The sequence below is a fragment of the Halobacteriovorax sp. XZX-3 genome, from assembly GCF_043196495.1.
GTDB lineage: Bacteria > Bdellovibrionota > Bacteriovoracia > Bacteriovoracales > Bacteriovoracaceae > Halobacteriovorax_A.
The window spans coordinates 1373970-1489312 of the sequence record NZ_JBEBMO010000001.1; the positions used below are offsets into that span (position 1 = coordinate 1373970).

Genomic DNA, 115343 nt, shown 5'->3' on the forward strand with positions numbered 1-115343 from the left:
GACAGATAGAAATGTTTTCCAATCTTGATTAAAATCGGGGCGCTAGTTAAAATCAACAGGGAAAACAATCTATTATAAAGTACTGAAAGGACGAATATGAGTGATGACGCTACTCTAGTATTGACTGACATTAAAGCTGCCCTAGCATCAGCGAATAAAGAAGCCGAAGATAAGCCTGCGGCCCTTCTTGTTGTTGGTGGTGATTTAAACGGCACTCTTTTTGATTTAAAAGCAGAAGAGATTACTGTTGGCCGAAGTGCAAAATGTGATATTCCATTAGAGTTTAATGGTATCTCAAGAGAGCACTTCAAGTTAGTTTCATCTGCGGATGGATATCAGGTAGTTGATCTTGGTTCTAGAAATGGAACTTTTTTAAATAATAGTAAAGTTGAAGCACCTACTGATCTTCAAAAAGGTGACATCATTAAGATGGGTGCAATGGCACTTAAATACCTTCCAAAAGGTGATCCAGAGAGACTTACTTATGATAAGCTTCAACTAGAAGCAAATACAGATGGACTAACTGGTTGTTACAATAAGTCTTTCTTCAACAAGAAACTTGATCTTGAAGTGAAGAAGTCAAAAGTGACAGGTACTCCACTCTCTCTTATTGTTTTCGATCTAGATCACTTTAAGAAACTTAATGATAACTACGGACACGATGCTGGTGACTACGTACTAAAAGAACTAGCTGAAGTTATCCGTTCAAACGGAATTAGAGAAACTGATATTTTCGCACGTTATGGTGGAGAAGAGTTTGTTGTTCTACTTCCTAAAACAAATATTAAACAATCATACGAAATCGCTGAGCGCCTAAGAAAGGCGGTAGAAACTCACGATTTCATTTACGACGATAATAAGTTACCGGTAACTGCATCGATTGGCGTTTCTGACTACAGACAGGGAGTTAGTAGTGGAACAGACCTATTTAAAAGGGCCGACTCTGCAGTATACAAATCCAAGGAAGGTGGAAGAAACCAGGTTAATTTCTATCGCGACTAGTTCGTATAATGGAAATATCAGAGAATACACAAAATAGAATTAACCTTCTTCCCGAACACTTAATTGATCAAATCAAGGCCGGTGAGGTTGTTGAACGCCCGGCCAATGTTCTTAAAGAATTACTTGAAAATTCAATTGATGCAAACTCGACTAAAATTCGAGTCACGATTATTAATGCAGGTTTAGATCTTATCGCAATTGAAGATAATGGTGATGGAATGTTCTTTGATGAACTTCCCTACGCCTTTTGCCGTCACGCAACTTCAAAGATCAATAACTTCGAAGATATCTACCGCCTAAATACTTTTGGCTTTCGTGGAGAGGCACTTGCCTCAATCTCATCAGTAGCACGAATATCATGTCACTCAGCTCCTCGATCAAATCCTGAAGAAGGTGCAAAGTATGTTATTCACGGAGCTAGAACGGTTGAGCATTCAAAGTATTCGACACATAAGTGTGGAACTTCTACTTACGTCAAAGACCTTTTCTTTAATACTCCAGTTCGATTGAAATTTGTGAAGTCAGGACAGAGTGAGAAGAATGCCCTAAAGCGTGTTATTAACTCGTTCTTAATTAACTACCCTCAAGTTGAGTTCTCAATCACATGGGATGACCAAGACCCTGAAATTTATCGTGCTCAAGAACATACAGTGAATCGAGTTGGGGAAATCTTTAAAAAGAAATCACGCAAGAATATTCCAGAGATTATGCAATCTTATGGTGAATACCTTGGTTCAAGTTGTAAATTCTACGTCTCTAAAGATGCCTCAAAGGGATACAGCGGAAAGCAACAGTTTCTCTTTGTAAACAACCGTCTCTTTACTGACAAAAAGATACATCAGATCATCATTAGAAATATGGAAAAGTTTTGGCCTCAAGGCTTAACTGGCGACTACATCATGCAATTCAGAGTGCCTGAGCATGAAATTGATGTAAACGTTCATCCAAATAAAACAATTATTAAATTTTTAAAGAGCAATGAGATATTCTCTCTAACAAGTGCTACAGCGAAGAAGCTCATTTCAGAAAATCAAGATCATATCAATGAGAACCACTCTCTTGAAATGAATGAAGATGAAGCAAATTTCAACTCTCTATCAAGTGCCCTATTCAACCAAGGTGGAGATAATATTATTGCTAATAACTTTGGCGGTGGTTTAAATCTACAAAGATTTCAAAATGAACTTAATCAAGGTACAGACTTTCATGGCCAAAGCTCTCTTTTTGGAGAAAATACAATTGGCCAGCAAAGTGAGTTAACGATATCGGCACTTGGTGAAAATATTTTTCTCTTTAATCACATCGAGAGAGGTCCATACTTTGTTGATGCTCAAGTATATTTAGATGAAGCTTGTGGGCAAATTGATATCGACAATATGACTCCTCTACTAATTTCAGAGCCAATTTCAAAAGATATGACGGATATGGAAAACCTATCGCAATACATGGCAATGGGAATTGAGATTGAACGTCTTGATGCACACACTTGTGTTCTAAGGTCAGTGTCTCACGTATTCGAAGATCTTCCATACGCAAAAATATCTGCAAATATTATTAACGGTAATGATCTGCTTGAAGATTTAGAGCTTCAAGTAAGTGAAGTAAGAAGACTTCTTTCATTTATTTCTTTCTACGATTTAGTAGAAAAGAAAATTGCAAAAAGAATCTCGCCTAAGAAATTAAAAAAATTACTAAAATGACAAAGAAATTAATTCTTCTATTAGGGCCAACTGCATCGGGCAAAACAGGAATCAGCATTGATCTTGCCAAACGTATTGGTATTGAAAAATGTCACGTTATCAACTTCGATAGTGTTCTCTTTTATAATGAATTAAATATTGGAAGTGCAAAGCCAGACGAAGTTGAAATGGACGGTGTCACTCATCATCTCGTTAGCATCTCCCCTATTACGAAAGAATTAAATGCATCTGACTTTGTCGAATTAGCTATAAATAAAATCAATGAGCTTCATTCAAAAGGAATTGTTCCAATTCTAGTTGGAGGTAGCGCCTTCTATCTTCGAAGCCTTATTCGCGGCATGTATGAATCAGAATCAACCGATGAGGTCATTCAGCAAGAGGCCCGTGATCTTTATGAAAAAGAAGGTATGGCCCCAATTGTGGCTTATCTTAAGGTTCATGATCCTGAATCACTTGAGAATCTTCATGAGAACGATCACTATCGTCGTACTCGTGCTTATGAGTACCATCGCATGACGGGGAAGAAGATTTCTGATCAAAAAAAGCAAGCCGATGATCATGGGGCGTATGATTTCTCAACAAATATTCATGGCTGGGACACGCTTAATATTTGCCTTGAGCTTCCAAAAGAAGAGCATTGGGAAATTATACTGAAGCGAACAAAACAGATGCTAGAACAGGGACTGCTTAAAGAGGTTGAAGATATTATGGCCAATGATGATCACTCGCCAGAGCTTAAGGCCCTAAAAACCATTGGCTATAAAGAAACGATTCAATATCTAAATGGTGAGATTACATCTGAAGAAGAACTTATCGAAAAGATTTATTTTGCAACTCGCAGGCTCGCGAAGTCTCAAAAAACTTTCCTAAAAAAAGTAACACCATTATCTCGTTTTCACCCATTAAGTCAGCGAAATGACATCTATAACCTTGTCGAAGACTTCATTCTTGAATAAAGTAGTTATAACGATTTTATTAGAGGTTAATTTTGAAAAAGATGAAAATAATTATTATTTCTGACGGAACAGGTTCTACTGCAAAGGCAATCAGTCGCGCGGCCATGACACAATTCCCAGAAAGTGAAGTCTTCTATACAGGATTTAAAAATGTTCGTACTAAAGAACAGATTAAATCAATCTTTGATGAAGCAGCAATTCATCACGACCTCGTTATCTACACAATCGTATCAGCAGAGCTTAGAGAATATACAAAAGAGATTTCGATGCAAAAGCACGTACGCTCCCTTGATTTAATGGGGCCAGTACTAACGACTTTCTCTAATTACTTTCACCAAGAACCAAAGAGTGAGCCAGGCCTTCTACACGCCGTGAACTCTGAGTACTTTGATCGAGTTGCTGCAATGGAGTTCACTCTTAACCATGATGATGGAAGAAACGTAGAAACTCTCCATCTTGCAGATGTCATCCTCGTTGGTATTTCACGTACATCTAAGACACCTCTTTCTGTCTACCTATCTCAGCACGGAATTAAGGTTGTTAATATTCCTATTATTAACGGACAAGATCTTCCTAAGGAACTTTTTGAAATTGACCAAAGAAAAATCTTTGCCCTAACGATTGACCCTGAAGCACTTTATTCAATTCGTAAAAACCGTTTAAATAAACTTGGCGCAACTGAGCACACAGGTGATTATGCGGATACGAATAAGGTTATCGAAGAGTTAGAATGGGCCAATGAAATCTTTGGCAAGAACAAGAGATGGCCGGTATTTGACGTTACTGACCGCGCCCTAGAAGAGACGGCCACAGATATCATGAAACTGCTTCAAATGAGAAAAAATAATATTTTCAAGCAGTTAATGAGTGAGTCTGACGACTAAATTCGACGATAATTAGTTAAATTTCAAATTTATAGCAAATTTACTTAATTAAATACCCAATCGTTCCGATTAACTAAATAACATTATCAATTTAGTAACTACGAGGTTCGTTGTGTCTAAGGTCTTATTTTCTGGAAAAATCAAAGTTAAAGGTGCTGGGGCCGACGTTGTATACAAATTCGATACTCAAGAGCCCACTTTTGATGAAGTAATGATGACGAATTTTACTCATCTAAATTTCTCCGAAAATGAGAAGAGACTTCTAACGGCAAAAAACAGAAAAGACATCTTTAAATTTGAAAACTTGAATACAAAAGAACTTGAAAGATATGCTGGCGACCTACTCTCACTTATTAAAAAAGTAAAAAGCGACAGAATTCAAATTGAAACTTGTAATGCGGGAACTTTTATTTGCTTAGCACTCATCTATTCAGGAAAGATTCCATCTCACCTTGATGTTCACTTCAAGCTACATGGCTCACCACTAAGACTTTTTCCAAGAATCTTAGCGAAACACAAAATTCCTAAACACAATATTTCTATATCTCTATGTAACACAGACAGCTGGGTTCAGGAGTTTCGTTCACTTCAAATGAAGCCAAAATATATTGAACTAAGTCACATTGCCCCTCAAGAAGATCTTGATCTCGTTGGCTAATTTGACTTTTTATTAAGCTAATTGACATTTTGCACCACCTCTTCAATCATTTAAGAAGTGAAAAAAATAATCTTTGCCATTCTTCTTACCCTTTCTAGTTTTGCGGAATACCCGTACTTTAATTTTGATTCTTCAAAACTAAAATTAAATGACTATAGCTATCGTCGCTATGTTCGTCCGCAACTGCGCTCACTTAAGAATGACTTCTATTATATCGTTAAGAGAATTACTTACACATCACAGGACTTTATCAACTTAAGAGAAAATACTCTTAAATTAGTACTGCAATTTGATGGAGCTTATGACGAGTGTAAAAAAAATCAAAAGACTTGTTATCAAGAAATAAAAAAAGTCGTTCCACTTATTCAGGCAACTGAGCGAAACATTAAAAAGCTTCGCGAAGACTTCATCTCTCTTCCAACTCAACAATATGGAAATGTTGACGACTATATTAATCTTATCTCTCTACTTGATAATATTGATAACCTGAATCTTCGTGTTCAATCCTATATACAGCTTCTACATCTAACAGAAGGAACAAATTTTTCAACCTATGTTCCTCATATTGAAAGTTATAAGAATTACGTTGGAAAAATGTATAACTACTCAAATGATGCCTTTATCTACATTATACCTAATGAACTAAAGCCATCCTTTGAACAATTCCTTGATAACTTCCTTTCGCCACTTGAATTAAGAATGATGGCAGAGTTAGATAAGCGCTGGTTTATCGATCGTTTGGGTGATCTCAATATGCAATGGAATGTATTTCACATGGATCTAGAAAAAGGTCAGACAGGATTTCCAAGAGAATATGTTCGTAACGTTAAAGTTATGCACGCTCGTTGGAATAGTATTTTAAAATTAATGTTCTACTAACATTGTGCCATTTAAGACATGCGTCCGCTTTCGGCTTCTGCCTCCGCGGACATACCGTCCATCCTGAACATGCGTCCGCTCTCGGCTCCTGCCTCCGCGGACATACCGTCCATCCTGGACATAAAAAAGGGCTCCCGTCGGGAGCCCTTAAAGTATATAAGAAATTTAAATCAAATTAGATTTTAGAACCTCTACTGTACTTCGTCTGAGTTTTCTTTCTTCTCTTCTCAGCCGCTTGTAGCTTTTCTTTATTTCTAATAGAAGGCTTCTTATACTCTTGTCTCTTTCTGTATTCTCTAATAACACCGAAAGCTTCGCAGTATCTCTTGAATTTCTTAAGAGCTCTTTCCGCACTTAATCTTTCATCGATCTCGATTTTGATTGAGTAATCTTTAGACATAACATTCACCTCCTTCTATTTTTTTTTCTCACTACCTTTAACGACAGCTTTATGAGATTTATTCAGAGCTTTAACGCTCTAAATTTTGTCTAGCTTTAATTGGTATGTTAAATTACACGACGGCCCCACAATGTGTCAATGGCCAACTTACTTTAGGTAATATATGCAACAAGGTTTATTCAGCGCAAAAGATTCATCCGTCACACCACTTGCTCATCAAGTAAGACCAAGTAGCAAGCAGGATTATGAGGGCTTTGATGCCCTAGCTAGACGCTTCCCTTTTCTTAAGGGTGAAAATATACCTTCACTTATTGTCTGGGGTCCTCCAGGGAGTGGAAAAACCACGCTGGCCAAGGTACTAGGTAGTGAAATTCACGCAAATTTCTACGAATTTAGCGCAGTTTTATCTGGCGTAGCAGAACTTAAGAAGCTTATCCAAAAGGCACAAGACGAGGCCCGAGACTTTCAAAGAAAATCCATTATATTTATTGATGAGATCCACCGCTTTAATAAGGCCCAACAAGATGCTCTTCTTCCACATGTGGAACAAGGAAGCTTTATTCTTATTGGAGCAACGACTGAGAATCCTCGTCGTTCAGTTAATCGCGCTCTTCTTTCTCGTATGAAGATTATTGAGCTTAAATCATTCACAACCGACAAAATTCGCTCTCTTATAAAGAGAACGATCACAAAATTAGAAAAAGAATTATCTCAAGAATATCTCGATCTAATTTGTGAATACGCAAACGGTGATGCTCGCATTGCTCTTGGAAGTCTAGAAGTCATCTTCTCCCTTCTTGAGCAAGACGATGAAATTGATTTTGAAACTGTTAAAAATATCATCAAAGAAAATTCACGAAACTTTGATGCTGGTGGTGATCGCCACTATGATGTAATCTCTGCCTTCATTAAAAGTATGCGTGGAAGTGATCCCAATGCGGCCATTCTATGGCTAGCTGTTATGCTTGATGGTGGAGAGGACCCAGTCTTTATCGCCAGACGCTTAGTTATCTTTGCAAGTGAAGATGTGGGTAATGCAGACTTAAATGCACTCACTGTTGCTACAAATGCACTTCATGTTGTTCAAAATATTGGTATGCCTGAAGCACGAATTACACTAGCACAGGCCACGACTTACCTAGCTAGTACCGTTAAGAGTAATGCTGCTTACAATGCAATAAACGAAGCCTTAGCATATGTAGAGAATTCGCAAACAATCCAAGTTCCAGAGCATTTAAAGAACTTTCCAGATAAAGATCATAAAGTTGTTTACCAGTATCCACATAGCTTCGAGGGAGCTTTTGTTAAGCAACAATACGCACCTCAAGGAACGCCAAAGTTCTACCAACCAAAAGCGATTGGCGTAGAAAATAATATAAAGAAACGTTTAGAAGAACTTTGGGGAAAGTAGTCTAGTCCCAACGAGAATAAACAACAAACGCATCCGTTTGAAGGTCTTTTGTTACAAAGAAGAATCCCATATTTGATTCAACATAACAGCTCATTGAATAGTCTTGTCCTGGAACAAGTTCGACACAACGGCTTTTTGCACGTCCAGATGGTGTTTTAGAAAAGTTAATTGCGTTATTACTATTACATCCATTTAATTCAAGAGTTGTCCTAATGATAGCAATCGCTTCATCAAGAGGTCTCCCCTCGAAATCAATATCAGCATCTACTTCATCAGTATTAATTTTAAACGCACGACTATCGACATTAAGATCATACGTTAGCTTCTTAATACAATTAAGAGTTGTCTTAGTGTAAGCAAAGACACTTGAAGATATAAGCAATGATGCAATTAAGATGTATTTCATATTAAGTTACCCTAATAATGTTGTTATTTTCTTTGGTGACTTATACAAAACCCGACTAAATAAATCCAGATTTTTCGATAGTATTATTAAACTTTCATTAAGAGCAGCGCGTCTAAATATTGAAATTAGATTACCTGACAGAAATTATTAGAAAAACTTAAGATTCCTATTAGCCATTTTAATAATTATGTCCTATAAAAGCTTCACACACACAAACCACTAAAGGGGATTAGATGAAAATCGCAATCGTTCTATCAACACTACTTTTCGCTCTTACGAGTAATGCTGCAGAATTAAATAACTACTACCCGAAAGAAACTAATGATGTTCTTTCAAGAGGTGGAGCAGAGTTAAAGAGCTACCTATTCGAAGTTCTAAATACAACTCACCAAGAAACAAATTCTCAAGATGTTCTTGGATGTGATTCAAAGAACAAAGGTCGTTGTTACAGCCAAAGAAGCCTAGGTTACAAAGGCGCTAGAAAAGTACTTTTCGGAAAAATCCACTTAAAAGAAGATGATAAAGGTTACTACATTAAAGATGTATATTGCCAAAAGACACTAAGAAGAGTTCAAACTCGTTCTATGGGTCCAGGACAAATCCCTAGCCCAAACGTTCTTAACTGCGAGCACACTTGGCCACAATCAAAATTTACTGGTCGTTTTGACAAAGGTCTTCAAAAATCAGACCTACACCACCTATACCCAACTGATTCAAAAGCTAACTCTGTAAGAGGTAACTATGAATTTGATAATGTAGATGGTTTCCCAGTTGATTATGAAGATTGTACAGCTTCACAAACTCAAGGTAACGGTGCTTTCGAACCACCAGCTGAGCACAAAGGAAATGTTGCAAGAGCACTTTTCTACTTCTCAGTAAGATATGATATTTCAATCTCAAACCACCAAGAGCAAGTTCTTAGAGAGTGGGATAAGCTTGATCCAGTTGACGCTGAAGAAAGAGAAAGAAACGAAATTATCTATTCTGTACAAAACAATAGAAATCCATTTATCGACATCGCTAACCTAGCTGATAAAATCGATAATTTCTAAATATTTGACTAATCCATTTCAGTACTAATATTGGCCTTCTGTTAAGAAGGCCTTTCTATTTCATTTTTTATTTTGCAAAACCTTTCATCTTTGAGATGCTTTTATATACAGCAACAATATCAAGGATTAGATTTTGAAATTAAAACTCTTAGTAGCAGCCTTATTGGCACTAACGACCACTGCCGGCTATTATCCGGAATCATTTAAAGCAGAAGTCGCAAATGACCTTTTACAAGATGAAAACCTAAGAACAGAATTACAAAGAATTATCAGCCAAAATCACAAAAAAAATTCCTACTCTCAAGCTAAGCGCTACCTTTTTAACGAATTACATTTAAAATATGATGAAAGTAACCAACCTTATGTAAAAGGTGTTTACTGCAATAAAGTTTTCAATGGAAGTACTCCTAATATCGGACCAATTGGAGATGGGAAAATCCCTAACCATCAAATTGTTAACTGTGAGCACACATGGCCTCAGTCAAAATTTACAGGCGGATTTAGTTCACAACTTCAAAAAGGTGACCTTCACCATTTATTCCCAACTGACTCTAAGGCCAATAGCGTTCGTAGCTCAAATGACTTTGCTGACCTAAAAGGTGGAAAAGCTGCAACGAGAGATTGTTTTGCTTCTCATTCTGATGGACATTATTTTGAACCACCAACAGAGCATAAGGGCAATGTTGCTCGAGCAATGTTCTACTTTGCAACTCGCTATGGAGCGAAGATTAATAGTAGAATGGAAAAATACCTAAGAAGATGGCACGCAGAAGATCCAGTGGACAGCGATGAAATCGAAAGAAATAACAAGATTGAAGAGATTCAAGGAAATAGAAATCCTTATATCGACTTCCCAGAGCTAGTTTCAGATATCAAAGACTTCTAATATATTTTCAACTTTTTGGCGGCCTTTAATATTGAGGCCGTCAATAAAGACCGTCGTTACCGCAGCATTCGCTAAAGTCACAAGTAATCCTAAAAATACTAAAAACTTAATCATAGGAACCTCCTATTTGGCTTCTTAGTCTATTTTAAACACTTATTTAAAGTTCTCACAAATTCTAATTGATTAAGATTTCATGAAGATAGAATTTTAAAGAAAATAGGAGTATAAAAAACTATGTTTCAATTTATTAGAAAATTACTTACACAAAAGGGATTCAACGCCAAAGCTAAACGTGCCTTCACGAATTACTACCGTTTTGCAAAAGAATCACAATCATATCTAACTTATTGTAAAGAGATGCATGGAATTGAATGCTTCATGCAAAATAACCTATCAAAGAAGCAATTCTCTGCTCTAACTTCTCACTTTAAGCCCCATCAAAAAGTTCTTGATATCGGTTGTGGAACAGGACAATTAACGGCTTACTTTGCAAAGAAATACAAACTTAAGGCAAAAGGATTTGATCTCGTCGAAAGTGATCATGATTATAAAGAAGCAAATTATGAAACAACATGGCTCGGAGAGAATGAATTTGATCTTGTTATCTCGCTAGATGGTTTCTATATGCTCAATGACCTCTACCGCACTTTAAACAAGATTATGGATAGCTTAAAACCAAAAGGAAAGTTTGTCCTCACCTATACATCAGAGCGACCATTTCGCAAAACACGACTTGGTAAGGCCATTGCAAATAAGTATAAAGATAAATTTGAAATTCAAGACTTCACTCAAGATGACCTCATTTTTAATAATAAGGCCAAGGAACTTCTTGAGAAACTTGAATCAGATTTTACTGCTGAAGGAAATTCAAATTTATATCGTACTAAGTATAATGAGATTAGCAAGAATGTAGAGTCCCACAAGGCGAATAAAATGTATCGAAGCCTTATTACTATTTCTAAGTAGTTAGTGATTTAGTTTGTTGGCCTATTGTTTTCTTTGTTAATCTTTTGTGAACTTGTTTTACTTCAATCTCGATGAATTCTATAGTTCATAGTTATGAAGAAGCTCCTACTGATATCGTTTGCCCTTATTCTAACCTTTAAAACATTCGCTACCGAAATCTCAGGTATCGAAATCTCAAGCCACGTAAATGAGTTCTCTGTCGTTGACTCAAAGTATGCAAGAGAAATTTTTTTAGGTCTTCCTGTTAAAAATACCTACGCTGACCTCGTCCATGGCCTCGTCTTTCGCTACCACAAATACTTTTTTTGCGTGCGCGAACCAAGTCATAAATTTCACTGTCATCTCTATCTAAATGGAAAAGGAGAAGGAGAATTATCTTCATATAATAGTGATACCGATTTTGGAAAAGGAGCTATCAGTGAATTCTTAGAAACATCGAGGGCAAATGGGAAGGCAAAGATTCGCTTTGAAAATAATACATTAAAGATAAAGTTTGATGGAAACCTGGCCCAAAGATTTTGGCAAAAACTCGACTTAATTGCTGATGACTATCACACAATAGGGGCCAAGAATTACGAAGTGAGGAAAGGTAAACACTTAAATTGCTACTTAGAAAAGAATAAGAAAAAAGATATCTATCAATGCCAATTTAACGTTACAATCAAGACAGATAAACCAGAAATTAAAATCAATAATGATTTGAACTAGGGGCCTGTATGAAACTAATTGGATCAACAACATCACCTTTCGTTAGGAAAGTGATTCTCGTACTCGAAGAACTCGGAATTCCTTATGAACTTGAACAAGTGAGATCACTTACTCCAGATGGTGCAAAAAAAATTGGTGAATATAATGCTGCAAGAAGAATCCCAATTCTAGAAACAGAAGATGGTTCAATCTTTGATTCAACTATCATTTGTGAATACTTACTCGAAAAACAAGGAAAGCAATTAGATGTACATACAAAATTAGCGCTTCGTTTAATCGATGAGCTTTGTGATTCATGTATCATTCTGTTTCAACAAAAACTCTGGGAATGTGATACAAAATGGGAGTCTAAATTCTCTAAAGTTCAGTACGAAAGAGTGCAGAGTATTCTAGACTCACTTGAAAAGAAAGTTGATAAAGGTGGACTTCATCAGCTGGAAAAAGACTGGCTACTTTGCGTTCTTGATTGGCTGACATTTCGAGATGTTTTTAACTGGAAGAAAGGTCATCTCGCCTTAGAAAACTTCTATGAAAGTCTTAAAGATAGAGAACGTTACCAAAAATCAGCACCAAGAATATAAAAAAAGGCTACCGATGGTAGCCTTTTCTATTTTGATTTTTTAAATTTACTAAAATAATCCCGCCCAATCAGTTGTCTGAAGAGTGTTGATTACGTGTCTTAGGAATTTCGATCCTACTTCACCATCAATCAGTCTGTGATCGTATGTATGAGTTGCATACATCATCTGACGAATTGCAATTGAGTCATCTTCAGTAACAATTGGACGCTTCTTCATTGTACCAACACAGAAGATACCAAGTTGTGGTTGAAGGATAACAGGTGTTGCAATAAGGATTCCGAAAGATCCATTATTTGTGAAAGTATAAGTTCCACCTGACATATCATCCATAGTAAGCTTCTTCGCTCTTGCCTTTTGAACAAGCTCGTCTAGCTTTCTAGCGATACCTCTAATATTTAGGTTATCTGCACCTTTGATTACAGGAACAACAAGTCCGTTACCAGGAACAGCTACAGCACAACCAAGGTTGATGTCTTTTTTCATGATGATATTGTCACCATCAATTGAAGCATTAACCGTTGGGAATTCTTTAAGCGCTTGAACTAGAGCATAAAGAATAAAGTGAGTATAAGTTAGAGAGAAACCTTCTTCTTTTTGGAATTGTTTCTTGAACGATTCTCTAAATTTAAATAGGTTTGTCATATCAACTTCATCAATCGAGTTAACGTGTGGTGAAGTCATTTTAGAAGCAACCATATTCTTAGCGATTGCTTTTCTCATATTATCCATTGGAATAACTTCAACACGTCCGCTTGTTGCAGTTGGAACAGAAGCTGGTGCTGCTGCCTTAGGTGCAGGTGCCGCTGCTACTGGAGCAGGAGCCGCCGCAGGAGCTGAAGTTGTTGCTGCAGGAGCTGCTCCTCTATTATTTAGGAAATTCATGAAGTCAGCTTTGTTTACACGTCCGCCTGCTCCACTTCCTTTAAGGTGTGCTAATTCATTAACATCAACACCATGCTTAGCTGCTAGAGTTCTTACAAGAGGAGTGTAGAAACGACGTCCTGCTGGAACAGAAGCTGCCACTACTGGAGCTGCTGCAACTGCCGCTGGTGCTGCTGCTGGAGTACTTGCCACTGCCGCCGCCGGAGCTGCCGCTGCACCAAATGCTTTTGAAGTATCAGTTTCAATTGCTGCGATTTTAATACCAACATCAATTGTCTCACCTTCTTCAAAAAGAATTTGTTCAACACGACCTGCATATGGTGATGGAATTTCTGATTCAACTTTATCAGTTGAAATCTCAAGAAGGATTTCATCGATTTCAATCATATCACCTGGCTGCTTGTGCCACTTTGTGATTGTACCGTTAGTAATTGACTCTCCCATTTGTGGCATAACAACGTCTTCAAGAGTATCTGAAGAAGAAGCCGCTGCCGCAGGAGCAGGAGTTGCTGCTGGAGCTGCAGGAGCCGGAGCCGCTGCTGCAGGTGCTGCTGAAACAGCTGCATTTGCATCATCATCAATTGCTGCGATTTTTACACCAACATCAATTGTCTCACCTTCTTCAAAAAGAATCTCAACGATCTTTCCAGAGAATGGAGATGGAATTTCCGATTCAACTTTATCAGTCGAGATCTCTAATAGGATTTCATCGATTTCAATTGTGTCACCAACTTGCTTGTGCCACTTTGTAATCGTTCCGTTTGTAATAGACTCACCCATTTGTGGCATTACGATATCATTTTTCATATTCAGTCCTTATATATAATTAAAAATTGATTGATCTACCTTTAGCGTTTAACACAGATTCAGCCAGGAATTCTCCTAGAGTTGGGTGTGGGTGAATCGTTGCGAACATTTCTTCATCAACACCTTCCATTTGTCTGAACAGTACATACTCGTGAATTAGTTCAGTTGCATGAGTACCAACAATGTGTGCACCAAGCATTTCTCCATCTTCACCCATAAGAGTTTTAACAAACCCTTCTGTTTCGTTAGATGCCATGGCCTTACCATTTGCAGTAAATGGAACCTTACCTACTGAGTATTTAATACCTTGTTCTTTAAGAGCTCTTTCTGTGTAACCAACAGATGCAACTTGTGGCTGACAGTAAGTACAACCAGCAACATTCATCTTATCTAGTGGATGTGGGTGAAGACCAGCAATCGCTTCAGCAGCAATAATACCTTCGTGAGAAGCTGCGTGTGCTAAAAGAGGTGGACCAGCAAGGTCACCGATTGCGTAAATATTTGGTACGTTTGTTTGGTAAGTATTATTAACTACAACAAACCCACGATCAGTTTGAACACCAACAGTCTCAAGTCCGATACCATCGATATTTCCTGTCATACCAACAGCGATTAGACCCATGTCAAATTTATGCTCAACAGTCTTACCACCTTTTACTTCAGTGATTGTTACGTCATTACCATTGTTCTTAGCTGAAACTTTTTCAACACCAAGAGACATTTTAATTCCGTATTTCTTATATGCTTTCTCAACTACTTTTGAAGATTCTTCATCTTCGATTGGCAGAAGATTCTTTTGAAGTTCAAAGATATGAACATCAACACCAAATGCATTCCAGAAGTAAGCAAACTCAACACCGATAGCACCAGCTCCGATGATCCCAATTGACTTTGGAAGCTCTTCCATTTTAATTGCTTCCCAAGCACCAATCAGTCTTTTTCCATCGTGCTCAAGTCCAGGAAATGAGCGGTAGTGAGCACCAGTTGCAAGGATGATATTTGTTCCTTCAATTGTCTCAGTGTGACCACGAGATGAAGTAATTTCAACTTGAGTATTTGTACGAAGCTTTCCATAACCTTCAAAAACTTCAATTTTATTTTTCTTCATTAGGTAAGCAACACCACCAGAAATCTTTGCAGAGATTCCCTTTGCACGCTTAACAGCTTGGCCACCGTTTAAACCTTTAAGTTCAACATCAATACCAAGATCTTTCATATCAGCAAGCTCGTGTACACTGTGAGCTGCTTTAAGAACCGCTTTTGTTGGAATACATCCACGGTTAAGACAAACACCGCCTAGTTCTTTACTTTCAACGATCGCAGTCTTTTTTCCAAGTTGGGCAGCACGAATAGCGGCGACATATCCACCTGGCCCAGAACCAATAACAATAACATCAAATTTCTTCATAAAAATATTTCCTCAAACTATTGACCATAAGGCCCATAATCAGTAATAAAAGTTAAGATTTAAGGTTCTTCAACGTACTAAAATTATTTAAAATTGGCATGACACATTGCTACGATTCGTTAATATTTACAAATCGTTGTAATTGCCCTCTATAAGCCAACTTAAAGGGATTATCATTAATTTTACACAGAGCGAAATTAAAAATATCAATAAGTATTTCCCAGAAGGCCTTATAGCACTCGATCTAGAGACCTCAGGACTTTCCCCTTTAGTTGACGAAATTATTGAAATTGCGGCTATTAAAGTCATCGGGAACAAAATAGAAACTTTTGAGTCCCTAGTAAAACCTAAAAATCCAATCCCTGAATTCACAACAAAAATCCATGGTATCACAGATGAGATGGTCAAAGATTCTCCTTCAATTGAAGAGGTCTTACCAAAATTTCTTGAGTTCAGTGGAACTCACACTCTTGTGGCCCATAATGCAAAATTTGATATAGGCTTTATCGTCTTTGCGATGCACCAACTTAAGATGGAATTACATAAAGCTAAGGTTTATTGCTCATGCAAACTTTCTCGAAAATATGTGAAAGGAAGTGAGAACCATAAACTAAGTTCATTGTGTAAACACTTTGATATTCCTCTTGAAAATCATCACCGTGCACTTGATGATACAATTGCCTGTCTTCGTGTTTTTGCTAAAACCCTGGATGAAGTGAAGTCTAATCGCCAACTTAAAGAAGGTGAAATTCTAAATATCCAAGACTTTAGAAAGGCCAATATCGCAGAAGCCCCTGAAACGATTCAAAAACTTCAAGCACATATCGCTAAACAAGAAGTTATTGATATCAAATACAAGGGTGGAACATACAAAGGTAAATTTAGACCAATAAAACCTGTTGCTCTTTTACCAATGCCTGCCGGCGATGTTCTCTACGCTCACTGCCTACTTACAGATATCTACAAATCTTTTGCCATTAAAAAGATCCAAGAAATCCGTGAGCATGTTGAAAATGACTCAAAGTAGTTATATAAAGACGCCATGCTAGCAGGAAAATCAATCTCATATAAAATCCAATTTGTCGTGATCTTCATCATTCACATCGCTCTACTCTATTGGATCTACTGGTTACTTCAAAACACAGGTGTGCTCTCTACAGTAAGTGTAATGCTTCACTTTACAGGAATTGCTCTTTACGGGGCCCTTCTTATTCGTGGATGTGCCTATTGGGCCAAGTGGCATCACCTAAATGACATTAAAAAATACGAAGAACAAAACAAAAAAGATAATAGCGAAGAATGAGAAAAGGACTGCGAAGCACAGATGAAGTCAATGCTCGCTTTGGTCTCAATTTAGAACCATCTCGCTACGAAGTTTTTATCCCCAATCATATAAATGAGCTAATTGAAAAAGAAGGATTTGATGGCATTCATGCCAAACAATTTCTTCCTTCTAATCAAGAACTTCATCAGGATGGATTTGATGACCCAATTGGTGATCAACAAAAATACGTCGCTCCACAACTGATCCATCGCTACGATAATCGCGCCCTTTTTACTCCGACAACTATTTGTCCGGTAATTTGTCGCTATTGTTTCAGAAAGAATGAATTAAGTGGAAAGCATGAAATTTTTAAGGCCGATTTTGAAAAAGTTATAACTTACCTCAAGGCCCATACTGAGGTTAATGAAATTATCTTTTCAGGTGGCGATCCTTTTATGCTTTCAGCTGCAAAAATCAATTTCTACCTAAATGAATTTAGCAAATTAGAACATATTAAATTCATTCGTTTTCATACCAGAACTCCCGCTTCCCTTCCAAATTATATTGGTAATGAAGTGATCGAAGTTCTTAACAAGTTCAAGCAAGTATTCAACGATATCAATATTGTTATTCACATAAATCACGCAGATGAGATCACAAGCGATGTGCGTGATTGTATTGCAAAACTTGGAAAATACTTTCCACTACTCTCACAATCTGTGCTTCTAAAAGACGTGAATGATAAAGTCGAAGACTTAGAAAAGCTTATTTATAAACTTCATGATTTAGGAGTTAGGCCCTACTACCTCCACCATCCTGACCAAGCAAAAGGTGCCATGCACTTCTACCTCACACAAGATGAAGGGCGAGAAATCTATCGTAAGCTTCGCCGCCAAGTTCCAGGGTGGCTTCTTCCTCAGTATATTCTCGATTCACCTGATGGCTCGGGAAAAAGAAATCTATAAAGAAATTCTTAAAGAGCAAGATTAATCAAGTTTCCAAAATTAAAGTACGCTATCATAGTTTTATGAGTAATGAATATAACGATAGAATAGCTCTTATCTGTAAATATATAGCTGATAATATTAATGAAGATCTTAACCTTGAAAAACTATCAGAAGTATCAGGTTTATCTAAGTATCACTTTCACCGTGTCTTCACGGCGAAACTTAATATTAGTCTATACAGCTTTATTCAATTAACACGATTAAAGAGGGCCTCGTATCAACTTGTCTTCAACAAAGAAATGAAGATTATCGATATTGCATTTGATGCTAATTTCGATAGTCCTGAGGCATTTTCTCGTTCTTTTAAAAAAGTTTTTAATGTTACTCCTTCTCAATTTAGAAGTGCACCTAACTGGGAAAAGTGGCATGAGAAATATCAATTCATAATTCCTACAGGAGATAATCACATGGAAATAAAAATAATAAACTTAGAAGAAATGAAGGTGGCCGTTCTTGAACATAGAGCTTCACCCGCAACTCTTAACAACTCAGTTGAAAAGTTTAAAAATTGGCGAATTCAAAGTAAGCAATCACCAATAAACAAAGCACGCACATTTGGTATCGTCTACAACGATCCAAATAATACAAAACCAGAGGATTTTGCCTTTGATATTTGTGGTGAACTATTTGAAGACTTAAAACAAAATAAAGATGGAGTTATCGAAAAAACGATTCCAGCTGGGCGATGTGCTGTTGCACGCCACTTTGGTTCACCTGATAATATTGAGGGTAAGATCTACGAATTATATGGAAAATGGCTTCCGACAAGTGGCGAGGAGCTTCGAGATTTTCCACTTTTCTTTCATTATCATAACTTCTTTCCAGAGGTTCCTGAAAATGAACTGATCACAGATATTTATTTACCTTTAATTTAAACTAAGGTGCAGAATATATTTGTAAAATTAAGTAGTTAATACTTTATTGAAAAAAAATATTCTGTACCTATTGACAACTTTTTCTCTCAGCAATATATTTCATCTCACTCAAATAAGCGCGTGTAACTCAGTTGGTAGAGTGTCACCTTGCCATGGTGGATGTCGCAAGTTCGAATCTTGTCACGCGCTCCATTCTTTAATTCAAATTAAGATACTATTTACATTTAAACGACACGCTAGCGCTGACGCTTGCTAATCTTGCTGAATGCTTGCGCATTCAGTATCACGCGCTCCATTCTTTAAATAATAAGATACTTTCATTTTTAAACGATACGCTAGCGCTGACGCTTGCTTCGTGAACGATAAGCGAAAATTAATCAAAACCTTTCTTTAAAAATAATTAAATCTTATCTGCTGATATCTCCTCTTATAATCAACTTGAAAGAAAAGCTTATCAGGAGATAAATAATGGCGATTAAAGATATCATTCAAAAAGATGTTGTTATCATAAATTCAAATGCAACCTTAAAAGATGCGGCAAAGCAGATGTATGAAAAGCACGTTGGCGCCATTATTGTTGTGGATAATATAACAGGTAAGAAAAATACTCCCGTTGGAATTTTAACAGACAGAGACATTGCCATATCTTTTGGAAAAGAAGGAAAGATTGAACCTTATTCTAAAGTAAGTGAGATCATGACTCAGAATGTAGTTCTGTGCACACCGAAGGATAGTATTGTCGATACAATAAAAAAGATGCAGGCCAATGGAATAAAGCGCATTCCGGTTGTAAACAGCAGTGATCAAATTGTAGGAATCATTTCTTCGGACGATATTATTCAAAGACTTGGTAATGAAATCCATGACCTATCACAAATTGTTAAATTAGAGATAGAAAAAGAATCGGCAATTCAATGTCCAATTGACGAAACAAGACAAGTTAAAATTGCGTAACAGGAAGCGAAGATGTTTAAAAACCGAAAGGAAGCCGGTGCATTATTGGCCGAGGAATTCAAGGATAAGATACGCGAAAAAAATAACGCTGTAGTTATTGCTCTTCCTAGAGGAGGTGTTCCTGTAGCGTACGAAATAGCAATGAGGCACCGTCTTCCTCTTGATGTATTTTGTGTAAAAAAGATTGGTGCACCTAGAAACAGTGAATTAGCTATTGGCGCTGTCACCGAAACTGGAGACACATATTATAATAGAGATTTAATAAGTCACTTTGGAGTTAATGAACTTCAATTACGTCGATTAACAAATGAAAAGAGACGAGAGGCCCTGGAGCAGGCGAAAATTTTACGAAGAAGGAGAGAGCCAATTAATTTAGCAGGTCGAGATATTCTGATTGTTGATGACGGGATCGCAACAGGTGCAACAGTGAAGGCCGCAATCAAATTAATCAAACAGCAAACACCAAATAAAATTGAAGTTGTAACACCTGTATGTTCTAGAGAGTCTTGGAGTGAGATTATAAGTCTGGTAGATGATATTCTTGTACTTGAAACTCCCCACAACTTTCTCTCCGTTGGCGAGTGCTATCTAGAGTTTCTACCAGTTTCTAATACAAGAGCAGAAGAACTCTTAAAAGAAGCCTATGAAACATATCAAGGAAAAATACTAGCACAAGACCAAGATAGAATGTTAAGAAAATCCAAGGGCTAATCTTTACTTTTTGCTAGAGCGAGACCAAAGAATAAGAATGCTGAACCACTAAGTGTTTCAACAACACGCTTAGTTCTTCCCTTTTCAAACTGTGCCTTAAAGAAAGTAACAAAGTATCCAAATAGAAAGAGCCAGATTAGATTTAAGGCAATATGAACTAACGACAGGCCAATTGATTGAACTAGTGGATTCGAATTAATATCAATAAATTGAGGTAAGAAAGTTAAGTAAAAAATTGCAACTTTTGGATTTAAAATATTCGTTAAAAGACCTCTACGAAACTCACTAGAGACAGAGACCTGTTTTCTTACATTTTTCGAGACGAGGAAGAGGTTCGTTTTACTACCACTAAACCATGCTTCATATAATGCACGTACACCTAAGTATATGAGATAAGCAGCTCCAATCATTTTCACAAAGTGAAATAGCTCAGCAGATTGTTGCAAGATTGCAGAGAGTCCAAGTGAAGACATCACTGCGTGAATAAAAAGACCTGAACAGATCCCTAAAATAGTGGCCATTATATTCTTACGATTACCACTTATTGAACTTTTCAAAACTAACGCGGTATCTGAACCAGGAGTAATGGTTAAGATGAAACACAAAAATAAGAAAGCACTAAAAGAATTTTCCACGAGAATTCCAATAACAGAGTTCAATCTCTCTTCAAAAAGTATGAAGAGAGACTGATTATAGATAATTTAACTATTCATCATCCGCAAGGTACTCTGTTCCAAGGTGAGCAAAACTTGTCCATGGAAAGATATCTGAAGCTACTTCCTTAACACTAGCATTGATACTTTCAGTATCTTCGATCAGGATTTGAGTATTCTTTAAATCAAAAAATGAGTTTTCAACTTGTTTTGATACAATTCCAAAAACTGATAAGCTCTTCTTTCGTGAAGAAGTTTTCGCGTTTACAGAAGCAAAGTGTGACTTGAAATCACAAATATAGACAGCATTGTTCACAACTGTCGTCATTTGAGAGAAAACTTCGATATTTGGAACAGACTTAAATTCCTCACTAATCATCTCAAGGAAGTTTCCGTTCCCTTCAAAGAATAAGAATGTTGGAGGTTGATTACCTCTTAACTCATCAAGTGTTGCAACGATTTTCTTTTTATCACTAAAGCTTCCAACAAAGAAACGTGCCTTTGTATCTGGATTCTTGATATCAAAACTTTTCTGGAATGAGCGATCAATTTTTGTAACAGCAGGTCCTGCATTTAAGAAAGACATTTTCACCTTATTCTTAATCTCTTCTGCTCTTTCAGTTAAGTTATTTAGAGCTGGTTTTTCAACAAAGTCACATGCTCCATTATTAAGAGTTTCTTGAGCATAACGTGTATCCTCACGGCTAGCACTTGATACGACAATTACATTTGGATGTCCCATACGATAATTCTTTTTCAGATACTCAACTCCATCCATTTCTGGCATATGAATATCAAGAGTCATCGCATCGACTCTATTAGTTTTTAGGAACTCCTGGGCCTCAACACCATTGGCCGCACTTCCAACAACTTCGAAGTCCTCATCTTTTTCAAATATCTTAGTTAGTAGTTTTACAACAGAAGAACTATCATCAACTATTAGCATACGAATAGGTTTAGGAATCGAAGGTAGACTTGAAATTGGTCTAATAGCAGGTCTCGAAAGTGGTGCAACACCATCTTTAACAAGACTAAGATTTCTTTCAGCCTTAGGTGCTTCAGGGTCTAGGCAATATACACTTGGAGCAAGTGTCTGAACCTTTAAACTCGTCCCCTTCAGTGACTCACTTATTCCAGTAACAAATAGCGCATCTTTATGTAGATATTTTTTGAAATTCATTACGATATTTTCAATAGATTTTTGATCAAAGTAGATGAAAACGTTACGACAAAAAATAATATCAAATTTTTTGCTACCTAGAAACTTTTCTGGTGCAAGTAAATTCATAACACCAAACTGACAGTTATCTTTAATATTTGCGTTAACTTTAGCAAATTTTGAAATTTCACCAGAGCCACGCATCCAGTTACCAGTTAAGTATACAGTTGGGATTGATTTTATTTCACGATAACGGTAAACACCATTCTTTGCAATCTTAACACTTTCAGGATCAATATCAGTTCCAACTATTTCGAAACGCATCCCAGGATAGTTTTTTAAATGATGATGAAAGAACATTCCAAGTGAGTAAACTTCTTGCCCACGACTACAAGCTGCCGAAAGAATTCTTATCGTAGAATCGCCACGCTTCTTTGCATTCGCAACAATACTATCAAGATTCTTTAATAAATATTCAAAGTGAGAAAACTCTCTAAAGAAGTAAGTATGGTGAGTCGTTAACATTGAAATTAAATGCGATGATTCTTTTGCATAATTTTTTGTTAAATAACTATAATAATCTTCCGGAGTCGAGCAACCTAAGGTCATCATTCTCTTCTTAAGACGACTTGTTACCATCGACTGTTGTGCCGGTCCTAGAATATTGCCACTTTCTTTTGAAACAATTTCTGACACATAATTAGCAAGACTGATAATATCCCACTCAATACCTTTCTTAAAAGCTTGGTTCACATAGTTCTCCGAAATATAAAAAATCCCAATAGATGAAAAATCTATATCTCGACTTATCGTCAACTGTTATAATTTCTTAACAATAATTTCAGATAGTTAAATGATAAAAAGTAATCGGAACAAAATTTATATAGATTGCTTAGTAAGGTACTGAAAAGTCGTTTTCAATTTACGTTAACCTGTCAGAGGTCATGATTTTTATCCCCGCTCTTTGCTCTATTGCCGCCTCTAGCATCACTTTTGCAATTGATGAAGCAGGGTTAATACGCAAGCTTTTTGGTAGGATATAGTGGAAAATTTTCAATAAATATTTTCCAATAACCTCCCCTAATCGAAACTCATTCCTCTCTCCACCAATGAGTCCAGGTCTCACTAGACAAAGAGACTTAAACTTTAAGTCCATCAATGCATTTTCCAAATTCCCTTTGACTTGATTATAAAAGAAAATAGAATTCTCATTCGCTCCCATTGCCGAATTTAAGACAAAAGTTTCAATTCCAACTTCCTTTGCACATCTTGCAAAAGTAAGAGGATACACAAGATCTACTTTTTTAAATGCTTCTTTACTACCGGCCACTTTAATTGTTGTACCAAGAGCACATATGACGACATCAACATTCCACTCTTTAAGCATTGCTGAAGTTACCTGATCAAAATTAATGATGGGTGAATATAGTTTAGTGTGTGAATTAATTTCTCGACGTACAGGTGCAACAATATATTCGATTTCATCTCTTTCGATGGCCTGCTTTAACACATGACTGCCCACAAGGCCTGTTGCTCCTAGTATTAGTAATCTCATTCAATACTCCCTAACCAATTCATTTACATATTCACTACAATAAAGTTTAATTTTAATAAACAAAATTAGCTTTAACCACAGTGAGACAATTAATGACAAAGTTTGTTCTATATATTGCCTTTATATTATCAACTTCTTTTCACACATTGGCCCAACATAATTGGGTAAATACTCAAAGCCCACCACAAGATTGGTCAACTTTAGAGAATGATTTTGTGCAAGTTATCTACCCTAAAGGTTTTAAGAAGAATGCAATTTATATGGCCAATCTAATGGAGCACTACTCAAAATATGTAGGACTTTCTTATGGGCTAAAAAAGCCGGAGCAAGTTAGCTTGATCTATCGTCCAGAAATGGGTGATCCTAATGGATTTGTAACACTTGCTCCAAGACGTACAGAGTGGTTTGATTCAACGAATTTCTTTGCCCATGTAAGTACACTTGAGTGGCATGAAAATCTATCGATTCATGAATATCGCCACGTTATCCAACAAGATATCTTTAATAAGAAAACTGTAAAGGCGTTTGATGTACTTATGGGTGATACTGGGCAAGCACTTCTAAGTTATTTAGCTAGAAAGCCTTGGTATATGGAAGGTGATGCTGTTTATGCTGAAACAAAATATACTCAATCAGGACGAGGTCGCTCTTCTCGCTTTATGGCAAGACTAAAAGCAATTTTACTTAAAGGCGAAACACCAACATATGATCAATTTGTTAATGGAACATATAATGATAGATTAGTGAGTTGGTATATTTATGGATACGTTCTAATATCTCATGGTTACAAAAAGTATGGTGACAACTTTTGGGATAATGTCATGGACAATGTTACAGCAAGGCCTTATCCAAACGGAATTGTTGGCGCAATTGAAAATGCATCAGGCATCGACTTTTATGACTTCTACTACGAAGCATTTGAAGACTTAAGAAAAAAGTGGAAAAAGGACAGCTTTCCAGAATTAAAAATAACAGATTTTAATATTAAGACTAATCAATACAAAAATGGCGCTGATCTATATTATCTAGAGTATGACCTTAATAACTTCTATCGCTTAATTAAAGAAACTAATGGTAAAAAAGAAGTTCTAACAGATTTAGCCTACAGTGAAGACATTACTCGATTAGACTATAGTAAAAATCATGCCGTACAATCTCATTTTTTACCGCACTGGCGATATGGGTTCAAAAGCTATTCTGATTTAAGCCTAATTGATTTAAAAAATGGTCATAAGAAGTATATTACTTCGGGAATGAGGCTTTATAATCCACACTTCAACGAAGATGGGACAAGGATCATTGCTATTAACTTTAATGACAAAAATGAATGGATAGTTCAAGAACTTGAATTAAATGGCAAACTCCTTAGAACAATCAAAAGCAATGAATACAAATTCTTAGAAGCTGTTTCAATCAATGAAGATGAAGTTATAGCACTTGTGACAAAGGCCAGTGGTGGAAAAGGTCTCGTACGTGCAAATTTAAGAAATAATAATATAACTAATCTAATTCCAGTAAGTTTTAACAATCTCTATTGGCTACAATCTGATTACAAAGATAATATTTTATTTGAAGCTCAATACAATGGTTCAGTTGAGGTTTTCAAATTCAACATAAACGCAAAAGAGCTACAAAAGTGTACGACTTCTAGAATTGCAGCCTATTCACCTACATTTTCAAATGATGAAATTTTATTCTCTGAACAAACAATAAATGGTAAGAGAATTAGCAATACTTCGATGTCAAACTGTCAGAAATTACCAATCGATAATTTAATTAATCCTGATAAGTTTTATTCCAAAGATAGCCCTAGTGATCGCTTAAATAACTTTGAAAAAATAGAATTTAAAGACCGTGATGAAGTAGCAAATAAAAACTTCAATCTATACAAAGAAAAAGATTACTCTGGTTTTGACTGGCGAGCTTTTACTCCACACTCTTGGAGCTTCTTTGTTGGTCAAGGTTATGGACTGTCATTGTGGGCAGATAATTACTTAAGAGACTTTGGATGGAATGTTAACCTAGGATATGAAGCGGCTGAGAATACTCCATATTCATCGCTACAAATTGATTTTAAAAGATACTGGCCAATTTTCAGCCTAATTGCTGACTTAAGAGAACGAGAAGTTAGTCGCCTTGGTACAGATAATGATGACTATGGTTGGGATGAAAATGCAGTAGGAGCAAAAGTACAACTACCATTCGTTTTCAGAAAAAATCTCTATAACTTAAATATAACTTTAGATTATAGTGCTGAGTTCGTTCAAACTAAGGATTACAATTCAAATGACGTTGACACATCAGGAGAATCGGATTTAATTCGTCAAAGTACGTCACTACTAGTCGATCTTTATAAAGACTATACGGCAAGATCGATTATCTCGCCATGGAGCTTTTCTCTTTTAGGAATGTATCAGGATGCAAGTACAGATGACACGACTGGATTAGTTGGTGATTATCGCTGGTTTGGAGATCTTACAATTACGACACCTGGTTTTTTTAATAATAATGGCTTTAAATTTTCTGTTACTGGTGAAAAGTATGGAGATGGAACAAGCTATCGCTTTCAACCAACTTCGCAAGAAATTATGGGATACGTTTTTTCTCGTGGTTATAATTATTTCGCAACGAAGAGATATGTAAAAACCACTTCTAATTATTTATTTCCACTTTTCTATCCGGATTATAATATTTCAGCATTCATCTACTTTAAGCGAATTTATATGAATCTCTTCTACGATAACACTAAAGTATACGCTATATCAGCAGACAATGGATTTCATATTAGTAGTTATGGAGCGGAAGTGGTTTTTAATACATCGATCTTCAGGGCCATTCCTGTGGACTTTGCATACCGTTTTGTTAGAAAACACGAAACAGAAGAAAATGAAAGTGAAGTATTTTTAGGTATTGGAATTACATACTAGAAAAAAAAAGGCCCTCATATGAGGGCCTTCTTTTTGTTATCTTTCTTCTAATTTGTGATCTAGCTTAAGTTTTTTACGAACACTCTTTTTGATACTTGATTCAACAAGTGCTCCCATTGAAACCATAAGTTGTCTTACAACATATGGAGGCATCGCCTGAAGATCATCAATTGACTCCTTCGCTGCTTCATACTCATCACTTGTTACGACAAGCGATGTATCATATGGGATATAATTAAAGATTAACTCTTCAATTTTTTCCACGCGAGTAGATGACTTTGGGTGACTTGAAGTAATTGCTTGAAAGAAAGTTTCATCATAATCAGGTACCGATGAAAAGTACTTTCCAAGTCCGTAAGGTGAATATCCTGCTTTATATGCATACTGAACACCTAGCTTATCAGCTTCAAGCTCTTGAATACGGCTAAATCCCATAAGTGGAATATCTTCTAATTTATCGTATACATAATAAGTAGCTGCACCACCTAGAATCCCAAAGTTGGCCCAAACAAAACCAGCTCCAACAAACTTAGTAGCAATAGACTTTAAGCTTCTTGTTACAGACTCTGTACCGTGTCTTTCAGTAACGTGTGCCCATTCGTGTCCTAATACACCAGCTAACTCAGCTTCTGTTTTAAGAGAATCAACTAGACCTCTAAAAACAAATACGTATCCACCTGGAAGAGCAAAAGCATTTTCAATTGGAGCATTAATAAAGAAAACCTTAGGTTCTACATCTGGCATATCTGATGCTTTAGCAATCTTAGTAATCATTGTCTTTAAGTACTCGGCCATTTCTCCATCTTGATAAATGTAGCGAGAGAAGTTATTTACGATTTCATAAGCAGCTTCTTTTCCAAACTGAGTATCAGTCGCAAATTTAAAAAAGTTACGTCCAAAACCATTGTGTAGACGGCCTTCTTCACCAATACGGTTATAGTTTTTGTACTTTCCTACGGCCTTACAAGAAGCAAGACTTTTAAATTTAGACATATCGACAACAAGTTCATTACCATTTACTTTGAAGTCAACTGTGTTTGTACAATTAGTAAGCTTAAGCTTATCACCTTGAAGTTTTACAGAACCTGCTTTTCTTAGATCAACACTTCCCTCTTCAGAATCGTAGTTACGCACTTCAAATTCCATATTAATTTCAGTAGCTGATAACTTGTTAAGCTCTGGCCCGTGATTATATTCGAGCTTTAGATTTAATTTTCTTGGGTACATTGGCTTCACTTCAAATGACTCTTCACTTGAACCAGTTAAATTTAATTCCTGGCCATTGATCTTCATTTCACCTGAAAGAGATTCACCCTCAAGAGCATGTACAAACTTAACCTTTGATATTTTTTCGGCATTACATGACACAAGAAGTGCTAATGTCATTAACGTCGCAATATTGACCATTTTCTTCATATGTTTCTCCCATTTTTGTAATAGGCATTACTACCAGTGAAAGCCTCTCTATGTCTTAAAGTGTGTAATAATGAACACAATACTTAGGCCAAATAATTATCCATGGGGAAATCTTGTCTCCCAAGAGCTCTAAACCCTTATAAAATGGTATAATTCGAGAGTTAATAAGAGGATAGGTATGATTAAGAATTCCACTATAAGTATCTGTAAATTGGTAGTAATTTTAGCACTACCAACAATGGCGTTGGCCGCTTCAGCGAATGACTTCATTTCTGCGATGAAAAAGCATGTGGGTGAATACAAAACCCTAGTGAGAAGCTCTGATTTTTGTGACGCTTCTGAAGTACAATTTATTGATGAAAAGTCTCCACAAAAAGGACTAAGAGTAGGACATCGTATTTTCCTCGGCCCATTTTCTGATAAGAAAAAAGTTGAAAAGTCGGATTGTACATATAGTTCAGTATTCACTTATACAAAGACAAAAGTTACCCAAGTAAGTGAAGTCAAAGATTGCAAGGCATCAGCGAATCAAAAGGATTCGATTAGTACTCAAATTCTCGAATTAAAAAATGATACCATCAACTACGAGTCGAAAGAGAGTGGAATTAAGTGTGTCTATCAAAAAGTACAAAAGAGTAAGGAGGCTAAAAAATGAAGTCACTTATTCTTGTATCTACATTAATTCTTAATTTTAATTCTTATAGCTCTGATCTTAATTCTCGAAAAACTGATTTCTTAAATGAGCTTAACAGCGTTATTAATAGTGTCACAAATCCGCCGGATGGTGGTTGTCATAACTGTCAGGTAGAGGACAATACAATTTCTCAGGGTGATCCCCTACCAACTGAACACAGAAGAGATGGAAAGTATTTTAATAAAGACTGCCAAATGTTTATTACTGAAGATGGTAAAGAAGGCGTTTGGGGACAAATGATTACAGAGTATATTGAAAATGAATCGGGCGCTTCTGAGATGTTTCTCTATGATGAAATCAAAGGGATGACAGCGGCTCCATATACTTGTCCCAATTGGTACAACCTAAATAATGAGCAAAGAAAGAGATTTTGGGTTTGGATGTTTGCTTCAATCGCACAAGTTGAGTCATCATGCGATCCTACAAAGGTAAACACTGGTCGTGTACCAGATGCTACAGATCGCCCTACTGGACTCTTTCAGCTAAACCGAAAAAAAGATGCACGTTATTGGCGAGGTAAGAACTGCCAATTTGCATCTGGATATGAAACGACAATAGAACCAAGAAACCAAGTTAGATGCAGTATGGATATTATGTACAATATTCTTCTTGGTAAAAAAGGTATGTATAAGGCAAATGGTAAGGTTTTTCCAACTAACTCTTATTGGGAAAAGCTAAGACCGAATCATAGCCAAACTGGTGGACCTATTGGCGAGCTTGCTCGTATGTATCCACCTTGTAATGCGACCCCTTAATCTAAGGGGTCAGCCACCTTTAATTGGCACATTTCTGCCCTAAACTGGAAATATTGTCCACTTAACTACCTAAATTTCATTTCTTTAATGATTCGTAATATTATGTCGATATGCCACTGTAAACACAGGGGAACTTTGTTGCACGTTAGTAGAATCTTTACATTCATTTTAGCGTTTAGTTTAAGCTTCTTATCCTTAAATCTATATGCTTCGACAAGTAAGCTTGGTTACTCAGGCAGACTTGTACTTAGTAACGGTACTCCTGTTACAGGAACTCCTAACTTAAAATTTGATATCTTCTATTCAAATGATCTTCCTACAATAATTGCAACTCAAACAATCAATAGTGTGCCACTATCTAATGGGATCTACACTGTTGAATTAGACTTTGATAACTTAGGGTCTTTTGATCCTCTCTATTCCAACATTGCAGATGTAATTGATAAAATACCCACAGGACAGACTCTTGTTATTCGCGTGACAGATGTGACTGATGTTGGAAATCCAATCGCCTATGATTATCAGAATATCTTGGCAAATCCAATTTCTGTTTACGCCAATCACGCAGCTCTATCGGATAATTTAGTTATCGCAGCGACTTGCTCTCCAGGACAAGTGGTTTCTGTAAACGCATCTAATGAACTTGAATGTGTGAATCAAACTGCTGCAGTAGCTGTTGATTCAACGCTTGTTAACAATGCAGGGGTTATAGGTTTACCAAACCTTGTGACTGATAATACTACTTACTATTCTGTTGTTGTGGATGCGCAGGGACGTGTAAAAAGTGGTAACACAACACCTCCTTCAACAACGGCAAATGATATTCAAGACAACTTAATCGTTGATGCTGATATCAACACGAGTGCAGCAATTGCTTGGTCAAAAATTAATGCACCAACAATTGATAAAACATATGTCGGGCTTGCAAATGTTGCCAACGTTGCACAAATTCCGGCAAGTGATCTTGATAACTCAGGAACTCTAGATTCAGCGACACAAGTTCCAAGTGAACTTGCAGTAAAAGGCTACGTCGATACGACGGCACAATCCATGGCCGATGCAAAAGTTATTAACTCAATGGCAGGAACACAAACGGATACTGCCCCTTCTGTTGATTCAGTAAAAAATTATGTAACGGCCCAAACTAGTGCTATTACGTCATCTCAGTGGACGACAACAGGAAGTGACCTTTATTACAACACAGGTAATATCGGAATTGGTACAACAACACCAACTTACCCACTACACATTCAGAGTGCCACATGGGCCGAGATTGGAATAGAAGGTACAACTTCAGCAGCAGGAGCAAGCCTGAACCTTCTTGGACACGAAGATAAGAAGAGTGCAATAAGAATGCAAACAGGAAACACTGCAAGTGCTTACTGGGATATTATGGCATTCGGCTTAAACTCAGCAGCAACAACAAGTCGCAATGAACTTCACTTTAACTTCTTTAATGGAAGTAATAATACAGCTCTAGTCTTAGATGGTGACACTGGAAATGTTGGTATTGGTATGGATGAGCCTACTGAAAAACTTGATGTTGCTGGTAAAGTCAAAGCAACCGAACTTTGTATCGCGGCCGATTGTCGTGCTGCATGGCCGACAGGTAATGCAGGAACTGTTACTGCCGTGACAGGGGGAACAGGACTTACAGGTGGAACAATTACGTCATCAGGAACTCTAGCAGTAGATGTTGGAACAACTAATGGTAAAATTGCGCAAGTTGGGGCCGGTGATAAGTTAGCAGATTCAATTATTAATTATAATCCTGCAATTGATGTTGCCTTAACGGGTTTTACAACAGGTGCAGCTTCAAGTGTATTAGCGACAGATACTGTTATTCAAGCATTTCAAAAAGTTCAAGGTCAACTTAATTCACACGCCTCTTCTCTTGCTGCTATTTCGGCATATGATACAGATGATATTGGAGAAGGTTCGACAAACCTTTATCATACAGATGCCCGTGCAAAGACTGCAGCAGTTGTTAACTCGACAGTAGGCAGTGAGACAGACCAGGCACCTTCAGTTGCTGCTATTAAATCATATGTTGATAATCGTGCAACTCAATGGACAACAGCAGGAAGTGATATTCACTATCCGACTGGAAATATTGGAATTGGTGTAACAACACCTTATTCTCTTCTTGATATTAACGGTGTGGATAAAACGGTTAGCCTTGCAGCAGCTAGAGACTTCCCTGCGATGCTACGTTTAAACTCAACTGATCCAGCGATTGGCGCTGAAACAAATATTCTTTTTACATCTAACTACTCTGGATCTTCAAAAGTTGCTAACGCATCAATTGCTTCAATCCAAGAAACTGATGGTGCGAATGCAGATTACGGACAAGCGGCTCTTGTTTTTAGAACAAGTGGGCCACTAATTGCAGATCTTAATAAAGAAAGAATGCGAATTGATGGTACAGGTAATGTTGGGATTGGTGTTGCATCTCCAGGCCACAAGCTTACCGTAAATGGTGGTGCAAACTTTGCAACAGCATCTGGTACACAACCATTCTATATTTCAAGAGCAGGTGCTACAGTAGAAGCCTTTTCTCTAACTGTTGGTGATACAGCATCTTTCTTTGATTTGATTGAAGATAATGGTGAACCTGACTTTCAAGATATGAATTTCCGCCTAATCTATGAAGGTGGTGCAACACATACCTATCTTAGAACTTTAGCATCAGGTCCTAATGCTGGTGATGTCGATGTTTATCTACAGTCTTCTGGTGGAAATGTAGCCATCGGAAATATTGCACCTACGCAAAAACTAACTGTTGATGGTGGCATGAATGTCACAACAGGCAATGATATCTGTATAGACGGTGCAGGTTGTTTATCAACAGTTGTTGCAGCAAGTGGAGAACAAAACACTGCTTCTAGTGCCGGTGGAACTTCTCTTTATAAGACAAAGACTGGAACTGACTTGGTATTCAAAGGCTTAACAGCTTCTAGTGATCTAACTCTAACGGCAAACACTGATGATGTGAATTTGGCCGTTAATACTTCAAATGGTGCCAATGAGCTTCTAAGACTCGATGCGAGTGGACGTGTTCCTTCTTCAGTTATCGATGGATCTACTGTCCTTAGTACACCTCTAACAGGATACTCTGTAGGTGCAAACTCAGCTTTAGTAGCAACAGATACGGTTCTCGATGCTTATGGAAAATTACAAGCACAAATCAATGCAAACTATACTGCAATTACAGGATTAGCAGACACTGATGATCTTGCGGAAGGTGCGACCAATTTATACTTCACAAATGGACGTGCCCAAACAGCAGCAGTTGTAAATTCGACAGCTGGAACAGAAACTGTACAAGCTCCATCAGTTAGCGCGATGAAAAGTTATGTAACGACTCAAATTGGTGGAGTTAATCAATCTCAGTGGACAACGACAGGTAGTGATATTTATTATAACACTGGAAAGGTGGGAATTGGAACAAGTGTACCAACATCTGATCTACTTATAGTTCATGGAGTTCGTCAACTTAGTTCAACAGGTTTAGGCGGTCTAGTTGTTCAATCTGGAAATGATCAAGTCGGTATGCAAGTTTTCGATATTGATGGAGATGGAGCAACAGGAGATGACAAGATTCCTTCTGTTACGTGGGGAGATAATCCTTCTGACCCGTTAGTTTTTGCAAGATACACTAGTGGGAGTAGCTATACTGAGTACATGAGGCTGACGGGGACAGGTGAGCTAGGTCTTGGTACAGATGCACCATCTGAAAGGCTTCATGTAGCAGGTAATGTTTTAGCTGCAGCTTACCTTTATACTTCAGATGAAAGATTCAAAGAAAACGTGGAAACGATAATTGATCCACTTCATAAGGTAAATTCTCTACGTGGGGTAACTTTTGATTGGAAAACAGATGAATTTCCAGAAAGAAATTTTCCAAAAGAGAAGACTGTAGGTTTTATCGCTCAGGAAGTTGAAAAAGTTCAACCAGAGTTAGTAAAGACTGGTCAAGATGGTTATAAATCAGTTCAGTACGGTAATATCACAGCGCTATTAGTAGAAGCAGTAAAATCAATTTCAAGTAAAATTGATAAGCTCTTTAATAATGATGAAGAAGTGAAAAGAGAGATTGCTTCACTTAAAGAAGAAAACGAGCAACTTAAAGCAGATATGCAAGAGATGCGCAAAGCAATTAAAGAGTTACAAAAAGCAAATAAGAAATGAAAATTCAAATAGGTTTTCTATTTACTCTACTCTTCTCGCAAGCTGTTCTTGCGATCAATACAGTTGATACTGGTTTTAAACTAGCAAGCAATGAACTTAAAACTATTGTGGCCCATAATACTTGTAAGAAAGTATGGAATACATCAACAACAAATGAACACTTTGTTTCAACAAAGACAAATCCAGAGTGGATGAATTTCTATGCCAATGCACCATCTGATATTGTCGTTCGCGACTGTCAGGTTTCTTGCTCGACTTTAAATAAAACAGGATCATATCCTAGTGGACTTTATACAATCGACATAGACGGCGCAGGACCACTTGCTGCTCTAAGTGTTTATTGTGATATGGATAATAATGGCGGTGGTTGGACGAGAATTTACAGACACGATGTAGCTGGAGGATACTTTCCAACAACGAATTCGGCCCTACTCTACAATCAAGCAGCACCGACAGGAAACCTCTACTCAATTGTTCAATATATTGATGAGCTCGAAAGTCTAAATCGTTTTACATTTTGGATTAATTATCCGAATGAAACGAAGAAAAATATTTGGTCACAATTTACAAATCCAATTTACGACACTCCTGTACGTGGCTATCGAGGAATTGATATTGAAATGAATAGTCAAAGATGGGGTGGCCTAGAGCTTGGGAACAATAGTTTTGGTTACTCAAATGGTGATGCTTCATTATTAGATGGCTCAGTTAATCATTCAAATTGGTACTTTGCAATCGGTTCAGATCAAGTTTATAAAACTGGAATTCCTTCAGATCATAATAATGACGTAGGGACACAATTAGTAGAGCTCTATCTTCATGATGAAGGGATGAGACCGATGTCATGCCAACATCTCGTTGAGCTTGGTGAATCGAAAGGCTCAGGTCTCTATACAGTATACCCAGATCAAGTAACAGCGACTCAAGTTTACTGTGAAATGGATATTGATAATGGCGGCTGGACTCTTTTCTATGCCAACGCTGCAGATCCTACAATGACGACAAAGAAGTCATATAATACGATGAAAAGCGAATTTGCTGGCATTAATATCACCAGCACAAATTACGCAGATATTAATACCGTTGGTATGCATAATTTCTTTGATTTTTCAGCAACGCAAATGATGGCCCGTGATATCGGTAACTGGGGAGCGACAGATTTCTCGACAGTAGAATTTTTTAATCCTAATGACTTAAATCTTGTTCTCGACATCAAAGCAGGACCAAGTAGGACGACACCAGGAGATTGTGACATTATGACAGGTGGCTCACAATTTCGCTTTAGAAATAGCAATGGAACAAACTACTATTTAGATAGGCAAACTAATTGGGCCGGAGTTGGTTTTGGATGGGGAGACTGCTTCCCTACTTATACGCAAACACCATATTCTGATGTACACGATTATCCACGACACTATATTTATCATACAAATGGTAGTGATGACCTTAACCGTGTTCGTGGCGTTGGTGGTTTCAACACAGGACAAGCAACTGTTAAGGCACGCTACTTTTTAAGAGAGAAATACGACCGTCCAAAGAACTGTATGGATATTCTTTTAAATGGTAAATCTCGAGGAAACGGTTCCTACACAATTTATCCAGAAGGGACGGCCGTCACAGTTGATTGTGATATGACCACAGAAGGTGGAGGTTGGACAAAAGTATGGCACGGCTACCCTACTCACGCTATTCGTGGCGATACTTCAGCGGAAGTTTACTCAAGATCAAATTCAATTGCCTTCAATCAAATGCGCGTTGAAGGTGTGAATACAGGTTTCAGTATCACTGACAATACTTGGGAGACGGCTTATTTAGACAAAACAATTCCTAATTATTTTCAACAAGTGGCCGCTCTTACAGATGCAAGTAAACCACAAGTAAAGTTTGCAGATATGGACGGTAATGAAAACGTAGGACTTGTTGGAAACTATTTCTTTCATGGCTACGGAAATAATTGGCGTGTTTTCTATTCATGCGTAAATGTTGACCCCAATACTACGGATCGAATTTTTATCGGTGGTGCCTATGGAAAAAGATGTACTCCAAGAGACTCCATGGCCAGAGCTGAAATCACAACTTGTACTTCAACCGGTAATAGTTACTGTACAAATGCTTACAATAGTACAGAGGTAGAATCAGGCCTTGGTCTAACATTAAAACAATACCAAGAAACACGCGTTTGGGTACGCTCTCTTCCTTCAATGAAGTCATGTCGAGAGTTTCTTGACCGTGGCTATTCAAGTGGCACAGGGGTTTACTTAATTGATCCAGATGGACCACGAGGTTCAAATCCGGCCTTCCCAACAGTTTGTGATATGACAACTCATGGTGGAGGCTGGACGCTTGTATGGGGAAATACTCGTGGTGGGACGAATAAGCCTACAACTGCTATTACATATGCTGATTCAATTTCAACTCTGCCAAAATGCTCTGCAGCCGCTGGAAGCGTAAGTGATACAACAGGAAAATGTAGTCTATTATCGACTACAAGTATTGCATCAAATAACACTAACGACTACCTAGACTACTTAAACTACTTCGTCGGTCTCTCTCATTGGGATAATATTGCTGGTAATGGAGATTTTCAACTACTCTATTCTTGGTCTTACGATTACGATCAGTCATTTTCACAACAGGCGATGATGACGGTGAAAAATTTTAATCCTGCGGATAAGTACCGTTTAAATATTGAATCCTATACTCAATTAATAGGTACAGTAAAAGCGGCAATTGCCACAAGTCATAATGGAATGATGTGGTCAACACTTGATCAAGATAACGATAATCATACTGGAAATTGTCCGTCATTCTATTCTGACACTCCATTTTGGTATGCAAACTGTTGGAACGGTAAGATCAATGGAGGAGGAGAAACTTCAGAAGGTGGTTATTTCAATGGTGCCTATTGGAATGGAACTGCTATGGAATTTGCTACTGACCCAGCAACTGCAATTGGTGCGGGGAACGGTTGGTTTATGATTCGAGAGTCAAACTCATACGGAGATTATAAGTCTTCATGCAAGCAGATCCTGGAAGAAAATCCAAATGCTCCATCAGGTAATTACACTATTAACTTCTATCCTGGTCAAAATGCTCTACGAAGCGTCTATTGTGATATGACAACAGATGGTGGTGGCTGGACATTAGTAGCACGCTCAAGTGGAGTTACAGATCTTGATAATTCAATCATGGTAAGCTCTATTGCTGATAACCTTATAACTGAAAGAACACTTCCTGCAACTAGAGCTTCAATTAATCCAGAATACTTCTCTCGTGCCAATGGAACAACTGATGCCATGTTCATTTCACCTTCATACAATGCAGGTGCTCCAATAATTGAAAATGGCAATGGAACTTGGGATTATGACTATGTGGACTGTACAGGGAATCTGCGCCATACAAGCCGAACAGCAGGATGTTCAGGCCAGAATGCCAATGATAACTATAATGGTGTTGATGCCTATAATATAACATTCAATGGTGGTAACGAAGGTGTCGTGCCAGCTTATGGAACAGAAGTCTGCTATTCAGGAAAAGGTGCATGTAGCTTTGAGTTCTACCTACGTTAATTTAGTCTGCTAAAAGCTTTGCTAAGAAACAGGTCTTGCCATCTGATTCCCTAATACCTTTATAGACAATATCGTGAGTAACCTCACCTTCCTCATTACGTGCTCGTAAGATATCAATTTTATCACCAAGGTGTGTTTCGGCCATAAAGTTAATTTCAAAGTCATTTAACTTTGCAGTTTTATGAAGCTCTATTGGAATTGAATCAAGAATCCACTGAGAATACTTCGTATTATTAACGTGCATATTTAAATCCAGATCACTATTTCGTACTGTAATGGTATTAACTTTTTCAAAGTTATCCCTCACCTCAACTTTATGAGCGATATAATCAAGATGATAATCTGTACGAGGATTAATTCTCTCCATTGGGAAATCAGGCTTTTTAACCTTTCTTGTCACACCGTCTAAAATCATCCATACAGTTGAGCAATCTCCAATCTTTTCACCATCAAGGAAAATCTCAAATTCGCGAAAGGCATACATACCTTCTGGCGGTCTCGACCACGTCTTAATCTCAATAATTTCGTTCCAATGAGGAAACCTGTCCATGCGAAGTTTTTGTCTAACTAGAACCCAAAATGATTGATCTCGAATCATATCTTCTAAACCAAAGCCCATCTCTTCGGCATGAACTGTTGCAATATCTTGCAGATAACCTAGCATTCCAAAGAGTCCAAGACGCTTGTTGATATTCACATTATTGATACTGACCTGATAAGTCTTTTGATAGATTGAATTTTTCATAGAGATATTAAAGCAAAAGCGCATTGGTTTTGGCCAGTGTCTAAAATATGAACAGTATCCATGGCATTTTTGCATGGTTTTTGGCCTTTTTCTTGGCATAGCAGTTGCATCTAATAAATTGAATCAAATTCTTGGGAGGAATTTATGAAAGCTTGTTACAAAAAGCTATTTATTATGAGTGCATTATTTCTATCGAGCACTTACGTGCAAAATGAAATGTCTATCACTGATAACTCATATCAAAATGGCCATTACCGCGAGATAGCTGGAGAAAAGCAAGTCTCTGTAACATCTTATCAAGTCCACCAAAAAGGTATCTTTGACCTTTGGTTCGATACTGCAAAGCTATTTGGAAAAGTAGAGAATATCGTTAAAATTGAAATTAAAGATGTTGATGAAAAGCTAGTAAAAGATTTTAAAGATCTTTCAAAAAGATATGAAGAGCTTCAAGGTAAGTCTAATACACTAACTGAAGAGCTTGCAAAAAGTAGTGAAGAAATCACAAGTCTAAAATCTCAACTTGCTAATGTACAATCTTCAGATCCTGTTGATGATAATATTCGCCAAGAAAAAATTAAGGCACTTGAAGAACTAATCGAGCAAAGAACTTCTGAGCTAGATACGGCCAAAGAAGCAATTTCAAAATTTGATGAAACAAGAGAGAAACTTCAGGAAATTAGTGAAAAGTTATCTTCTCTAGAACTAGAGAATGAAGAGCTCAAGAAAGAAAATGCTGTTTTAGCCTGTGAACTAGAAAATGCTAAATCAAAAATAGATACTGACGAGATAAAAAAGCTTCAAGATGAACTTGCAAAAATTACGGCAGAACTTGAGGAATATAAGAACGAGTCAGAACAGAAAGAAGTTATCGCAGAAGCAGGTAGCAAAGAGATTGATAAAGATAAAATTAAAGCAAAGAAGAAGGATAAAAAAGAAGATAAAGAAGATAAAGACGATAAGTTTTCAGAAGCAGAGCTAGCTCTTATCGAATATATAAGAGAAATGAAAGAGCAAGCAGAGTACCAGCGCCAGCAACAACAAGAGGCCATGGCCATGCAACAATTTGTAAGCATGCTTACATCTCAATTTACGCAGCCACAAGTTAACTCTTACTTTGGAACATACGATGCGCTTAACCAGAGACAAGATAGTTTCTCAAGTATGATACGCGACTTTAGAGAACAGTCTTTTATGATGCAAGATCTTAATCGACTAAACAACTGGAACTATAGTTATAATGATTACTATGGAGCAAATGCACCAATGCTAAGAGTAAGTGAATCGATGCCTTGGGGTAATTACTACACTCCAGAACAATCGATTCAAGTACAAAACTTTGACTACTCTAAAAGTGGATATAATTGGGGAAGCAGTATTCCAAATCAAAACTTTAATATGGGAATCAATACTGCAAGCAGCTCTCCTATCTTAAATAATTTTACGACTGCTCTAGACGCTACTAATAGCGCTAATATAAAGCTTTTTTAATACCCTCCCCCCTTTAATTTGATACTAAAGGCCGAGTTTAACACTCGGCCTTTTGTTTTTTTCGGTAATTATTGCCGATTTTTCTAAACTTATTCATCTATGTTTCGAAGAGGTAGGTACTAAATCTAAAGGAATTAAGGTTAGAATGATGAAAGAAATAAATATGGAAGTTGCGAAGAAAAGAATTATCAAGAAATGTCATGTTTGTGGCCATGTGCACGATACCGCAACTGAAGTTCAAAAATGTCAGAGTTGTAAAAAGTCATTCTTACCAACAAAATACTTTGATAAAGTCCATGCAAAGAACTCTTCAGACTTTAAGCTATTGTTTTCAGATGTTAACGAGCTGCACGAAGAAGATATTATCAAAGGCATTACCGTACTTTGGTAAGACTTTATTAATTCTCGATCAAGTTCCAACGTGATATCGTTCTCTTATGGAGAACACTACACACGCTACTCAGAATTTTAATTTACATCCAGTCGTTCAAAGGCTCTTTGCTAAAAGAGAGATGGGACCTCAAGAGATTCAAGAATTCCTATCTTGGGATCTGAATTCCCTACCAAACTTTGGAGCACTCATTGATATTGATGTTGCCGCAGATGAAATAATTAAAGCTATTGATAATAATGAGAAAATTGCCATTTATGGTGATTATGATGTTGATGGGACGACTTCTTGTGCTCTCTTCTATCAATTTTTTCAAAAGCTAAATCTCGAAGTAGACCTCATTCAACCTTCCCGTTTTGTTGAAGGTTATGGACTTCATAATTGTTCAATTGATCGTGCAATAGAAGAAGGTATCGATCTAATGATCACAGTCGACTGTGGAATCTCAAACGTTGAGCAAGCCGCTTATGCAAAAGAGAAAGGTCTAAAATTAATTATCACCGACCACCACAAAGATGGACGCGAAACAATGCCGGAAGCAATCGCTGTTGTAAATCCTTCGCGCCGAGACGAGCCAGCAGATTCAGACATGAAACCACTTGCTGGTGTTGGTGTAGCATTTGCGATTTGTGTTGAAATTAGAAAGAAGCTCTTGGCCCGTGGACAAGATATCCCTTCAGTATATGATCTACTTCAATACGTAGCGATTGGTACAATTTGTGACCTTGCACCACTAAGTCCAATGAACTTAAAACTTGTTCGTCATGGAATGAGACTTATTAAGAACACTCAATATGAAGGAATTAAGGCTTTCTTTGATCCAACAGATCGTGGAAAAGATATTATTCCAAGCGAAAAACTATCTTTCAATGTTGGCCCGTTAATCAACTCTAAAGGGCGATTAGACCACCCAGAAGTAGCATTAAAACTTTTAATCTCAAAAGACTATAACGAAGCACGTGAGTACTATCACCAGCTTGTTAACTGTAATACAGAACGTAAGGCCATTCAAAAAGAAGTCTTTGAAGAGGCAAAAGAACAAGTCATAGACGAACTTAAAAGAGATGCCGAACTAGACATTGCAATTGTCTATGCTCCTCACTTTCATGAAGGTGTTATCGGAATTGTTGCTTCAAAGCTTGTTGAAACATTTAAAGTACCTGCCATTGTTTTCAGTGATGCCGAAGATGAAGGTGTGATTAAAGCATCAGCAAGGTCTGCAGGTGATCTCGATATTTATCACCTACTTAATGAGCATCGCGATCTGTTCTTAAAATTTGGAGGCCACAAGGCGGCCGCAGGGCTTTCAATGCCAGTTGAAAATCTGGAAAAATTTAAAACTTCGATGAATGCAATGTTAAAAGAAATTCCCTTGATCCAAAGAACGGTACAAGATTTTTATGATCTTGAGATAACTCCAGATGAAATTGATCCAAATCTTCTTAGAGGGCTAGATGCGCTTGAGCCTTTTGGAATGGGAAATGCAAAACCAATCTTTAAATTAAAAGGTGCAAAGCTTAAAAGTTTTGATCTTCTAAAAGATGTACACGTTAGATGGAATTTTACATCAATAACAAATCAGAAAATTAATCTTAAAGGGATTAGTTTTAATTATATGTCTAAGTGGGGAGCGCTTACACCGAACGAAATTTATGAGCGCCAAAATGATCCAAGTGTTGAACTTGATGTCTACTTCACACTTGCTCTAAACTACTTCAATGGAAATAAGTATATTCAGCTAATGGTTGAAAGAGTGGACCTTAACTAGAGTTAAGGTCCGTATCTAATTATCTTTCAATAGTCACTTTTTCCATAACGACATCTTGCATTGGACGGTCATGCATACCAGTGCGAACCTCACCGATCTTCTCAACAACATCCATACCTTCGATAACTTTACCAAACACTGTATGGCGTCCATCTAAGTGTGGAGTTGCACCAAGAGTGATGAAGAATTGAGAACCATTTGTTCCAGGGCCAGCATTTGCCATAGAAAGAATCCCTGCACTATCGTGGCGAAGGTCTGAGCGACATTCGTCTTCGAATTTATAACCTGGACCACCCATTCCTGTTCCATCTGGACATCCACCTTGAATAACGAAACCAGAAATAACTCTGTGGAAAATTAGACCATCATAGTAAGGACCTTCTTTTGCAGGAGTCTTTTGTCTCCCTTCAATAAGGTTAGCAAAGTTCCATACTGTTTCTGGACATTCTTTTGCGTAAAGCTCTACTTTGAAATTTCCCATATTAGTTTCAAAGTTTGCGTATAGACGATCAAGATCCTCTTTGTGGGCATCTTTCTTAGTTCCAAAACCGAACATAATTACTCCTTAATAATTTATATATTTAAAGCGTCCCTTAATAAAATTCGGGCGTTTCTTATGAGAATAAACACGGCGTACTTTTACACTTGCGCTTAAGTATTGATCTAAATAAAAACTTTCCTCTGAAGATAACTCTCCCTTAGGCGTATAGTAAGTTAGATAGCGATAATCGACAAAGTAGGCACCTTCAAAATTTACATTAGCTTCTTTTAAAGAAGCCTTCACTTCAATATCATTCAGGCACAGGGAAACAAATACAGGTCTTCCTTCTAGCATTGATTTTGAGGACATTAATTTTTTTAACTGATCTAAATTCTCACGATAGCTATCAAACCAAATGATATTAACTCGATTAAATTTTGGAAGCTTGATATAGCCACCAGTGGCCGTTACAAAATCATTAGCGCTAAAAAAGATTTGCTCAACTTCTTTAAGAGTTGGGCTTCTCTCCATATTATGCGCACGTTCAGAGTACATACGATTAAAGGCAAATTGTATTTGCGAAGCGCTTTGATGATCTATTGAGAAACTATCCATTAGATTCAAAATATTTAAGTATCTCATATCTCTTGTGCGTTTACATTGTCCTTCTCCTGAAAAGTTTCTCCATTCAGGAAGAATTGGAAGCATATAAACGGCAGCACCCGAGTCACGATAGTATTCATCTGTTTGCACTCTTTTATACTCACGATCAACAGTCGTGGTACAAGAAAGAAGTGTTAATATGAATACGATATAAAGTAATCTCAATATAAAACCTATTTTTTAATTATTGCTTAGAGAAATATCTTAACATATTTTCTTTAATTTCATCTAACGTCATTGCATGAAGAGGATAGAAGCCTTCTTCATCCATTGCTAGGCCCCTAACTTTACTAGACTCAACACTTACACCCTGATCAACACAAATTCGATCACAAGCAAGAGTCTTAAGCTGTTCAGCTCCACCAAGTAGGTCACTGCCTTCAATCGTAACAAATAGACCCTTACGATCTAAAAGCTTATCAACAGAAGAGACGACTGCACTATTATAAATCATTAGCCTAGGCTTTGGTTCAGCCGGTGTAGGAGTTTTGGCCTTAATATGAGGCTCAAGAGATCTCCACTGCATAATCTTTTCTTCAAACTCTCTCTTCTCTTCGTCAAATTGCTGGCGATCCTTTGCTAAAAGGTCACTAAATTGAGAAATTTCATCTTTATATTCTTTAACCTGAGCTGAAGTTAGATTCCCGAAAGGAACTTCTTCAGCAGTGATTAGCTGGAGTGTTTTTGTTAGATCATTTAGATAATCTTCTTTTATTAGACTTAGAAGCCTTAGATTCTCAATACCAGTTCCAACTAAGCATAGATTTCTTGTCGCTTTAATATCTTCAAGACTAGCATGGTGTTCATTGTGATAAGTGATTCTTTCATCATCGGCAAGGGCAAGCTCATTAAGAGCATGAACTTGAGCTGCACCCATAGGATTTGCTATTGTTAACTCATTTGAGTAACAGATAAAATCAAAGTCTTCAAAAGATTCAATCGAATTTTTTAATGATTCAAGAACATCTTTACCAAGCTTTTCAAAAACTTCAGGGTTTTCTAATTTTTGGCGTTCAATTTCAGTTGTAGCATTTACCTTAAAAACGACGCGAAAAGTATCGGCCATACGAGAGCGACTCTCCAAGACAGAGTTCGGCGATAAAAAGCGCTTATGAACGCGAATCACTTCCACATTACGGTGGGCGATTTCCCTAAACTCTGCTTGCGAGTCTGTTGGAATTTGACCAATAATTTTAACGTGGACACCTAAGTCTTCAAAAAAACGATAAGCGGCAAGGGCCTTCTTATCACTACCTAAAATCGCGATTTTCATGGCCCGATCTTATAAGCTTAAAGGCTTAATGACAATTAGATACCATTAAATAAAAAGAGATTTCATCTCTCCATTATCCACTACTGAATACTCAGAGAATGCATAAATAAAGTTGATGAATTGCTCCATGGCCTTGAACGAGTGCATCGATTTATCGAACTCACAACCATATTGCATATAAGTGACACCGTCAGCACCTTGAGTTAGTGCGCTGTGACGAATTTTAACGATAACAGGGATATATGATCCTTTTGTAAAATAGAATTTAAGCTTTAGCTCATCCCCTTCTTTTAGCTTTGCATCTGTTTTATCTGTCCACGGAACATTGAAAGAAAGTCCATCATGAGAGATATCAACCATATTGATTGCATAAGAATAACCATCTGACTCAATTACCGAGTAAGCTCCCATAAAGTTATTAAAGCAAATACGCTCAAAGCTTCTACGCTTCTTCTCGATATTCTCTTCTCTCTTTGCTTGGAAGTTGATTACTTTGTTATCAGACATTATTACCCCTTATTACAGATATTTTTGCTGTCTGACTTATCGTCAAAAAGGCATAAATCATGAGGTAAATAAGAGATAAAACTTGCGCTAGGCAAGAAGGTCCAAATGTTAAAAACTAAATAAATTTAGATACTTATCGATATTTTTTCTTTTTCTGCCAAAATGGTGTCGAAGAAATCTCTGAGTGAATCAGTTGATAAGTTTCAAGCCTAGAGTGAACCATTAAACCCTCTTCAGTTTCAGGATCGTACTCTTCGCTAAAAAATGCACAACCTCGGTTCTCTGGCTCATGATTACAATTTGAATATTGGCAGTGACGAGCAATCTCTTCCAAATCAGGGAATAGCTCCATTAGATCATCTGGGTCAATATCATCTAGTGAAAATGATCGAATTCCTGGAGAATCAATAAGATAGAAGTCCCCAAGATCCACAATCTCAGACCAAGTAGTCGTATGTGAACCCTTTCCAACTTTTCCAACCTGCTTAGTCTTTAGCTCAACTTCGCCATCTGATAAACAAGAAATCGTTTGTGATTTCCCAACACCTGACTGGCCAACAAAAAGGGCCGTCTTCCCCTTTAGGGCCTCTTTAAACTCACTCATCCCACCTTTAAGATATTGAGTCTCATAGTCCTTATCAAGGGCGCAAATCTCGAAATACTTCACACCAAGCTCTTTCAAACGCAGGATTTCATATTGAATATCAAATTCTTCTGGGTCATAGCCATCCATCTTATTGAAGACAATAATCGGCTCAACACCCCACTGAAAAGCACGCACAAGAAAGCGATCGATAATTCCTCGTTTAAATCTTGGCTTAGCAGCGGATGAAACAATAACCAAGTAGTCACAATTGGCCGCAGTAACTTTTCTTTTTGACGTTCTGACTAGAATTCTAAAGATCTCATTTTTACGAGGCATGGCCTCCTTGATGATATATTCACCAGTTTCAGCTATCGTATCTAAACAAACATTATCGCCAACAACTAGAGTTTCTCCTTTTTTTAGGAGATTACCAAGTGCCGTCGCCTTCACTACTTCCTTTGTTTCATCGATGAGACAATCGAAGTCGCGCTGGTGAGAGCGAATGATTTTAGCTTTTAATACGTTATCTGACATAGAATTCCACTGTGTAAACTTTCTATAAACTTTACCATCTCTTCAACATTTTTACATCTTATATTGACAAATGTGGCGAGTGCCATTATTTTAACTGAACACAAAGTCACTGTACGCACTCGTAGCTCAGCTGGATAGAGCATTCGCCTTCTAAGCGAACGGTCTCAGGTTCGAATCCTGACGAGTGCGCCATTTATTTCGACGACTTTCTATGAAACAACAATCTCTTAAATTTACTATTATCGTGGGATGCTTTTGGATCCTAATCATGGGTATTATTAATCTAGTCTTTAAACCATATGGAATTGACTATGATTCAGGTTGGGCCGCCACTTCGGCATTCTTCATTACAAGTGCCCTGATCTTCAATTACTTAACGAATTCAATTCAAATCTCGAAAGATCACGTAAAGTCTTACTTGCTAGTAATCATAGTCTTCTTGGCCATGGCGCTTTCAATTAATTACATCTTTCCAATTTCAATTATTAAGAAATTTGAAATCATTAATTCGAAAATAATCTTTCCACTTTTTAGTTGGAATGTTTTTGTTTCAAAATCAGCAGATATTATTTTTCAGCAATTACTAATCAATATTCTCATTGAACATTATCTAAAATTCTATAATCGAAGAGACAGTGTAAAATATTTTGGGATATTCTTTGCAGTAATCCACCTGCCTCTATTCTATGTATTTGGACTTAAGGCCTTGTACTTTATCTTGCCGTCAATTGCAGGAGGAGTGCTCTTTGCCTATCTTATTTCATATTTCTATCGCGGCTACCTGCTATCGCTAGGGTTTCACTTCACTTTTTATTTAGGTCTGGGTGTCTTTTTAAGATATTTAAATTAATTTAATCGTCTAAACCATTAAATTTACTTAATTGAAACTTTGACAGTTAAAGGAATTTTCATGAGCTGACGATAAGTAGTGCATGAAACGAATCACTCTAGCATTACTTTCAATTTCTTTCTTTATTTCGTGCTCACCTAGCTATCATGTGGCATATGATGTTGATACGTGTGTAGAGGAATTAGATAATCGCTACACAGGAACAAATCGTTCTCCAAGCTCAATCTATAGAGTGGATGATGTCGTTATTAATCAAAAGAGTAAAGAAGCAGAAATCAAAGTAAGTTCGTGGTCTCATTCCCAATGGTTTTATGAAGGTAAGAAACCACATTACTTTTTCCAAGATACGAAATTGTTTTCTTATCAGGAAGTCGATTGTCCAAAGAAATTCGGTGAAGAATATCGTAAGAAAAATCTAGGTATTGATAAGCGAATCAAAAAAATTGACCTCTAGCCTTATTCAATTCGCTTTAATAATCTATCGTAAGCTGTTTTCTTATAACGAACAGAGATTGCCTGCCAAATATCGACATTTGAATCTTCAATAATTTCACCTTCACCATCTTCTTCCATTGCAGCAACGGCATCAGCATTGGCAGCAAATTCAGAATTCTTCTGAAGCGCATATTGATCTGCAGCTCCCTCTCCAAAGTCAAATTTAAAACCACCATTATTGGCCGCGCCAACTGCATCAAGACCTTTCCCACCTTTTGCATCAACTGCTAGCCCATCTTGTAGCTCTTCCTCTTCATCATCATTACCAAAGTTAGAACCTTGGTTTGGTTGAGAAAGATATGGAAGTGCAGACATCAGGCCACCTGTTCCACCTGCTCTCTTATTTAAGCCTCCAAACTTTCTTCCAAAAGAAGCTAATAAGTTCTTAGCAACAGGCTTCTTCTTATTCGCCTTCTGTGCACGCTCTAGTGTTTTCTTCATAACTGCATTTGCTTTCTTATTTAGAGCGTTGGCAGATGAACCAAGAGCATCAAAAGCCTCTTGCGTAGTTGGAGAAACAGATGAAGTATCTTGAATACCGTTTGCAGCATTTACAAGTGATCCCACTAAGCTATCAGGCATACTAAATCCAGCAGTATTTAACTTATCTGTTCCACTTACAATATACTTTTTAGCGTTTGGACACGCCTTTGAACCGTTATTAGTCGCGATTTTTGGAAGACCACCAATACATTCAACTTGTTCACCAATTTGCTGAGGAGTATAAGCACTTAGCATTGTCGTTTTCTTTTGTAGAGTCTTTGCTTGAGCACTAGTCACAGAATCAGCAGATCTAAACTTTGCTAAGATAGCATCGATCTTATCAATATTCTTTTGTATCGCATCCGCTTCACTCTCCATTGCTTTTGCTGAAGCTAGAGAAGTACCACTCATTGCAATCCAAAGAGTCCCTCTTTTTATACTTGAAAGCATAAACGTATCCATTGCTGTACCAACAGGAAGTTTATAAGCAGCAATTAATCCACCAAGGGCACCAATTAGACTTCCATAGTTACCGGCTTGAGCTTTACTAATTAATAGGGAAAGAAGAGATGCGTAGAAACCTGCTTTTGCACTAGATGACAGTTCTGTTAGAGTTTTAACTTCAGAAGATTCACCTGAATTCTTCACTGTTTCTTCTGTGTGCTTAACACAAGCTGACTCAATTGCAGCTTTAGTTCCAACAAGCGCACTTGATGCCGCCGAAATTTTCCCTAAAGCAACAGAGTACTTTGTAACCAGTGCGGCTGAAACTGGCGATGCAGATTGAGCGGCATTTAAGTTAGCCTGACATACCGTTTTCGCTTGCTTAGACTTTGCATCCGCCCCTAAGTCACAAGTATTCTTACTTGCTTCTTTCGTTTTAATTAACTCCACTAACATTGAATACTGAATTTTTGTTTCACCTGGCGTTAATTTCAATGCCTCAATTGCCTCTGTAGTAACGGCCGTTGCTTCACATGCAGTTGTATAGACTTGAGTATCAGTAGCTGATGGATCCATACAAGCAACAGAGCCTGCCTGAAGGGCAATAAGTGACTTGGCTCTAGCATTTACAGCAGCAGCACAAGCTTGTGCCTGGATTTGCTCACTATTTCCTTGAACAAATGCGATACCAGATGCTACAGCAAATGCCGCAGCAGCTGCTTTTTGATATTTTGACTTATCTTCTGCTGTCCCCTTGATTTCCTCTAGGGCCGCTTTTTCTTCTTCAAGCATTTGTTTTTGTGAAACATCAACTTGTCCATCTTCATCAAGTCCTTCATATTCAATTCGATCTTTTCGGTCTTTAAGAGAAGTATTTTGTTTGAAGGCACTCATTAGTTCATTCACTAATAAAATACCTGCACCTAAAGCGGCAGCATAAACATCATAAGGCTTACTTGGTTTAAAGAATAACCAGATTTTTGAAACTAAGAATGCAATCGTAAGCATAATAAGAGGAGCAAAAAGTTGATTGTTGAAAATTCCAAGTCCACCGCTTGCTTCTTCTTTCGTATAGGTCCCACTATTTTGCTGACGCTTGCGGGCCATACTATCGTTATCTGATTCTTGTGCATTCTTTAATTTGAATGACCCATCACCTGACATCGAACGATCTTCTTTCGGAAGTGTACTTTGTGCCATCGCCTGTTGGCCCGTGATATTAAAGCGCGCTTGCTCGATATCAATTGCAATATTGAGATTAATCATCGTGAAGATGATGGTCGCCGTTAATAATTTATTGAGTACGTTTAAGCTTCTCATAAGAATCCCTCTTTAATAATTTATATTTTATTATAGGGCCTTAAGAGTTCCTAAAAAAGCGGGAACTTAAGTGCATTCTCTTTAATATTAGCCACTTAGCTAAGATTAGGAATGCCAAAAAATTGAGTTATTTGAGAATAAATGAACGGTTTTTCTTCTCTCTCACAAGAGCGACCCTCTGCTTGTCCATCTTACGTCCACGATAAGTGGGAACATTAGGATCTGAGGCAATATCGATTTGTTTTTGAACCATAACCTTAAAGGCATCAATCATCGTATCCTCATTACCATCAAGCTCCTCGACTCCATACTTACCTAATTCTTTCACTAGGACGTGTACAGACTCAACAGTTGAAAGTGCTTGCTTATGAGGCTGGTGCTTAATGAGGAATGCTGATTCCTTATCAGAAGAAAAAGAAATTCGAGGAAGCTCATTGATATTTGTTGAAAGCTTCATCATTTTCTTAGCACATGGCCAAGTCCCATCGATCACAAAGATCAAAGGAATTTTATTCTTTAGTAATTCAATGTCTTTGTTTGAAGGTGCAGAAATATTAAGAGCATCTTCACCTGGATAGAGAACCATTGGATAATATCTTTCATCACTTAAAAGATCATTCACCTTCTTATCATTAGTAAAATCAATCCCCATGATTAGTTCACTATTAGCTAATCCAGTATGAGTTATACGACCTGTACCCAGCTTCTCTTTCTTTGCTTCCATTGGATGAATAAGAATGACAATCTTAGAGCGAATTTGAGATGTTTTGATAAGGCTACATACACAAAGTGTTTTGGGCCTTGAACAGCCCATACACTTTATGCGATATGAATTTGTGTCTTTTAAATCTTTAAGCATATATTAGAATAACTGATCCCACTCTTCCTGTGAGAATCCTCTTAGAGTTTTCTTACCTTTTTCTAGAATAGGTCTTTTTATTGCAGATGAATTTTCAACAAGAAGAGAAATTTGCTTTGCCTTTGTTGCTCCTTCAAATTCTTCTTTAATTTTTCTAAAAGTTGGTCCACGCTTATTAGCAGGAAGCTCTCCAAAAGCTTCATCCCATCTCTTTAAATCATCTTTTGTTGGTGGTGTTTTTTTATAATCAATAAACTCGTACGATACACCCTTTGCATCAAGGTACTTAAGAGCTTTTTTTACAGTATCGCAATTTTTTATTCCGTAAACTTTCATCATAAATCCTTTTTTAGAATAACAACCTGGCGACTTAAAATCTCTAAGCTCGCCCCAAGTTCCTTAGCAATATATCGAAAGACTTCTTCGTTGTAAAAACCAACATGAGTCTCGTCACGTAGATACCACCAGTTAGAGAACTTCTCTTTTTCTTCAGGGATAAAGTAAGTCATCACTCCTAAGTGACCACCTGGTTTTACAAGATCCCAGCACTTCTTAATATCTTTTGCTGGCTCATAGAAATGCTCCCACACTTCTGTAGAAGTAACAAAGTCGTACTGTTTTTCCAAAAGCTCAGGTCTATTTGCATAGTAAATGTCGTAGTCTTCAACATGATGCCCACGCTTTTTCATTTCTTTAGAAATCGTAGGCCCTGGTCCACAGCCAAAGTCTAATCCACGACTATTTTCAGATAATCTTTCACTTAAAGGCAGGATTAATCGATTCAAGAAATCAATATATCCTTGATCTTCACAATTATTTTCATGAGTATCGTAGCGAGATTTTTCAATTTCACTATTAAGCAATTTAGAACGATCCTTAAAAACGTAAGAACAATTCTTACATTCAAAATAATCACTACCTAAAGTATTCGCGTATAAATGAATTGAGTTACTATGACATAATGGACAGTGCATGAAATATTTTTATTACATCGCACCACTAATGAAAAGCTCTTTTAGCCTTTTAAAGCTATTCTTCTTGAAGTTCTTCTTCATTGATTTAGATAATTTTTGTTCCCCTAATTTATTTAGAGACTCAACAAGCATTTGAGGTAATGCGCCACCTTGCGAACTGAGATTAAAAGCCGCCATCGTTACAAAATCGGCCTTACTAGTCTTGAGGATTCTAATCGTAGCAAACTCACCATTTGATGTATCACAATGTTTTGCATCACTTATGACATAATTCGTGCGACACACACTAGGTCGATCTGAGTAAACACGGCAAGTACCCTTATCATCTAAGAATACACAGCCCCTTTGCTTATAAGGAATTGAAAACCAAGCAGCAGAATCATTTCCAGCAGCATATTGGATCGCCAGTAATTCAACATCAACCCTTATTCCATCTTCCAAAATTCGCGAGGCCAACAGCTCCGCCTCATCTTTATTTACGGATACTTGAGTATGGCAACAGGCAGAGCAACCCTTCCGACAAGAAATCATTGCTGCGGCAACAGGATCTGACTTAACTTCATTCGTATAATGATCAATGATTTCATGAGAAAGCTGAACCCTCTCAACTGGGCCCGCCCTCTTTTGTAGGCGCCTATAGACAGAAATATAAAACTCTCTAAACTCATTTAATTGTGAGTATTTCTTAAAAGTTTCAAGGGCTCTTTGTGGATAATTCAGCTCGACCTCCTGGTCACGGCTAACTCTCTATCACCATTATATTCTAAAGCTCAACTTAAGCTTATCGCTAGGCAACAATGTTCATTTATAAAGTGAAAATGTTCGGCCATAAAAGTGTTTGGCAGTTAAACCAAATTATAGTAAATTTCAAACAAGCGTTTGAATCAAACAATTGTTTGAATACATAAGGGAGTAATTTTATTATGAAAGAGTACTTACGCCACGGACTCAACTTCTCAGTCCTCATGGTACTGATTACTGGCACTTCATTTAGTTGGGCCAATTCCCTTCCTGTCCTGCTCAGTGAGGATAAGCTCATTGCCTGGGCCGAGGAAGAAAACTTTAATCAATTAAGGATCTCATTAGAGGAACTTGCCAAGAAACAAGAAAGAGCAAAGTATGATGAAAACTTTGGTTTCAAATTAGATGCTCAAGCTAATTATCAAGAAACGAAAGAGAAATCTTTTGCACAGTTTATTCCGGTAACCTCTCCACTAGCAGATTTCCAAATGAAATTAAGTAAGAATTCTAAATACGGTCTTTCTTACGGAGTCTTGGTTAATGCAAATCAATACTCAAATAATTTCGTAAAAGATGGAACGACTTCTTCTGCAGGTGCATTCTTAGCTTTAGATATCTACAAGGATTTCCTAGGTTCAACTTCAAGAGCACAGGACGCAAGCCTTATGGTTCAAGAAGAGATTGCAAAGAGACAAAGAACAATTTCTTCACATGCATTTATTCAGGAAGTAAGAAAGCTATATTGGAAAATTGTAGCAAATAACGAATCAACTAAGATTGCTAAGGCGCTTCTAAAAACAACAAAAGAGCTAGAAAAAGACACAAAGAAGAGATACCGCAGTAATATCGCTGACAAAGGTGATCTTTCACGTATTAGCTCTCAGGTTGAAGCTCGTAATGGCCAGCTATATCTACTTGAGTTTGAAAGAAATGAATTACTTAAAACACTTAAGTCTCTCTTTCCTGAAAAGCTAGGTGGTAAGACAGTACAATTAGAATCTTATGATCTTGATAGTACGGTTGAAGAAGTTATGGGTTGTACTCAAACTATTGCTCAACACTCGTCTTCCCTACCACTTGAGTATACTGAATATGATGAAGTTCTTGGACTACTTCAAAAAGACTTAGAACTTTCTCAAAAAGTTAATAATAACTACGACAAATCGGATCTAAAACTAACGACTCAATTTGAAGTTGTTGGAAAAGAGTATAGTTACTCAAATAGTTTTCAAGAAATGACTGACAATGGTGATAACCGTTTTTCAGTTGGTATTCAATGGACTATGCCGATTGGTGGAGAAAAGGATAAGACAAGAGAGATTCAAGACAAAATTATCAAACGTCAAAACCTTGCTCAAGCACAAGAAGTGAAAGGAAAGCTCGATGCGTTCCATGCACAAACACTTCGATCAGTACTAACACTACAAAATGTTATTAGAGCTCAAAAAAGAAATGAAGTTCACCTAAGAGAAACATTAAAAGACTCTAAGAGAAAGTTTAAACAGGCCCGTGTTACATCACAAGACCTCTTGATCGATGAGAACCAACTTTTAAACTCAAATCTTGATGAAGTTAGTACAAAGTATCAAGTAATAGAAACTATTATCAATTACTTCACAGTTTTCAACCAAACACCGTGTAAGTTAAATAGAAGAGTTAAGCTATGAATCAATTATCAAAATTCTTTATAGAGAATCATAAGTTTACGATCGTTGTTACGTTTTTCCTTTTAATCTATGGATTAATGGGATTAAACAAAATGACATCAGAATCATACCCAACAGTTTCCTTTGCTACAGCAGTCGTAACGACAATTTATGATGGTGCTTCAGCAAATGATATTGAAATTAAAATTACAAAACCGATTGAAGATGAAATTAGAACTGTTTCTGGAGTAAAGGACGTTAAGTCAACTTCTCAAGCAGGTTTATCTAAAATTATCATCCGCGTTGATATGGATAATGTTGACAGTGTTGATGATGTAATGAGTGATCTACAAAAGGCAGTCGATCGTGTATCTGATCTTCCACAAGATCTACAAGATGCACCGCTCTTCCAAGAAATTGCTTCGGATGAAATTCCAGTTTATCAAATTGCTCTTGTTGGACCAAACAACGTAAGAGAAAGAGATGAAGTAGCAGATATTCTTAAAGAAGATATTGAAGATATCAAGGCCGTAAAAGGCGTAACACTTGATGGCTTTGCAAAGAGAAAATTTGAAATCATTCTTGATCTTCAAAAACTTGAAAGACAACACATTGGTATCGACGAAGTTTTAAATAAACTACGTCTTAGAAATGTAAACGTTCCAGGTGGTACACTTAAAACTGACAATGACCAAAAACTTGTTCGTATTGAAGCAAAAGTTAGAAATGTTGAAGAGCTTAAAAATATTCTTATTCGTTCGAACTTTTCTGGGGCAAATATCTTTTTAGAAGATGTTGCTCAAGTAATCGATGGAAAAGAAGAAAAGAAAGTAATCACTTCATACAATGGTGAAGAAGCGACTCTTATCACAATCTCTAAAAAATCAGGTGAAGACACAATCGCGATGGTTGAAGAGATTAAAGCTCACATGGAGAAGTTTGAAAAACGCTATCCTGAGTACAAGTTCTATGTATACAACAACGAAGAATTAAAAGTTGTTAACAAGCTTGAAGTGCTAGCTTCCAACGCAGTTTCAGGTCTACTGCTTGTAATCTTCTTCTTATTTATTTTCCTTCCTGGACGTATTGGACTTCTAGCAAGTATGTCTCTACCACTTGCTGTATTCGGTACTCTTGGGTTTATGCCAGATTATGGACTGACACTAAATGCGATGACAGTTCTAGCGCTAGTTATTGCTCTAGGTATGCTTGTTGATAACAGTGTTGTTATCAGTGAAAACTTCACTCGTCTAATGAATGAAGAAGGATATAGTGCTAAAGAAGCAGCCCTTTCAAGTGTTAAGTCTCTTTGGCTTCCAATTACGGGAACAGCGATGACAACGATTGCGGCCTTCATCCCAATGCTAGTAACGAAAGGGATCATGGGACAATTTATTATGGCGATTCCAATCATCGTAACTGTTTCTCTGATTCTTTCATTAGTTGAATCATTCTTCTTACTTCCAATGAGACTTGCAAAGTACTCAGGTTCAGCAAAGAAGACTGGTACAGAAAAGAAAGCAGACTGGTTTACTAAGTTTCAAGCAAAGTTTGAATCGTTAATGACTATCGCGATTAGACACCGCTATATTTCAGCATTTTTCTTTACAACTATTATTATCGGCTCACTTGTTTTCATGGCCGTTGGTAATAAATTTATTCTCTTCCCAGCAGATCAAACAGAAATTTACCTTTCTCGCTTTGAAGCTAAGAGAGGAACTCCTGTTGAGAAGACAGAAGAATATATGCTTGAAGTAAGTCGTAAGATCAAAGAAAAGATCGGTGACCAAGCTAAGCATATCGTTGGTTTCTCGGGGAAAGCTGCTATTGGTTTCTCTGATCCAAAAGATAAAGAAGGTAATAACGTAGGTCTACTATTCATTTACGTAAATGATTATGCAAAATTTAATATTGCTGAAACGCAGATGCTTAAGAAACTTCGTGAAATTAAAGTTGAAGGACTTAAGTCATTAACATTTGAATCTCAAGTTAACGGTCCACCTGTTGGTGAAGATATTCAAGGTACATTCAGAGCAAATAGTTTTGATCAACTTGATGCAATCATTGGTGAGATTTCAGAAGAGCTAGGAAAGATCGATGGAATTCTTGATCTAAAAACTGATGATGTATACGGTGATGAAGAAGTTTACGTAGATATCGACTATGTTCGTGCAGATCAGCTAGGTGTATCCGCTTCTCAAATTGGTACGGCCATTAGAGCAGCTATCGCAGGAAGTATTGCAAGTACTGTTACATTAGATAATAAGGATGTTGACCTTGAAGTACGCTTTAAGAAAGCACTTAGAGGTAAACCAAATGATATCCTTAACATTCAAGTTATGGATAATCGTGGAAACCTTATTCCACTAAAGTCATTTGCCAAAATTCGTAAAGAGAATGGTACTCCAAATGTTAAGCGTTATGACTTCAAAAGGTCTAAAACACTAATTGGCTCTGTTGATAATATTAATGCGACATCTGCAATGGCAAATATCAAGCTAAAGCAGATCTTTGATAAGGTTTCAGCTAAATATCCAGGTGTTTCACTACGCTTTGGTGGTGCCGCAGAAAGTACGAAAGAATCACTGGAGTCACTCGCTCAAGCAGGTGTCCTTGCAATTATTGCTATTTTTGCAATTCTTGTATTCCTGTTTAAGAGTTTTCTTCGTCCAATGATCATTATGATGACAATCCCTCTTGGATTTATTGGTTTCTCAATTGCCTTTGCGACGCCAATCCTTAGTGGTTACCCTGATCGTTCACGTCCAATCAGCTTCCTTGCCTTAATTGGTATTATTGGTCTAGCTGGGATTATCGTAAACTCAGGTATTGTTCTAATCAGCTTCATTGATGAGTTAAGAGCAGAAGGAAAACTTAGTTTAAATGAAATTCTTGTTAAAGCTTCTGGCTTACGTTTAAGAGCTGTACTTGTTACTTCTCTTACGACTGTATCGGGACTATTACCGACAGCTTACGGAATTGGTGGTTCAGATGCCATGCTTGTTCCAATGACGATGTCGATGGCATGGGGTCTAACTTCGGGAACAATTATGACTCTTATCTTCATTCCATGTGCTTACGCAATTATTGAAGACTTTGTTGAGTTTACGGATAGAATTTCGAATAAGATTTTCAAGAAAGGAAATACGGCTCAATCAAATAATGAAGAAGCTCCTGCTGAGATCGTAGAGACGAAAGAGGTAGAAGTATAATGAGCAAGACAACTAGAGATTTAATTTTAGCAACTGCGAGTCGGCTTTTTGCCGACCGCGGTTATGATAATACTTCAATTCGTGACATTGCAAAGGAAGCAGATGCGAATGTTTCTGCAATAAATTACCACTTTAAATCAAAAGCTGGACTTTATGCAGAAGTATTAAATGAAAACGTTTTACGTATGCGTGATAAGCTAGACGAGATCAAAGGACAGATTTCTTCAACTGAAGACCTGGCCATTGAAATCTACAAATACTTCATGGATGAAAGTAATACTTTCTTTAATTCCATGAAACTCTTTCTTATGAATACACTTCCACTGGATGAAGCAATTATGCCTCCAACATGCCTAGAGGAACCAATGGGGCCTCCTGGGACACATGTTTTAATGGAACTGATTCAGAAAGAAATTAATTATTCTGGTGATGAAGAAAAGCTCATCTGGGCCGCTAGAAATATCATGCATAATATCATCATTATTTCTCTTGTTGCCCAGTCTTCTTTTATCAAACTCATGAAAGAAAAGGTCTGCAATTTCTCTGAAGAGGAAAAAATTGAGTCTATTAAAAGAAATGTTCGTTCAACTTTAAATTTTATTAGATAAATCCGATCAGACACATAGAAGGAATTTTTTCTATGTGTCGATTATTTGGATTTAGATCAGTTATATTAAGTCAAGTTCACCAAAGCCTTGTTCAGGCTGACAATGCCCTTGAGGTACAAAGTCGAGAACACCCACATGGTTGGGGCGTTGCCTACTATGTAAGAAACTCACCGCATATTATCAAATCTACTTGTGCTGCACTAGAAGATAAGATTTTCAAAAAGGTTTCTGGTGTAGTTTCATCACAAACCGTACTTGGACATATTCGAAAGGCCACCATTGGAGAGACTAATATTCTTAACACTCACCCATTTCAATATGGGCATTGGACCTTCGCACACAATGGAAATATTAAAAATTTTGATGAGTGTCGTGACAAGATTCTTTCACATATCCCAGAGTATTTTCAAAAATTTATTTTAGGGACAACTGACAGTGAGGTTCTCTTCTACTTTCTCCTTTCAAAGATCTCAAAAGAGATCAACTTAAGTGAAGAAGAAATTGATATCGAATTTGTCACAAATATTATCAACAGTGCAATTGATGAGCTTATTGAAATTATTGGCGAATTGAACTTTGATCCAAAAGCTCCACCAACAGATAACTTCATTTCATTTATCTTAACAAATGGAAACCTTATGCTTGCCTTTAATGGTGGTAAAAAGCTTTACTATTCTACATATAAGAACAAATGTCTCGATCGAGATACCTGCAGTAGTTTTTCCCCAGAATGTGAGGCACCAACTAAGACAGGTTTTGTAAACCATCTAATCTTTTCAAGTGAGCCACTATCTGGTGACAATATTTGGATTGATCTTAAGCCTATGGAAATTATGGGTGTAGATTTTAAAATGAGATTATTTAACAAAAGCCTTAGATAGCTCGATAGAATTTCCCCGAGTTTAAGTACTCATGGTAATCATCCATTTTATATACCTTCATTCTACTGATCGAGTAATCATAAATAACAGATTGGAGCATCTGAGGATTTAATCGCGATGTAGCAAATGCTTCCCAAAGGGCCTTGTACTCATTCCCATCAATAGCTTCATCAGCAAATAAGATATGGCAAATTGCGAGATACTTAAGCTTTGAATCTTCTTTCTTAATACCTTTGAAAACCCTTTCAATATACTTCTTATTTAAAAAGCCATTGATTTTTTCAAGGTCATAACGATCATTTAAAACAAGATTAATTATCAGAAGAATCTCTTCTTCTACGACCTTACCTGATAAGATTTCATCGATACCCTCAACAATCCCTTTCTTTCTTCCAGATTTAATAAAATCAGAAAAAGTTGTCAGTCTATTCTCATCTAATCTTAAGAAGTGTTTCGCAAAAGTTAGAAATAGCATATTGGCCATATCGTAAAGCGGTTTCTCTTCGTGCCATATTTTACGTATAAATTTACGATTTTTCTTAAAGACAGTTGGTACTTGAATAAGGACACTAAAGAGCCAAAATACCTGTTCTATATTATTAACGACGAAGTTCGCATCGTAGTTATCAAAAAACCACTCTTCTTCTTTTTCAGTTAATTCGTGATCTGCGAGAAGGACAATCAAAGAAATAAATGGAGAGACAACTTTCCAGCTATCGTCGTGAAACTCACCGAGATGCATCTTCTTAATAACTGATTTAACAGCTGCAATTTCCTTTTTATTTACTTCGCCATCAGACTTTACAGCGGCAATGACTTCATTACGCATCTTTAGAATTTCATCTTTAGAATATGCATTTACTGCCAAAACATTCTTAATATCAAATGAATGGATTGGAACCTTTGGCATGTGTCCACTAATATGACGTAAAATATTTCGAAGGCTTTCAAATTCAGCTTGATCCAAAACACCATCATTAGAATATGAGATCATTAATGAGAACAATAAGGCATTTGAGTAATCTCTAAGTCCTGCTCTATTAAAGTAATGGGTACGATAAAATCCATCTCTGATATATTCAAGATCTTCTTCTTTAATCTCTAGATGTTCATAAGCTTCACGTAATACATTTGGCGCTTTCTTATTTCTAATCTTCGTACTAAATACGTCAAAAAGGCGAAAGAAAATCTGCTTCTTTTCCTCATAAGTAAACTTAGCATTGATATATTTGAATGAGCTTTTCCATCGATTGTAAAAGGATTGATCTTCATCAATTTCATTAATAATTTTTTCAACTTGATTATAGGAGCTAAAAGACCATGAATAGAAATAAGCAAAGAAATTCTTTCGAAGTACCTTATCAATATGTAAATCCTCACATATTTCATGGCACATCAATAGAATGACATCTTCTTTAATCAACGCTTACCTCTTTTCTTGCCATCGAAAATCTTAATCTTAGGCACATAAGTATAACAGGCCCCTAAATAGAAGGAACATATAATATAATAAACCCAAATCATTGCTACGAGTAGGTTATAAAAACTTCCGTAGTCACTAACTAAATCATCTTTAAAATACTTAAGATAAACCCAATAAGTCGATTTGCCGATGAAGAAGCACATAACAAATACGCATGCACCACAGAGCGCATCTTTATAGCTAACCTTGATTTGTGCTGAGACCTTATATACAAGAGCAAAGGTTGTAATTGTAAATGGTAACAAGAGTAATTCAATAAGATAATAAAGTTCATTTGAGTGTTTTGTTACATTTGATAACAAACCAACAATCACATTCTTTTCCATCAAAAATGAAACGATTAGAAAAAAGAGAGCTAAGACAACACCAAAAATAGCAGATCTTAGATCATCTTGAATCATTCCCCCGTCAATATCCACTTTTGAAAGAGTATTAATTCCAAAAATAAATGAAGTACTAATACCTAAACAAGCAAAGAACCAAAGACCAAGCTGATGCCAGTCCACAAATGAGCCCTTTACCTGCTCTTCTACTAGATGCTTAATAGCATTTAAGACAGAAGTATCAATTTGTGGAAAATTTGAAAAGATCATTGAAATGATATGTTCTTTTGCCGTATCACTATCACCTAGATAAGCACCAATAATTGAGATAAGAATCATGATCGCCGGGCCAAAACTTAAGATCGTAAAGAAAGTTGTTGCACCCGCCAGTACTTCTCCCTTTCTCTTTTTAAATAAAAAAATTGAGGCAATTAAGCGAAGTACGAATGTCTTACAAAATTCAAGAAAGTCTTTTTCAATTTTGTCAGGATCGAACCTAACGGCGTTCATATATTTTTTCATTTGCTATTCAGGTACGAATACCTGACTCCCTTTCTCTTCTTTTCATCGATTCCTACATATATTCATCGGTTATAAATCCCTGAATTTTAGTTTGTTCATTCTTTTTTTTTCCGCAATTTTAAGTACCTACAAAAGTTAGCCGATAAGTATGATTAGCTGATGGTCAAAGATTACCATCTCAAACTGCTTTTAAAATGGTGGTAAAATACTAAGGTGGCCCTGGTCACTTCTAGGATGGAGAAAATAATGAGTAAGTTAATTATCGCAATTTCATTAATGTATTTATCGTCACAATTTTCTTTTGCAAGAAAACCAGCGGTAGAAGATACATATACTTCTTCAATCGAAGAATATAAAGAAGTTGAACCTTCAAAAGCAAAAGGGTATGACTTCTCTCCAACGAGAAAACCCTCTACTGCAAAAACAGAAAGAGTACATAGCCCAGAACTTTTAAAAGTAGAAAGTTATACAGAAAGTAATGCCTCAGAAAGCTTACTTTACCTTTTCTTTATTCTACTTCCAATTGCAGTTAGTGCTTATACATTCTTCAGAGCGAACAAAGATTCTTACGCTAATAACCTAAAGCGCGAAGAGACTACTGATCATTCTAATGTAACTCACCTCTCAGATAAGAGAAGTACAAAAGAGAAAGACGAAGTTAAGAAAGCTTCGTAAATATCCTAAAAAAGAACTAATTTATTTTTTATATGTTTGAGACCACTCACTCCCATTAACATGGGAGTAAGCCTTATAGACTGAACCACTAGAGATAACGACATCTAGTTGTCCATCATTATTAACATCCATAAAGTTAACTAAATGTGCCCTCTTATAAAGGCCATAATTATCTTTGTTCTCTTGCCAAATTTGTCCGAAGTTATGAATTTTAATATTATCTAATTTTCCATTCTCAACTACGATTCCCCATAAATTGGAAGAACCATATGTATTGATATAATTAGTATTACCATTAAATTGGTAGAAGAGTGTTGCTGTTTTATTTTCTGAAATCTTTCTTCTTTTAATTCGATAGATGTGAGAATTAAATCCTGAAATTGGAAATCGATAACTAAAAATTAATCTTTTTTGAACATCATAAATCTGTAAAGTCGGGATACCATCAACAATTGAGGTTCCAATATACTCTCTTACAATGTCGCCATTTATATCAATTTGGTAAAGTGCGGAATCTTTCTTGTAATGAGTTTTAGCTCTCTTCTTCTCTTCCTTTTTGCTACCTTGTGTATAAAAATCATCGAGAAGCCAGGCATCCTGAGCAATACTATTTGTTGAAAATAATAAGATCGGACATAGGCCAATCATCAATTTTAATGACAACATATGTTAATTATATCATCGAGTTCAAATTCCAACATCCCCATGCTCTTTTATTCCCCTATTTCGTCAAAAACAGCGACAAACAATATCCTCGAGGGCCTAGAAGATTGACGTATGCTCGACTAATTCGATAATATTTTGCAATAGGACACACAGAGGGGACATAATGCAACGCCAGATTGGTTTTATTAAAAATCAGAATCAAATTATTATCAGAGATTTAAATAGCAACACAAAAAGCAAGATTGCTGACGTGGCAGAAGTATCTGAAGAGAAATTTGACTGCATCTTTTATTCTCCTGAATTATTAGAAGAAGAGGTTGTCCATAACTTTCTAAAGAAAGAATCAAAGTACACACCACTACATGAAGGAAATAATTTTTTTGAAAGCTCTGAACAATTTGAAGCAGAATCAAACGATAAACTAAAACAAGTATTTGATAAGATTTCAAGTAACTGGATTTTGCAAAATAATATTGTTCTACTAGAAGAGCTATTCGAAGTAGTGGATCACCTAAAAGCTCTATGGCCAAATGATAGAACTGCCTTTTTCGAAGAACTGTGGCATATTTTCAAAATCAATCTAGGTGCTAATAATCTAAAGCTTATCTATAATGATATCGAAGACGTTTCAAAAAATAGCGATAAAAAGGCACTCGTTCACATTACGATTGATGGAGACAAAAAACCAAACCCAGTTAAGGGAAAAGAGTTTGAAGCAAAGTTAATGAAACACTTTGAAGAAGAATTCGTAAATGCTTTTCAAATTGTAGAATACAGTGAAGAAAAGGGTGAATTAACTATTTGTGGAAATATTCTAAAGAGTCCATTTATTATTATGGCCAATATTGGTCAAATAACAAAGCTTCAAGAGTCAGTTCTTGCAACACTAATTAAAGCATTATCAAGATAAAAAAAAGGCCCGCTAAGCGGGCTTTTTTTTTTTATAATAATTTACAAAGATCGACGACCTTGGAATTTTGAATTTCGAAACTTACCTTATGTGGTACAGAGCTCTTTGCATCCTTAATAATGACTTCATATTCCTTTGGAACACTATCACCTTGTGGACTTATTCCAGTTGCAAATGGAATCCCTGGAACAAAGCGGATAGGTAATCTCTCTTCTCTTTGCTCTCCAAAAAGTTCAAAACTGATCGTTCCCTTCAAACAAGCAGAACTTGTTTGTAGATATCCAAAGTATGCTTTTGGCATCGATTCAACTTGAATATTACGAGACTCTCCATCCTGAATTGAAATATCTTGGACAATGAAGTGCTCACGCCCTGTCTTCTCTACACGAACAGTTAATAGTTCATTTGCATTTACTTTTATACGATTTAAAACATCAACACTTTGTTCAGATCCATTGATATAAAGTTTATCTTTATTTCGACTGAAGTTCTTAAGCGTTATCGTTCCACGCTGGTTACTTGTAGGCTCACGCTTTGTTTTAGCCTTTGGCTCTACTGTCGTTGCAACCTCAGTTGGAGTTGTTGATGAATTTTTCAAGAAAGGAATATGATCCTTAGCAAAGTAAACTCCAGCAGCAATTGCTGCCACAGAGGCAACATGAATGAAGTAGTTCTTTTTCTTTGCTTCAACTTTCTTCTTTTTCTTAATTCGCTTGATCTTAGTACTAGCACTAGTCTTATTAGAGCGAATATCAATCTTATTAATTTTTGTTTTTGATGACTTTGAGGCCATATCAAGTTTAGGTAATGAACCTTCTACTTGAATATCTGTTTGTTCATCAATATCAAGTTCAAAAAGTGCCTCTTTTTCTTTTCTCTTCTTAGCTACAGATGGTTGAGTTGCATCAACACTATCATCACTACTGTAAGGCTTACCTTCTGTTTCATTTTTATAATCTTTAATATATGGGCCAAGCTCAATCTGACCAAATTCGTACATTCTTTCACGGTCAACTTTAATCTCATCTTTGAATAACTCTTTAGCGAAGTATGAAAGATCTGAAGAGTTGAAGTCTGGATAAGTTGAGTATAAGAACTTATTTAAAGCTCGAGCAAACTCTTCAAGAGATTGGTAACGCTTGTTACGATCTTTATGAAGGGCCTTTAAAATAATCTTATCAAGTTCTTTTGGAACCATTGGGTTAATTGATGAAGGTACAGGAATTTTACATTCTTGAATCTTCTTTAATACCGCTAGATCATTTGAAGCTTTGAAAAGCTTTCTAGAACATAGCATTTCCCATAATGTAATTGCTGTAGCAAATAGATCGTAACGTGGATCAAGATCTAAACCATCTAAGTATTCAGGAGCAAGGTATGATAACTTACCTTTAATAGTTCCCGCCTGAGTCGCTTCAGAGTTAGTTTCAGACTTTGCAATACCAAAGTCGATTACCTTTACTGAGCCATCAAAAGTTAACATGATATTATGAGGTGAAATATCACGGTGAATAATATTTGCAGGTTTCCCTGTTAGTTTATCAGTGAATGTGTGAGCGTAGTGAAGGCCTTGGGCTGCTTGAATCGTAATAAAAGCTGAGATTTCAACAGGAAAGACATAGTTATGTTCTTTAAGTTTATCGATATATTGCTTTAAGTTTCTACCATCGCAATATTCCATCGCAACAAAAAGCTGACCATTATGAAAACCATAGTCATAGGTCTGAACGATATTTGGATGTAATAATCCAAATGTCGTCTTAATTTCATCCATGAACATAGTTTGAAATGCTTCGTCAGATGAAAATTGTGGCTGAACCATTTTGATTGCTACAATTTTATCGGCTTGCTCCCCCAGAAAGCGAGCTCGACAAATTTTGGCCATACCACCATCAACTAGGTGATCTAGAATAAGGTATCGACCAAATCTATCAAATTTCTTTTCTTCACTCATTACTAAAGCTCCTCGAATTTTTATCGGAACTTCAGAGTGCAAACTTTAGATAAGTTTTTGACTAAAAATGCAGAGTTTTCACTCTATAATTTGGAAAATGAATCTTTAAGTCACCGATATCAGATGTAGCACAAAGTGTTTTACTCTTGTATAACGACAAAAAGAATTTATTGAAATCTGGATGGTTTGCAATGGCAAGATCAAAGTCATTAGTTACGACAGGTTGAAGCTCTTTCGATAAAACTTGATTATAAAACATTGCATGAGAAATTCGGTCAGAGTCTAAACTAAATGTGATAGCAACATAGACATCCTTACACTCTTTAAGGCGTCTTGACTCACCTTCAGAAAACCATTGCCAAAACGGAGAGCTTGGCTCGATTTTAGTTAAGAAAACATCATACATTAAATTAAGCTCTGAATACCAAGAGAGGCGTTGAAACTTCAAAGGATCATTCCAAGGCTTACCACCAGCAGTACCACCCTTGATAATAGATTCTCCGCCTTTGACAAAGTTCTTTGTCATATTTCCGCAAGAAGTTAATAAAACCAGGGCAAAAAGAGCTAAAATTTTAGTTTTCATGTATCCAATTATAAGTTTCTTTGAAAATAATGTCTTGTTTTTTTATGGTCTTTACAGAATTAAACTCAGGGATTTCAACCTCTTCTCTAAATTCACTCATAATTGTCTCAAAGATAATACTGTCTTTATTACTACTAAAGATTAAGTTTCGACATTGCATGAAATAGACGTTCAATTGAACTTTTTTCAAGATTTGGTTAAGAACAACTAGAGTCTTCTTTGTTACAAAGTTATTGGCCGTTAAGTCATTGCTTTGCTTTGATAGCTTAATATGAGAGCGTGACAAGAAATTTGGTTGCCATGGTATTTTAGATATTAATTCATTTTTTATGTTCTTATTATATTCAGTTCTAATTTTAGGATTTAAGAATATATTACCTTTTACATTATCAAATAGCGTGGAATAAAAAAGAGAGATCAATGCACCTTGATTAACGGCCAGAGTATAAATCTCCTCACCTTGCGCAAGTTTACTATGTTGATATAGTTCATTTAAAAAATTCTTAACGTGATTAATACTTTCAAAGTGTCCACGTGTGCCAGAACTTAGGCCATGGCCAATATAATCAAAACAAACAACATTCACCCCTTCTTCCACAAGCAAGGGAATTAAACTATCGTAAGTATAGTGGCCTCCGCCAATATCATGAAAAAGAATGAGGGTTTTTGCTTCCTCATTACCTGAATGATACTCACGAATATAGATCGAAGTATCCATCTTAAATTAACCGATATAGCTTTTAATCGAGCTTTCAGCTTCGTCTGAGAGATTAACAAATCGGAGAGCAAAACCTTGGTTCTCATTAAGATGTCTTACTACTAGGCCCGAGGCAATAAAGTGGTAATCAGTATTTTCAGGGTGAACATTTAATGTGACCTCATCACCTACATTAAATGGAAAATTCGAAACGAGAACTTGCATACCACCGATTGAGATATCGCGACAAACTCCTTCAAATACCTGTTGAGAATCATGAAAGAACATACGAGCAACAAATGGCTTTCTTTGATTTAATCTTCTTTCATCATCTGTAATTAATGGAGGAACAGTCCCCATTACCTTCTTAGCAATTGGTGTTTCTGCTAAGAAAACCCATTCGTTTTCACCAGGAATATAGGCAAGAGTTTTTTCATTAATACGATTTTGCTGATAAGCCTTTTGTAAATCAATTACACTAAACGGCCCATACTCAACTTCTTCCATTCCTCGATCAAGACCAATTTTAATCGTAATTATTTTTTCATCATCTTTGATATCATCCCATGAATAAAGAACGACGTGCTGATCATCAATGACAGGAGGCATATCGAGCTCTGGAGGAAGTTCATCCATTACACGCTTATTTAATAAGTGTCCTAGCTCTGTTGCTTCTGAAATAAGTTTCCAATTATCAAATCCTTTAGTCCAAACATAGCTATCAGGTGTAAGCTTTCCTTTTCCAAATAGGACTTCAACCTCTTCCAATTCAACAGGTCCTACTCTTTCACCTTTTTCAACGTAATACCATTGTGCCATATTCTTCTCCATTTGATTTGCACTTCCTATTTTAACCTGTTGATATCATTAACAAAATTAATGAAAAATATTGCCCCTAAGAAGCATCAAATGGGAATAATACTTTAGTAAAAAAGGCTGAATTATATTTAAGTTTTAGTTTTTCTTAACCGAAGAGTTAATTGATGAAAAAGATCTTACTTGTTTTGACATTATTATTCATGGCCTCTTGTGCGAAAGAAGAATTTGCAACACGCAAGAATTCTAACTCATTTGGGACAGACCCTACTCAGACAGTAAACAGTGAAATGTGTTCTAAGTTTACTTATATTAGGCCACCTGTTGACCTACTCTTTGTTTGGGATAACTCAACAAGTACCAGCTTTATTAGTAGCCAGACTAAAACAGCACTAAATAATGTTGTAAACAATATTGCGGATCGATTTGATTACCAGGTTCTTATGGCGCCTCTTATTGGTTCAGGTAATAATGGCACATACTTTTTTTCTCGCTCAGGAATTAATCCTTCAGGAGTTACAACAATATCTCGCTATGCCGCTTCAAATGTTATTTCAAACTTTAGTCCCCAATCAGGAACAAAAGAAGGCGGTCTTTCTCGTATTAACGAACTTGTAAAATTAAATCAATTAAATGGTGCCCTTAGAAAAGACGCCTATACAATCATTGTTATCATGTCTAACGAGGATGATAACTCATGGAATACAACGGGTGTCAACTTACCAAATAACCACTCACTATCTGTAAAGTATCGTAAGGCCATGGCCCATGACCTTCTATGTATGCGTGGTAATTATAATGGAGCACTTTACTCTCAATCACTATATACAAGTGATGATAAACAAATGCTTGGAACAACTCGTAGTACAGCTGCAACGTTTAACTCAACTTGTAGTAATGTTGGTAGCTACGAACTTAATTCATCGATGATGAGACTAATTTCTTTAGCTCCATCAATTGACCCTAGCTCTTACAATTGCCCACAAGTATCAAAAGGGAAAAGAAACTATAATTATCACGGAGCCAGTGATCTTATTTACAATCAACCATATGATAACTTAAGCGGAAGTAATCCATACCCATTTCCATACTCATCATATTCGTACAATGGATTCGGTCAAAATGATAATATTAACGTATGTACTCAGAGTAACTTCAATAATATTTTTGACCACGTAAACAATTCAATTGTTGATGCAATTCTTAAACACAAATACAACTACTGGAAAGTAGCAGAGCCAGGTGCTCTTATCGATACTAGTTCTCTAATTATCACAAAGTATGTAAGAGGAAGCTCTCAAGCTGGAACACCAATTCTTGAAGGAATGAGCAATGGCTATACTTATATTGGTGAGAGAGGAAACTTTGCAACAAGATACTCTCCTTCAGTTGGAGAAGAACACTCTGGCCACATCATTCGCTTAAATGGAAATGCAATTGTGGAATATCCAGAATGTTTAGTTGTAAGCTATCAAACACCACAAAACTTTTATGGTTACGTAAAACTTAATAGTAAGCCTGTTGAAAGTTCGATTACTCTTAAGATTAATGGGCAGACTATTAATAAGAGTTCGACAAATGGATGGCAATTAATGAAATCAGGATCTAATCCTGCCTATTATTCAAACTTCAATATTAAGGTGACAAGTCCAACAGATGACACTCCAGCGACACCTGTTATGAACGAAACTGGTTATTTCTTAAAACTTTATGGAAATGCTATTTATAGTGATGGTGCCAACGTTGAAGTAAACTTCTATCCAACTGGAAACTAATAACTATTACCGGCCTTTTCTTCATTTAAACGTTGCCAAGCAACTTGAAAGATTAGGCCCGGTAAAATTTTAATCAATTTATCCATATCTACAACATTAGTCATATTACCTTTGTCATCCACGAAAATATCTTCCACAATTCCCGCTAATATTGCAGGACGAATATCTTCAGCGTTAACAATCGCTTCACCTTCCTTAAGCTCAGCAATAACTGCAGATAAATCGGCAGAAGACTTTCCTTTAGTAATACCTTTTGCAAGAAGTTGATTCTTCATACGAGAAAGAATTAGATTGCACTTCTTCGTTGTTTTTATTTTCTTATCATCTGTTTTTATTTTTTCAGCATTAACAAAAGCTACAATACTTCGAAGATTTTCAAGATTAGGTATTTTGACAAGCTTTGGTTGCCCATCCTTGTCATCTTCCATAACAATTAAACCTTCTCTTTTTAAAAGTTCTATCATCTCTTCAAATTTAATTTCAGAAACACCAAAGATATCGAATAGGTAATAACGAATTGAACTTATATGAATTCGATGAGCACCATCCTCACCTTTTTGTGCGTGTACTTTTGATGATAGATAAATCCCTGCAAGAATTCTTAGGACATCTGTTGTGTGAAAGAAGACATACTCGCCAACTTTACCATCTTTACCGAAACCAACAGAATTAGTCTCAAGTGCTTTTACACGATCATTCGTCTTTCTCAAACGTTCAGCAAGAGTATTAACGATTGTTTTAAACCATGGATTAAGACCCTGCATTGTTTTATCGAATGCAGAAAATGTAACGCGAACAACATCTGTAGGAACAATGGCAGCAGCAGAACAACTTCTTCTTGATCCCTTATCATCAAAATAGGCCATCTCACCAATAACTTCACCAGCACGAAGGATTGCAATTTCAACAAAGCCCTGTCCTTTTGGAATATAGAGTCTTATCTGTCCTTTTTGAATAATATAAAGAGAATCCGCTGGATCGTTTTGGTTGAAAAGAACTTCACCTGCTTTGAATCGAACGATACCAGATTTGTGTTGTTTTTGTGTTTGAGCTTGGGCCATCCATAGTCCTACTAAAAAGCAGGACTACGAAAGTCCTGCAAATTTATTTAATTTTTTCTAATATCAATGATAACGCCTCACCGCCACCGATGCAAATAGAGGCCAAACCGTACTTTGCATTTTGGTTTTTCATAGCAGTCATAAGTGTTACCACAATACGAGTACCAGAAGTTCCAATTGGGTGACCAAGTGATACACCAGAACCATAGATATTAAGTTTTGCGTGATCAATTCCCATTTCTGCCATCGCTGCCATTGGAACAGCTGCGAAAGCTTCATTGATTTCAAAAACATCAATATCTGAAAGTTTTAGTCCAGTTTTCTCAAGGTTCTTCTTCATTGCTTCAATTGGAGCCGTTGTAAACCAAGTTGGCGCTTGAGCGTGAGATGCCCAACCAACGATTTTAAATTCTGCTTGGTCTTTATATTCTTCACCTGCAAGAACAACAGCAGCAGCACCATCATTAATAGTTGATGCGTTAGCAGCAGTAATTGTTCCATCTTTTTTGAAAGCTGGTCTTAGACCAGGAATCTTATCAAACTTAGCCTTGAATGGTCCTTCGTCTTCAGAAACAACAACGTCACCTTTGCGACCTTTGATTGTTACTGGAGCGATTTCATCTTTAAAAATCCCAGCTTCGATTGCAGCTTGAGCTCTTTTAAAAGACTCAATTGAATAAGCATCTTGTGCTTCTCTTGTTAGGTTATATTTTTCAGTACACTCTTCTGCACAATTTCCCATTGCTTGGTCAGAATAAACATCCCAAAGTCCATCCCATTGCATAGCATCTTTAACTTCTGCTGCACCAAATTTTGCAACACCAGTTCTAGAGTTCATAAGCAAGTGAGGAGCTTGTGACATATTTTCCATACCACCAGCAACAACAACTTGATTGTCACCTGTCATAATTGACTGAGCACCAGAGATAATTGTCTTCATCCCCGATCCACAAACTTTGTTAATTGTTGTACATGGAGTCGCTTCGCTTAGACCTGCAAAGATTGCGGCCTGACGAGCTGGAGCTTGTCCAACACCTGCCTGAACAACGTTCCCCATAAATACTTCATCAACCTTATCTTTTGCGATTCCCGCTTTTTCAACTGCAGCTTCAATTGCCGTTGCACCTAAGCGAGTTGCTCCAACTTCTGCAAGTGAGCTTAAGAAACTTCCACTTGGTGTTCTAGCACCAGAAAGAATATAAACACTCATTATTTACTCCTTTTTATTTAGTCTTATTTAAAGTCCAGATATATTGACACACAAACAGTGGCTTGTTAATTATCTTCTACTTCTATATAGATTTTCGTAGCGTTAAAAAAGGATATTGCGAATGCTTTCAAGAACAAACGGGCCATTTTTAATTGATCTTCCAAATGAGTGGGCAGATTCTGTACTTGAACTTCTTCAAGATACGTATCGCAACGAGTTATTTGATGCTAATAAAGTTTTTGAAGTCTATGGAAGATTGCACAAAGGTGAAGTTCTAGTAATTGCTTCTCTTGTGGACACATCAAACCAAGCAGCTGCTGCTACAACATACTTTGCCTCAATGGATCTAGAAGAAAACGGTGACCACACTAAGCTTCTAGAAGGATTAGTGGATTCAATCGGTGCCTTCTTTGATCAATTCTTTGCAGACGAAAACTGGGATGATTACCAGGATATGTGGAAAGAAGAAACTTTCAAAGGTACGCAACTATACTGCAAAGTGACAAGAGAGAATGTTGGCCTAACAATCCAGGCCGATAGACTACTAAACCAGTAACACGTCGCACCTATAGCTTTACCCTCGTTAACTTGCCAGAGCCTCTAATCTCTAATAGCATTTTTATATAAATATTCATTAGAGAGGGATTTTTATGAAAAAGCTATTATGTTTAGCGCTGCTACTTTTTTTAACTCAAAAGATTTGGGCACAAGAAGAAAGACACCGCACAGTGGAAGGCCAAATTAATTGGGGACCTTTTGTTAATTGTGAAATTTATAATAATTCACATAGGTTTATGACTGTTCTTGATTATCAATACACGATTACATACACGAATGGATTTCAAAGAACTTTTAACTACCGTTGCCAACATGGTTGCAACGTTAGAAGCTTTGACTTCACAAGGTTCTCAGGGCCAACAAATCATCCAAATATCATGGCCGCAACTTGCCGAGCTCATGTATTTAAAGAAAGAAGAAATCGTCGTAATTAATATAGCGAAAAAGAAAGCCTCCGAAATGGAGGCTTTTTTTATTTGAATAATTTTGCTCTGTACTTAGGCTTAATTAAATTTTCAACTGAAAGAATCTCATCTAATTCTTCTTCAGAAAGTAACTTCTTCTCAAGAACTAATTCTCGAATTGATTTCCCCGTCTTTACGGCCTCTTTTCCAATAACGTCACCCATGTGGTGGCCAATAAATGGATTTAAATATGTAATGATTCCAACTGAGTTTAAAACCATATTTGTCGTATGCTCTTCATTAGCTGTAATACCTTCAACGCACTTCTCTTTTAATGTCGTAGCAGCATGACTAAGAAGATCAACTGATTCAAATAGAGATTGAGCAATAACTGGCTCCATTACATTAAGTTGCAGTTGTCCTGCTTCAGCGGCCATTGTAATAGTCATATCATTTCCAATAACTTTGAAACAAACCTGATTTACAACTTCTGGAATAACTGGGTTTACCTTTGCTGGCATAATAGATGATCCGGCCTGGAGCTCAGGAAGATTGATTTCATTAAACCCACAACGTGGACCTGAAGAAAGAAGTCTTAGATCATTACAAATCTTTGAAAGTTTAACCGCTGTTCTTTTTAAAGACCCAGAGATCATAACATAAGCTCCACAATCTGATGTTGCTTCAATTAAGTTTTCCGATTTTACAAAACTTTCTTCTGTAAATTTTGAAAGAAAACCGATGGCAAGATCAGAATAACGATCGTGAGCATTTAGTCCTGTTCCAATTGCTGTCGCACCTAAGTTAACTTCTAAAACAAGGTCACGACAACGGGAAAGAGAGCGCACTTCTTCACGAAGATTAACTGCCCATGAGTGAAACTCATCTCCTAATGACATAGGAACAGCATCCTGTAATTGTGTTCTCCCCATTTTTAAAACTTTTTCAAACTCAACGCCCTTCTTTTCAAAACTATCTGATAGCTCTTGAATTCGCTCAATTACTTTAGTCATATAAAAGAAAACTGCGACACGAAAACCAGTTGGATAAGCATCGTTTGTTGATTGAGATTTATTTACGTGATCGTTTGGATTTAAGACACTATAATCGCCACGTTTATGTCCATTCATTTCAAGAGCAACGTTAGCAATAACCTCGTTAGTATTCATATTTACCGAAGTACCAGCTCCGCCTTGAAAGACATCTGATGGAAAGTATTTTAAGTAATCATCAAGGTTTGCTAGGATTTCATCACAAGCGCTAATAATCATATCGCACTTATCATCTTCCATTGTACCAATTTCTTTATTAGCAGCTGCTGCTGCCTTTTTAGTAAGAACCATCCCCTTAACAAAATTAGGGTAGTCTCCAATTTTTGCATTTGATATTTGAAAATTATTTAGGGCCCTTTGCGTATGGATTCCATAAAGCATTTCATTATCTATTTCTAATTGTCCGAGTAAATCTTCTTCAATTCTTGTCTTCATAAAATTCTCCAATAATAGAAGTATTTAAGCACAAGAACATAAAAAAGGCCCTCAAAAGAGGGCCTTAAAAGCATAGGAGTATGAGTTATTTATTAACCCTTGATTCTGAAGACCTCTTGCATCATTTTATCTGCTGTAGAGATCGTCTTAGCATTAGCTTGGAAGTTTCTTTGAGACGTCATTAGGTTAACGAACTCATTTGCAATATCAACGTTTGAAAGTTCGATCGACTTTGAAAGAACTTGTCCACGTCCTGCTTCACCTGGTTTCCCCATTGCTGGTTGACCAGAGTTTTTAGATTCTTTAAAAAGGTTTTTCCCCATTTTGAAAAGACCTTCGTTATTATCAAATTTTGCAATAGCGATTTGAGCGATATCTCTTGTTTCACCATTGTCATAAACTGCAGTAAGGATACCATCATCGTTGAACGATAGAGATCCAAGAGTAGCAGCTGATGCACCATCTTGAGTGTGTCTAGCAACTGCAGACCCTGAACCATACTGAGTTGAAGCATCAGTACCATCTCCACCTTCAGAGATTGATTCACCCCATGAGAATTCAATTTTTTGACCTTGTTGTGCACCTTTATTGAAGTTGAAAGCATTTGAAGACTCTACTTCTTCTTGAAGCTGACCTTTGTCGTTGAAGATAAGTTGACCTTGTGCCATTTCAACCATAGTTCCTGCTTCACCACCTTGAGCATCAGCACCGTCAACCATTGCACGGTAAGTCCAGTTATTATCAGCAGTCTTATTATAATAAACAGTAATTAATCTAGCTGTACCTACGTTATCGTATACAGTCATTGAAGAAGAAAAGTTTGAAGTTTCTTCTGGATTATTTGGATCAAATTGCTTAACAGAAGCTCTTGAGTCTAAGTTCATAGAAAGCTTAACTTTTTCCGTTGCTTGAGCTGGAATCGTTGTGTTTCCTAACTTAATCTCACCTTCTTTATTTGTAAGTGTTCCATCTTCATTTGATTTGAAACCAATTACTTTATATCCATCACCGTTAACAAGCTCACCGTCTTTGTTAAAGTGCATTGAACCATCTCTAGAGTATCCATTTCCGAATGGAGCTTTTACCTTGAAGAAACCATCACCTTGAATAGCAAGGTCAGTGATCGACTCAGTTCTTGCAACATCACCTTGAGTCATGATTGGCTTAATGTGAGCTAGCTTTGTACCAGCACCGAACTGATCTCCACCTTCGATCCCTTTTAGAGAGACTGCAAGTACATCTTGAAATTCAGCTCTAGAAGCTTTAAAACCATGTGTCCCAGCGTTTGAAATGTTGTCTGAAACAACGTTCATTCCCGCTCCAGAAGCGCTTAAACCAGATACACCAATGTTAAATGACCTTAAAATACTCATTCGTCCCTCCTAGACTAAAACTAAATCTAAACTGCTCTGTTAGATCCAGATCTAAAAACGACTAAATGGAATAAAGATTTTAAAAGATGTGTTTACAACGACAGGCAAACACGAAGCTTCCGTTAGGACCAGCTAATTAAATCTTAAACCAATACAGTCGAATCAATTTTTGTAAATACGTTACTCTCTATACTTCCCTTATCAATGGCCGTTACCACCTTCTTGGCCGGTACATCCACGATATAGGCTGCTTTATCTGTAATTACTAAAGAATCCTTTCCACCCTTACTTTGAAGTTTTTGAAAAGCATCCTTAAGTTTAAAAAACTCGTTACTATCAATATCAATATTTCGCTCTTGCAATCTCTTCGCTGCATGAGTCGAAAGTTGAATTCCGTGTTCTCTTTGAGTTTGCGCTAACTGATCTAACTGATGCGCTTTATTGATCTTCTCATTTGAGATCTGCTCATTTAAAAGATTTTTAAATTCTGATTGAGCAGCTTCGTTTCCACCAACATTACCAAGACGGTTACGAAGATCAACTTTCTTCGAACCAGGAATCTGGCTTACATTTGGAATATGAAAATTTGAAATATCTTTAGTTCCCATTTATTTCCAATTATTGGTTAGCGGAATTGTTAATATTATTATAGTTTTGTGCCGCCCTCTTTTGCAATGCGGCAATATTTTTATCGTTCACTTCTGAACCTGTATTAGAAGCTAGTTTGAAGCTATCAACATCACGTAAGAAAACTTTTTTTCCATTTTCTAATGTGAAAATTGTCTCTCCATTTTCAAAATCAACACCATTAACAACACCAGTCGATTTTGTTTCACCCTTAAATTTATTCATGTCCTTATCAAAGGCCCAAACTTCAAGTGTGTAATCACCTTTTGCAGCTCTTGTATTATCAAGTTGACGGCCATTCCAAGCAAGAGTGTGTTGTCCTCTTCCAAGATTTTCTGCTTCAACCTTTCCAATTAACTGGCGATTTTTATCATAGATATTAACCATAACATTCTTAGCTTCTTTATCTAAGAAAAATGGAACATCTTTTTTATACGATTGGCCATCATAACTAACTGAGGCACCTTTCGTTAAAATTTCTTTTCCTAAGAAACTAGCACCGAAAAACTTGAGCTCTTGAGGGTCATTCTTACCCATTTTATCGAGCTTAGCATTCATATTTGTCATCTGCTCTAATTGAGAGAATTGTGCAAGGTCAGCAGATAGCTGTTTTTGATCCATCGGCTTCATTGGATCTTGATTTGTAAGCTGGTGAGAAAGAAGCTTTAAGAAACCATCTTGGCCCATTTTATTGTGCTCTTTTTCATCAACAAACTTTTGATCAACAATATCATTACCAGCAATACGGTTTAGTTGCTCACCAACCGATTCACCTCGACTATTGCCCTTCGTTTGACGTGGGCCCATACCGATTTGTGAAAATGAATTTCTCTGTTGTGGTTTTCCAATTTCTGGCATTATGCACCTATGCGTTCGCTATACTCTTGCCATCTTCTTTGACGGCCTTCTCTTGCATCTTGAAAACTATCAAATGCAAAAGAATCTTCACTATCTAATTGTCTCGCATATTCAGACTCATTTCCACTCATTTTTGAAGAGGAGATTTTGTCCGCTTGCCTTTCACTATTACGCTTTTCATTCTTAAAGTTTTCAGATTGTGAAGCAGTATCGCTCATTTGACCAGACGTGGCCGTATGGATCTTAAAGTCAGCTACTCTGATTCCTTTCATATCAAGATTTTTAAGTAGCTTAACTTCGTTTTCCTTAAAGAATTCTTTCGCTTCAATTGTTGAAGCTTCAATATTTAATGCAATCATACCATTAGCGTCTTTATTGGCCGTTACATTAAAATGTCCAAGTTCATTATGCTTTACAAGAACTTGTAGAGACTTACTATTTTCAATTCGATTCATTTCTATATAGTTAGTCACTTCTTTAATCATTTGATCAGCATTCGTTACGTTTGAAAGATCAAGAACTTCTGGTGCTTTCGCAAGATTGATTTCAGCTTTAAAATCATTTGCTGTATTCGAATTTCCAAGTGCACCAATTAAATTATTTTGAACCTGTTGTGGTGCTCTTCTATCACCTTTTGCTGTAATATCTGATGAAAAGTCTTCAACCTTAACTTCATTTTTCACACGAATAATTGAGTTATTCTTCTGTGATGCTTCTTTTGTAAACTTATTCATATGTAAGCTATTTGAAGCTTTCATTTCATTTGCAGGTTGATTATTTAATACTTGGCGATTAGCAATAAAATCTGCACTACTCGTCAACTGATTACTTTGTAAACTAGGTGCTTTCTTACCTTTAAGTAGGTTTGTTGGTGCCATTCTTAAAAGATTCGTGTTTTCACGAGGAGCTTCAACTTCTCTATCTGGTGAAACTTGCGCTGTTTCAATAATTGCTTGTGTGTGCTTACCTAGTAGAGCATTAGTCTTAACACCATTTGAAGCTAGTTTTGGTGCTTGCTTGTTTTCAGTTGAATTTTCTAATTTTGAGTTAACAAGTGTTGTTTTTGCTTTTTGTAATTCAACAATATTCTTTGTTCCAAGAATATTATCAATATCACTGTGCTTACCAACTGGTCTATTCTCTGCTGTACTTGCTGAGCTTAAAGTTGAAATTAAAGATGTCGGTGTTGAGTGTTTGGCCATGGCCTTTGCAATCTTTGGACTATTTGAATCTTTAATTAGCGAGCTAGTATTTGCTTTTCCCTCTTTAAGAAGCTCTCTTACTTCTTGATGAGTGATTTTTTCGTTAACTGGATTTTTAAGATTATGCTTTTGCGATTTTGACACTAATCCCTTGGCCACATTCGTAGTCAGAAGTGATTCTTGTCCTTTGGACTCCCCACCATGAAGAAGTTTACTAAACTCTTCTTTTTGTCCTTTAGAAAGCTTCTTATTGGCATGACTAGAAAGCAGGTTATCGAGAGAAACAGTTTTCGCACTAGTCTGCGACTGCTCCTTCATCCCCTTTGCTTTTAAGTTATGTCCAAGTAAGTTTTTAAGCATTATTCTTTGTCCCTTTTTTAACGCCTTGCAATATTTTTACATAAATTCACAAAAAAATTAACCATGGAAAAGTTTACCCCTACTTCTTCATCGTCATGTATTGCTTTTGTAAACGCGCTGAAACTTCTTTATCCATCATGTTAAAGATCTTCGAAACTTTTACAGGATCGAGCTCTCCGAGAATCTTGATTGAGATAGAAGGATCTTGCTGAGAAAGTAGATTTGCCGCTGTCTGAGGCCTCATATTAGAAACAACATCAACCATGTGAATAACACGCTTTTGTTCATCAGAATCTTTCTTATCAAGACATGATAGGAAATTTGTTTGGTAAGTTTTAAATTCCTTAATTCGACCTTCAAGTTCTTTTTGATTAACAACAACTTGTTCTTGCTGATTCTTTAAGGCCTTTTCACGAATTGCCAACTCTTCTTCCTTTTTAAGAAGCTCTTTTGAGAATTCAATCAACTTTGAACGCCCTATTTTTTTCATTTTCTTCTCTAAGGCAACTTCAAGTGCCTTATCAAACTCTTCTTGTGAATATATTTTCTTCTCTTCTGCAATAGCTGAAAGTGAAGATGAAATAATCAAAACTAAAAGTAATAACCTTTTCATTTAAGCTTCCCCGGCCAATTTTTGAGCATGCCTTTTTGCCATCATTAATTCATCAATCGCTTCTTGGCGCTTCTTCTCAATGACCCTATTTTGTTCTGTTTCAAATTCATTTTTTAAATTATCAATTACTTTAACTTCACCTTTTGCAACAGAAAGCTCTTTTACTTTCTCTTGATACTGTCTTTCAACTGCGTGTAATTGATTTTCTAAGACTTTTATTTCGTCTCTTTTTGATTGAATAAACATTGGAAAAAATTGAGCATTCCTTCCCGATGTATATGTATCAAAGAAAGCCTCTTGGGCCTTATAAGTTTCTTCAATATCGAGGTTACATTTTGCAATAGCTTCGTTTAAACGGCCTTTTTCGATATTAATCTGCCCTAATTCAAGTTTAATTTTTTGTTCCTTGAATTCTCTTAGTTTTAATAAGCCTTGTAGTTTAAACTTTTCTCTACGCAATTATATTACTCCTCATATGAGTTATAAGCTTCTTCTGCATACTTTGCGAGTCCAACCATCGAATCATATAGTTCATCAATTGATTGATAATGGTCCTCACCTTGCATTTGTTTTAGTAGATCATTTAGTTGATCAATGATAATCATCGCCTTATCAACCTTAGGGTTTGAACCTTTTGAATAAGCTCCAACGTTAATTAGATCTTCGTTATCTCGATAAGCTGACATAAGATCTCGCATATGTCCTGCGACTACTCTATGTTCGCTAGAAACAACTTTATTCATTACCCTTGATAATGACTGTAAAACATCAATTGCAGGGAATTGGTTTTTTGATGCAAGAGCACGAGATAAAATAATGTGTCCATCACTGATCCCCCTTACGGCATCAGCAATCGGCTCATCCATATCTCCCCCTTCAACAAGAACAGTATAGATCCCAGTAATGGTACCAGCGTCAGCTTTTGTTCCCGCGCGCTCCATTAATTTTGGAAGCTGTGCAAATACAGTTGGAGTGTATCCCTTTTGACCTGGAGGATCTCCAGCACTTAAAGAAATTTCACGAGAGGCCATAGCAAAACGTGTAATCGAATCCATCATTAAGAGAACATCTTGATTTTGATCTCTAAAATATTCTGCAAATGTTGTAGCAACATAAGCGGCCTTCATACGAATAAGTGCAGAAGTATCAGAAGTTGCAACTACAACGATTGATTTCTTTAAACCTTCTTCACCTAAGTCATGTTCGATAAATTCACGAACCTCACGGCCACGCTCTCCAATTAGAGCGATAATATTAACATCAGCTGATGACTTTTGCGCAACCATACCAAGTGTTACTGACTTACCAACACCAGAACCGGCCATAATAGCTAAACGTTGTCCTTTTCCAGCTGTCATAAAAGCATTAATTGCATTAACACCAGTATCTAGCATTTCACAAATTGGTGGACGCTCTAATGGATTAATAGACTCACCAAAAATAGATCTCACTTCATTAGATCTTTTAATCGGGCCCTTTCCATCGATTGGGTTTCCTTGGAAGTCGATAACACGACCTAGATATTGCTCTCCAACGTTAACCTTTGTAACAAGCTCTTTTAAGTATACTTTTGTTTCTGAGTTAATCCCTGCGATTTCAGAATAAGGCATTGTTAAACATTTTGGGCCATCGATTGAAACGACCTCTCCAAGACAACGATCACCAAATTCAGTAACAAACTCGACGTTTGAACCAATAACGGCACGTGATAGGTTTACTTCATAAAGCATACCCTTTGATGCACAAACCTTCCCTACTTTTTGGTAAGGAGTTGCGTATTCATATGCCTTATGAATTGCTTCAAGGTCTAATGTTGAAAAATTATTGTGATTCATCCGAGTCGTCCTCTGAACTTGCTAAGCCTACTGCTTCAAATAACTTATCTAGACTATCAAGTTGAGTCTTTAAGCTACCATTGACAATACCGTTTTGAGATTCAACGACAATACCAGGTGCCTCGATATCAAAGTCAATTTCGACACGAGTGTTAGTAAGTTCTCCAAGTTTTGCTTGAACAACTTCTAAAACCTCTGGCATTTGTTCGAAATGCTTTTCATTGACTCTAATAAGAAGGTTTTCTTTTGTTTGTGCTTCGACAATAAGCTTTTCAAGAAGACGAATAATATATTCCCCATCATCTTTAAGCTCTTTTAAAACAATCCACTTTGCAATTGTTCTAAGTAGTGTATATGTTTGCATTTTCTGTGCAGAAAGAAGTCCTACTTGAGTACTAAGAACTTCTGAAACCATATCGTTTAAAAGAAGAATCTTCTCTTCCGCTGCTCCAGCAAGTTCAACCTTAACTTCTTCACGTCCTTGCTCTCGTCCAAGCTCTAACCCTTCACGATAAGCGTCCTCTTTAACAGCTTCAACTTGACGGGCCACTTCTTCTTGTACGGCCCTAGCAAAATCATCTTCTTCCTGTGCTCGCACACCTCTATGCTCGTGAACAATTGGATTTAAGTCAAAACCAGTATCTTTGGCCATCTGTCTTTCAACGCGAATAATCTTTTGCTTCTCTTCGATTTCACGAATCGACATACCTTCGAAATCTTGAAACTCAAAATCCTCAACACTAGAGTTCAGAGGTTTTTGAGAGAAAGAGTGAAATTCATATTCTTTTACTTCACGAGTCATACTAAGCTACTAACCTTATCTTATACAAGGGCATCGCCATCTCCACCACGTGAGATAAACGCCTTACCTTGTTGTTCAAGTTCTTTACATTTGTGAACGATCTCTGCTTGAGCTTTTTCAACATCAGAAAGTTTTGTCGGTCCGAGAGCATCCAAATCTTCCTGTAGAAGAGTTGCTGCACGGTTAGACATATTTCTAAACAGCTTCGCTTTAATTTCTTCAGGTGCCGTTTTAAGAGCAATAACAAGTTTTTGCTGATCAACTTCTTTAAGAAGTGCTTGAATACCACGATCATCAACATAGACAAGGTCTTCGAAAACAAACATAAGCTTACGAATTTCTTCTGCAAGTTCTGGGTCTTTTTCCTCAACTCGTCCCATAATATTCTTCTCAGAATTCTTATCCATAAGGTTAAGCATATCTGCGATAGGTTCAACACCACCAAGTTGATTTGTATCAATTGTTCCAAGTGTAGAAAGTTCAGTCTTAAGAACATCATCAAGTTGTGCAATAAGTTCAGGAGAAACGAAGTCAAGGTTTGCTACCCTTAATACAACTTCGGCCTGAAGTCCCTCAGGAAGACGTCTTAGGACATCCACCTTACGCTCTGCTGATAAGTGAGCAATAATAAGCGCAATTGTTTGTGGGTGCTCATTAATTAGGAAGTTAGCAAGTGTTCTAGTATCAACTAGCTCCAGTGATTCTAGTGTCTGATTGGCACCAACATCAATGATTTGACCAAGAAGTTGCTTAGCACGATCTTCACCAAGAGCATTAACAATAAAGTCACGAGATGAGTTATCAGAGAAAAGTAGATCATTTTCTTCGTTTAGTTCAGAGTAGAACTCCTCTAAAACACGCTTGATCATCCAAATTGGCGCCTTCTTAACATTAGACATCGCATTGATAAGACGTTTTACGTCGTTATCGCGCATATGTGCGAATATAAGTTGCGTCGTACTCACACCAAGAGAACTAAGCAGAAGTGCTGCTTTGTCCTGTCCTGATAGTAGCGAGTATTCTACATCTGGGTCTAATGATTGATCGGCCACTTTTCTCTCCTCTTCCTTAAAGGGCTCTATTATTTACTATTCTCATTACGCAATCTGCTTATCAGATTCCGTACTATGAATCATATCATGCACAATCTGTGCCGCTTTTGCAGGGTTTCCTTCAACCAGTGAAATAATCTTCTCACGTAGCATATTCCCTTCAATTTTCTCTGGATTAAGCTTTTCTTCAATCTGTGGAAGAGCATCCTCAAGTCCAGGTAGTTTTTGATTTGCTTGAACCTTTTCTAGTTCTTCTAGAGTTCTTGGTAAGAAATCTTCAACAGTTTCTACTGCGTTGTCTGTTACCCACTGGATAAATGGACGAACAACTACGAAGAAGAATAGTGAGATCGTTAAACCAATTGCAAGATACTTGAAGATATTCTTGATTAGCTCTCTATTTTCACGCTCACGCATAAGAGCATCAATGGCCTCAAGATCTTCTTGTTGAAACTCCATATTCTTAATTGTGATTACATCACCACGACGGTTATCAATACCTAGAGTTGAAGCAACGATCGCTTGAAAATTTGCAATATCAGCTTCCGACCATGGCTCATACTTAGTTACCGTCTTACCATCTAGCGATTGTGTTACACGTTTACCGTCAACCATTACTGCAGCAGAGATTTTTCTAACAGATGCAGTTGGTGATTTTGAACGAGTAACTTTCTTTGGAACATTATAGTTACGAGTTGCTAGTTCTTTTTTAACGTCATTTCTCGTCTCTGGAACACCTGGTTGAGGCTGCTCTCCAGGTAGATTTGAACGTGCTCCAGGAATACCTTGTGGAGAAGGACGTGAGCCTTGAAGGTTTTGAGTATTTGTTACTTCAGAGAGAACTGCCTTATTTTCAGAATCGTAAGTTGTTTGAGTCGATACACTTTCAGTAAAGTCCATATCAACAGAAACTTTAGCAATTACCTTTCCTGCACCTACGACTCTCGTTAAAATATCTTCAATTTGTTTTTCATACTTTCTATTTAATTTAGACTCAAGAGCAAGACGATTTGCTGTATTAGCAGTCATAGCATCACCGATATTTTCAGAAAGCTTCTTTCCTCTGTGATCTAAGATGACAACACCTTCTCCTCTCATTCCTTCTACAGATGAAGCAACAAGTGAAGAGATACCTTTAATCTCTTGTTCTGTTAGAGTAACTCCACGATTTAGCTCAAGAACAACTGAGGCCGTTGGTGGTTTCTTCTCAGATACAAACGGAGAAGATTCAGGAATATTTAAGTGAACACGTGCTCTTTTAACACCTCTTAGGTGCTTAATCGTCTTAATCAGCTCACCTTCAAGTGCTCTTTGCTTATTTACTTTTTGAACAAATGAAGTTGTACCAAAAGATTGATTATCAAATACTTCATACCCTACTGTTCCAGAAAATGAAAAACCAGAAGTCATCATTTTAAGACGGACAGTTTCAATCATATCTTCAGGGATACTAATTGTTTTACCATCTGCAGATGTCTTCTTCTCAACATTGTTCTGACTTAAGAAGACTTCAACTTTAGTCATATCTTCTTTATTAAGATCAGAGTAAAGAACTTTATAGTTAGTATGAGTGGCCCAAAGGACAACACCTAGTAGGAAGACTAGAATAACCCCAGTAACAGCAAAGAGAGAAATCTTCTTTCCTGCATCAAGTTCTCCGTAGAACTCTTTGAAGTTTCTAAGCATTTTATCGAAAAAATCTTTCACGTATCCTCCTGACACCTGAAACTCTTAATTCATCCTAAACTAAGAGATCATTAACAACTAGTTATTAACTAGACTTGCATTCTCATTACTTCTTTATAAGCATCAATTACTTTGTTACGAACTTGGTTCATTGTCTTAAAAGCAATTTCAGCTCTTTCAACAGCTAGCATTGTTTCGTGGATATTCTTACTTTCACCACTTACTAATTTTTCAATAGCTGTGTTAGCTTCTTTTTGTAAATTGTTAACATCCATGATCTGATTTGCTAAAAGTTCAGAAAAAGACTGACTCTTCTCAGATGGAGTAACCTTAGATAGCTCATCGAAGCCCTCTAATTTAAATTCTTCCGCGCCACCAGTTGGACTAGTCCACTCGCGCATTTTATGTGAGTTAAAGACGTCATTCATTGTAGTAATATTATTGATCGCCATGGGTTAACCCCTTTCCTTTATACTTCTTAGTTTCCACTTCCAATTTCAAGCGCTTTCATCGCCATACTCTTAGTCGTATTCATTACGTTAATATTCGCTTCATAACTTCTTGAAGCTGAAATCATGTCTGCCATCTCTTCCATTACATTAATATTTGGATAGGCAACATACCCTTGCTCATTTGCATCAGGGTGATTTGGTTCATATTTTAAGATTGGTGGCTTATCGCTCGAAACAACTTCTGTTGCATGAACAGATTGTGCTACTTCGCCCATCTCACCTTCTAAAATATCAGAAAAGCTTTCACGAGCTGGCTCGCTTCCAAAAGCAACTTCTTTCTTACGATATGGACCACCTTCGGCCGTTCTTGTCGTCTGGGCATTTGCAATATTTGAAGAAATCGCGGCCATGCGCTTCTTATTTGCAGCAACACCTGATGAACTAATTTTTAAACTCGTTAGTAAATCCATTATCTCCCCCTACTCTATTTTTCAGAGTTAATTGTATATTTCAGCATCCCAAGTTTCTTATTCAGTAACTTTACCGATGCATCATACAAAATTTTATTTTCTGCCATTTTGGCCATTTCAGCGTCTCTGTCGACAGTATTCCCGTCTTCAGAGACGATTCCATTTGGATCATCATAAATTTCAGGTTGAAGATTTTCAAAACCACCATTGCCAACGTCAAAGTGTTTCTCTTCAGAGGTCAACATTTCAAGATTCCCATCAACGTCTAAAGCTCTTGCAAGTGCTTCTTCAAAGTCAACTCGCTTTGCTTTATAGCCAGGTGTATCTGCATTAGCGATATTCGAAGTTAAGACCTCATGTCGGATCTGCCTTAAATTCAAAGATGCAGCTAGTGCTTTTAATGTCTTATCCTCAACCCTCATGATGAAACCTTATCTTAAGTTAACAAAGTATGAGTTTCCGTCTCCACGGTACTCATTGATTTTGTTTCTTAGTGTTCTAATTGAAACACCAAGAATCTTTGCAGCTTGAGTTCTGTTTTCAGAAGTATGGATAAGTGCCTTCTTGATAAGTAGCTTTTCAGCTTCTTTAAGAGACATTAGTCTGATTCCTTCTGAATCATCTTCAGAGATAACATTTACTGCTTTCTTCTCACCGATCTCAAGGTGTTCAGCTGAAACTTCATCTCCTTCAAAGTTTGCAAGAGCATTTTCAATTACTGCCTTAAGTTCTTTTACATTGTGAGTCCAGTAGTGAGAAAGAATCTTATTCATAGCATCGTCTTGAACGCTAACTTCTGCACCACCAAGAGTAGTTTTGATAATATTTTTTGCGATGTACTCTAGGTCACCTACTCTCTCTCTAAGTGGAGTTAGAGTGATTGAGTTAGATGAAATGAAAGTATATAGTCCACGGTAAAAACGACCTGCACCAACAAGCTTAGATAAGTTCTTAGTTGTTGTAGCAACCATTCTTACATCAATTTCATAATCAGTTAATTCACCAAGAATCTTGTGAAGCTTCTTTTGAAAAGTATCTTCTAGACCATCAACATTAACTAGAACAACAGTTCCACCGTTAGCGTTTTCGAATGCACCTTTAATGAAACGTCCTGTTTCTGGGTCTCTATAACCTAAGATCTCATTCTCAACTTGGTTTGCTTCTGCTGCGCAGTCTACAGTTACAAATGGCTTTCCCTGTCTTGTTGAATTTTCATGGATAAAACCAGCTAGTGTCTTCTTACCAACACCTGCTTCACCAACGATAAGTACTGGTGCTTTTGTAACAGCAACATTGTTTGCAACTTTGAGTGCTTTAACAATTTTAGGATCTTGTCCGAAAATTTCTGCTGTAAACGTATTCATCTGACCTCCTGTCTGTCATTGCCCGATCCGTGGGCTAAAATTTTATAGTGTACGTTTTTTCAAGTTAATTAATGTCAGCTCTGTCCTGGCCAACTCTTTCAGATAATCTTTAGCTTCACTATCTGAAAGTATTTCATTTAATAACTTTTCCCCAGTTGTGAAATCATTCATTCTTAGGCTTTCCTTTCCTAATAAGAACTTCACACGGTTTTTATAAAGAGAAGTTTTATACTCATTTAAGAATGTTCTTGCCTCATCTGCAGCAATCTTATCTGTATTCTTAAATAGGATTTCAATTCTTTGGTAATTTACTCTTTCTCTTAATCCCTCAACAACTGTATCAGCGATCTGGAATGAGCTAGCATCTTTTAGAAGTGCAGTTGATACCTTCAGGTATTTATCGAACTTCTTGCTCTCATAGATTGATTCAAGGTAAAACTGGATTGAGTCAACAAGGTCTTTAGCATCAATTGAATTTGCATTTGTTCCACTTGCGTAGAATTTCTCATACTCTTTTTCAGCTTTTGAAAACTCTCCTCTCTTATAGTGAGCTAGAGCTTTATAGAATGTGATCTTTTCGAATCCTGGGTAGTCTTTTTCTGTACTCGCGATAATACGATCTACTGAAGAGTAATTTTTTAGCTTTAGATTTCTTAGAATTTGTAGCTCGTTTTTATACAAGTCCAATTTCTTAACTTCCTTGCGAGAAACCCATAGAGGGAAAGTATGAGCAGTTTCCTTTTTGCTCGCTATCATTTTCTCATACATTTTTTGAAATCCGTCCCACAGTGTAAGATTTATATACGATTTCGCGATAATAAATTGTATTTCAGGGTCTGCACCGATCTTAGCAAAATAAGTATCTTTGTAGATTTCCCAAGCGCGGATAGCACGAGCAAATTTTCCTTCATCAAAGTTAGACTTAATGATCCCGTACACAATTTCTGCACCATCAGCTTCAAAAACCTTCTTTTCACTAATTTTCATTCCTGCAATAGGTAGAGCTGTTAAGAAAGTCAGGGCCTCTTCATACTGTCCATCAACAATGAACGTTCTTAAACGAGTTTGCCAAAGTAGCATTTCGAGTTCTTTATTAAGTTTCTTATCAGTACCCTTATCAAGGAAAACTCTTGTTTCAATATCTTTTGAATCAGGCTTAAACTTTCTAATTGTACGAAGACCTACATAACGAATACGGGCCTCAAGGCTCACTTCTTGGTTTTGAGCTCTATTAATTGCATTCTTATAAAGCTCTAGTACTTCATTCTTTGGACGATCCTGTAGATCAGCAATAAGGGCCATACGAAGTCTTGCTTGAGCCGCTTCACTCACATATGAATATTTAGCGATGAAAGTATCGTAAATTCTAAATGCTTTTTCATATTGAGAAGTTCTAAAGTAAGCTTCAGCTGCGTTATAGTAGATTGACGGTAGGTATTCACCCTTAGTAGTTTTTGCAAAGTTCTCGTAAGCATCAATCACTTTTTCTTCATCATTTTGTCTCAGATAAGTGTACATCTCGTACGCTTTAAGCTTTTGCTTAGAAATGATCTTAACTAATGTCTTATCTTGAATTAAATTTTCTACTTTCTCAACTTGATTAAGGTTTGCAAGAGAAGAAAGAATATACTCTCCCATATACTCTAATTCTTCATAATCAAAATTTTCTTTTGCATCACTAAAGAATCTCTTTGCATACTTAAGGGCCTTAACGAAGTCTTTCTTTTCACGGTAAAACTGTACTAAGTATTTATAAATACCTTTTCTTAAGTCATAAACATCAGTTCTTTCAAGAATATTTGTGTACATTGAAACAGCAGTATCAACTGGCTTAATATCACCTTTTTCTAGTGTTTCTCTTAAAAGAGCATTTGCTTTCATGTAGTCATTGTATGGATTATATGACTTTGGAAATTTCTTCTCATAAAGCTTAATCGACTTATACATAAGTCCCCACTTACCTTTTCTATAAAGATTAAGTGTCAGTTGCATATGAGCTTCTTGTTCGTTCTTATTGTAATCAAAGTTCTTAATTGGAAAGAAGTATTCTGCAGTTTTTCTATTCGTTAAAATTTGTGTCTTTAGCTCTGGTGCAAGTGCTTGATAATCCCAGATAAAAGAGGCTCCATATCTAAAGTCACGATATGGATTCGTTTTTTTAGATGGAGCCTTTTTAACAACATTTTTTCTAACTTTCTTCGGAGCTGGCTTTGCAGCGGAAGCTTTTTTTACAAATTTTGGAGTTGATTCTTGGGCCGAAGCTTCATTCTTTTTCACAAGTGTTGAAACATCTTTAATTGCGGCTTGCTTATTGCTTACGGCACCGTCTTTCCAGAAGTCGACAAAGTAAGCACGATCACGATTTTTATAGAATGAGAAAACCTCTACATCCTTCTTTAACATTAATGTAATCGTGAAAACATTATTTCCAGACGTTGGCTCAGTGTATGAGATTGTCTTGATATACTTAGAAGAAGAGAAGTTCTTCAGCCCATCTTTTACCTTAGAGTAAACATCACCATCTAAAGTCGAAAATGATACCTCTGTGCTTGATTTCGTTACATTAACTAGTTTCTTATCAATAAAAAACTTAACGCGTAGAAAGTCATTATGAGCTTCTGGAGTAACAATTGTTGCTGATGCGATATTTAGGAAGGCCGTACAAAATACAAGTACGATAAAAGATAATAAATTTTTTGAATTAAAATCTATCTTCATTTGGTAGAAACTTCCTGTTTCAAATTTAATAACGTCAATTATTTGGCAATTTCTTCGTCCTAAAGCATGCCGTGAATTCATTTTACAATATTTTGAAATATTTCAAAGGAAAATTTTTCTCATAGGACGATTTTTCCATGTCAAAGATTTTACATTACAGAATATTAGGCATTTAAAAAGCCGACTGTGAAAGTCGGCTTAAGTATTGGTGTCATAATGGCTTTGTTAAGTAGAAATTTATTGTTGCATATTAACGTCTAAATTTCTCTTCTTCATTTTTTCGATAAGTGTCGTACGATTCATCTGGAGCAGCTTTGAAGCTTGGTTCTTATTACCATTTGTTTTAATAAGAGCTTGCTTAATTAGCGACTCCTCTACTTCATTCATAAAATCTTTTAAATTGATACCGTTTTCTGGAAGACTAACAAGGTCATCTGTATCAATCATCGAACGATTTGTAAGAGCTAAGATTTTAGGCGGTAAATCTTGCGGTCTAATCTTATTCCCACCTCTTAAGATAACAAGTCTTTCAATTAAATTCTCAAGTTCACGAACGTTACCAGGCCATTCATATGACATAAGAATTTCAAAAGTCTCGTCATCTAATTCAATATCGTTTCTTCCGTCTGCGCTTACAAAACGAGATAAGAAATATGATATTAAAAGTGGAATATCTTCCCTGCGATCTTTAAGAGCAGGGATTTTTATAGGAATTACGTTTAAACGATAATAGAGATCTTCTCTAAAATTGCCTTGCTGTACTGAATCTTCAAGGTTTCTGTGTGTTGCCGTAATGATACGAACATCAACAGGAGTCGTCGTTGAAGAACCAACTCGCTCGATTTCTCTTTGCTGTAGAACTCTAAGAAGTTTTACTTGAAGTAGTAGTGGCATATCACCAATTTCATCTAAGAAAATTGACCCACCATTAGCAGCTTCAAAGCGTCCCATGCGACTTGATACTGCTCCAGTAAAGGCTCCTTTCTCATGACCGAATAGCTCACTCTCTAAGAGTTCTCCAGGAATGGCACCACAGTTTACATTTACAATTTTATTGTGATTACGATTTGAAGATAAGTGAATGGCCTTCGCTACCAACTCCTTCCCTGTTCCAGAAGGTCCACCAATTAAGATTGTCGAATTAGAAGCAGCAACCTTCTTAATTCTTTCAAAAATCTTTCTCATTGGTTTTGAGCGTCCAATCATCCCACAAAACATATCATCTTCTGTAGGCATCTCTAGCTTGTATCTACTACTAAATGAGCGCTTATCGCTTGATACTGCTGAATTAGCATTAATCTCAAGACTTTCGCGATACTCTAGCTTGTGAACAAGAGCTCTAACAACTAGATCCTTAAGCGCTTCAAACTCAAACGGTTTTGTTAGATAGTGAAAAACACCTTTCTTCGTTGCCGCAATGGCAGTTTCAATTGATGCAAACCCAGTCATCGCTATCGAGCTAAAAGTTAGCCCACGCTCTTTTAAGAGGTCGATTAAGTAAAGCCCATCTGAAGAATTATCTTCAAAACTAATGTCAGTAATTAAACAAAAGCGATCAACTTGATTCTTTGTAATATGCTCGATTGCAGGTGCAGGAGAAGAGAAACTAATAACTTCTAGGTTAATCTTCTTACTTAGATACTTCGTTATCATTGCGGAAAGAGTTTGATCATCTTCCACGACAATAATGACTGGTTTTCTTCCTTGATCGATTTTTACTTCATTATCTGATTCATCATTAGAAAATGTATCAGTTAGAAAACTAAAATCATTCTTCATGTGTCATTGCCTCTCATCGTGTGAGGTTAAAATTGTCCCACTAAAATGGTATCGAATAATTCGTGGACGTGTCAATTTTTTAACACCAAGATAAAACTTCCGAAACTAGCATAAATAGCTAATATTACAGTATTAAACAAAAAGTTTAGTCTCTAAAAGTTTCTTACAATATCTAAGAAATAATGAACAACTTTGTCTGGGCCACCGGCCATTATCCAAATAAAGAGAAAGAAACTTGAGATACAAGAGCAAAGTGCAAAAAATAATGGCGGCAGAGTATAGCCTCTTAGCCAGTAGTAATACGCGAAACGGCCACCGATAATAATAATTGGAATTGACCAAAATGGCGTGTAGCGCAATGTGAACATGAGGAATTCATTCATAAAGGTATTTTAAACTGAAAACAAAAAAAAAGCTCCCTATTGGGAGCTCTTTTTTATATTAAAGGCATAAAGCTTTTAACTTCTCTACGTAAGACAGCTCTTCCCAAGGAAAGAATCCATCTTTAGTTCTACCAAAGTGCCCATAAGCAGCAGTTGGAGAATAGATTGGTCTTAGAAGATCTAGTCTTTCAATGATTGAAGCTGGCTTCATATCAAAGATTTGGTTAACAGCATTGTTAATCTTTGCAACATCAACTTTCTCTGTACCAAAAGTATCAACAAGTAGTGACATTGGCTCAGCAACACCAATTGCGTATGCAACTTGTACTAGAGCTTTTTCAGCTAGACCTGCAGCAACGATGTGCTTAGCAATTTGTCTTGTAGCATAAGCAGCTGAACGGTCAACTTTAGTTGGATCTTTACCAGAGAATGCACCACCACCGTGAGCACCGTGACCACCGTAAGTATCAACGATAATCTTTCTACCAGTAAGACCACAGTCACCCATTGGGCCACCGATAACAAATTTACCAGTTGGGTTAATGAAGTATTTTGTGTTGTTATCAACAAGTGAAGCTGGAACAACTTTATTAACAACTTCTTCTCTTACTGCTTCTTGAACTTGAGCAAGAGTCATGTTGTCTGAGTGTTGAGTAGAAACAACGATTGCATCAATACGTGAAAGTTTACCATCTACGTACTGAGCAGATACTTGTGTCTTACCATCAGCTCTAAGCTCACCTAGAGTTCCATTCTTTCTAACTTCTGAAAGTCTTTCAGCAAGTCTGTGAGAAAGATCAATTGTCATTGGCATAAAACTGTCTGTTTCATTACAAGCGTAACCAAACATTAGACCTTGGTCACCAGCACCTAATTCTGTATAAGTACCTTCACCAACGTTTACACCTTGAGCGATATCTGGTGATTGCTTATCAAGAGCAACCATAACTCCACAAGTGTTAGCATCAAAACCTTTGTCAGAGTGATCGTATCCAATCTCTCTAATTTTATTTCTTACTGTTTCTTGAAAATCGATATTAGCTTTCGAAGTAATCTCACCTGCAAGAACAACTAAACCAGTTGTAATCATAGTCTCACAAGCAACACGAGATTTTGGATCTTGTTCTAACATCGCATCAAGTACCGCATCACTGATTTGATCCGCAATTTTATCAGGGTGCCCTTCTGTTACTGATTCAGAAGTGAATGTAAAATCTTTTAGCACTGCCTCATCTCCTAGCTGTAAATAATTAATACACTAATAATTGAATGAATATACTTCTATTAGCACGTTTTAACAACTAGTTTAAGGCACTATTTTCAATAGTTTATACTCAATAAAAATTAGTAATCATCGTTCTTTACGAAGTATTTGAAATAATGAGGATTACGATATTGGTAGAATTTACCAGTCCTCGCAGAATGTACATAAACATTATTTTTATAGCGATAAACATCATATGTTTGCTCGCCACTATCTTTAAATGAATACAAGAAGTTCAAGTTCTTACGATTCAGTAGAGTATTTAATCTTGTCGTATTATGAATTAAAGGCCCAGGCCTTTCTTCCATGCTTGAATATTCATCCCATAGTGATGACATATCCATTCTTCCCAGCATTGATGCTCTCGAAAAATAGCGAGTAGCTTTGAAATCTTTATCAGGGTTATGTAACTCATCTAAAATCATTTTCAAGTTCTTACGCATTAGTTTGCGAGCAGACTTTGATTGATCAGGACAAAAGATTCCTTTAGATGCAGGAATAAAAAAGTAAGTAAAAGAGAATTGTCCCCTTTTAAAAAGTACATTTAACCAAGGATACTTTTGTGTGTCCTTAACTCCAGCATCTAATAGTGACTGATAGAAAGGTTCGTCACTTTCAATAGTATTATAGCCAGGATTATCAACACGATTGATTACAACCTTAGCAACATCTCTTCTTTCACTTCCGTAACTATCGTCAAGGCGACCAACTTCATGAATGAGAATCGTCTCAAGTGCATATAGCTTGCGATAAATTTCTTTTTGTCTTTTCCAAAACTTATAAACTAATGCTTCTTTATCATAGATATACTTACTTAAAGCATAACGTGCTTGATTCTTATCTTCGAAAATTTTCTTTAAGATATCATCTTTCGTTTTACTCTTATTTAAAAGATCAACGTAGTAATCCTCTCGTTCAATGATTTTCTTTTGCCAATAATTTGTTCTAGCAAAAGTTTTCTTATAACCTTGTCTTAAAACACCATCAAGACGAGAAATTAAATCCGAAATATCATAACGGAGGTCTTCCGTTAAAAATGGCTTATCAAAACCAACAATACGTAAATAAACAGAATCAATTAGTGACCGTAAGCTTAGATCAGATCGACCTTTTTTAGGGTCAACACTTCCATCTTCTACGATCTTCCTTAACAAATAAGCAGAGTTTGACTTCTGCTTACCTTCTGCTGTCTCTATATCTTTAACTTTATCGTATTCACTTCTTAGGTGAAGATGATCAACGGGAAAGCTGAATGACTGTAGAAAGAAAAGACTATTTAAATATGCTTCAAGATCTGTTAGAAATTTTTTTATCTCGTTCTTTGATTCTAAAGCGACTAATGATTTAGTTTTTAAGTCTTTTATATAGCGATATTTATAATTGTGGCGCATGGCCTTTTCAAACTGATTTTGAATTTCACGATTCCGCGAAAGAACATTTCTAAACGAACGCATTTTTGAAAGACGTTTATTAACACCCTTTATCCACTCACGTTTCTTTTGCATTAATGGGAGATATTCTTTAATCGTAGCTTCATCAAGTTCACCATTTAGTTTGAACGGAATAAAAATACCATTACCTAAAAAGTTTTTATAAAGCTTTTGTGACTCATTATATATCTTCATTGAGCATGTCGCTTTATACTGGGCGCGATGAAGTTTCATATACTCATTAATAACTTGAGCATCACTAATTTCTTTTGCTTGAACAAACTGATTTGAAAAACTTGTAAAAGCGATTAAAAATGGAAGAGTTGTTTTAAAGTGCTTTAACAAACTCACTACTCCATAAACCGAGACAAGAACTATTGCTCATAACTAATTGAACACTTTGCCCATTACTATTTTCTTTAATTAAAGAAATTAAAGGCTCTAGCTCAGTGACAATATTTGTTCTAATTCCGCTTTTCTCTAAGTCTGATTGTAACTTATCAACATCTAAATCCCCCTGCCCTTTGGCCGTCGTCGGACGAGATGGTTTGATAATCGTTGCACTGGCAGCCTGTTTTAAAGAATCAGCAAAGCGCTCTTGAAACAGGTCACTTCGAGCTGTTGCTGAGCCTGGCTCTAAATAAGCATGTATCTTCTTACCTGGATATTTTAATGAAATAGCATGTAGTGTTTCCAAAACAGCTGTTGGATGGTGTGCAAAATCATCGATTATCGGAGACTCGTTATATATCCCCTTAACTTCTTGCCTTCTTTGAACCATTCTTAGATCTAGTATTCCTGCTTGAATTTCTTCAGGCTTTTTCCCAGCTTTTAAGGCAACGATAATTACAGAAGCTAAATTTAAAATATTATGATGACCCATTAGATTTGTTTTGAATTCGTGATCACCCAAAGAACATTTCATAGAAAATGTCGTTAAACCATTATCGACATTGATTATTTTCACATTATCACGATCATATTCTGACCAAGACTTATCCGTAACCTTAAGGTCGTTAATACTTTTCCATTCAGAGCATGCAATTACTTCGTCCACACTAGGAAGAATTGCTTTAAACTCATTTTTTATATCTTCAATTGATTCAAAAATATCTGCATGGTCGAACTCAAGAGATGTAATAATTAATTTATTAATATAGTAAGAGCGAAATTTTGAGAATTTTTCAAAGTATGCCGAATCGTACTCATCCGATTCAATAAAGAAGTAATCCCCTCTTCCAACTCTTGCAGGTGGACGCTCATCCATAACACCACCGATAAGGTAGCCCGGCTCCATCCCCAACTTTTCAAAAAGTTGAACACCGAAGTATGTAGTTGTCGTCTTACCATGCGTCCCCGAAATACCAACAACAGTTTTATCTTTTAAAACGAGTGCTCCAATAGCGGCCGGAAATGAACAAAAAGGAATTCCTGATTCTTCAATAAATTTTGCATCATCAGAGTTTCTTGCAACGACATTACCTACAACAATTAGATCAAAATCTTTAATTACTTCTTCAATATTATGTTCTTCAAATTTATAGACATCAATACCCGAGTTATCTAGATAGGTACTCATTGGTGGGTAAAACATACGATCCGCACCAGCTACTTCAAAGCCTGCTTCTTTTAGTAAACAAGCTGCTGCTCCCATTCCCGTCCCACAAATGCGGTAAAAGAATACTTTTTTAAATTTATTTGATTCTGTTAATGCAGAAAGTGCATTTATATCTTTATAATTTTCTAAATTCATAACTTACCCTTTATCCGTCAATTTTAACCGTTTTTCGGACAAAGGGTAAGGGTAAATATTTGTAATTAATCAATTACTGTTGAGATAGGAACATTTTAATTACATCCTTACATGTCTTAGTTGAGTTTGCAGATGTAATACCATCCGGGTTAATTTGATTCCACCACTCAAGCACCGCTTTAACTTTGAAATCTTCATTATCATCGGACTGTACCGCAATTCTTTCTAATTCAGTTGGTTTGAGTTGGCGTCCAATCTTTTCCTCAACAGCATCCTGAATTGCTTCAAGATCTCCAGCAGGTTCAATTGAAATAATCTCATCAGGAAAGACAATCAGTGGAATCATCTCTTCTAGCTCATTATAATTTGAAACAAGATTTAATAAGCTCCTATTATTAGACATCTTTAGTGCGGCTATATTTTGCCCTTTAAATTCACTAGCAAAACTATCTGCTACAGATAGGACTGAGCCTGATAAAAATGGAGAACCTAAAGGCTCAACACTATGCCCTTTAAATACTGCGGCCAACGATTGAAATTCAACTGGCATATATTGACCTGACTTTTTACTAATTTTTTTATCAAAGAAAGTTTTTAAAGAACGAAGCCTTCTCGTATAACTTCCCTGATTCTTAGTTAGCATTTTGGCCATAAGGAAGTGTCCACCATCATCTGATTCACGAACAAGATCATCTCCTAGGCCTCTAAAGCTCACAAAGAAGTCATCACTTGGATTTTCAATTTCTTTTAACCATCTTTGCCAAGCTGCAATCTCAGTTGGCTCCATTTGTTCCCATGGCATATAAGCTTCAATAAGTTCTGCCACTTTCTTACGATTACCTGAAGAAATATAATCATCTAACTTGAGATCTTGCGCCTCAAGTGCTTTATGAAGTTCTTTCCATTGTTTGGCCAAACCATTTCGAACAGTCTTTTCAGAACGCACTTTCTTCTTAAGGTTATTTACAATTTTAGACGCGTGTTCTTTTCTCGTATTTGCATATTGCTCAATTTTAGAAAGTGCTTCATCAGCATTTCCTTGGAAGTAGCCTCTCATCATATTAGTTAGCTTATCCATAGCATCTACTTCTGCACGTGCTAAAAACTCACGAGAACGCATTGATCCATGCTTTGCATTTAAAGCTGCTTCGGCCCAAAATACCGGATGTTTCAAGAAGTCGCCATTGCGTGTAATTTGCTCCACATGCATAGCCTCTTCTAAAAGAACCAGAGGATTCTTATATCCTTCCTCTGTAAAACGTACCTTTATTAGAAGCCCTTTTTCAGGATCAACATCTGGAACAATTTCAGCAAGCTTTCCATCTTCAAGTGTAGCATTCTTTTCAACTACAACTTCATATCTGTAGTTTTTAGCATTTCCTTGTAAGTTAGCTGACTTAATGTATTCATTAAAAATATAAACAGGATCTTTATCAAATTGTGCTTTAAATTTTGCATGTGTATCAAAATCAACTAAAAGATCTTTTGTTGATTGGTCTGGTTTAAAAAATGATAAGTGACAGAATTTATCATCAACACAAACATCTGAGTTATTAACAGTAGGTAGGAAATTAAATTTTAAATTACCATTATAAGTAACTTGTGCATCAAGACCGGCTTGCTTAAATGCGGACTGAGAATAAAGATTAACAAGGAAGTCACTGTCAAGACCTACGTATTTTGGAATTGTAACAAATTCCTCAGATGGAGGTCCTCTTATAAAATTGATTTCACAAAACTTAGAAACCTTACTAATTTCTTTTTCTAGGTCAGCAACAACTTCTTTATATTGCTCAACAATAGCATCTGTATCAGCATGAACATTGATAATAATCTTATCTGTTTTAGGATGCCACTTACCATCAACAAATTTCTTGTCGATAGAAATCTTTGGCATATGCCCAAACTCTTCAAGTTTTCTTAAAACATAGCTTGAAACTTCAGATGATTCAGTAATTCTCTTTGTAAAGTAATTATCACTAAAGTTATCAACTGAATCGACTACGGCCTGAATCTCTGCTTCAGAAACATTCTTATTATCTTTTAACATTGAAAAGACATAATACTTTAATGTATTTGCCTTATTCCCTAGTACTTTATCAATTGTACTTCTCAATATTCCAATGTGGTTATCAGCAGTATTTACTCCTTGAGGAATACCTACTTTGTCTCTATCAAGCATTGCATAGAGAAGTTTATTCAATGAATTTCTTCTTTTTGCACCAGTGGCTGATGCAAGTGTTTCACCTTCAGAATTTAAAACATCTGAAATTAGAAGATAAGCTTGGAGATCATCATCTTGACCATTAAGAATTTTTCTTAAGTGACTTACTTCAACTTCAACAAAATCTGAATGACTAGAACTCTCTGTTAACCACTCATTTGTTTCAATAAAAGGAGAATAAACATGATCAACAGTACCACCGACTTTAGCACCATCAATATCCATAATCGTTCCACGAAGTTTTTTACTTTCTCCGTCTAATCGAGTATGTGAAGGAATAACAAGATCACCAACACTATAGCCTTTATCAGGAAACGCTCCCGCAGTACCGATATATGTTATATTTTTATGTCCAGTATTCTTTAAGGCCTTAGCAAGTGGAGAGATCTCATCCCCCCAACTATTAGCAACAACACGCCAAACAACGTCTTCACCTTCAGAATTTTTAAAGACAAGATCAGACATTGAGATAACATAGTTATCATAATCATATTTCTTAAACTCAAAAGGTTCTATCCCCTTGGCCTTAATTGTCTTTTCTAATTTCGTATAAGCTGTTTCGACATCTTTTTTATTTTTGAAAATATCGTATTTCTTAATATCACCATCAGCCATTAACGCTTTAAAGGAGTCTTTCAATTTATCCGAAATATGTGAAAGCACCAAATCAGGCTCGTCTTCGTAAAGATTTTTAAGTGCACGTACTTTCCATAACGTTTCAAACGTCCTCTCAATAGCACCCTTTTGACCAATGATGACTCTTTCAGATTTTGGTAAATGTCTAAAAATACCTGATAACTCATCTTCCATCATTTTGTGAGTCTCATCCAGATCACCAAAGATTCTCACCTTATTAGTTACAGTGTGACCTCTTTTAGAAAGTCCAAATTGTAACATTAAGTGATTAAGGCGATCTTTCCCACCAATGGCCGTGATAGCGTAGCGATAAGTTGATTCTCCAGGATATTGAACAGCATAAATTTTATTATAATTATTAGCAAAAGGACGGATTTCCTTTAATATCTGACCACCATTTGCCTGAAGATTCTTTAAGAATTCTCTTGAGTTCTCAAGGTGAAATTCTACATCGCGATTACTTTCAACAGCTTCCCAAAATACAGCACGTGTTGTTCGATTAGAAATATAGTGATCCGCATCTAGAGTTAATTCACCATTTTTAATTCCTTGATCAGGAAGAGTGAATTCTGATCGCGGCTCTACTTTAGTAACAGCTGAATCATCTTTTGGTTTAATCTTAGAATCTAGAAGAGTAAAACCTTCATTAAGCTTATTCTTAAAGAAGTTATAACCCCATTCATAGCTTGTTTTTGTCCCAGAAGGCTTCTTACCTAATCGATCTTTTAGAATATCATAAATGATTGCATCATAATTTTTTGCATCAAATATTCTTGAATCGCTTGAATATTTATCGACGATATAATCAAGCTCAACTTTTTTAAGAACATCTAATGATTCCCCATCAATCTTCTTTCCAAAATTATTAACGTACTCGCCGATATAGTAATCAAGTTTATCAACTGCTAATAAAGTCTCTAGCCTCTCCATATCTGCAACAGATGCAGGAGCTCTCGTACTAAAATACGAATATTCAGAGCGATCGACCTGAGTATACTGTGTTAAAACAGTGAGAGTGAGTAGTAAGACGGAAAGTAAACCAAATGCTTTCTTATGCATGTATTCCTCTTTTATTATTGTAAGAAGCTCTTAATAGCGTATAAACAATTATTAATCTTAGGCATTTCATCAATCACTTTTACTTTCCCCTTACTTGAAGAAGAAAATTTATTTTTTAAGTTACTAAAGAAATTACTAATCTTCTTGGCAACTCCAACATTACCTTCTGCCGATCCTGTTAAGTTTGATTTCAACTTTGGAACTAGGTATGCCTTATCATATTCATTGAACTCACTTGAGCGAGACAGAATCTCGTCAGCAATACTAGGCCCTTGAGCATCTCCATAAATCCTAATCATCTCTTTTCTAAGACCGTCATGAAGTGAGTCTTTAATCGCCTCGCGATTTGTCTTCTCCATATAATCTTCATCAAAGAATCCAACCATTTCATCTGGGAAAGTAATTAGTGGAGCAAGGTATTCCATTTCAGACTTAAAACCAGACATTTGATTAAAAATCAGAAGCTCTGGATCGATTAGGAAAGCCCCCATAGCACCTTTTGCATCGGCCACAGTCTTATCATCTGCAATAGAAAAACCAAATGTATATCCAGTATCAAAGTTTGAAGTGAAAGAAAGGAATGGGCTTCCTTGCGCTTCAATTGAGTGCTGTTTAAGCATTGTCGTTAAACGAGCAGTTTCGACAAATTTAGAGTCTGCATTACTTGGGTTTGAAGCAATCTTCTTACCATACATCGTCTGTAAAGAACGAAGCCTACGGTTATAAGTCCCTTGATTTCTTGTAAGAATTGTCGACATTGAGCCAAGGTTTGCTTGCTTAACAGCATCCTCATATTCTAGCTCTTGACCATTTACGATTTGTGGAAAAAGTCGATCTCCATAAGTTCCACGATATACTAGAACCTTATCTTTGGCTTCAATAGGGTTTCGCATGCGCTTAAGAATATGATTCCAATACGAATCTTCAATAGGAGTCATTTGCTCCCAAGGAAGATATTTTTCAAGAAGATCTGCAACACCTTTTCGGTCATTACTTTGAATAAGTGCTTTAAGCTGATGATTTTCAGCAGCTTTATCCAGCGCGGCCATTGCATTTTTTCGCGCTGTCTCTTTCGCCTTCATTTCTTTTTTCACAACTTTAAAATCACTTTCAAGTTGAGAGATTCCTTCTTCGATCGTTTTACGATCTTCATCGTAAAGCGCTGAATCACCTAATGCCTTAATTTTTAATTCTTCTAAAGCGATCTTTGCACGAAGGTCTCCATTTTTAGCATTATGTGCAATTTCAAAGAATGAATAGATATTTACGATATTCTTTTTCTCATTAATTTCAGATAGAAAATTGAATAAAAGACTCTTTGAAGATTTAGTGATTGCTTCATTATTTGTTGAACGAATAACTTTTAAAACATGAACACCATTTTCTTCAATAGATGTATCAATTGCAAATGCTTGACCTTCAGGTAAATCCATAGAGTCTAGTGAAATTAAGACGGCCCTTGTTTCACTCGAATCATAAACTCTCTTTTGTAAGTTTACATTGTAATGTGCAACTAGTTCTTCTAAGTTACGGTCAAATAGGTCAGACACCTCTGTAACAGAATTTAAGTAAAGAGCAGGTTGATTACTAATCTCACCATCGACACTTGAGATCGATCGATCTTTTTGCTGACAAGACATTAGTAAGAATGAAAATACTAAAAATAATAATTGAATGCGCTTAAGGACGAGTCCCATTATTCATCTCCGATAAAATACTTGATATTTATCGGCAATTATTAAGAATTTCTTAATTGAAGCTATAAGAGGAACTGTAAATTCAGCTACTTAGAAAAGAAATTATTTGCGATTTCCTTCCTGATTTCACTTAATTTCTGGCGGTCATACCAATACTTAATGACTTCATTCGATAAGATCACCACTCCTTTTTGCGAGTGTGGCTCAATCCAAATTGAAGTACCTGTAAAACCAAGATGACCAAAAGTATCTTTATTGGAATAAATACCTGCAAGAGATGTTTCAGGATTTGTCACGCTATCCCAACCATTAATAAATCGATGATCACTTTCACGATTTGTTTTATTAATTAATTGATAATCATTATTTACTCTTAGAAGTGTTCGGCAAACGCCATCAATGGTTCCAAAGAGCCCAGCATGTGAAACTTTCTGCGCAATAACGAAAGCATTATCATCGTGAACTTCCCCATCAATGATATCTCGGTTTCGACGCCCCGTTGGCACACAGATCTCATCTTCGATATCAAGCCAATGCTTTATTTCTTCATCCCACATTGTTGAAACAAGTTCGTAAAGCCCTTGCTCCTTTTCGATTTCAAGTTGAAGTCTTAGAGCGCCAAAATCAGAATAAAGAGTTTCACTCTCTTTAATCTCATAAGAAAGAATTTGTTCTCTCCAAGTATCGACAGAGAGTCTACCCCAAGAATTCAAACCACCACGATGATTTAAAAGAAGCTTCATATCTTCAGAGAATAGCTCTGGTTTATTTAAATAAGCAAAACCAAGCGTAAGAGGCTTTGTCAGAGAGGCCAAATCAAAATAAACCTTTTGACCTTTTAAAAATGGATTTTCAAAAAAAGAAAATGTTTCATACGTACTTTTTTTGAAGTCAATATAAGCAAAAGCAAGGCAGTTAAAATTATAACTGCCAAACTCTGCTTTTATTTTGTTTGTTAATTCTGTAATCGACATTACTTGTTGCGAATCACGGCCTGTGCTGCTGCAAGACGAGCGATAGGAACTCGGTAAGGAGAACAAGAAACATAGTCTAATCCAATTCTATGACAGAAGTCGATTGATTGTGGCTCACCACCATGCTCTCCGCATATTCCAACGTGAATATCTTTATTGGCACTTCTACCTTGCTCTGTTGCAAACTTAACAAGATAACCAACACCTTCTTGATCAAGAGAAACAAATGGATCATTTGGAAGAACTGATTTTGAAATATATTCAGTTAAGAAACGTCCAGCATCATCACGAGAAAGTCCAAAAGTTGTTTGTGTTAAGTCATTTGTACCAAACGAAAAGAAGTCTGCATGATTTGCAATCTCAGCAGCAGTAATAGCAGCACGAGGAAGCTCAATCATTGTTCCAAGTTTGTATTTGAACTCTTTATCACCTTTTGTCTTATTAATTGTTTCAACAAGAATTTCTCTTAAGATTGATAGTTCTTTTGCTGTTGCAACAAGAGGAATCATAATCTCAGGTCTAACATCAACACCTTCAGCAATAGACTCAAGAGCTGCTTGAGTGATAGCAGTTACCTGCATTGTATAGATTTCTGGATATGTAATTCCTAAACGACAACCACGGTGTCCAAGCATTGGGTTGAACTCGTGAAGTCTTTCACAGCCATCTTCAATTGTTTTAACTTCAACATCAATATACTCAGCAAGTTCTTTTTTCTCTTCATCTGAGTGAGGTAAGAACTCGTGTAGAGGTGGATCAAGAAGTCTGATATTAACAGGCATACCATCAAGGGCCTTGAATATTCCTTTGAAGTCTTCTTTCTGATAAGGAAGAAGTTTTGCAAGTGCTCTTTCTCTTTGAATTGTTGAATCAGCGAAAATCATCTCACGAACTGCAAGGATTCTCTCAGGCTCAAAGAACATATGTTCCGTACGACAAAGTCCAATCCCTTCTGCACCAAATTTAACGGCCGTTTCACTGTCTTCTGGGTTATCAGCATTAGTACGAACTCTAAGTGTTCTAATCTCATCTGCCCAAGTCATAAACTCAGCGAAATCTGCATTGATTTCAGCATCAAGTGTTGGAACCTCACCTTCAATAACTTCACCTGTTCCACCATCAAGTGTGATGAAGTCACCTTCAACATATTTCTTATCGCCAATCATCATCGTGCGATTCTTACTATCAACGAGAATGTCAGAACATCCAGCAACACAAGGCTTCCCCATACCACGAGCAACTACGGCCGCATGTGAAGTCATCCCACCACGAGCAGTTAAGATCGCCTGAGCGGCTGCCATTCCAGCAATATCTTCAGGAGAAGTTTCTTGGCGAACAAGAATAACCTTCACACCATTTTCGTGCATACTAGTGGCATCGTCTGAGTGAAATACAATCTTACCTGCACCAGCTCCTGGAGAAGCAGGAAGACCTTTTGCAATAATATTCTTTGTTGCATCTGGATCAAGTCTCGGGTGAAGAAGTTGGTTAAGTGCTTCAGGATCGATTTGCATAATCGCTTCTTCCTTCGTCACAATTCCTTCTTTCTCAAGATCAACAGCAATCTTTAATGCAGCTGCTGCAGTTCTTTTTCCATTACGAGTTTGAAGAAGATATAGTTTATCTGCTTCAATCGTAAACTCGATATCCTGCATATCTTTGTAATGCTTTTCTAGTTGCTGATAAAGTTCAGTTAATTCAGCAAACGCCTTAGGCATATATTCTTCAAGTGTTTTTTCATTTCTATTTGAATCATTCTTTGAACACTCGTTAATTGGAGCAGGAGTTCTAATTCCCGCAACAACATCTTCCCCTTGAGCATTTACAAGGTATTCACCAAAGAACTTCTTATCCCCAGTAGAAGGATCACGAGTGAAGCAAACACCTGTTGCACAATCATCACCCATATTTCCAAAAACCATGGCCTGTACGTTTACAGCAGTTCCCCAGTCTCCTGGAATATTATTAAGCTGACGGTACTTGATAGCTCTTGGGTTATTCCATGAACCAAATACTGCTTCAATTGCTAGCCATAGTTGTTCCATTGGATCAGTAGGAAAAGCCTTTCCTGTTTCTTGTGCAATAATTTGCTTATAGACTTTTACTAAATTTTTAAAATCTTTTGCATCTAACTTTGTATCAGAATCAACGCCCTTTGCTTCTTTTAAATCTTCAAGAGTAGATTCTAAGAGTGAATGGCTCATTCCCATAACAACGTTTGCATACATTTGAATGAATCTTCTATATGAGTCCCAAGCAAATCTCTCGTTACCAGACTTCTTGGCAAGGGCCTCAACAGTTTCGTCATTAAGTCCTAAGTTTAGAACCGTATCCATCATTCCTGGCATCGAAACTCTTGCTCCAGAGCGAACAGAAAATAGTAAAGGATTGTCTCCACCACCGAAAGTTTTCTCTGTTGAAAGCTCAACAAGCTTTAGAGACTCAATAACTTGGGCCTTAATTTCTTCATTTATTTTATTGGCTTTTTGATAATCGATACAGGCTTCAGTTGTAACTGTAAAACCTGGAGGGACTGGTAATCCAAGAGCAGACATTTCAGCCAGGTTGGCACCTTTACCACCTAGAAGATTTTTCATGCTTCTATTACCTTCAGTTTTTTCCTTTGAAAACGAGTAAACCCATTTACTCATAACTGCGCTCCTTGCTTAGTATAGAAAAAAGGCCACGAACTTGTGGCCCTTCAAAAAATTTATTTTAAATGTAGATTCTATCTCTTAAATAATTCTTAACTTGATCTAGTGCGATTCGCTCTTGATTCATTGAATCGCGATCACGAATCGTAACAGCGTTATCATCTAAAGAGTCAAAGTCAAAAGTGATACAGAATGGAGTACCAATTTCATCTTGACGACGGTAGCGCTTACCAATTGAACCTGCTACATCATATTCAGCTGCAAACTCTTGTTGGAGTTCATTAAATAATTTTGTTGCTGGCTCATCTAATTTCTTCGTTAGTGGAAGAACAGCAACTTTAACAGGAGCAAGAGAAGGGTGGAATTTCATTACAACTCTTTCATTCTCTTTATCACCTTCATTTTCAATTCTGAAAGCATCACATAGAATCGCTAGTAGTGAACGATCACAACCAACAGATGTTTCAAGAACGTAAGGAAGAAATTTCTTATTTCCATCAAGTAGATCTGTGTACTTTAAGTTCTTTCCTGAAAACTCTTCGTGTTGGCGAAGGTCAAAGTCTGTTCTTGAGTGGATACCTTCCATCTCATCCCAACCATGTGGGAATTTATATTCAATATCTTCTGCAGCATCCGCGTAGTGAGCAAGCTCATCACCTAAGTGTGGATGCCATCTTAAGTTTTCTGGACGCAGACCATTTGATAAGTGCCAATTCCAACGAATTTCTTTCCACTGCTCCATTGCCTCAGCTTGAGTTCCTGGCTTAATGAAATATTGCATCTCCATTTGTTCAAACTCACGAGTTCTAAAAATGAAGTTACCTGGAGTAATTTCGTTTCTGAAAGCTTTACCAATTTGAGCAATACCAAATGGAAGCTTCTTTCTCATTGTTGATTGAACATTTAGAAAGTTTACGAAAATCCCCTGAGCCGTTTCAGGTCTTAGGTATACTTTTGAAGATGAATCTTCAACTGGCCCCATTTGTGTATTAAACATTAGGTTAAAATCACGTGGCTCAGTGAACTCACCAACAGCACCACAGTTTTGACAAGGAGCTGATGTATCAATTTTATCTTCGCGGAAACGAGACTTACATGCTTTACAGTCAACCATTGGATCGTTGAAACCATCAACGTGACCAGAAGCTTTCCAAACCATTGGGTGCATGAAAATTGAAGCATCAACACCAACGATATCTGAACGTAAAGTCATGGCCTTCCACCACTTATTCTTTAAGTTTCTTTTTAACTCAATTCCGTATGGGCCGTAATCCCAACAAGAAGATAGACCGCCATAAATTTCCGAACTTTGGAAAATAAATCCACGGCGTTTAGCTAGACTAACAATTTGCTGCATGTCCTTAATATTACTTTCTGACACAATGCCCCCTACTATGGTAAATAATTGCACAAAGTATACCCACTCATTCACCAATCGGCTAATTATTTTCCCATTAAGGTAAACGCCACCTTTTTGTAATATTACTAACTTATGCGTCATTTTTTGTTCAAAAACCGTGATTTTTCAGTCAAATATAAGCAAAAGCTAATAACAGTTCATGCAAGTAATTAGCGATAATTATAATCCAATGATCTAGCTCCAAAATTCAGATAAATATGGCGATTATCTATATATAAATTACTGAAATCACGATTTGATATCGCATACTTTTTGCGCTCGTGCTAAAAGCAGGTCATGAAAAAATCAGAAATTCTCGCCCCAGTGGGCAATATGCAAATGTGCTTAGCAGCAATTCACGGTGGTGCGGACGCCATCTATGTAGGAATGCCTGGCTTCAATGCCCGTGGAAGAACTCACGACCACTCAGTTGATGAACTAAAAGAGATGATCGACATGTGCCACCTCTATGGAGTTAAGGTTCACGTGGCGTTTAATATTTTAATATTTGAAGAAGAGATAGCAGATGCTATCGAAAGATTAAATGAAGTGGTGGCATTAGGTCCCGATGCTCTAATCATTCAAGATATTGGCCTTGCAAATCTTGTTCGCCAAATTTATCCAGATCAAGTAATACACGGCTCAACTCAAATGACTGTGACAAACCATGATCACATCACTTTCTTAGAAGATCTTGATATCAAACGCTTCGTACTAGGGCGCGAAAACTCAATTCCTGAAATAAAAGAAATTCGAGCAAATACTGAGCGAGAGCTTGAAGTCTTCACTCACGGGGCGCTGTGTGTTGCCTACTCTGGCCAGTGCTTTACTTCAGAAAGTATCGGCGGACGTTCGGCCAACCGTGGTCAATGTGCACAGAGCTGTCGCTTCTCTTATGAAATGTTTGTGGATGGTAAAAAAGAAGACCTCACGAAACATGGCCGTAAAATGAGCTATCTTGTGTCTCCTCAAGATCTTTGTGGAATTGAAGAAGTTAACGAACTTCAAGACATGGGCATTGACTCTTTTAAAATTGAAGGCCGTCTTAAAGGTCCTGCATATGTGTCGACAGCAGCAGGTGCTTTTAAAGCAAAACTTGAAGGGAAAGAAGTAAGTCAAAAAGAAATAGATAATATGGCACTTACTTATTCACGTGGCCTGTTTTCTGGTTGGCTTCATGGTGTTGACCATCAACAACTAGTAAAAGGTAACTACGGAGCTCACCGAGGAATTGAACTTGGTAAGATCAAGAGAGTTGATCCTCCATATTTAGAAATCGACACTGATCGCGAATTAGAAAATGGAATGGGCGTTGCAATTTGTGATGACAATAAAGGTATTGAAATTGGCTCATCTATTTTTAGTGTAAAAAGAAAAGGAAAACGAGTTAGCCTTTCTCTTGCTCATGATTTTAAATGGAAGCAAGTTCGCCCAGGTATGGATATCTACCTAAACTCTGACCCAAAGGTTGCAAAAGAGAGCGAGTCTCTAATTAGCGATATTAATAAGCAAAAGCGTATACCTGTTGAAGTAACACTGTTAGCAAATGCAGGAGAAAATCTTACTTATATTATTACAGATGGCCAATACAAAGTTATTAGACAAAGTGATGACTTAGTAGAAGAAGCGAGAAAACCAGCTGATCTTGAGAAAGTTGAAAAAGATGCTTGTGCACTTTCGCGTACTATTTATTCTGTTTCAAAATTCGATTTAAAAACAAATGGTAAGTCTCCTTTCATTCACTCAAAGGCACTTAAGAAATTAAGACAAGAAGCTATTGAAGAATTGAATAGTCAAAGAGTTAGTGTCAAAGCACCAAAATCGCAATCATTTAAACTATCTAAAAAAGAAGTTTCAGAAAACGAGATCACACTAAACTTTCTTCTTAGAGATTTTGATCAGGTTAAGCAAGCATACGAAGTATTGAAAAACTGTGATTTTGAAAGACTTCTAATTACTTTAGATTTTGAATTTGGAAAAGACTATAAGCCCTCATTAGAGCTTCTTAAACAACTACCAAACTGCCAAGTTGGTGTTGCGACTAATAGAATTTTAAAACCTAAAGAATACCATCATTTAAATGTTCTGACTCGATTGGATCCGGATTTTATCCTTTGTCGAAATCTAGGGTCGTATCAATATTTAAGATCAAAGACAGATGTTCAATTGAAAGGAGATTTCTCTCTTAACGTTGCAAACTCTCAAACAGCAAATTATTTACTTGATAAAGGCTTTGAAACATTAACTTCATCATATGACTTAAATGCAAAACAACTAGAAAATCTTCTTGCCAATACTGATGCTGGAAAGATTGAAGTTAATATTCATCAGTATATGCCAAGCTTTCATATGGAACACTGTGTGTATGCAGCATTCTTATCAGAAGGTTCATCGTTTAAGGACTGTGGGAAGCCTTGTGAAAAACATCATGTAGAACTTAAAGATCAATTTGGAAATATGCACTTTATTAAAGCCGATCAAGAGTGTCGAAATACAATGTTCAATGCTATTGCACAAAGCTCAACTGACTTAATTGATGAGCTAATTGCAAAGGGTGTCTCACAGTTTAGAATTGAACTTTTAAATGAGCACGATGACAAACTTAAGAGTAAACTTGAAGGTTATCTAAACTTCTTCAATGGAAAGATTTCAACGAATGAGTTAAAATCGATGCTAGGCACTCAGGAAAAGTACGGAATTGGTACAGGGATGCTAATGAAAGAAGATACTTATCAAGCGAGAAAGAATTAATGGCAAAAGCCAACAAGTGGTTTGTCTATATTATAGAAACTCAAAATGGAAAGCTCTACACAGGTATTACAACTGATGTAGAGCGCCGATTTGAAGAACACAAAAATGATCCGAAAGGAGCAAAATTCACTAAAGCAAACCCTCCTAAAAAAATTCGTTTCACAGAAGAGCACCCTGACCGCTCAAGTGCGAGTAAACGAGAAGCCCAAATAAAAAAATTAACACGTCCCCAAAAACTGACATTAATCAAGAAATCGTAAATATTAATACCTACTAGGGTATTGAATTCTTGTACTTCAATTAGACATTTTATAAATATCACATATGAAATTACTAATTGCATTTATCTTCTCAAGTATAACTCTTGGGGCATTCACAGAAGTTCGCTACGATTTATCAACACATAAAGAGAAACAAATTTCTCGAACTAAAAATAAGAAAGTTCTTATTTTTCTTTCACCAAGCTGTCCTTGCTCCCAAAAACAATTTGATTACATAAACTCTCTTGCAAATAAGTTCAATAATATTGAATTTATTGGTTTTAGTTCTAACAAGCATATAAGCAAAAAAAAGGCCCTTGAATACTTTGATCAATTCAAAATTAACTTTCCAATCTTTATCGATCAGGATCTTAAGTTTGCAAATAAGATGAATGCATTAAAAACCCCACATATTTTCTTATTAAATGAGAGAGAAGAAGTTATCTATCAAGGAGCTGTGACAAATAAGAGAAGCCCTGAATTATCGACAAAATTTTATTTGAATGATGTGCTAACTGCACTCAAAAATAATAAAGAGCTACCATATAAAGAATCAAAAGCACTTGGTTGCTATATCGCGAGGTAAATATGATTAAGACACTAATTACACTACTTATGACAGCTTCAATTGTTGCATGTCCTTACCAAATAGAATCTCAAAACTTATGTGTTGAACTTGAATGGACTAACGGTCCTTTTGATGGAAAACCATCTACATTTGAAGCCGTTGTCTTTGATAAAGATTCACTAGAGAGAGTGACACCGAAAGATTTAAAAGTATATGTATGGATGATGATGGCCAATGGGCATCAACATGGTGGGCCTGCAATCACTTGGTCATTTAATGAAGAGTCAATAATCAATGGAAATGCTAAGTTCTTCATGGGACATATGAAAGGTTACTGGCAAGTTCGCTTTGAATTAGACGGCGACATTACAGCTATTGATGTGGAGTTTAAGAAGTAATGAAACTATTGTCACTTACACTTCTATTCTTACTATTTACAAGTTGTGGAGATTCTCCCTTTTCTGGTGGTCTTAAAGAGTTAGTTAGTGGAGTTGATAATATTTCTAACGAAATACGTTTTGATACGGAGGCCTTAACTATTTTGAGAAAGTGGGATAAAGGGCCAATAGTTTACGATAGTTCAACACTTACAATTACATTTAAAGACTCAGCAAATAACTTGAAAGATCCTGCAGGTGAATTCTCTGCCTACATCTGGATGCCAGATATGGGACATGGCTCATACCCAATTACTGTAACTAGAATAGCTACTGGAGTTTATCAACTTACTGATATCTATTTCACAATGGGTGGTCTCTGGGATTTTCACTTACAATTAAAAGATAACGGAAATTTATACGACTCTATATCATGGCCTCTTACACTTTAATTCTATTTACAATTTTCTTTACTATTAGCACTTATGCGTCTTCATGCTGTGGCGGCGGAGCAAATATACCTAATATTATTCTTGGCGATCACCAATGGGAGGCAAAAATCAATTATGCCAACTCAGCAGTAACAAGTGAAGCCGGAGTAGATGGTAAGATTCATAATATTAATTCTAAAAATGAAGTAACAGAAACAATCGCCTTAAAAGGCAGTTATCTAATTGATAGCTACTTTCAATTTGCCTTTGATATACCAATCAAAAAAAGAACAGTTGAGTCTCCAACCCAAAGGACGAGTACCACAGAGATAGTCGATCCAAGCTTTCAATTTACTTGGGAGTTCTTACCGGAGTTAACTTATAATCTCATTAAGCCTCGTGGTTTTATATTCTTTAAACAGTTAATTCCAAATGGTAATTCAATATACAGCTATAACGATCCTCTATTGTCAGACTCCCTAAGCCGTGGTGTTTTTGAATCAACTCTAGGTTTTGCATTTTTTAAGGTAGTATACGAATACGATTATTCATTAACACTAGAAGGTCACTACGGTTTTAAAAGAACGATAGACAATAAAGAAGTAGAGCCAGGTTTTGGGTACTCTTCTTCCTTAGGATTTGGTTATAATCCAAATGCAACTATGCGCTTTGGAACTTCTTTAACTTATTGGCAAGACAGTGCCGTTAAGATAGATGGCATCGAAGGTGAAAACAAATACTTCCTTTCAACGAGTTTCAATTACTCATATATGTTTACAAGAAGCTCTATTGTCTTAAATTACTCAGATGAAACAATTTTAAATATTGCAAAGAATACAAATTTAGCTAAGGCCATTTCACTTACATATAAAGTTTTTGAAGATCTATAATAATAAGCTTAGTGACTTATAATGTTCACGCTGCACGTGTTGATGGTAGCAAATATAATTCACTAATTGATTAAGATCCGACTTTTGAATATGTGTACTAACTTTATAATCCGAATACTTACTTGCAGCTACGTTAAGCATTTCGTTTCGAAGGCTCTTTCCCTCTTGCCCATTTACCAATCGTTGCTCTTCGAGACTTAAATGTGAGAAGTGAATAAAGCCACCTTGTTCAATTGAGAGTGACACAAAGTCATTATCACCAATTTCAACGCCAGAGACGGCGCATGTTTCAGTACGAGGAAAAATCCCCAATTCGACCATCGCCTTTACTAGAAAAATAAAAAGTTCATGATTAGGATTAAAATCGCTAGCAGTAACTCGACTTTCCAAGCGAAAGATTGCATTTGAAAGAAGTCGAAAAATACCTTCATGACTTTTTTCACTTAAATCAAGATCGTCTTTGTGTGTAATCTGTGGAGCAAAAGACTGACAAAGTTCGCAGAAAAAACAAAGAAGGTAGAATGCCATTGGATTATGTGAGATATTTTTATGACACCATTTTTCAACATGATCCTTACTAGTCAGTATTTCGAAACTATTTTTAACTCGGCCAAAGCCAACTTTAAAAAGATAACCAACTTGCAAGATAGAAGATACTTTCCTCTTTCCTCCTCCCTGTCCACCATAGAACATCACAGAAATTTTATTTCCGTTTCTGAGGAGTAAATTTCCAATCAAGTGTTTGTCTTGATATGGAATTTTGTTAATAAGAATGCCTTCTAATTCAACCATAATAATAAATCCTGACTCATTATAAAGAGATAATCACATATCTTGTAGTGAATTCTTTCCCACCACTTCTTCCCCTTTTCAAGAGCTCCAATGTATTGAAATTCCTCTCCAAATCGTCCTCCGCGACCTATCATTTGAAAATTTGTCGATTCATTTGGTTTATAACTAATATAAATATTCTCTATTCCATGTAAATTAACCCCGTGACTTAAGGCGCTAGTTGCAATAATTAAATCAGAGGGTGCCTGATTTTCTCTGACAACAAAATCCTTAACCTCTCCCCCCACGCAATAATCACAAGAAACACCTAATCTTTGAAAGAACTTATTCCAAAAAAAGACTTCTTTTCGTGACGAGCAAAACAGAATTGTTCGTCCCCTCTCAAAGAACAACTGCTCAAAGATAAGCTTCAATAAAAGAAGTGGCCTAATTAACATCCTCTTCTTTTTATACATATTTTTCTTTTGAAAATTTCCGATATTTAGAAAACAAAAATGCCTAAAATTATTTTCAACATCTCTTTCAATCACTCGATAAAGTTCGTCAGTGATTGTCGCACTTAAACCAATCACCTTTGTATTTCCAGAGGAAGAGATTTGATAGAGAAAATCAAGCAAGCGTGGACGAAAAGACTCTCCCCATTCGTAAAAGAGATGAAATTCATCAAGCACAAACAAGGAGTTGGATTTTAAAGCAAACTCTAAATCATCCCGAGAAAGCGACTCCACTGTCGTTAAAAAGATTCCTTTGTCAGAAATATTATTCACAACACAGTCCCTCTCCTTCAAATCTTCCAGTATTGAACGCAGCGGAGAGACAATAATAATCCTTTCAAAGTCCTCTAATAATTGCCAAATAAGTCTTGTTTTCCCCCAGCCCATAGGGGCCATAAATAAAGTGAATGAATGCTCTCTATTGACGATCTGTGACAAAGTTGCTTTAAAATCCATACCCAAGAGGTGCAAGAAGTGGTAAAAGAGTTAAAGCTATAACTCATTAAAATTAAAGAACATGAATTCTGTCATAATTAGAAAAGAGCAAATTCACGATTCAAAAGCTGTTCTCACACAAGAACAGTCGAAGCATTTACTTGAAATTGTAAAAGTAAAAGTTGGCGACGAACTCAAAGGGACAATTCTTGAAGAAGGTCTAACGACTATTACTGTAAGTAATATTAGCGATGGAATTGTTGAAGTAGAAATTGGGCAAGTCAGAAAAGGGCTTCACTTTCCAATTGAGTTGATTATTGCAGCTTCAAGACCTCCTACAATGAAAAAAGTGTTTGAGCACTGTAGTGCTATGGGTGCAAGTCACTTTCATATTTTTAAGGCCATTTTAAGTGATAAGAGCTATCTCACTTCTAAAGTTTATGAGCGCTTTCAAGAACTATCAGAACTTGGCGTTAGTCAGTCTGCTGTTTTCTATAAAGCTCCAACTCTTAAGAAGACTTATCAATATGAGGATATAGAAGCGAAAGGTGTTCAACGATTTATTCTCTCACCTTATGCCACAACAAAGTTAAAAGATGTTAAAATAGATATTGAAAGACCATTACAATTGGCCATAGGCCCAGAGCGTGGATGGACCAACCAAGAAATAACTGAATTTAAAAATCTTGGTTTTGAAGAAATCAGCATAGGTCCTTCAATTATGAGAGTTGAAAATGCCTCAATCGCAATCCTTGGCCACTTAAACCAATTAATGGATAGGAAATAATATGCTTAGAAAAATTGAAAAACTTTTTGATGAACAAGTAAGACCAGCTCTTGCTGCTCACGGTGGTAATATCGAATTAATCGATTACGATAATGATAAACTTTATGTAAAGATGACTGGTGGTTGTCAGGGTTGTTCTGCTTCACAGGCAACGCTTACAGATGGTGTTGCAAGACTTGTTAAGCAAAACTTTCCAGACATAGTAGAAGTTGTGGATGTTACAGATCACTCAAAGGGTGATAATCCGTTTATGTAAAAAAATAGCTCCCAGTCGGGAGCTATCAGCTTATTAAAGTTTAAGCGACTTTAGTATGTTCTTCTAATTCGGACTCGCGCATTCCATAGTCTTCATTTGCATGAGAAATTGATCTTCTCACCCTATCCTCAGTCTCCCAGTAACTTAATCCTGAAAGGATAATACTTCCGCTGGTGGCAAATGCCATGACTGTAGTCACGAGTATAATCTCTAGTAATTCCATATTTGCCTCCTTAATCTAATCATATAGACTTATCGGCAGATAAATGTGGAATACCTCCAAATTTTACTCAATTTTCAATAAATTTAAATACTTAGATTAGAGAATGACCCTTGAACGGGCCTCAAGAATTTGCTCTTTTTTGAGTCTTACAATAGACACACCTTCTTCATTTTTTTGATCAGAAAGAATCTCGCCCCAAGGGTTAATAACAAGGGAGTGTCCGTAAGTGTGAATGCCAGGATTATTTTCACCACTCTGTGCACTGGCCACGACATAACACTGTCCTTCAATTGAACGAGTTCGTAATAGAGTATGCCAATGTGCCTTTCCAGTAGGAACAGTGAACGCTGAAGCAAAAGTAATCAGATCGACCTTATTATCGTAGTAATACTGAAGGAACTTTGGATATCGAAGATCAAAACAAATTGCGATACCAATTTTCCAGCCAAGAATATCAATAATTAAAGGATCATTTCCTGCTGTATAAATATCAGCTTCATTAACTTTCTTATGAATCTCATTTCCCTGTTCATCTACAGTTGTGATGTCACAAGAAAATAAATGGCACTTGTCGTAGCTACCAATAACACAACCTTTAGGATCCAAGTTAATGGCCTTATTATAAATAGCTGTATTACTTTTAAAAGCAACAGAGCCCCCAACAAGGAAGAGCCCAGAATCAATGGCCAATTGCCTGATGTTATCAAAGTGTTCATTGTCCCACTCCACAAGGTATGGACTTGGCATGCGGCCATTTGAGATTGAATAAAAACACTCAGGCAGGAAGGCCACTTGGGCCCCCGCTTCTTTTGCCTGAGATAAGTATTTTTTAATTTTTTTTAGATTCGATTGATAATCGAGAGATGAAGAAATTTGAATATTGGCGATAACCAATTCATTCATTAAATTTTCTTTCCGATCGCGTAGTAAGTGAATCCTTCCGCTAAAACTTTTTCTGTTTTAAATAAGTTTCTTGCATCAAAGATGATTTTACCATTTAAGCGCGAAGAGATTTCAGTAAAGTCG

Annotated in this window: 105 protein-coding genes and 2 tRNA genes (1 of these 107 only partly in view); 47 read left to right on the forward strand and 60 right to left on the reverse strand. The window is 36.6% G+C overall.

Annotation, left to right across the window (positions count from 1 at the left end; genetic code table 11):
• The first annotated feature begins 96 nt into the window (after nt 1-96).
• The 6 genes from ABMA70_RS06510 to ABMA70_RS06535 all read left to right on the forward strand — a co-directional run bounded on the left by ABMA70_RS06510 (nt 97) and on the right by ABMA70_RS06535 (nt 6079).
• Nucleotides 97-1002: a GGDEF domain-containing protein gene (locus tag ABMA70_RS06510; protein WP_103216337.1), complete on the forward strand. Its 906-nt coding sequence runs from the start codon at nt 97-99 to the stop codon at nt 1000-1002.
• 8 nt (nt 1003-1010) lie between these two features.
• Entirely contained in the window at nt 1011-2702 is a 1692-nt protein-coding gene (gene mutL, locus ABMA70_RS06515; RefSeq protein WP_392990880.1) for a DNA mismatch repair endonuclease MutL, read from the forward strand.
• The gene (miaA, locus tag ABMA70_RS06520; RefSeq protein WP_392990878.1) at nt 2699-3658 is read left to right on the forward strand and encodes a tRNA (adenosine(37)-N6)-dimethylallyltransferase MiaA; all 960 of its coding nucleotides are present in this window, start codon (nt 2699-2701) and stop codon (nt 3656-3658) included. The genes mutL and miaA overlap by 4 nt, the downstream gene beginning before the upstream one ends.
• A 41-nt stretch (nt 3659-3699) precedes the next feature.
• Entirely contained in the window at nt 3700-4542 is an 843-nt protein-coding gene (locus ABMA70_RS06525; RefSeq protein ID WP_146037733.1) for a pyruvate, water dikinase regulatory protein, read from the forward strand.
• Nucleotides 4543-4654: 112 nt separating this feature from the next.
• Complete coding sequence (locus ABMA70_RS06530) at nt 4655-5200, forward strand: hypothetical protein (RefSeq protein WP_103216333.1); 546 nt, start codon at nt 4655-4657, stop codon at nt 5198-5200.
• A gap of 57 nt (nt 5201-5257) precedes the next feature.
• The gene (locus ABMA70_RS06535; protein ID WP_103216332.1) at nt 5258-6079 is read left to right on the forward strand and encodes a hypothetical protein; all 822 of its coding nucleotides are present in this window, start codon (nt 5258-5260) and stop codon (nt 6077-6079) included.
• A 175-nt stretch (nt 6080-6254) separates the two neighbouring features.
• Here ABMA70_RS06535 and rpsU read toward each other — a convergent pair whose 3' ends face one another.
• The gene (rpsU, locus tag ABMA70_RS06540; protein ID WP_021266202.1) at nt 6255-6479 is read right to left on the reverse strand and encodes a 30S ribosomal protein S21; all 225 of its coding nucleotides are present in this window, start codon (nt 6477-6479) and stop codon (nt 6255-6257) included.
• 163 nt (nt 6480-6642) lie between these two features.
• Between rpsU and ABMA70_RS06545 the strand changes: the two genes are divergently transcribed.
• Nucleotides 6643-7890 carry a replication-associated recombination protein A gene (locus tag ABMA70_RS06545; RefSeq protein WP_392990875.1) on the forward strand — a complete coding sequence of 416 codons (1248 nt, stop codon included), beginning with the start codon at nt 6643-6645 and terminating at the stop codon, nt 7888-7890.
• Between the two features lies 1 nt (nt 7891).
• On the opposite strand, the gene ABMA70_RS06550 is transcribed toward ABMA70_RS06545, so the two are convergent.
• On the reverse strand, nt 7892-8296 hold the full coding sequence (locus ABMA70_RS06550) for a hypothetical protein (RefSeq protein WP_103216330.1): 405 nt from the start codon (nt 8294-8296) through the stop codon (nt 7892-7894).
• 233 nt (nt 8297-8529) lie between these two features.
• Here ABMA70_RS06550 and ABMA70_RS06555 point away from each other — a divergent pair, with 233 nt between their 5' ends.
• The gene (locus ABMA70_RS06555; protein WP_103216329.1) at nt 8530-9348 is read left to right on the forward strand and encodes an endonuclease I family protein; all 819 of its coding nucleotides are present in this window, start codon (nt 8530-8532) and stop codon (nt 9346-9348) included.
• 133 nt (nt 9349-9481) lie between these two features.
• Nucleotides 9482-10234 carry an endonuclease I family protein gene (locus ABMA70_RS06560; protein ID WP_158246750.1) on the forward strand — a complete coding sequence of 251 codons (753 nt, stop codon included), beginning with the start codon at nt 9482-9484 and terminating at the stop codon, nt 10232-10234.
• On the opposite strand, the gene ABMA70_RS06565 is transcribed toward ABMA70_RS06560, so the two are convergent.
• Entirely contained in the window at nt 10214-10348 is a 135-nt protein-coding gene (locus ABMA70_RS06565; protein ID WP_255407605.1) for a hypothetical protein, read from the reverse strand. The genes ABMA70_RS06560 and ABMA70_RS06565 overlap by 21 nt on opposite strands.
• A 120-nt stretch (nt 10349-10468) precedes the next feature.
• Here ABMA70_RS06565 and ABMA70_RS06570 point away from each other — a divergent pair, with 120 nt between their 5' ends.
• The 3 genes from ABMA70_RS06570 to ABMA70_RS06580 all read left to right on the forward strand — a co-directional run bounded on the left by ABMA70_RS06570 (nt 10469) and on the right by ABMA70_RS06580 (nt 12489).
• Nucleotides 10469-11200 carry a class I SAM-dependent methyltransferase gene (locus ABMA70_RS06570; RefSeq protein WP_392990872.1) on the forward strand — a complete coding sequence of 244 codons (732 nt, stop codon included), beginning with the start codon at nt 10469-10471 and terminating at the stop codon, nt 11198-11200.
• A 93-nt stretch (nt 11201-11293) separates the two neighbouring features.
• Nucleotides 11294-11908, forward strand: coding sequence for a hypothetical protein (locus tag ABMA70_RS06575; RefSeq protein WP_392990870.1), 615 nt, complete (start codon nt 11294-11296; stop codon nt 11906-11908).
• An 8-nt stretch (nt 11909-11916) separates the two neighbouring features.
• On the forward strand, nt 11917-12489 hold the full coding sequence (locus tag ABMA70_RS06580) for a glutathione S-transferase N-terminal domain-containing protein (protein ID WP_103216325.1): 573 nt from the start codon (nt 11917-11919) through the stop codon (nt 12487-12489).
• A 48-nt stretch (nt 12490-12537) separates the two neighbouring features.
• On the opposite strand, the gene sucB is transcribed toward ABMA70_RS06580, so the two are convergent.
• Together sucB and lpdA are read right to left on the reverse strand one after the other, a co-directional pair.
• Nucleotides 12538-14178 carry a 2-oxoglutarate dehydrogenase, E2 component, dihydrolipoamide succinyltransferase gene (gene sucB / locus ABMA70_RS06585; RefSeq protein ID WP_392990868.1) on the reverse strand — a complete coding sequence of 547 codons (1641 nt, stop codon included), beginning with the start codon at nt 14176-14178 and terminating at the stop codon, nt 12538-12540.
• Nucleotides 14179-14197: 19 nt separating this feature from the next.
• The gene (lpdA, locus tag ABMA70_RS06590) at nt 14198-15586 is read right to left on the reverse strand and encodes a dihydrolipoyl dehydrogenase (RefSeq protein WP_103216323.1); all 1389 of its coding nucleotides are present in this window, start codon (nt 15584-15586) and stop codon (nt 14198-14200) included.
• Nucleotides 15587-15728: 142 nt separating this feature from the next.
• On the opposite strand from lpdA, the gene ABMA70_RS06595 reads away from it, so the two are divergent.
• The 7 genes from ABMA70_RS06595 to ABMA70_RS06625 all read left to right on the forward strand — a co-directional run bounded on the left by ABMA70_RS06595 (nt 15729) and on the right by ABMA70_RS06625 (nt 20397).
• Nucleotides 15729-16613 carry an exonuclease domain-containing protein gene (locus ABMA70_RS06595; protein WP_103216322.1) on the forward strand — a complete coding sequence of 295 codons (885 nt, stop codon included), beginning with the start codon at nt 15729-15731 and terminating at the stop codon, nt 16611-16613.
• A gap of 15 nt (nt 16614-16628) precedes the next feature.
• Nucleotides 16629-16889 carry a hypothetical protein gene (locus ABMA70_RS06600; RefSeq protein WP_103216321.1) on the forward strand — a complete coding sequence of 87 codons (261 nt, stop codon included), beginning with the start codon at nt 16629-16631 and terminating at the stop codon, nt 16887-16889.
• On the forward strand, nt 16886-17815 hold the full coding sequence (locus ABMA70_RS06605) for a KamA family radical SAM protein (RefSeq protein WP_392990865.1): 930 nt from the start codon (nt 16886-16888) through the stop codon (nt 17813-17815). Before ABMA70_RS06600 ends, ABMA70_RS06605 begins: the two co-directional genes overlap by 4 nt.
• 62 nt (nt 17816-17877) lie before the next feature.
• Complete coding sequence (locus tag ABMA70_RS06610; RefSeq protein ID WP_392990863.1) at nt 17878-18732, forward strand: GyrI-like domain-containing protein; 855 nt, start codon at nt 17878-17880, stop codon at nt 18730-18732.
• 116 nt (nt 18733-18848) lie between these two features.
• Nucleotides 18849-18924, forward strand: a tRNA-Gly gene (locus tag ABMA70_RS06615).
• Between the two features lie 276 nt (nt 18925-19200).
• Nucleotides 19201-19686: a cyclic nucleotide-binding/CBS domain-containing protein gene (locus ABMA70_RS06620; RefSeq protein ID WP_392990862.1), complete on the forward strand. Its 486-nt coding sequence runs from the start codon at nt 19201-19203 to the stop codon at nt 19684-19686.
• Between the two features lie 12 nt (nt 19687-19698).
• A complete protein-coding gene (locus tag ABMA70_RS06625) occupies nt 19699-20397 on the forward strand; it encodes a phosphoribosyltransferase (protein ID WP_392990860.1) in 699 nt (232 codons plus the stop codon).
• Here ABMA70_RS06625 and ABMA70_RS06630 read toward each other — a convergent pair.
• The 3 genes from ABMA70_RS06630 to ABMA70_RS06640 form a co-directional block, all read right to left on the reverse strand.
• A complete protein-coding gene (locus ABMA70_RS06630) occupies nt 20394-21032 on the reverse strand; it encodes a LysE family translocator (protein WP_392990858.1) in 639 nt (212 codons plus the stop codon). The genes ABMA70_RS06625 and ABMA70_RS06630 overlap by 4 nt on opposite strands.
• A gap of 70 nt (nt 21033-21102) precedes the next feature.
• The gene (locus ABMA70_RS06635) at nt 21103-22962 is read right to left on the reverse strand and encodes a CheR family methyltransferase (RefSeq protein WP_392990856.1); all 1860 of its coding nucleotides are present in this window, start codon (nt 22960-22962) and stop codon (nt 21103-21105) included.
• A gap of 169 nt (nt 22963-23131) precedes the next feature.
• A complete protein-coding gene (locus ABMA70_RS06640; protein ID WP_392990854.1) occupies nt 23132-23764 on the reverse strand; it encodes an NAD(P)H-binding protein in 633 nt (210 codons plus the stop codon).
• 92 nt (nt 23765-23856) lie between these two features.
• Between ABMA70_RS06640 and ABMA70_RS06645 the strand changes: the two genes are divergently transcribed.
• Entirely contained in the window at nt 23857-26691 is a 2835-nt protein-coding gene (locus ABMA70_RS06645; protein WP_392990852.1) for a hypothetical protein, read from the forward strand.
• 36 nt (nt 26692-26727) lie between these two features.
• On the opposite strand, the gene ABMA70_RS06650 is transcribed toward ABMA70_RS06645, so the two are convergent.
• Nucleotides 26728-28107: a M48 family metallopeptidase gene (locus ABMA70_RS06650; RefSeq protein ID WP_392990850.1), complete on the reverse strand. Its 1380-nt coding sequence runs from the start codon at nt 28105-28107 to the stop codon at nt 26728-26730.
• 178 nt (nt 28108-28285) lie between these two features.
• Here ABMA70_RS06650 and ABMA70_RS06655 point away from each other — a divergent pair, with 178 nt between their 5' ends.
• The 4 genes from ABMA70_RS06655 (at nt 28286) to ABMA70_RS06670 (ending at nt 37316) form a co-directional block, all read left to right on the forward strand.
• The gene (locus ABMA70_RS06655; RefSeq protein ID WP_392990848.1) at nt 28286-28762 is read left to right on the forward strand and encodes a hypothetical protein; all 477 of its coding nucleotides are present in this window, start codon (nt 28286-28288) and stop codon (nt 28760-28762) included.
• A complete protein-coding gene (locus ABMA70_RS06660) occupies nt 28759-29556 on the forward strand; it encodes a hypothetical protein (protein WP_392990846.1) in 798 nt (265 codons plus the stop codon). The genes ABMA70_RS06655 and ABMA70_RS06660 overlap by 4 nt, the downstream gene beginning before the upstream one ends.
• A 138-nt stretch (nt 29557-29694) precedes the next feature.
• Nucleotides 29695-33747, forward strand: coding sequence for a tail fiber domain-containing protein (locus ABMA70_RS06665; RefSeq protein ID WP_393022155.1), 4053 nt, complete (start codon nt 29695-29697; stop codon nt 33745-33747).
• A complete protein-coding gene (locus ABMA70_RS06670) occupies nt 33744-37316 on the forward strand; it encodes a fibrinogen-like YCDxxxxGGGW domain-containing protein (RefSeq protein WP_392990842.1) in 3573 nt (1190 codons plus the stop codon). The genes ABMA70_RS06665 and ABMA70_RS06670 overlap by 4 nt, the downstream gene beginning before the upstream one ends.
• A gap of 1 nt (nt 37317) precedes the next feature.
• Here the strand turns inward: ABMA70_RS06670 and ABMA70_RS06675 are convergent, their stop codons facing one another.
• Nucleotides 37318-38061, reverse strand: a complete 744-nt coding sequence (locus tag ABMA70_RS06675; RefSeq protein ID WP_392857330.1) for an acyl-[acyl-carrier-protein] thioesterase — start codon at nt 38059-38061, stop codon at nt 37318-37320.
• A gap of 144 nt (nt 38062-38205) precedes the next feature.
• Here ABMA70_RS06675 and ABMA70_RS06680 point away from each other — a divergent pair, with 144 nt between their 5' ends.
• The 3 genes from ABMA70_RS06680 (at nt 38206) to recJ (ending at nt 41708) form a co-directional block, all read left to right on the forward strand.
• Nucleotides 38206-39549: a hypothetical protein gene (locus tag ABMA70_RS06680; RefSeq protein WP_392990840.1), complete on the forward strand. Its 1344-nt coding sequence runs from the start codon at nt 38206-38208 to the stop codon at nt 39547-39549.
• A 145-nt stretch (nt 39550-39694) separates the two neighbouring features.
• A complete protein-coding gene (locus ABMA70_RS06685) occupies nt 39695-39940 on the forward strand; it encodes a hypothetical protein (RefSeq protein ID WP_021265840.1) in 246 nt (81 codons plus the stop codon).
• Between the two features lie 46 nt (nt 39941-39986).
• A complete protein-coding gene (recJ, locus tag ABMA70_RS06690) occupies nt 39987-41708 on the forward strand; it encodes a single-stranded-DNA-specific exonuclease RecJ (protein WP_392990839.1) in 1722 nt (573 codons plus the stop codon).
• 19 nt (nt 41709-41727) lie between these two features.
• Here recJ and ABMA70_RS06695 read toward each other — a convergent pair whose 3' ends face one another.
• The 5 genes from ABMA70_RS06695 to rsgA all read right to left on the reverse strand — a co-directional run bounded on the left by ABMA70_RS06695 (nt 41728) and on the right by rsgA (nt 45752).
• On the reverse strand, nt 41728-42264 hold the full coding sequence (locus ABMA70_RS06695; RefSeq protein ID WP_103218989.1) for a peptidylprolyl isomerase: 537 nt from the start codon (nt 42262-42264) through the stop codon (nt 41728-41730).
• A gap of 9 nt (nt 42265-42273) precedes the next feature.
• Nucleotides 42274-43017 carry a hypothetical protein gene (locus ABMA70_RS06700; RefSeq protein ID WP_103218988.1) on the reverse strand — a complete coding sequence of 248 codons (744 nt, stop codon included), beginning with the start codon at nt 43015-43017 and terminating at the stop codon, nt 42274-42276.
• Between the two features lie 19 nt (nt 43018-43036).
• On the reverse strand, nt 43037-44125 hold the full coding sequence (locus ABMA70_RS06705; protein ID WP_392990836.1) for a hypothetical protein: 1089 nt from the start codon (nt 44123-44125) through the stop codon (nt 43037-43039).
• 45 nt (nt 44126-44170) lie between these two features.
• Nucleotides 44171-44632: a PilZ domain-containing protein gene (locus ABMA70_RS06710; RefSeq protein ID WP_103218986.1), complete on the reverse strand. Its 462-nt coding sequence runs from the start codon at nt 44630-44632 to the stop codon at nt 44171-44173.
• Between the two features lie 133 nt (nt 44633-44765).
• Complete coding sequence (rsgA, locus tag ABMA70_RS06715) at nt 44766-45752, reverse strand: ribosome small subunit-dependent GTPase A (protein WP_103218985.1); 987 nt, start codon at nt 45750-45752, stop codon at nt 44766-44768.
• Nucleotides 45753-45867: 115 nt separating this feature from the next.
• Here rsgA and ABMA70_RS06720 point away from each other — a divergent pair.
• The 3 genes from ABMA70_RS06720 to ABMA70_RS06730 all read left to right on the forward strand — a co-directional run bounded on the left by ABMA70_RS06720 (nt 45868) and on the right by ABMA70_RS06730 (nt 47056).
• Nucleotides 45868-45944 (forward strand) — tRNA-Arg (locus ABMA70_RS06720).
• 19 nt (nt 45945-45963) lie between these two features.
• Nucleotides 45964-46602 (forward strand): hypothetical protein, encoded by a 639-nt coding sequence (locus ABMA70_RS06725; RefSeq protein ID WP_392990834.1) that lies wholly within the window; start codon nt 45964-45966, stop codon nt 46600-46602.
• A gap of 82 nt (nt 46603-46684) precedes the next feature.
• A complete protein-coding gene (locus tag ABMA70_RS06730; RefSeq protein ID WP_392990832.1) occupies nt 46685-47056 on the forward strand; it encodes a hypothetical protein in 372 nt (123 codons plus the stop codon).
• A 2-nt stretch (nt 47057-47058) separates the two neighbouring features.
• On the opposite strand, the gene ABMA70_RS06735 is transcribed toward ABMA70_RS06730, so the two are convergent.
• The 5 genes from ABMA70_RS06735 to ABMA70_RS06755 all read right to left on the reverse strand — a co-directional run bounded on the left by ABMA70_RS06735 (nt 47059) and on the right by ABMA70_RS06755 (nt 51708).
• Nucleotides 47059-49344, reverse strand: coding sequence for a hypothetical protein (locus ABMA70_RS06735; RefSeq protein ID WP_392990830.1), 2286 nt, complete (start codon nt 49342-49344; stop codon nt 47059-47061).
• A gap of 127 nt (nt 49345-49471) precedes the next feature.
• Nucleotides 49472-50203, reverse strand: coding sequence for a tRNA-uridine aminocarboxypropyltransferase (locus ABMA70_RS06740; protein WP_103218981.1), 732 nt, complete (start codon nt 50201-50203; stop codon nt 49472-49474).
• Between the two features lie 3 nt (nt 50204-50206).
• Nucleotides 50207-50539: an arsenate reductase family protein gene (locus ABMA70_RS06745; RefSeq protein WP_233189733.1), complete on the reverse strand. Its 333-nt coding sequence runs from the start codon at nt 50537-50539 to the stop codon at nt 50207-50209.
• Nucleotides 50539-51177, reverse strand: coding sequence for a class I SAM-dependent methyltransferase (locus tag ABMA70_RS06750; RefSeq protein WP_103218979.1), 639 nt, complete (start codon nt 51175-51177; stop codon nt 50539-50541). The genes ABMA70_RS06745 and ABMA70_RS06750 overlap by 1 nt, the downstream gene beginning before the upstream one ends.
• Nucleotides 51178-51189: 12 nt before the next feature.
• Nucleotides 51190-51708, reverse strand: a complete 519-nt coding sequence (locus tag ABMA70_RS06755; protein ID WP_103218978.1) for a YkgJ family cysteine cluster protein — start codon at nt 51706-51708, stop codon at nt 51190-51192.
• 392 nt (nt 51709-52100) lie between these two features.
• On the opposite strand from ABMA70_RS06755, the gene ABMA70_RS06760 reads away from it, so the two are divergent.
• From ABMA70_RS06760 to ABMA70_RS06775, 4 genes are read left to right on the forward strand one after another with little or no spacing between them, the layout of a single operon-like run.
• Complete coding sequence (locus ABMA70_RS06760) at nt 52101-53585, forward strand: TolC family protein (RefSeq protein WP_392990827.1); 1485 nt, start codon at nt 52101-52103, stop codon at nt 53583-53585.
• Complete coding sequence (locus tag ABMA70_RS06765; protein ID WP_392990825.1) at nt 53582-56776, forward strand: efflux RND transporter permease subunit; 3195 nt, start codon at nt 53582-53584, stop codon at nt 56774-56776. Before ABMA70_RS06760 ends, ABMA70_RS06765 begins: the two co-directional genes overlap by 4 nt.
• Nucleotides 56776-57384, forward strand: a complete 609-nt coding sequence (locus tag ABMA70_RS06770; RefSeq protein ID WP_103218975.1) for a TetR/AcrR family transcriptional regulator — start codon at nt 56776-56778, stop codon at nt 57382-57384. Before ABMA70_RS06765 ends, ABMA70_RS06770 begins: the two co-directional genes overlap by 1 nt.
• 32 nt (nt 57385-57416) lie before the next feature.
• A complete protein-coding gene (locus ABMA70_RS06775) occupies nt 57417-58265 on the forward strand; it encodes a class II glutamine amidotransferase (RefSeq protein WP_392990823.1) in 849 nt (282 codons plus the stop codon).
• Here the strand turns inward: ABMA70_RS06775 and ABMA70_RS06780 are convergent.
• A complete protein-coding gene (locus ABMA70_RS06780; protein ID WP_392990822.1) occupies nt 58258-59688 on the reverse strand; it encodes a hypothetical protein in 1431 nt (476 codons plus the stop codon). The genes ABMA70_RS06775 and ABMA70_RS06780 overlap by 8 nt on opposite strands.
• The gene (locus ABMA70_RS06785) at nt 59685-60581 is read right to left on the reverse strand and encodes a YihY/virulence factor BrkB family protein (protein WP_392990820.1); all 897 of its coding nucleotides are present in this window, start codon (nt 60579-60581) and stop codon (nt 59685-59687) included. The genes ABMA70_RS06780 and ABMA70_RS06785 overlap by 4 nt, the downstream gene beginning before the upstream one ends.
• A gap of 258 nt (nt 60582-60839) precedes the next feature.
• Between ABMA70_RS06785 and ABMA70_RS06790 the strand changes: the two genes are divergently transcribed.
• The gene (locus tag ABMA70_RS06790; RefSeq protein WP_103218971.1) at nt 60840-61268 is read left to right on the forward strand and encodes a hypothetical protein; all 429 of its coding nucleotides are present in this window, start codon (nt 60840-60842) and stop codon (nt 61266-61268) included.
• A gap of 21 nt (nt 61269-61289) precedes the next feature.
• Here ABMA70_RS06790 and ABMA70_RS06795 read toward each other — a convergent pair whose 3' ends face one another.
• Entirely contained in the window at nt 61290-61934 is a 645-nt protein-coding gene (locus ABMA70_RS06795; protein WP_392990818.1) for a hypothetical protein, read from the reverse strand.
• A 163-nt stretch (nt 61935-62097) separates the two neighbouring features.
• Here ABMA70_RS06795 and ABMA70_RS06800 point away from each other — a divergent pair, with 163 nt between their 5' ends.
• Nucleotides 62098-62844: a hypothetical protein gene (locus ABMA70_RS06800; RefSeq protein ID WP_392990817.1), complete on the forward strand. Its 747-nt coding sequence runs from the start codon at nt 62098-62100 to the stop codon at nt 62842-62844.
• 31 nt (nt 62845-62875) lie between these two features.
• Here the strand turns inward: ABMA70_RS06800 and ABMA70_RS06805 are convergent, their stop codons facing one another.
• The 4 genes from ABMA70_RS06805 to ABMA70_RS06820 form a co-directional block, all read right to left on the reverse strand.
• Nucleotides 62876-64798: a serine/threonine-protein kinase gene (locus ABMA70_RS06805; protein ID WP_103218968.1), complete on the reverse strand. Its 1923-nt coding sequence runs from the start codon at nt 64796-64798 to the stop codon at nt 62876-62878.
• A gap of 61 nt (nt 64799-64859) precedes the next feature.
• Entirely contained in the window at nt 64860-65381 is a 522-nt protein-coding gene (locus ABMA70_RS06810; protein WP_103218967.1) for a hypothetical protein, read from the reverse strand.
• Nucleotides 65371-66099 carry an alpha/beta hydrolase gene (locus ABMA70_RS06815; RefSeq protein WP_392990815.1) on the reverse strand — a complete coding sequence of 243 codons (729 nt, stop codon included), beginning with the start codon at nt 66097-66099 and terminating at the stop codon, nt 65371-65373. Before ABMA70_RS06815 ends, ABMA70_RS06810 begins: the two co-directional genes overlap by 11 nt.
• 6 nt (nt 66100-66105) lie before the next feature.
• Complete coding sequence (locus ABMA70_RS06820; RefSeq protein ID WP_158246935.1) at nt 66106-66897, reverse strand: GYF domain-containing protein; 792 nt, start codon at nt 66895-66897, stop codon at nt 66106-66108.
• Between the two features lie 164 nt (nt 66898-67061).
• Here ABMA70_RS06820 and ABMA70_RS06825 point away from each other — a divergent pair, with 164 nt between their 5' ends.
• Nucleotides 67062-68669 (forward strand): hypothetical protein, encoded by a 1608-nt coding sequence (locus tag ABMA70_RS06825; RefSeq protein WP_392990813.1) that lies wholly within the window; start codon nt 67062-67064, stop codon nt 68667-68669.
• Here the strand turns inward: ABMA70_RS06825 and ABMA70_RS06830 are convergent.
• Both ABMA70_RS06830 and ABMA70_RS06835 read right to left on the reverse strand, forming a co-directional pair.
• A complete protein-coding gene (locus tag ABMA70_RS06830) occupies nt 68666-69730 on the reverse strand; it encodes a Crp/Fnr family transcriptional regulator (protein WP_103218963.1) in 1065 nt (354 codons plus the stop codon). The two genes, ABMA70_RS06825 and ABMA70_RS06830, sit on opposite strands and share 4 nt — an antisense overlap.
• A 43-nt stretch (nt 69731-69773) precedes the next feature.
• Entirely contained in the window at nt 69774-70940 is a 1167-nt protein-coding gene (locus ABMA70_RS06835; protein ID WP_103218962.1) for a thiolase family protein, read from the reverse strand.
• A gap of 121 nt (nt 70941-71061) precedes the next feature.
• Here ABMA70_RS06835 and ABMA70_RS06840 point away from each other — a divergent pair, with 121 nt between their 5' ends.
• Both ABMA70_RS06840 and ABMA70_RS06845 read left to right on the forward strand, forming a co-directional pair.
• Complete coding sequence (locus ABMA70_RS06840) at nt 71062-71496, forward strand: hypothetical protein (protein WP_103218961.1); 435 nt, start codon at nt 71062-71064, stop codon at nt 71494-71496.
• Between the two features lie 94 nt (nt 71497-71590).
• Nucleotides 71591-71932: a hypothetical protein gene (locus tag ABMA70_RS06845; RefSeq protein WP_103218960.1), complete on the forward strand. Its 342-nt coding sequence runs from the start codon at nt 71591-71593 to the stop codon at nt 71930-71932.
• 38 nt (nt 71933-71970) lie between these two features.
• Here the strand turns inward: ABMA70_RS06845 and aspA are convergent, their stop codons facing one another.
• The 26 genes from aspA to ABMA70_RS06975 form a co-directional block, all read right to left on the reverse strand.
• The gene (aspA, locus tag ABMA70_RS06850) at nt 71971-73389 is read right to left on the reverse strand and encodes an aspartate ammonia-lyase (RefSeq protein ID WP_103218959.1); all 1419 of its coding nucleotides are present in this window, start codon (nt 73387-73389) and stop codon (nt 71971-71973) included.
• Nucleotides 73390-73481: 92 nt separating this feature from the next.
• Nucleotides 73482-74762, reverse strand: coding sequence for a flagellar hook protein FlgE (locus ABMA70_RS06855; protein WP_103218958.1), 1281 nt, complete (start codon nt 74760-74762; stop codon nt 73482-73484).
• Between the two features lie 143 nt (nt 74763-74905).
• On the reverse strand, nt 74906-75370 hold the full coding sequence (locus ABMA70_RS06860) for a TIGR02530 family flagellar biosynthesis protein (protein ID WP_103218957.1): 465 nt from the start codon (nt 75368-75370) through the stop codon (nt 74906-74908).
• Between the two features lie 10 nt (nt 75371-75380).
• Complete coding sequence (locus ABMA70_RS06865) at nt 75381-76247, reverse strand: flagellar hook assembly protein FlgD (RefSeq protein ID WP_103218956.1); 867 nt, start codon at nt 76245-76247, stop codon at nt 75381-75383.
• A complete protein-coding gene (locus tag ABMA70_RS06870; protein WP_392990809.1) occupies nt 76247-77809 on the reverse strand; it encodes a hypothetical protein in 1563 nt (520 codons plus the stop codon). Before ABMA70_RS06870 ends, ABMA70_RS06865 begins: the two co-directional genes overlap by 1 nt.
• 79 nt (nt 77810-77888) lie before the next feature.
• Nucleotides 77889-78422: a hypothetical protein gene (locus ABMA70_RS06875; RefSeq protein ID WP_103218954.1), complete on the reverse strand. Its 534-nt coding sequence runs from the start codon at nt 78420-78422 to the stop codon at nt 77889-77891.
• The gene (locus tag ABMA70_RS06880) at nt 78423-78881 is read right to left on the reverse strand and encodes a flagellar FliJ family protein (RefSeq protein ID WP_392990807.1); all 459 of its coding nucleotides are present in this window, start codon (nt 78879-78881) and stop codon (nt 78423-78425) included.
• A 5-nt stretch (nt 78882-78886) separates the two neighbouring features.
• Nucleotides 78887-80257: a FliI/YscN family ATPase gene (locus ABMA70_RS06885; RefSeq protein WP_392990805.1), complete on the reverse strand. Its 1371-nt coding sequence runs from the start codon at nt 80255-80257 to the stop codon at nt 78887-78889.
• Nucleotides 80244-81059 carry a FliH/SctL family protein gene (locus ABMA70_RS06890; protein WP_103218951.1) on the reverse strand — a complete coding sequence of 272 codons (816 nt, stop codon included), beginning with the start codon at nt 81057-81059 and terminating at the stop codon, nt 80244-80246. Before ABMA70_RS06890 ends, ABMA70_RS06885 begins: the two co-directional genes overlap by 14 nt.
• A gap of 20 nt (nt 81060-81079) precedes the next feature.
• The gene (gene fliG / locus ABMA70_RS06895) at nt 81080-82111 is read right to left on the reverse strand and encodes a flagellar motor switch protein FliG (protein ID WP_021266524.1); all 1032 of its coding nucleotides are present in this window, start codon (nt 82109-82111) and stop codon (nt 81080-81082) included.
• A gap of 45 nt (nt 82112-82156) precedes the next feature.
• Nucleotides 82157-83818, reverse strand: a complete 1662-nt coding sequence (gene fliF / locus ABMA70_RS06900) for a flagellar basal-body MS-ring/collar protein FliF (RefSeq protein ID WP_103218950.1) — start codon at nt 83816-83818, stop codon at nt 82157-82159.
• A 68-nt stretch (nt 83819-83886) separates the two neighbouring features.
• Complete coding sequence (fliE, locus tag ABMA70_RS06905) at nt 83887-84249, reverse strand: flagellar hook-basal body complex protein FliE (RefSeq protein ID WP_199177570.1); 363 nt, start codon at nt 84247-84249, stop codon at nt 83887-83889.
• Nucleotides 84250-84275: 26 nt separating this feature from the next.
• Complete coding sequence (gene flgC / locus ABMA70_RS06910; RefSeq protein ID WP_021265925.1) at nt 84276-84719, reverse strand: flagellar basal body rod protein FlgC; 444 nt, start codon at nt 84717-84719, stop codon at nt 84276-84278.
• A gap of 14 nt (nt 84720-84733) precedes the next feature.
• The gene (gene flgB, locus ABMA70_RS06915; RefSeq protein ID WP_021266076.1) at nt 84734-85141 is read right to left on the reverse strand and encodes a flagellar basal body rod protein FlgB; all 408 of its coding nucleotides are present in this window, start codon (nt 85139-85141) and stop codon (nt 84734-84736) included.
• Nucleotides 85142-85150: 9 nt separating this feature from the next.
• Nucleotides 85151-86083: a sigma-54 dependent transcriptional regulator gene (locus ABMA70_RS06920; RefSeq protein ID WP_103218949.1), complete on the reverse strand. Its 933-nt coding sequence runs from the start codon at nt 86081-86083 to the stop codon at nt 85151-85153.
• Between the two features lie 42 nt (nt 86084-86125).
• A complete protein-coding gene (locus ABMA70_RS06925; RefSeq protein ID WP_103218948.1) occupies nt 86126-88801 on the reverse strand; it encodes a hypothetical protein in 2676 nt (891 codons plus the stop codon).
• A gap of 237 nt (nt 88802-89038) precedes the next feature.
• On the reverse strand, nt 89039-90580 hold the full coding sequence (locus ABMA70_RS06930) for a sigma-54-dependent transcriptional regulator (protein ID WP_392990801.1): 1542 nt from the start codon (nt 90578-90580) through the stop codon (nt 89039-89041).
• Between the two features lie 152 nt (nt 90581-90732).
• Entirely contained in the window at nt 90733-90963 is a 231-nt protein-coding gene (locus ABMA70_RS06935) for a hypothetical protein (RefSeq protein ID WP_103218946.1), read from the reverse strand.
• Nucleotides 90964-91021: 58 nt separating this feature from the next.
• On the reverse strand, nt 91022-92188 hold the full coding sequence (gene metK / locus ABMA70_RS06940; protein WP_103218945.1) for a methionine adenosyltransferase: 1167 nt from the start codon (nt 92186-92188) through the stop codon (nt 91022-91024).
• Nucleotides 92189-92307: 119 nt separating this feature from the next.
• Entirely contained in the window at nt 92308-94002 is a 1695-nt protein-coding gene (locus ABMA70_RS06945; RefSeq protein WP_392990797.1) for a hypothetical protein, read from the reverse strand.
• Nucleotides 93986-95410 carry a Mur ligase family protein gene (locus ABMA70_RS06950; RefSeq protein WP_392990794.1) on the reverse strand — a complete coding sequence of 475 codons (1425 nt, stop codon included), beginning with the start codon at nt 95408-95410 and terminating at the stop codon, nt 93986-93988. The genes ABMA70_RS06945 and ABMA70_RS06950 overlap by 17 nt, the downstream gene beginning before the upstream one ends.
• A gap of 73 nt (nt 95411-95483) precedes the next feature.
• A complete protein-coding gene (locus ABMA70_RS06955; RefSeq protein WP_392990791.1) occupies nt 95484-99329 on the reverse strand; it encodes a hypothetical protein in 3846 nt (1281 codons plus the stop codon).
• 14 nt (nt 99330-99343) lie between these two features.
• Complete coding sequence (locus ABMA70_RS06960) at nt 99344-101026, reverse strand: hypothetical protein (RefSeq protein ID WP_103218940.1); 1683 nt, start codon at nt 101024-101026, stop codon at nt 99344-99346.
• Between the two features lie 86 nt (nt 101027-101112).
• On the reverse strand, nt 101113-102000 hold the full coding sequence (locus ABMA70_RS06965) for a serine hydrolase (protein WP_103218939.1): 888 nt from the start codon (nt 101998-102000) through the stop codon (nt 101113-101115).
• Nucleotides 102000-104651, reverse strand: coding sequence for a pyruvate, phosphate dikinase (gene ppdK / locus ABMA70_RS06970; RefSeq protein ID WP_392990789.1), 2652 nt, complete (start codon nt 104649-104651; stop codon nt 102000-102002). The genes ABMA70_RS06965 and ppdK overlap by 1 nt, the downstream gene beginning before the upstream one ends.
• A 64-nt stretch (nt 104652-104715) precedes the next feature.
• On the reverse strand, nt 104716-106035 hold the full coding sequence (locus ABMA70_RS06975; protein WP_304466325.1) for a glycine--tRNA ligase: 1320 nt from the start codon (nt 106033-106035) through the stop codon (nt 104716-104718).
• Nucleotides 106036-106350: 315 nt separating this feature from the next.
• Here ABMA70_RS06975 and ABMA70_RS06980 point away from each other — a divergent pair, with 315 nt between their 5' ends.
• The 6 genes from ABMA70_RS06980 to ABMA70_RS07005 all read left to right on the forward strand — a co-directional run bounded on the left by ABMA70_RS06980 (nt 106351) and on the right by ABMA70_RS07005 (nt 111330).
• Complete coding sequence (locus tag ABMA70_RS06980; protein ID WP_392990785.1) at nt 106351-108804, forward strand: DUF3656 domain-containing protein; 2454 nt, start codon at nt 106351-106353, stop codon at nt 108802-108804.
• Entirely contained in the window at nt 108804-109064 is a 261-nt protein-coding gene (locus tag ABMA70_RS06985; protein WP_103218936.1) for a GIY-YIG nuclease family protein, read from the forward strand. Before ABMA70_RS06980 ends, ABMA70_RS06985 begins: the two co-directional genes overlap by 1 nt.
• 64 nt (nt 109065-109128) lie before the next feature.
• Nucleotides 109129-109650 carry a redoxin family protein gene (locus ABMA70_RS06990; protein ID WP_392990783.1) on the forward strand — a complete coding sequence of 174 codons (522 nt, stop codon included), beginning with the start codon at nt 109129-109131 and terminating at the stop codon, nt 109648-109650.
• Nucleotides 109651-109652: 2 nt separating this feature from the next.
• On the forward strand, nt 109653-110030 hold the full coding sequence (locus ABMA70_RS06995; RefSeq protein WP_392990781.1) for a hypothetical protein: 378 nt from the start codon (nt 109653-109655) through the stop codon (nt 110028-110030).
• Nucleotides 110030-110461 (forward strand): FixH family protein, encoded by a 432-nt coding sequence (locus tag ABMA70_RS07000; protein ID WP_392990779.1) that lies wholly within the window; start codon nt 110030-110032, stop codon nt 110459-110461. Before ABMA70_RS06995 ends, ABMA70_RS07000 begins: the two co-directional genes overlap by 1 nt.
• Nucleotides 110443-111330, forward strand: a complete 888-nt coding sequence (locus ABMA70_RS07005) for a hypothetical protein (protein ID WP_392990777.1) — start codon at nt 110443-110445, stop codon at nt 111328-111330. Before ABMA70_RS07000 ends, ABMA70_RS07005 begins: the two co-directional genes overlap by 19 nt.
• On the opposite strand, the gene ABMA70_RS07010 is transcribed toward ABMA70_RS07005, so the two are convergent.
• Nucleotides 111325-112122 carry a DNA repair protein RecO gene (locus ABMA70_RS07010; protein WP_103218931.1) on the reverse strand — a complete coding sequence of 266 codons (798 nt, stop codon included), beginning with the start codon at nt 112120-112122 and terminating at the stop codon, nt 111325-111327. The two genes, ABMA70_RS07005 and ABMA70_RS07010, sit on opposite strands and share 6 nt — an antisense overlap.
• The gene (locus ABMA70_RS07015) at nt 112110-113054 is read right to left on the reverse strand and encodes a DEAD/DEAH box helicase (protein ID WP_393022158.1); all 945 of its coding nucleotides are present in this window, start codon (nt 113052-113054) and stop codon (nt 112110-112112) included. Before ABMA70_RS07015 ends, ABMA70_RS07010 begins: the two co-directional genes overlap by 13 nt.
• Nucleotides 113055-113133: 79 nt before the next feature.
• Here ABMA70_RS07015 and ABMA70_RS07020 point away from each other — a divergent pair, with 79 nt between their 5' ends.
• Nucleotides 113134-113838, forward strand: a complete 705-nt coding sequence (locus tag ABMA70_RS07020; protein WP_392990773.1) for an RsmE family RNA methyltransferase — start codon at nt 113134-113136, stop codon at nt 113836-113838.
• Between the two features lies 1 nt (nt 113839).
• Entirely contained in the window at nt 113840-114094 is a 255-nt protein-coding gene (locus ABMA70_RS07025) for a NifU family protein (RefSeq protein WP_021266260.1), read from the forward strand.
• Nucleotides 114095-114134: 40 nt separating this feature from the next.
• Here the strand turns inward: ABMA70_RS07025 and ABMA70_RS07030 are convergent, their stop codons facing one another.
• The 3 genes from ABMA70_RS07030 to ABMA70_RS07040 form a co-directional block, all read right to left on the reverse strand.
• Complete coding sequence (locus ABMA70_RS07030) at nt 114135-114317, reverse strand: hypothetical protein (protein WP_103218928.1); 183 nt, start codon at nt 114315-114317, stop codon at nt 114135-114137.
• Nucleotides 114318-114413: 96 nt separating this feature from the next.
• On the reverse strand, nt 114414-115220 hold the full coding sequence (locus tag ABMA70_RS07035) for a nitrilase-related carbon-nitrogen hydrolase (protein WP_392990770.1): 807 nt from the start codon (nt 115218-115220) through the stop codon (nt 114414-114416).
• Nucleotides 115220-115343, reverse strand: partial view of a UDP-glucose/GDP-mannose dehydrogenase family protein gene (locus ABMA70_RS07040; protein WP_103218926.1) — the 3' end only. The gene runs 1190 nt beyond the window's last position; the window shows 124 of its 1314 coding nt (coding positions 1191-1314); its start codon lies off the right edge, out of view; the stop codon is at nt 115220-115222. The genes ABMA70_RS07035 and ABMA70_RS07040 overlap by 1 nt, the downstream gene beginning before the upstream one ends.

Coding starts and splice junctions, on each gene's coding strand:
- lpdA (WP_103216323.1), bottom strand. CDS start 15,586: ATGAAGAAATTTGATGTTATTGTTATTGGTTCTGGGCCAGGTGGATAT.
- ABMA70_RS06865 (WP_103218956.1), bottom strand. CDS start 76,247: ATGCCAGAAATTGGAAAACCACAACAGAGAAATTCATTTTCACAAATC.
- ABMA70_RS07010 (WP_103218931.1), bottom strand. CDS start 112,122: ATGGTTGAATTAGAAGGCATTCTTATTAACAAAATTCCATATCAAGAC.
- ABMA70_RS06510 (WP_103216337.1), top strand. CDS start 97: ATGAGTGATGACGCTACTCTAGTATTGACTGACATTAAAGCTGCCCTA.
- ABMA70_RS06810 (WP_103218967.1), bottom strand. CDS start 65,381: ATGAAAACTAAAATTTTAGCTCTTTTTGCCCTGGTTTTATTAACTTCT.
- ABMA70_RS06575 (WP_392990870.1), top strand. CDS start 11,294: ATGAAGAAGCTCCTACTGATATCGTTTGCCCTTATTCTAACCTTTAAA.
- ABMA70_RS06935 (WP_103218946.1), bottom strand. CDS start 90,963: ATGAATGAATTCCTCATGTTCACATTGCGCTACACGCCATTTTGGTCA.
- ABMA70_RS06770 (WP_103218975.1), top strand. CDS start 56,776: ATGAGCAAGACAACTAGAGATTTAATTTTAGCAACTGCGAGTCGGCTT.
- ABMA70_RS07005 (WP_392990777.1), top strand. CDS start 110,443: ATGGCCTCTTACACTTTAATTCTATTTACAATTTTCTTTACTATTAGC.
- mutL (WP_392990880.1), top strand. CDS start 1,011: ATGGAAATATCAGAGAATACACAAAATAGAATTAACCTTCTTCCCGAA.
- ABMA70_RS07035 (WP_392990770.1), bottom strand. CDS start 115,220: ATGAATGAATTGGTTATCGCCAATATTCAAATTTCTTCATCTCTCGAT.
- ABMA70_RS06680 (WP_392990840.1), top strand. CDS start 38,206: ATGAAAGCTTGTTACAAAAAGCTATTTATTATGAGTGCATTATTTCTA.
- ABMA70_RS06570 (WP_392990872.1), top strand. CDS start 10,469: ATGTTTCAATTTATTAGAAAATTACTTACACAAAAGGGATTCAACGCC.
- ABMA70_RS06925 (WP_103218948.1), bottom strand. CDS start 88,801: ATGAAGATAGATTTTAATTCAAAAAATTTATTATCTTTTATCGTACTT.
- ABMA70_RS06675 (WP_392857330.1), bottom strand. CDS start 38,061: ATGAAAAATTCAATCTATCAAAAGACTTATCAGGTCAGTATCAATAAT.
- ABMA70_RS06980 (WP_392990785.1), top strand. CDS start 106,351: ATGAAAAAATCAGAAATTCTCGCCCCAGTGGGCAATATGCAAATGTGC.
- ABMA70_RS06840 (WP_103218961.1), top strand. CDS start 71,062: ATGCTTTCAAGAACAAACGGGCCATTTTTAATTGATCTTCCAAATGAG.
- ABMA70_RS06805 (WP_103218968.1), bottom strand. CDS start 64,798: ATGAGTGAAGAAAAGAAATTTGATAGATTTGGTCGATACCTTATTCTA.
- ABMA70_RS06855 (WP_103218958.1), bottom strand. CDS start 74,762: ATGAGTATTTTAAGGTCATTTAACATTGGTGTATCTGGTTTAAGCGCT.
- ABMA70_RS06820 (WP_158246935.1), bottom strand. CDS start 66,897: ATGGCACAATGGTATTACGTTGAAAAAGGTGAAAGAGTAGGACCTGTT.
- ABMA70_RS06755 (WP_103218978.1), bottom strand. CDS start 51,708: ATGATTTCTTGTCGGAAGGGTTGCTCTGCCTGTTGCCATACTCAAGTA.
- ABMA70_RS06825 (WP_392990813.1), top strand. CDS start 67,062: ATGAAAAAGATCTTACTTGTTTTGACATTATTATTCATGGCCTCTTGT.
- ABMA70_RS06650 (WP_392990850.1), bottom strand. CDS start 28,107: ATGAAGAAAATGGTCAATATTGCGACGTTAATGACATTAGCACTTCTT.
- ABMA70_RS07025 (WP_021266260.1), top strand. CDS start 113,840: ATGCTTAGAAAAATTGAAAAACTTTTTGATGAACAAGTAAGACCAGCT.
- ABMA70_RS06965 (WP_103218939.1), bottom strand. CDS start 102,000: ATGTCGATTACAGAATTAACAAACAAAATAAAAGCAGAGTTTGGCAGT.
- ABMA70_RS06565 (WP_255407605.1), bottom strand. CDS start 10,348: ATGATTAAGTTTTTAGTATTTTTAGGATTACTTGTGACTTTAGCGAAT.
- ABMA70_RS06885 (WP_392990805.1), bottom strand. CDS start 80,257: ATGAATCACAATAATTTTTCAACATTAGACCTTGAAGCAATTCATAAG.
- ABMA70_RS06920 (WP_103218949.1), bottom strand. CDS start 86,083: ATGAATACGTTTACAGCAGAAATTTTCGGACAAGATCCTAAAATTGTT.
- ABMA70_RS06550 (WP_103216330.1), bottom strand. CDS start 8,296: ATGAAATACATCTTAATTGCATCATTGCTTATATCTTCAAGTGTCTTT.
- miaA (WP_392990878.1), top strand. CDS start 2,699: ATGACAAAGAAATTAATTCTTCTATTAGGGCCAACTGCATCGGGCAAA.
- ABMA70_RS06545 (WP_392990875.1), top strand. CDS start 6,643: ATGCAACAAGGTTTATTCAGCGCAAAAGATTCATCCGTCACACCACTT.
- ABMA70_RS06745 (WP_233189733.1), bottom strand. CDS start 50,539: ATGAAAGTTTACGGAATAAAAAATTGCGATACTGTAAAAAAAGCTCTT.
- ABMA70_RS06655 (WP_392990848.1), top strand. CDS start 28,286: ATGATTAAGAATTCCACTATAAGTATCTGTAAATTGGTAGTAATTTTA.
- ABMA70_RS06800 (WP_392990817.1), top strand. CDS start 62,098: ATGCAACGCCAGATTGGTTTTATTAAAAATCAGAATCAAATTATTATC.
- fliE (WP_199177570.1), bottom strand. CDS start 84,249: ATGGCGATCAATAATATTACTACAATGAATGACGTCTTTAACTCACAT.
- ppdK (WP_392990789.1), bottom strand. CDS start 104,651: ATGAGTAAATGGGTTTACTCGTTTTCAAAGGAAAAAACTGAAGGTAAT.
- ABMA70_RS06750 (WP_103218979.1), bottom strand. CDS start 51,177: ATGCACTGTCCATTATGTCATAGTAACTCAATTCATTTATACGCGAAT.
- rsgA (WP_103218985.1), bottom strand. CDS start 45,752: ATGTCAGATAACGTATTAAAAGCTAAAATCATTCGCTCTCACCAGCGC.
- ABMA70_RS06955 (WP_392990791.1), bottom strand. CDS start 99,329: ATGCATAAGAAAGCATTTGGTTTACTTTCCGTCTTACTACTCACTCTC.
- flgB (WP_021266076.1), bottom strand. CDS start 85,141: ATGAGGGTTGAGGATAAGACATTAAAAGCACTAGCTGCATCTTTGAAT.
- ABMA70_RS06645 (WP_392990852.1), top strand. CDS start 23,857: ATGACAAAGTTTGTTCTATATATTGCCTTTATATTATCAACTTCTTTT.
- ABMA70_RS06870 (WP_392990809.1), bottom strand. CDS start 77,809: ATGCTTAAAAACTTACTTGGACATAACTTAAAAGCAAAGGGGATGAAG.
- ABMA70_RS07030 (WP_103218928.1), bottom strand. CDS start 114,317: ATGGAATTACTAGAGATTATACTCGTGACTACAGTCATGGCATTTGCC.
- ABMA70_RS06610 (WP_392990863.1), top strand. CDS start 17,878: ATGAGTAATGAATATAACGATAGAATAGCTCTTATCTGTAAATATATA.
- ABMA70_RS06695 (WP_103218989.1), bottom strand. CDS start 42,264: ATGTTCGGTTTTGGAACTAAGAAAGATGCCCACAAAGAGGATCTTGAT.
- ABMA70_RS06830 (WP_103218963.1), bottom strand. CDS start 69,730: ATGGCCCAAGCTCAAACACAAAAACAACACAAATCTGGTATCGTTCGA.
- ABMA70_RS06765 (WP_392990825.1), top strand. CDS start 53,582: ATGAATCAATTATCAAAATTCTTTATAGAGAATCATAAGTTTACGATC.
- ABMA70_RS06620 (WP_392990862.1), top strand. CDS start 19,201: ATGGCGATTAAAGATATCATTCAAAAAGATGTTGTTATCATAAATTCA.
- ABMA70_RS06525 (WP_146037733.1), top strand. CDS start 3,700: ATGAAAATAATTATTATTTCTGACGGAACAGGTTCTACTGCAAAGGCA.
- ABMA70_RS06730 (WP_392990832.1), top strand. CDS start 46,685: ATGAAACGAATCACTCTAGCATTACTTTCAATTTCTTTCTTTATTTCG.
- flgC (WP_021265925.1), bottom strand. CDS start 84,719: ATGGATTTACTAACGAGTTTAAAAATTAGTTCATCAGGTGTTGCTGCA.
- ABMA70_RS06725 (WP_392990834.1), top strand. CDS start 45,964: ATGAAACAACAATCTCTTAAATTTACTATTATCGTGGGATGCTTTTGG.
- ABMA70_RS07020 (WP_392990773.1), top strand. CDS start 113,134: ATGAATTCTGTCATAATTAGAAAAGAGCAAATTCACGATTCAAAAGCT.
- ABMA70_RS06835 (WP_103218962.1), bottom strand. CDS start 70,940: ATGAGTGTTTATATTCTTTCTGGTGCTAGAACACCAAGTGGAAGTTTC.
- aspA (WP_103218959.1), bottom strand. CDS start 73,389: ATGAAGACAAGAATTGAAGAAGATTTACTCGGACAATTAGAAATAGAT.
- ABMA70_RS06580 (WP_103216325.1), top strand. CDS start 11,917: ATGAAACTAATTGGATCAACAACATCACCTTTCGTTAGGAAAGTGATT.
- ABMA70_RS06860 (WP_103218957.1), bottom strand. CDS start 75,370: ATGGGAACTAAAGATATTTCAAATTTTCATATTCCAAATGTAAGCCAG.
- ABMA70_RS06735 (WP_392990830.1), bottom strand. CDS start 49,344: ATGAGAAGCTTAAACGTACTCAATAAATTATTAACGGCGACCATCATC.
- ABMA70_RS06555 (WP_103216329.1), top strand. CDS start 8,530: ATGAAAATCGCAATCGTTCTATCAACACTACTTTTCGCTCTTACGAGT.
- ABMA70_RS06995 (WP_392990781.1), top strand. CDS start 109,653: ATGATTAAGACACTAATTACACTACTTATGACAGCTTCAATTGTTGCA.
- ABMA70_RS06790 (WP_103218971.1), top strand. CDS start 60,840: ATGAGTAAGTTAATTATCGCAATTTCATTAATGTATTTATCGTCACAA.
- ABMA70_RS06890 (WP_103218951.1), bottom strand. CDS start 81,059: ATGACTCGTGAAGTAAAAGAATATGAATTTCACTCTTTCTCTCAAAAA.
- sucB (WP_392990868.1), bottom strand. CDS start 14,178: ATGAAAAATGATATCGTAATGCCACAAATGGGTGAGTCTATTACAAAC.
- ABMA70_RS06670 (WP_392990842.1), top strand. CDS start 33,744: ATGAAAATTCAAATAGGTTTTCTATTTACTCTACTCTTCTCGCAAGCT.
- ABMA70_RS06705 (WP_392990836.1), bottom strand. CDS start 44,125: ATGAAAATCGCGATTTTAGGTAGTGATAAGAAGGCCCTTGCCGCTTAT.
- ABMA70_RS06605 (WP_392990865.1), top strand. CDS start 16,886: ATGAGAAAAGGACTGCGAAGCACAGATGAAGTCAATGCTCGCTTTGGT.
- ABMA70_RS06985 (WP_103218936.1), top strand. CDS start 108,804: ATGGCAAAAGCCAACAAGTGGTTTGTCTATATTATAGAAACTCAAAAT.
- ABMA70_RS06795 (WP_392990818.1), bottom strand. CDS start 61,934: ATGTTGTCATTAAAATTGATGATTGGCCTATGTCCGATCTTATTATTT.
- ABMA70_RS06660 (WP_392990846.1), top strand. CDS start 28,759: ATGAAGTCACTTATTCTTGTATCTACATTAATTCTTAATTTTAATTCT.
- ABMA70_RS06785 (WP_392990820.1), bottom strand. CDS start 60,581: ATGAACGCCGTTAGGTTCGATCCTGACAAAATTGAAAAAGACTTTCTT.
- ABMA70_RS06845 (WP_103218960.1), top strand. CDS start 71,591: ATGAAAAAGCTATTATGTTTAGCGCTGCTACTTTTTTTAACTCAAAAG.
- ABMA70_RS06930 (WP_392990801.1), bottom strand. CDS start 90,580: ATGAAGAATGATTTTAGTTTTCTAACTGATACATTTTCTAATGATGAA.
- ABMA70_RS06815 (WP_392990815.1), bottom strand. CDS start 66,099: ATGGATACTTCGATCTATATTCGTGAGTATCATTCAGGTAATGAGGAA.
- ABMA70_RS06600 (WP_103216321.1), top strand. CDS start 16,629: ATGCTAGCAGGAAAATCAATCTCATATAAAATCCAATTTGTCGTGATC.
- rpsU (WP_021266202.1), bottom strand. CDS start 6,479: ATGTCTAAAGATTACTCAATCAAAATCGAGATCGATGAAAGATTAAGT.
- ABMA70_RS07000 (WP_392990779.1), top strand. CDS start 110,030: ATGAAACTATTGTCACTTACACTTCTATTCTTACTATTTACAAGTTGT.
- ABMA70_RS06740 (WP_103218981.1), bottom strand. CDS start 50,203: ATGCTTAAAGATTTAAAAGACACAAATTCATATCGCATAAAGTGTATG.
- ABMA70_RS06640 (WP_392990854.1), bottom strand. CDS start 23,764: ATGAGATTACTAATACTAGGAGCAACAGGCCTTGTGGGCAGTCATGTG.
- ABMA70_RS06990 (WP_392990783.1), top strand. CDS start 109,129: ATGAAATTACTAATTGCATTTATCTTCTCAAGTATAACTCTTGGGGCA.
- ABMA70_RS06625 (WP_392990860.1), top strand. CDS start 19,699: ATGTTTAAAAACCGAAAGGAAGCCGGTGCATTATTGGCCGAGGAATTC.
- ABMA70_RS06875 (WP_103218954.1), bottom strand. CDS start 78,422: ATGAAAAGGTTATTACTTTTAGTTTTGATTATTTCATCTTCACTTTCA.
- ABMA70_RS06950 (WP_392990794.1), bottom strand. CDS start 95,410: ATGAATTTAGAAAATTATAAAGATATAAATGCACTTTCTGCATTAACA.
- ABMA70_RS06775 (WP_392990823.1), top strand. CDS start 57,417: ATGTGTCGATTATTTGGATTTAGATCAGTTATATTAAGTCAAGTTCAC.
- ABMA70_RS06960 (WP_103218940.1), bottom strand. CDS start 101,026: ATGGGACTCGTCCTTAAGCGCATTCAATTATTATTTTTAGTATTTTCA.
- recJ (WP_392990839.1), top strand. CDS start 39,987: ATGGAGAACACTACACACGCTACTCAGAATTTTAATTTACATCCAGTC.
- ABMA70_RS06710 (WP_103218986.1), bottom strand. CDS start 44,632: ATGTCTGATAACAAAGTAATCAACTTCCAAGCAAAGAGAGAAGAGAAT.
- ABMA70_RS06685 (WP_021265840.1), top strand. CDS start 39,695: ATGATGAAAGAAATAAATATGGAAGTTGCGAAGAAAAGAATTATCAAG.
- ABMA70_RS06760 (WP_392990827.1), top strand. CDS start 52,101: ATGAAAGAGTACTTACGCCACGGACTCAACTTCTCAGTCCTCATGGTA.